The sequence below is a fragment of the Glycomyces arizonensis DSM 44726 genome (genome assembly GCF_000482705.1).
GTDB lineage: Bacteria > Actinomycetota > Actinomycetes > Mycobacteriales > Micromonosporaceae > Glycomyces > Glycomyces arizonensis.
The window spans coordinates 1-85,482 of sequence record NZ_AXWO01000025.1; the positions used below are offsets into that span (position 1 = coordinate 1).

Annotated in this window: 81 protein-coding genes and 1 pseudogene; 48 read left to right on the forward strand and 34 right to left on the reverse strand. The window is 69.7% G+C overall.

Features of this window, described 5'->3' with window-relative positions; all coding sequences use genetic code 11:
- The 3 genes from H613_RS26970 to H613_RS0115770 all read right to left on the reverse strand — a co-directional run.
- Nucleotides 1–195, reverse strand: a 195-nt coding sequence (locus H613_RS26970) for a hypothetical protein (protein WP_035738295.1), incomplete at its 3' end; no start/stop codon positions are given.
- A 756-nt stretch (nucleotides 196–951) separates the two neighbouring features.
- Nucleotides 952–1,323 carry a hypothetical protein gene (locus tag H613_RS0115765; protein ID WP_026924560.1) on the reverse strand — a complete coding sequence of 124 codons (372 nt, stop codon included), beginning with the start codon at nucleotides 1,321–1,323 and terminating at the stop codon, nucleotides 952–954.
- Complete coding sequence (locus tag H613_RS0115770; RefSeq protein WP_026924561.1) at nucleotides 1,316–1,675, reverse strand: hypothetical protein; 360 nt, start codon at nucleotides 1,673–1,675, stop codon at nucleotides 1,316–1,318. Before H613_RS0115770 ends, H613_RS0115765 begins: the two co-directional genes overlap by 8 nt.
- Before the next feature lie 193 nt (nucleotides 1,676–1,868).
- Between H613_RS0115770 and H613_RS0115775 the strand changes: the two genes are divergently transcribed.
- Nucleotides 1,869–2,678, forward strand: coding sequence for a DUF5753 domain-containing protein (locus H613_RS0115775; protein ID WP_026924562.1), 810 nt, complete (start codon nucleotides 1,869–1,871; stop codon nucleotides 2,676–2,678).
- Nucleotides 2,675–2,857, forward strand: coding sequence for a DUF397 domain-containing protein (locus H613_RS30185; RefSeq protein WP_084546672.1), 183 nt, complete (start codon nucleotides 2,675–2,677; stop codon nucleotides 2,855–2,857). Before H613_RS0115775 ends, H613_RS30185 begins: the two co-directional genes overlap by 4 nt.
- A gap of 89 nt (nucleotides 2,858–2,946) precedes the next feature.
- Here H613_RS30185 and H613_RS0115780 read toward each other — a convergent pair whose 3' ends face one another.
- The 5 genes from H613_RS0115780 to lpdA all read right to left on the reverse strand — a co-directional run bounded on the left by H613_RS0115780 (nucleotide 2,947) and on the right by lpdA (nucleotide 8,663).
- Nucleotides 2,947–3,762, reverse strand: a complete 816-nt coding sequence (locus H613_RS0115780; protein WP_026924563.1) for a class I SAM-dependent methyltransferase — start codon at nucleotides 3,760–3,762, stop codon at nucleotides 2,947–2,949.
- 47 nt (nucleotides 3,763–3,809) lie between these two features.
- Nucleotides 3,810–4,784, reverse strand: coding sequence for a phosphotransferase family protein (locus H613_RS0115785; RefSeq protein ID WP_026924564.1), 975 nt, complete (start codon nucleotides 4,782–4,784; stop codon nucleotides 3,810–3,812).
- 95 nt (nucleotides 4,785–4,879) lie between these two features.
- A complete protein-coding gene (locus H613_RS0115790; RefSeq protein ID WP_026924565.1) occupies nucleotides 4,880–5,311 on the reverse strand; it encodes a hypothetical protein in 432 nt (143 codons plus the stop codon).
- Nucleotides 5,312–5,517: 206 nt separating this feature from the next.
- Entirely contained in the window at nucleotides 5,518–7,248 is a 1,731-nt protein-coding gene (gene sucB / locus H613_RS0115795) for a 2-oxoglutarate dehydrogenase, E2 component, dihydrolipoamide succinyltransferase (protein ID WP_026924566.1), read from the reverse strand.
- A 26-nt stretch (nucleotides 7,249–7,274) separates the two neighbouring features.
- Nucleotides 7,275–8,663, reverse strand: a complete 1,389-nt coding sequence (gene lpdA / locus H613_RS0115800; protein WP_035738297.1) for a dihydrolipoyl dehydrogenase — start codon at nucleotides 8,661–8,663, stop codon at nucleotides 7,275–7,277.
- A gap of 223 nt (nucleotides 8,664–8,886) precedes the next feature.
- On the opposite strand from lpdA, the gene H613_RS0115805 reads away from it, so the two are divergent.
- Complete coding sequence (locus H613_RS0115805) at nucleotides 8,887–9,219, forward strand: hypothetical protein (RefSeq protein WP_026924568.1); 333 nt, start codon at nucleotides 8,887–8,889, stop codon at nucleotides 9,217–9,219.
- Between the two features lie 85 nt (nucleotides 9,220–9,304).
- On the opposite strand, the gene H613_RS0115810 is transcribed toward H613_RS0115805, so the two are convergent.
- Nucleotides 9,305–10,759 (reverse strand): leucyl aminopeptidase, encoded by a 1,455-nt coding sequence (locus tag H613_RS0115810; protein ID WP_026924569.1) that lies wholly within the window; start codon nucleotides 10,757–10,759, stop codon nucleotides 9,305–9,307.
- 71 nt (nucleotides 10,760–10,830) lie between these two features.
- On the opposite strand from H613_RS0115810, the gene gcvT reads away from it, so the two are divergent.
- From gcvT to H613_RS26975, 11 genes are all read left to right on the forward strand, one after another.
- The gene (gene gcvT / locus H613_RS0115815; protein ID WP_026924570.1) at nucleotides 10,831–11,940 is read left to right on the forward strand and encodes a glycine cleavage system aminomethyltransferase GcvT; all 1,110 of its coding nucleotides are present in this window, start codon (nucleotides 10,831–10,833) and stop codon (nucleotides 11,938–11,940) included.
- A gap of 82 nt (nucleotides 11,941–12,022) precedes the next feature.
- Nucleotides 12,023–13,333: a Gfo/Idh/MocA family oxidoreductase gene (locus H613_RS0115820; protein ID WP_026924571.1), complete on the forward strand. Its 1,311-nt coding sequence runs from the start codon at nucleotides 12,023–12,025 to the stop codon at nucleotides 13,331–13,333.
- A gap of 58 nt (nucleotides 13,334–13,391) precedes the next feature.
- Entirely contained in the window at nucleotides 13,392–14,828 is a 1,437-nt protein-coding gene (gene uxaC, locus H613_RS0115825) for a glucuronate isomerase (RefSeq protein ID WP_026924572.1), read from the forward strand.
- Entirely contained in the window at nucleotides 14,825–16,117 is a 1,293-nt protein-coding gene (locus H613_RS0115830) for an enolase C-terminal domain-like protein (protein WP_026924573.1), read from the forward strand. The genes uxaC and H613_RS0115830 overlap by 4 nt, the downstream gene beginning before the upstream one ends.
- Before the next feature lie 20 nt (nucleotides 16,118–16,137).
- On the forward strand, nucleotides 16,138–17,463 hold the full coding sequence (locus tag H613_RS0115835) for a mannitol dehydrogenase family protein (protein WP_169732012.1): 1,326 nt from the start codon (nucleotides 16,138–16,140) through the stop codon (nucleotides 17,461–17,463).
- Nucleotides 17,463–18,578: a Gfo/Idh/MocA family protein gene (locus H613_RS0115840; protein ID WP_026924575.1), complete on the forward strand. Its 1,116-nt coding sequence runs from the start codon at nucleotides 17,463–17,465 to the stop codon at nucleotides 18,576–18,578. Before H613_RS0115835 ends, H613_RS0115840 begins: the two co-directional genes overlap by 1 nt.
- A gap of 222 nt (nucleotides 18,579–18,800) precedes the next feature.
- Entirely contained in the window at nucleotides 18,801–19,310 is a 510-nt protein-coding gene (locus H613_RS0115845) for a hypothetical protein (protein ID WP_156926068.1), read from the forward strand.
- A gap of 17 nt (nucleotides 19,311–19,327) precedes the next feature.
- Nucleotides 19,328–20,692, forward strand: a complete 1,365-nt coding sequence (locus H613_RS0115850) for a hypothetical protein (RefSeq protein WP_026924577.1) — start codon at nucleotides 19,328–19,330, stop codon at nucleotides 20,690–20,692.
- Between the two features lie 17 nt (nucleotides 20,693–20,709).
- Nucleotides 20,710–21,369 carry a vWA domain-containing protein gene (locus H613_RS0115855; protein WP_026924578.1) on the forward strand — a complete coding sequence of 220 codons (660 nt, stop codon included), beginning with the start codon at nucleotides 20,710–20,712 and terminating at the stop codon, nucleotides 21,367–21,369.
- A gap of 11 nt (nucleotides 21,370–21,380) precedes the next feature.
- Nucleotides 21,381–23,000 (forward strand): protein phosphatase 2C domain-containing protein, encoded by a 1,620-nt coding sequence (locus H613_RS31470; RefSeq protein WP_026924579.1) that lies wholly within the window; start codon nucleotides 21,381–21,383, stop codon nucleotides 22,998–23,000.
- Nucleotides 22,997–23,920, forward strand: coding sequence for a hypothetical protein (locus H613_RS26975; RefSeq protein WP_051393411.1), 924 nt, complete (start codon nucleotides 22,997–22,999; stop codon nucleotides 23,918–23,920). The genes H613_RS31470 and H613_RS26975 overlap by 4 nt, the downstream gene beginning before the upstream one ends.
- Before the next feature lie 20 nt (nucleotides 23,921–23,940).
- Here the strand turns inward: H613_RS26975 and H613_RS0115870 are convergent, their stop codons facing one another.
- Together H613_RS0115870 and H613_RS26980 are read right to left on the reverse strand one after the other, a co-directional pair.
- A complete protein-coding gene (locus H613_RS0115870) occupies nucleotides 23,941–25,362 on the reverse strand; it encodes a pectate lyase family protein (protein ID WP_026924580.1) in 1,422 nt (473 codons plus the stop codon).
- A gap of 263 nt (nucleotides 25,363–25,625) precedes the next feature.
- Nucleotides 25,626–26,624, reverse strand: a complete 999-nt coding sequence (locus H613_RS26980) for a pectate lyase family protein (RefSeq protein ID WP_035738300.1) — start codon at nucleotides 26,622–26,624, stop codon at nucleotides 25,626–25,628.
- Between the two features lie 218 nt (nucleotides 26,625–26,842).
- Here H613_RS26980 and H613_RS0115880 point away from each other — a divergent pair, with 218 nt between their 5' ends.
- A complete protein-coding gene (locus H613_RS0115880) occupies nucleotides 26,843–27,808 on the forward strand; it encodes an acetylxylan esterase (protein WP_026924581.1) in 966 nt (321 codons plus the stop codon).
- 18 nt (nucleotides 27,809–27,826) lie between these two features.
- Here the strand turns inward: H613_RS0115880 and hisN are convergent, their stop codons facing one another.
- The 3 genes from hisN to aroA are packed head-to-tail and all read right to left on the reverse strand — an operon-like array spanning nucleotide 27,827 to nucleotide 30,994.
- Nucleotides 27,827–28,621, reverse strand: a complete 795-nt coding sequence (gene hisN / locus H613_RS0115885; RefSeq protein WP_026924582.1) for a histidinol-phosphatase — start codon at nucleotides 28,619–28,621, stop codon at nucleotides 27,827–27,829.
- A gap of 55 nt (nucleotides 28,622–28,676) precedes the next feature.
- On the reverse strand, nucleotides 28,677–29,669 hold the full coding sequence (rsgA, locus tag H613_RS31740; RefSeq protein ID WP_211234849.1) for a ribosome small subunit-dependent GTPase A: 993 nt from the start codon (nucleotides 29,667–29,669) through the stop codon (nucleotides 28,677–28,679).
- Nucleotides 29,669–30,994, reverse strand: coding sequence for a 3-phosphoshikimate 1-carboxyvinyltransferase (gene aroA / locus H613_RS31745; RefSeq protein ID WP_026924583.1), 1,326 nt, complete (start codon nucleotides 30,992–30,994; stop codon nucleotides 29,669–29,671). Before aroA ends, rsgA begins: the two co-directional genes overlap by 1 nt.
- A 93-nt stretch (nucleotides 30,995–31,087) precedes the next feature.
- Here aroA and H613_RS26990 point away from each other — a divergent pair, with 93 nt between their 5' ends.
- The 4 genes from H613_RS26990 (at nucleotide 31,088) to rsrA (ending at nucleotide 34,074) form a co-directional block, all read left to right on the forward strand.
- Entirely contained in the window at nucleotides 31,088–31,831 is a 744-nt protein-coding gene (locus H613_RS26990) for an SOS response-associated peptidase (RefSeq protein WP_051393412.1), read from the forward strand.
- Nucleotides 31,832–32,069: 238 nt separating this feature from the next.
- Nucleotides 32,070–32,321 carry a WhiB family transcriptional regulator gene (locus tag H613_RS26995; RefSeq protein WP_169732013.1) on the forward strand — a complete coding sequence of 84 codons (252 nt, stop codon included), beginning with the start codon at nucleotides 32,070–32,072 and terminating at the stop codon, nucleotides 32,319–32,321.
- Nucleotides 32,322–32,950: 629 nt separating this feature from the next.
- On the forward strand, nucleotides 32,951–33,778 hold the full coding sequence (locus H613_RS0115910) for a sigma-70 family RNA polymerase sigma factor (protein WP_281171197.1): 828 nt from the start codon (nucleotides 32,951–32,953) through the stop codon (nucleotides 33,776–33,778).
- On the forward strand, nucleotides 33,775–34,074 hold the full coding sequence (gene rsrA / locus H613_RS0115915) for a mycothiol system anti-sigma-R factor (protein WP_026924585.1): 300 nt from the start codon (nucleotides 33,775–33,777) through the stop codon (nucleotides 34,072–34,074). Before H613_RS0115910 ends, rsrA begins: the two co-directional genes overlap by 4 nt.
- Before the next feature lie 139 nt (nucleotides 34,075–34,213).
- Here rsrA and H613_RS32415 read toward each other — a convergent pair whose 3' ends face one another.
- Complete coding sequence (locus H613_RS32415; protein ID WP_026924586.1) at nucleotides 34,214–34,822, reverse strand: TetR/AcrR family transcriptional regulator; 609 nt, start codon at nucleotides 34,820–34,822, stop codon at nucleotides 34,214–34,216.
- Between the two features lie 393 nt (nucleotides 34,823–35,215).
- Nucleotides 35,216–35,290, reverse strand: coding sequence for a 50S ribosomal protein bL37 (locus H613_RS32905; RefSeq protein ID WP_372451643.1), 75 nt, complete (start codon nucleotides 35,288–35,290; stop codon nucleotides 35,216–35,218).
- Nucleotides 35,291–35,578: 288 nt separating this feature from the next.
- On the opposite strand from H613_RS32905, the gene H613_RS0115925 reads away from it, so the two are divergent.
- Nucleotides 35,579–36,610, forward strand: a complete 1,032-nt coding sequence (locus H613_RS0115925; RefSeq protein WP_026924587.1) for an SIS domain-containing protein — start codon at nucleotides 35,579–35,581, stop codon at nucleotides 36,608–36,610.
- 313 nt (nucleotides 36,611–36,923) lie between these two features.
- Nucleotides 36,924–38,156 (forward strand): hypothetical protein, encoded by a 1,233-nt coding sequence (locus H613_RS27000; protein ID WP_051393415.1) that lies wholly within the window; start codon nucleotides 36,924–36,926, stop codon nucleotides 38,154–38,156.
- 167 nt (nucleotides 38,157–38,323) lie between these two features.
- Here the strand turns inward: H613_RS27000 and dprA are convergent, their stop codons facing one another.
- From dprA to H613_RS31750, 4 genes and pseudogenes are all read right to left on the reverse strand, one after another.
- On the reverse strand, nucleotides 38,324–39,487 hold the full coding sequence (dprA, locus tag H613_RS0115935) for a DNA-processing protein DprA (RefSeq protein WP_026924588.1): 1,164 nt from the start codon (nucleotides 39,485–39,487) through the stop codon (nucleotides 38,324–38,326).
- Nucleotides 39,488–39,781: 294 nt separating this feature from the next.
- Nucleotides 39,782–41,323, reverse strand: coding sequence for a YifB family Mg chelatase-like AAA ATPase (locus tag H613_RS0115940; RefSeq protein WP_026924589.1), 1,542 nt, complete (start codon nucleotides 41,321–41,323; stop codon nucleotides 39,782–39,784).
- Between the two features lie 67 nt (nucleotides 41,324–41,390).
- A pseudogene (locus H613_RS32650) lies at nucleotides 41,391–41,609 on the reverse strand (YraN family protein); the annotation flags it as partial.
- Between the two features lie 77 nt (nucleotides 41,610–41,686).
- Nucleotides 41,687–42,508, reverse strand: coding sequence for a murein hydrolase activator EnvC family protein (locus H613_RS31750; RefSeq protein ID WP_211234850.1), 822 nt, complete (start codon nucleotides 42,506–42,508; stop codon nucleotides 41,687–41,689).
- A gap of 436 nt (nucleotides 42,509–42,944) precedes the next feature.
- Here H613_RS31750 and rpsB point away from each other — a divergent pair, with 436 nt between their 5' ends.
- The 7 genes from rpsB to H613_RS31755 all read left to right on the forward strand — a co-directional run bounded on the left by rpsB (nucleotide 42,945) and on the right by H613_RS31755 (nucleotide 50,163).
- Nucleotides 42,945–43,778, forward strand: coding sequence for a 30S ribosomal protein S2 (rpsB, locus tag H613_RS0115955; RefSeq protein ID WP_026924591.1), 834 nt, complete (start codon nucleotides 42,945–42,947; stop codon nucleotides 43,776–43,778).
- 11 nt (nucleotides 43,779–43,789) lie between these two features.
- Nucleotides 43,790–44,602, forward strand: coding sequence for a translation elongation factor Ts (gene tsf / locus H613_RS0115960; RefSeq protein ID WP_026924592.1), 813 nt, complete (start codon nucleotides 43,790–43,792; stop codon nucleotides 44,600–44,602).
- A 163-nt stretch (nucleotides 44,603–44,765) separates the two neighbouring features.
- Nucleotides 44,766–45,497 (forward strand): UMP kinase, encoded by a 732-nt coding sequence (gene pyrH, locus H613_RS0115965; protein WP_051393428.1) that lies wholly within the window; start codon nucleotides 44,766–44,768, stop codon nucleotides 45,495–45,497.
- Nucleotides 45,498–45,549: 52 nt separating this feature from the next.
- Nucleotides 45,550–46,107, forward strand: coding sequence for a ribosome recycling factor (gene frr / locus H613_RS0115970; protein ID WP_026924594.1), 558 nt, complete (start codon nucleotides 45,550–45,552; stop codon nucleotides 46,105–46,107).
- Nucleotides 46,107–47,048 carry a phosphatidate cytidylyltransferase gene (locus H613_RS27010; protein ID WP_051393417.1) on the forward strand — a complete coding sequence of 314 codons (942 nt, stop codon included), beginning with the start codon at nucleotides 46,107–46,109 and terminating at the stop codon, nucleotides 47,046–47,048. Before frr ends, H613_RS27010 begins: the two co-directional genes overlap by 1 nt.
- A gap of 100 nt (nucleotides 47,049–47,148) precedes the next feature.
- Nucleotides 47,149–48,303, forward strand: a complete 1,155-nt coding sequence (gene rlmN / locus H613_RS0115980; protein WP_051393418.1) for a dual-specificity RNA methyltransferase RlmN — start codon at nucleotides 47,149–47,151, stop codon at nucleotides 48,301–48,303.
- A gap of 21 nt (nucleotides 48,304–48,324) precedes the next feature.
- Complete coding sequence (locus H613_RS31755; RefSeq protein WP_281171198.1) at nucleotides 48,325–50,163, forward strand: DivIVA domain-containing protein; 1,839 nt, start codon at nucleotides 48,325–48,327, stop codon at nucleotides 50,161–50,163.
- Nucleotides 50,164–50,330: 167 nt separating this feature from the next.
- Here H613_RS31755 and H613_RS31480 read toward each other — a convergent pair whose 3' ends face one another.
- Nucleotides 50,331–50,549 (reverse strand): DUF2631 domain-containing protein, encoded by a 219-nt coding sequence (locus H613_RS31480; RefSeq protein WP_026924596.1) that lies wholly within the window; start codon nucleotides 50,547–50,549, stop codon nucleotides 50,331–50,333.
- Between the two features lie 133 nt (nucleotides 50,550–50,682).
- On the opposite strand from H613_RS31480, the gene H613_RS0115995 reads away from it, so the two are divergent.
- Nucleotides 50,683–52,236: a Rieske 2Fe-2S domain-containing protein gene (locus H613_RS0115995; protein WP_342673020.1), complete on the forward strand. Its 1,554-nt coding sequence runs from the start codon at nucleotides 50,683–50,685 to the stop codon at nucleotides 52,234–52,236.
- An 81-nt stretch (nucleotides 52,237–52,317) separates the two neighbouring features.
- Here H613_RS0115995 and H613_RS29360 read toward each other — a convergent pair whose 3' ends face one another.
- Entirely contained in the window at nucleotides 52,318–53,091 is a 774-nt protein-coding gene (locus H613_RS29360; protein WP_156926071.1) for a TetR/AcrR family transcriptional regulator, read from the reverse strand.
- A 166-nt stretch (nucleotides 53,092–53,257) separates the two neighbouring features.
- Between H613_RS29360 and H613_RS0116005 the strand changes: the two genes are divergently transcribed.
- From H613_RS0116005 to H613_RS0116020, 4 genes are all read left to right on the forward strand, one after another.
- The gene (locus H613_RS0116005) at nucleotides 53,258–55,426 is read left to right on the forward strand and encodes an MMPL family transporter (protein WP_026924598.1); all 2,169 of its coding nucleotides are present in this window, start codon (nucleotides 53,258–53,260) and stop codon (nucleotides 55,424–55,426) included.
- A 228-nt stretch (nucleotides 55,427–55,654) separates the two neighbouring features.
- On the forward strand, nucleotides 55,655–56,653 hold the full coding sequence (locus H613_RS0116010; RefSeq protein WP_026924599.1) for a carbohydrate ABC transporter permease: 999 nt from the start codon (nucleotides 55,655–55,657) through the stop codon (nucleotides 56,651–56,653).
- Entirely contained in the window at nucleotides 56,643–57,530 is an 888-nt protein-coding gene (locus H613_RS0116015; protein ID WP_026924600.1) for a carbohydrate ABC transporter permease, read from the forward strand. Before H613_RS0116010 ends, H613_RS0116015 begins: the two co-directional genes overlap by 11 nt.
- Nucleotides 57,531–57,569: 39 nt before the next feature.
- Nucleotides 57,570–58,862, forward strand: coding sequence for an ABC transporter substrate-binding protein (locus H613_RS0116020; protein WP_026924601.1), 1,293 nt, complete (start codon nucleotides 57,570–57,572; stop codon nucleotides 58,860–58,862).
- Nucleotides 58,863–58,903: 41 nt separating this feature from the next.
- Here H613_RS0116020 and H613_RS30985 read toward each other — a convergent pair whose 3' ends face one another.
- A complete protein-coding gene (locus H613_RS30985) occupies nucleotides 58,904–59,053 on the reverse strand; it encodes a PIN domain-containing protein (RefSeq protein ID WP_156926072.1) in 150 nt (49 codons plus the stop codon).
- Nucleotides 59,050–59,346, reverse strand: coding sequence for a type II toxin-antitoxin system Phd/YefM family antitoxin (locus tag H613_RS0116030; RefSeq protein WP_035738321.1), 297 nt, complete (start codon nucleotides 59,344–59,346; stop codon nucleotides 59,050–59,052). The genes H613_RS30985 and H613_RS0116030 overlap by 4 nt, the downstream gene beginning before the upstream one ends.
- Before the next feature lie 87 nt (nucleotides 59,347–59,433).
- Between H613_RS0116030 and purU the strand changes: the two genes are divergently transcribed.
- From purU to map, 6 genes are all read left to right on the forward strand, one after another.
- Nucleotides 59,434–60,306: a formyltetrahydrofolate deformylase gene (gene purU, locus H613_RS0116035; RefSeq protein ID WP_051393422.1), complete on the forward strand. Its 873-nt coding sequence runs from the start codon at nucleotides 59,434–59,436 to the stop codon at nucleotides 60,304–60,306.
- 24 nt (nucleotides 60,307–60,330) lie between these two features.
- Complete coding sequence (dxr, locus tag H613_RS0116040; RefSeq protein ID WP_026924604.1) at nucleotides 60,331–61,536, forward strand: 1-deoxy-D-xylulose-5-phosphate reductoisomerase; 1,206 nt, start codon at nucleotides 60,331–60,333, stop codon at nucleotides 61,534–61,536.
- A 16-nt stretch (nucleotides 61,537–61,552) separates the two neighbouring features.
- The gene (locus H613_RS0116045; RefSeq protein ID WP_026924605.1) at nucleotides 61,553–62,809 is read left to right on the forward strand and encodes a site-2 protease family protein; all 1,257 of its coding nucleotides are present in this window, start codon (nucleotides 61,553–61,555) and stop codon (nucleotides 62,807–62,809) included.
- A gap of 28 nt (nucleotides 62,810–62,837) precedes the next feature.
- Entirely contained in the window at nucleotides 62,838–64,013 is a 1,176-nt protein-coding gene (ispG, locus tag H613_RS0116050; RefSeq protein ID WP_026924606.1) for a flavodoxin-dependent (E)-4-hydroxy-3-methylbut-2-enyl-diphosphate synthase, read from the forward strand.
- Between the two features lie 233 nt (nucleotides 64,014–64,246).
- On the forward strand, nucleotides 64,247–64,786 hold the full coding sequence (locus tag H613_RS0116055) for a hypothetical protein (RefSeq protein WP_026924607.1): 540 nt from the start codon (nucleotides 64,247–64,249) through the stop codon (nucleotides 64,784–64,786).
- Between the two features lie 380 nt (nucleotides 64,787–65,166).
- Nucleotides 65,167–66,066, forward strand: a complete 900-nt coding sequence (map, locus tag H613_RS0116060) for a type I methionyl aminopeptidase (protein ID WP_026924608.1) — start codon at nucleotides 65,167–65,169, stop codon at nucleotides 66,064–66,066.
- A gap of 123 nt (nucleotides 66,067–66,189) precedes the next feature.
- Here the strand turns inward: map and H613_RS0116065 are convergent, their stop codons facing one another.
- The 5 genes from H613_RS0116065 to H613_RS0116085 form a co-directional block, all read right to left on the reverse strand.
- Nucleotides 66,190–69,009 carry an FtsX-like permease family protein gene (locus H613_RS0116065; protein WP_026924609.1) on the reverse strand — a complete coding sequence of 940 codons (2,820 nt, stop codon included), beginning with the start codon at nucleotides 69,007–69,009 and terminating at the stop codon, nucleotides 66,190–66,192.
- Entirely contained in the window at nucleotides 69,009–69,728 is a 720-nt protein-coding gene (locus H613_RS0116070) for an ABC transporter ATP-binding protein (RefSeq protein WP_026924610.1), read from the reverse strand. Before H613_RS0116070 ends, H613_RS0116065 begins: the two co-directional genes overlap by 1 nt.
- A 6-nt stretch (nucleotides 69,729–69,734) precedes the next feature.
- Nucleotides 69,735–70,319, reverse strand: coding sequence for a PadR family transcriptional regulator (locus tag H613_RS0116075; RefSeq protein WP_026924611.1), 585 nt, complete (start codon nucleotides 70,317–70,319; stop codon nucleotides 69,735–69,737).
- Between the two features lie 129 nt (nucleotides 70,320–70,448).
- On the reverse strand, nucleotides 70,449–70,865 hold the full coding sequence (locus H613_RS27025; protein ID WP_051393423.1) for a DUF4439 domain-containing protein: 417 nt from the start codon (nucleotides 70,863–70,865) through the stop codon (nucleotides 70,449–70,451).
- Entirely contained in the window at nucleotides 70,862–71,260 is a 399-nt protein-coding gene (locus H613_RS0116085) for a hypothetical protein (protein ID WP_026924612.1), read from the reverse strand. Before H613_RS0116085 ends, H613_RS27025 begins: the two co-directional genes overlap by 4 nt.
- 81 nt (nucleotides 71,261–71,341) lie before the next feature.
- Between H613_RS0116085 and rimP the strand changes: the two genes are divergently transcribed.
- From rimP to H613_RS27030, 5 genes are all read left to right on the forward strand, one after another.
- Nucleotides 71,342–71,803 carry a ribosome maturation factor RimP gene (rimP, locus tag H613_RS0116090; protein WP_026924613.1) on the forward strand — a complete coding sequence of 154 codons (462 nt, stop codon included), beginning with the start codon at nucleotides 71,342–71,344 and terminating at the stop codon, nucleotides 71,801–71,803.
- 71 nt (nucleotides 71,804–71,874) lie between these two features.
- Complete coding sequence (gene nusA / locus H613_RS0116095) at nucleotides 71,875–72,897, forward strand: transcription termination factor NusA (RefSeq protein WP_026924614.1); 1,023 nt, start codon at nucleotides 71,875–71,877, stop codon at nucleotides 72,895–72,897.
- Entirely contained in the window at nucleotides 72,839–73,258 is a 420-nt protein-coding gene (locus H613_RS32655; RefSeq protein WP_084546678.1) for a DUF448 domain-containing protein, read from the forward strand. The genes nusA and H613_RS32655 overlap by 59 nt, the downstream gene beginning before the upstream one ends.
- A gap of 80 nt (nucleotides 73,259–73,338) precedes the next feature.
- Nucleotides 73,339–76,248 (forward strand): translation initiation factor IF-2, encoded by a 2,910-nt coding sequence (gene infB, locus H613_RS0116100; protein WP_026924615.1) that lies wholly within the window; start codon nucleotides 73,339–73,341, stop codon nucleotides 76,246–76,248.
- 4 nt (nucleotides 76,249–76,252) lie between these two features.
- A complete protein-coding gene (locus H613_RS27030; RefSeq protein WP_051393424.1) occupies nucleotides 76,253–77,710 on the forward strand; it encodes a methyltransferase in 1,458 nt (485 codons plus the stop codon).
- Between the two features lie 258 nt (nucleotides 77,711–77,968).
- On the opposite strand, the gene H613_RS0116110 is transcribed toward H613_RS27030, so the two are convergent.
- Complete coding sequence (locus H613_RS0116110; RefSeq protein WP_026924616.1) at nucleotides 77,969–78,532, reverse strand: dihydrofolate reductase family protein; 564 nt, start codon at nucleotides 78,530–78,532, stop codon at nucleotides 77,969–77,971.
- A 388-nt stretch (nucleotides 78,533–78,920) separates the two neighbouring features.
- Between H613_RS0116110 and H613_RS0116115 the strand changes: the two genes are divergently transcribed.
- Together H613_RS0116115 and H613_RS27035 are read left to right on the forward strand one after the other, a co-directional pair.
- Nucleotides 78,921–79,340, forward strand: coding sequence for a hypothetical protein (locus tag H613_RS0116115; protein WP_156926073.1), 420 nt, complete (start codon nucleotides 78,921–78,923; stop codon nucleotides 79,338–79,340).
- Nucleotides 79,337–79,684, forward strand: a complete 348-nt coding sequence (locus H613_RS27035; protein ID WP_035738324.1) for a winged helix-turn-helix domain-containing protein — start codon at nucleotides 79,337–79,339, stop codon at nucleotides 79,682–79,684. The genes H613_RS0116115 and H613_RS27035 overlap by 4 nt, the downstream gene beginning before the upstream one ends.
- Before the next feature lie 1,499 nt (nucleotides 79,685–81,183).
- Here the strand turns inward: H613_RS27035 and H613_RS0116125 are convergent.
- Both H613_RS0116125 and H613_RS29365 read right to left on the reverse strand, forming a co-directional pair.
- Nucleotides 81,184–81,666, reverse strand: a complete 483-nt coding sequence (locus H613_RS0116125; protein WP_026924618.1) for a GbsR/MarR family transcriptional regulator — start codon at nucleotides 81,664–81,666, stop codon at nucleotides 81,184–81,186.
- A gap of 80 nt (nucleotides 81,667–81,746) precedes the next feature.
- On the reverse strand, nucleotides 81,747–82,283 hold the full coding sequence (locus H613_RS29365) for a hypothetical protein (RefSeq protein WP_026924619.1): 537 nt from the start codon (nucleotides 82,281–82,283) through the stop codon (nucleotides 81,747–81,749).
- Nucleotides 82,284–82,377: 94 nt separating this feature from the next.
- On the opposite strand from H613_RS29365, the gene H613_RS32420 reads away from it, so the two are divergent.
- Complete coding sequence (locus H613_RS32420; RefSeq protein WP_281171199.1) at nucleotides 82,378–82,512, forward strand: hypothetical protein; 135 nt, start codon at nucleotides 82,378–82,380, stop codon at nucleotides 82,510–82,512.
- Nucleotides 82,513–82,529: 17 nt separating this feature from the next.
- On the opposite strand, the gene H613_RS0116140 is transcribed toward H613_RS32420, so the two are convergent.
- Together H613_RS0116140 and H613_RS27045 are read right to left on the reverse strand one after the other, a co-directional pair.
- Complete coding sequence (locus tag H613_RS0116140) at nucleotides 82,530–83,240, reverse strand: alpha/beta fold hydrolase (RefSeq protein ID WP_026924620.1); 711 nt, start codon at nucleotides 83,238–83,240, stop codon at nucleotides 82,530–82,532.
- Nucleotides 83,237–84,319, reverse strand: coding sequence for an alpha/beta fold hydrolase (locus H613_RS27045; protein ID WP_169732014.1), 1,083 nt, complete (start codon nucleotides 84,317–84,319; stop codon nucleotides 83,237–83,239). Before H613_RS27045 ends, H613_RS0116140 begins: the two co-directional genes overlap by 4 nt.
- Before the next feature lie 26 nt (nucleotides 84,320–84,345).
- On the opposite strand from H613_RS27045, the gene H613_RS27050 reads away from it, so the two are divergent.
- The gene (locus H613_RS27050) at nucleotides 84,346–84,807 is read left to right on the forward strand and encodes a MarR family winged helix-turn-helix transcriptional regulator (protein ID WP_084546681.1); all 462 of its coding nucleotides are present in this window, start codon (nucleotides 84,346–84,348) and stop codon (nucleotides 84,805–84,807) included.
- Nucleotides 84,808–85,482 lie beyond the last annotated feature (675 nt).

An 85,482-nucleotide genomic window follows, 5' to 3' on the forward strand; every position in this document is an offset into this window, starting at 1 on the left:
GAAGGTCTCGTTGAGCCAGTCGCGGATGGAGGAGAACCCGTCGACCTCGCGGTGGAAGTACTGACCGGTGTACTCGATAGCCGCGGCGAGGATGGCGGCTTGACCGGCGTTGAGGACGGCGGCGACGTGGTCGATGCGGGAGCGGATCGCGGTGGCGTCGGTGTCTCGGTCGGGCGCTTCGAAGATGCCGTTCATGGGTCCACTCCCTTCATCGATCAGTCCTGCTGTTTTCCCTGGCCTGTCCGATGCCTCAATAGTAGTCGCAGGTCAGAGCGGGTGTCATCACCCGAAGGATGAGAAAGGTTTCATGTTTCGACACCGAAACCCCTGCCCGACAAGAGAGCAGGCCGACTGACCCAAGGACTCCATAGAGGAATAGGGCGCTTTGAGGGGTGTTCGACTCGTAACCTCGCGCTGGGCGCCAGCCGGGCGCCCGCGGGGCGCTACTCCGTCCCTCTGTACCCACCCGCCGCCGTCCTGCACACCACGAAAGTCCTCGCCAGCCTGACAGAGGGCCGAAAACGGGTCAAGGAAAAGTTTCTGGGCCTGTGGATAACTCCCGGCGGGGAGTGCGCTGAGTCTGTGGACGACTCCCCGAGATGGCGTGGTCTGTCTGCGGATCCTTGGGAAACGGCGTGTCCTCTTCGACGACCGACCCCGCCCCTCCAGTCTCGTCTTTGTCGCCGCCTGCCCGAAGCCCGAACCGCGCGGTGCTAGAACTGGTTCTGGTAGTCACGCCAGAAAGCCGAGAGCGGATCCCGGCGCCCATCACTGCTCTTTGTCGCTGATCGGTTGAAGCTTGAACCTGGTGACCGTGGAGCTGGAAACAGTCGTGACCAGGGCAGACACAGAGCAAAAGCGTTGACCGGGCGCGGCGGTGCTGCGGAGGAACTGCGACAACGGTTCGGCGGTCGCCGCGCCCGGAGACCTCAACGGATTCTCATGAGACCCTCACTGCGCGAGCACCTTCCGGATCTCGGCTTCGATCCACGAACACCACTCATCGCCCTGCCATGCCCCGTGCCACTGTGTGGTGTCGGCGGGGGCTTCGCCCGCGTTGTCGTTGCCGGTGCTGTTCGGGTTGTTGCTCGGGGCCCTGTCCGAGGCGCTATCTGGGGCGCCATCTGAGGCATCGCCTGGAGCGGTGTCCGGAGCGTTGTTCAGTGTGAAGGTGCAGACTTCGCTCGGGCCGTTGCCGTCGTTGCAGTCGACGCGGATGCGGCGGTTTCCGTTGTGAGTGTTGTGGGTCTTGTCGAGGGCGAAGACCGTGAAGATGGCCGGACCGCGCCGGAACTCGCCGAGGTAGGCGTCTTCATCAACCATTGCAGGTCCTCACTGTTCGGCGGGGGGTGCGACCGGTGTAGAAGGCCATGAACGCCTTGGCTTCCATCCACTCGCGCCATTCGTCGGAAGCGGTGCGCCACTGCCTACCCCAGCTCGCCTTCAGGTCTCCGGAGCAGATCCCGGTGATGACGAGGACGAGATCGGTCCGGTTCTGGCCTTCGTAGACACGGAGTGAGTCGGAGGCGTCCGCCTCGGTGGAGCAGACGACGAACTCGCTGCGGCGATCGCGGAACCTGCCCCGCTCCACTTCGAGCTGCGGCACCTGCCGTGAGGCGGTGGGGATGGGGACCGGTGATGATGCCGGGTTGTTCCGGACACTCGGGTAGTACATGACTGCCTCCGATGTGGATCTTGCGTTTTGCGATGGATCGAAGGTAAGGCGGAGAGAATCCGGATTCAAGAGCAAAACCCCAGTTCAGGGGTGGTCACAGAATCGCGGCGTGAATGATCGGCGTAGCGCCGATAATCGCTGCCGAGCAAATTGGAGGAGCCGAAGTGTCTGCGGCCGATGTGATACTGAGCGGATGGCAGATGGCATGACAATTCGGCGCCAGGTGGGCCGCCTGGTAGACAACCTTCGTTACGAGTCAGGCGTCAACGCCAACGATCCCCGCATCGTGGTGGCGTGCGGCTCTGCCCGGACCTACACGCGTTTCGCAAGCGGCGCACGCACCTATCTGACCTACCCGGTGATCGGTGAGCTTTGCAGGATCTTCGGAGCCGAGGATCAGTTCCGATTTGAGATGGAGCGCATGTGGCAGCTGGTGGACAAGACTTCTTGGACGCAGTCCGTTGAGGCGCTTCTTTCTTCGGGGTTCGACCCATACCTCGAGTTCGAGCAGATCGTGCTGCGGCTCGATCTGTATCAGACGATCTATGTCGTTGGCCTGCTGCAAACCGAGAACTACATGCGGAGGTTGTTTGCGCTCAACCGAGATCTCTCTCCGGAAGACATCGAGAAGCTGGTAGAGCTTCGCCTTCAGCGGCAGCGGCAGATCCAGGAGCGCGGCGATGCGGTGACGATTCGGGTCCTCATGCATGAGACCGCGCTGCGGTCGGGATGCGATGACGAACAGATCGCGCGGCTCAAGGAGGCAGACGAGCGGGAGAACATCACCCTCGCCTATCTGCCGTTCGAGGGCGGGCCATACGCGCAGCTCGATGGGCCGTTCAACGTACTATCATTCACGCAGAGCGAGGACCCGGACCTCGTGTATCTCGATGCGCCGGACGAATCTCGGTTCCTTGAGGGTCCGAAGTCGGTCAGGATCTTCCGGCGGTCATTCGAGTCGGGTCTTCTTGTGGCTAGGTCAGTTAGGGAGTTCAAGCGATGAACCAGTCCGAATGGCGCAAGTCCAGCAGGAGCGGTGCGCAGGGCAACGACTGTGTCGAGGCACGTGTTGCAGGCGCTGGCTTCCAGGTCCGTGACAGCAAGCTCGGCGAGCGTTCTCCGATCTTCGAGTTGAAGCCGGGAGACTTCACGAGTCTGCTGAACGCGGCAGGCCGCGGATGAGGCTCCCCGGCCTCGATGGGTGCTGACACACCTACCAATCTCGGCGCGAGGGCCACCGGGCGAAGTCCGGTGGCCCTCGCGCCTTTCATTCACACCCGGCACAGCAGTTGGCCGTGGGGGATCATCAGCCAGGCGTCCGCCCGCTCGCCCCAGTTCCTCCATGCCCTTGCGATCGCCTCGAGCTCCTCGCGGGTGGCATGGCCGCTCCCCTCGGCCTGCTCCGCGAAAGACGAATGCAGCGACCTCTCGGCCCACAGGCCGCCCCACCAATCCCGCTCCTCGGGCGTGGAGAAGGTCCACGTCGCCGAGGTCGCTTCGATCTGCTCCTCCTCGAACCCCGCCTCAAGCGCCCAGGACTTCAAGCGGCGTCCCGCATCAGGCTCGCCACCGTTCCCGCGAGCCACCCGCTCGTACAAGTCCAGCCACTCGCTCAAGCCCTTCGACTCGGGGTACCAGATGAACGCCGCGTAATCCGAGTCGCGCACCGCCACCACTCCGCCGGGCTTGGTCACGCGCTTCATCTCGCGCAGCGCCTGGACCGGGTTACCCACGTGTTGCAACACCTGATGAGCGTGAACGACATCGAAGGCGTCATCCTCGAACCGGAGATCATGCACATCGGCAACCTCGAACCCGATGTTCTCGATACCGCGTCCCTCGGCATGCTCGGCCGCTTTCGACAGGATGCCCTCGGCGTGGTCGACCGCCGTCACGTGACCCTCCACAACGATCGCGGCCAGATCAGCCGTGATCGTCCCCGGCCCGCATCCCACGTCCAAGACCTTGTGGTCCGCTCGCAGCGAAGGAAGCAGGTACGCCGCCGAGTTCTCGGCCGTCCGCCAAGTGTGCGAGCGCAGCACCGACTCGTGGTGCCCGTGGATGTACGTCGCCGTCTCTTTGGCCATGCTGCGACCGTACTCGGGTCGTGCCACTTTATGAGACAGATTTCTCTTTATTTGAGATATCCGCGGCGCCTGGCCAGCCAGTCCGCCGCTGCCAGGCCGCTCCAGCGCTGGTGCTTTCTGATGTACGGCGAGACGCCCTCGATGAGGTCCTGCCGCGCCTGCGCCAGGTAGTAGCCCGCGATGGCGGCCAAGGCGATGTCCAGCTGCTCGTCGGCGACACCGGCGGCCGTCGGGTGGCGCCAGAACAGGGCCTCGGCGTCGTGGCCGTCGCCGTGCGCGGCGACCAGGAAGCAGGCCGTGTCGAACCACGGAGCGTGCACGCCCATCCAGTTCCAGTCGCAGATCCACGCCTGCTCCGCGCCGACGATCATGTTGTCCGGCCGCAGGTCGAAGTGCATCGCCGCGTCGGCCCTGATCGCCTCGTCGATCCGCGCGTCCAAGGCCGCCAGCTCGTCGATGCGGCCCTCCAGCGGCGGCGGCACCGGGAACGGCTCCTCCGCGCCCGCGGCCACGCCGGTGAACTTGCGGAGCATGTCGTCGATCGGGCGCCGCTCGACTCCCGCCTCCAGGAGGGATCGCGGTGCTGGGGTCAGCAGTTCGGCGGCCGCGGCCCAGGCGTCCAGCATCAGGTCGAGGTCCGTAGGGGTCATCGGGAGGTCGACTCCTCCGCCGTTCACGGCCTCGAAGCCCAAAACGATCCAGTCCTCCACGTCGTGGCTGAAGTGGAGTCTCGGCGCCGGGATTCCCGCGGGCAGGGCCGGGTTGATCTGCGCTTCCTTCCGGTAGGGGGCCAGCACGTACGGCAGGCGCGGCCCGGCCGCCTTCACGAACAGCTCGGCCCCCGATTCGGAGCGGACCCTCGCCGCGAAGCCCCCCGTGAAGCCGCCTCCCGCGAGTCGCGCCGTCGTCGGCTCTCCGCCCAGTTCCTCCGCGATCCGCTCGCGCACCGCGGCGGGCAGCGTGCCGTAGGCGGGGCGCACCGCCGTGGCGGTGTAGGGGACCGGAGTGCCGAATCTGGACATGGCGCCAGTCTCGCCCGACGCCGGTTCGGCCGCAATGGGTTTTGATGAGCGGCCCTCGCCGCCGTGGTGGGGTCGGCGGCGGGGCCTTGTCCATTCTAGGTGCTCGGGAGCAAAGATGGAACCACTACGGGCAGCACATAATGGCCGATGTCTCCCACCGCGCTGTAATCCCTCGCCCAATCGGCAGTTGTGGCGTCCCGGCACAGCACCACGAACGCCACCATGCAGCTCAGCGCGCGCTGCGCGTTCTCGATGAACTGGAGCCAGCATTCGGCCTGGTCGAGGTCGGGTCCGAGGACGGTGTCGAACAGCACCGCCACCACCTGCTCGCCGCCCTTGGAGTACGCCGCGAGCGCGCAGACGCGGAACTGCTCCTCACTGCGGGACGGGACGATCGTCTGGCGGCTGATCGCGATGTCGTCGTATTCGGGCAGCTCGGGCCCTTCGGTCCAGTTGTAGAGGTCGGTCGCGAACTCGGGGCGGTCCTCCATCAGCATGGCGAGAATCTCGTTGTACTCGATGAACATTCGAGTTCCTTACCTCCGCGCGGGGTTGCATAAGGTGGGTTGTTGGAACAACGAGAACATGAGCGTCGAGGTTACGGGTGCTGTTCTGTTGTTGACGAGACCCGCCGATGCGGAACGCCGGGAAATCTTTTCTCTTGGGGGAGAACAAAAACGGGGCGCGGCGGGAATGACCCGCCGCGCCCCGTGGCGCTATGCCGTTCGGGGCCTTAGAGGCCCAGCTGGTGTTCGAAGTTGCCTTCCTCGATGCGCGTGGTGACCGCTTCCAGGTAGCGGGCCGCGTCGGCGCCGTCGATGAGGCGGTGGTCGTAGCTCAGCGTCAGATTCATGACCGAGCGCACCGCGATGATCTCGCCGAGCTCCGGGTCGTTGATCACGCGCGGGCGCTTGACGATCGCGGCGGTGCCGAGGATCGCCGACTGGCCCAGCGGCACGATCGGCGTGTCGAACAGCGCGCCCACCGAGCCGGTGTTGGTGATCGTGAACGTCCCGCCGAACAGGTCGTCGGGCGCCAGGCCGCCGTCGCGGGCCTTCTTGGCGATCTCGGCGATCCGCTTGGCCAGGCCGGGGATGTTCAGGTCCCCGGCGTTCTTGACCACGGGGACGATGAGGCCCTTGGGCGTGTCCACCGCGAAGCCGACGTTCTCGGCCTCGGGGTAGGTGATCGTCTTCTCCTCCAGGTTCATGGAGGCGTTGACGACCGGGTACTGCTTGAGGGCCTCGATCGCGGCGACCGAGAAGAACGGCAGGAACGAGAGCTTCACGCCGTGGCGCTCCAGGAACTCGTTCTTCTTGGCCGCGCGGAGCTTCGCCACCTTGGTGACGTCGACTTCGCGCACGGTCGTCAGCTGGGCCGTGGTCTGCATCGACTGGAGCAGGGCCTTGGCCGCCGACTGGCGCAGTCGGCTCATCTTCTCGGTGCGTCCGCGCAGCGGGCTGACCTCGACCGGCGCGGCCGGCTTGGCGGCGGCCGGCTTGGCGGCGGCCGGAGCGGCGGCGGCCGGTTCGGCGACGGGCTCGGGGGCCATCTTCTGCTCGATGACGGCCTGGACGTCCTGCTTGCGGATGCGTCCGCCCACGCCGGTGCCGGTGATCTCGTCGAGGTTCACGTCGTTGTCGGCCGCGAGCTTGCGGACCAGCGGCGTGACGTACGAGGTCGACGGCTTCTCGGCCGTCGGCGCGGCGGGAGCCGCGGCAGGCTCCGGGGCGGCCTTCGGCTGCTCGGGCTGCGCGGCCGGTGCGGGGGCCGACTCGGGCTCGGCGGTGGCCGGGGCCTTCTCGGCGCGCGGCTCGGCGGCCGGCTGGGGCACCGGCGTGGCAGCCGGAGCGGCGGTGTCCGAGCCGATGATCGCCAGCACCGAGCCGACCTCGGCGGTCTCGTCCTCGCCCACGCGGATCTCCAGCAGCTTGCCGGCGGCGGGGGAGGGGATCTCCGTGTCGACCTTGTCCGTCGAGATCTCCAGCAGTGGCTCGTCGACCTCGACCGAGTCGCCGACCGACTTGAGCCACGCCGTCACCGTGCCGTCGGTGACCGACTCGCCCAGCTCGGGGAGCAGGACCTCGGTGCCTTCGGCGGGGCCGCCGGAGGCCTTCGGCTGCTCGGGCTCGGGAGCCGCCTGGGGCTCCGGGGCCTGCTGCTGCTCGGCGGGCTGCTCCGCCTTGGGCTCAGGTGCCGGTGCGGGCGCCGCGCCGCCGGATTCGGACGGGTCGCCGATGATGGCGAGCTCGCCGCCGATCTCCACCTCGGCGTCCTCGGGGGCCACGATCTTGAGCACCACGCCGGCCACGGGAGAGGGCACCTCGGTGTCGACCTTGTCGGTGGACACCTCCAGCAAAGGCTCGTCCACCTCGACGGTGTCGCCTTCCTTCTTCAGCCACTGCGTCACGGTCCCCTCGGTGACCGACTCACCGAGGGCGGGCATCGTTACCGATGTCGACATCGTTCTGTTCAGCTCCTGTGTCGTATCTAGTCGTGGACGTGCAGCGGCTTGCCGGCCAGCGCCATGGCGGCCTCGCCGATCGCCTCGTTCTGGGTCGGGTGCATGTGGATGAGCTGCGCGACGTCCGAGGCGTAGCCCTCCCAGTTGTAGATCAGCTCGGCCTCGCCGATCTGCTCGGAGATGCGGGCGCCGACCATGTGGACGCCGACGATCGGGCCGTCCTCGACGGCGACGAGCTTGATGAAGCCCTGCGTCTTGAGGATGTTGGACTTCCCGTTGCCGACCAGGTTGTAGTTGATCGTCTTGATCTTGTCGGCCCCGTACCGCTCCTTCGCCTTGTCCTCGTTGAGGCCCATGGAGGCGACCTCGGGCTCGGTGAAGGTCACGCGCGGGATGCCGGCCTCGTCGATGACGGGCGGGTTCAGGCCCGCGATGTGCTCGGCGACGAAGATGCCCTGGAGGAAGCCGCGGTGGGCGAGCTGCACGCCGGGGACGATGTCGCCGACGGCGTAGACGTTCGGCAGGTTCGTCTGGAGGTGCTCGTTGGTGAGCACGAAGCCGCGGTCCATCTGGACGCCCTGCTCTTCGTAGCCGCAGTTCGCGGTGACCGGGCCGCGGCCGACGGCCACGAGCACGAGGTCGCCCTCGACGACGGTGCCGCCCTGGATGGTCACCTGGACGCCGGTGGCGGTCCTCTCGACCTTCTCGAAGAACTTGCCGGTGTGGAACTTGATGCCCCGCTTGCGGAAGGCCCGCTCCAGCTGCTTGGAGGAGTCGGCGTCCTCGGCGGCGATGAGGCGGGGGAGGCCCTCGATGATCTCGACCTCGACGCCCAGAGACCTCCAGGCGGAGGCGAACTCGGCGCCGATGACGCCGCCGCCGATGACGATGGCCTTGTTCGGCAGCTCGGTCAGGTTGAGGGCGTGCTCGGAGGTGATGATCCGCTCGCCGTCGATGTCCAGGCCGGGGAGGGTCTTGGAGTAGGAGCCGGTGGCGAGGATGATGTTCCGGCCGGTGACGGTCTGGCCGTTGTCGACCTCGATCGTGTTCGGGCCGACGAGCCTGCCGGTGCCGTTGACGATCTCGACCTTGTGGGCCTTGAACAGGCCCTGGAGGCCCTTGTACATCTTGGCGACGACGCCGTCCTTGTACTTGTTGATGGCCGCGACGTCGACGCCCTTGAACTCGGCCAGGACGCCGAAGGTCTCGGAGTCGCGGGTGGTGTCGGCGACCTCGCCGGCGTGGAGCAGCGCCTTCGTGGGGATGCAGCCACGGTGCAGGCAGGTGCCCCCGACTTTGTCCTTCTCGATCAGGGCCACGGACATGCCCAGCTCCGCCGCGCGGAATGCGCTCGCGTAGCCGCCGCTGCCACCACCCAGGATCACTACGTCGTATCCTGCGTTCGGGTCGCTCATTGCTCTCCCCACTTAACGATGCTTAAGATGCTCGGGTACGCGCCCCATCCTTCCACCGATCCGGGCGCGCGGGCGACTAGACCCGGTGGATTGGAGTGTGCAACACCATTCAACTCCTCGGCGCCCCCTTCGGAAAGGCCCTCCCCTGTGCGGCTGGACACAGGCCATGACACCCCTGTGTACGCTTGGAGGTTGACACCTCAATGGTGCGGAAGGAGCCGCAGTGGGCTGGTTTGGACGTAAGAAGAAGAACGAGAACGGCACGCTGGACCGCGCGTCCGACAACGCCGACCAGCGGCACCTGACCGAATTCATCAAGACCAGGACCGGTGTCGAGGCCTATATCGAGCCCCGCACGAACGTCACGGCGACCACGGTCATGCTCATCGCCCACGACGGGGAGTGGACGCGGCGCCGCGTCGAGGGCCCCGAAGGGGCGTTCGCTCTGGGCCGCAAGCACAACGTGCCGGTGTACGAGGTGGCGAAGACCGGGTATCCGCAGCGCAAGAGGGATTTTGACGCCAGGCGGAAGCTGGAGCGGCAGCGCCGCTCCTGAGATCTTGATAACGGTTGCACAACCCCGTTGCACCACGGTTGCCGCACCGTCCCGCCACATGGTCGTGAGACGGTGCGGCCGCGCCTTACTCGAAGTCCTCGATGAGCGCCACGAGCGTGCGCACCGGCACGCCGGTGGCGCCCTTGGCGATGTAGCCGTACGTCGCGTCCGAGCCGGCCGGCCCGGCGATGTCGAGGTGCGCCCACGGGATCTCCTCGGGCACGAAGTTCGACAGGAAGATCCCGCCCTGGATCATGTGCGCGTCCCTCTTGAGGCCCGTCGCGCACTGCGAGACGTCGGCGATCGAGGACTCCATGAGCCCCACGACGTCCTCGGGGAACGGCATCGGCCAGCCGTTCTCGCCGACCTCCTCGCCGATGCGCCGCACCCGCTCGGTCTCGGCGTCGGAGCCCATCAGGCCCATGGTGCGCTTCCCGAGGGCCATGATCTGGCCGCCGGTGAGCGTGGCGACGTCGTAGATCGCGTCCGGCTCGTCCTCGACGGCCCGCGAGAGCGCGTCGGCCAGCACCAGCCGCCCTTCGGCGTCGGTGTTGAGGATCTCCACGGTCTTGCCGTTGCGGATGGTGATCACATCGGACGGCCGGTAGGAGGAGCCGGAGACCATGTTCTCGGCCAGTCCCACCGTGCAGGTCACGTTGACCTCCACGCCGAGCCGGGCCGCCGCGAGGGTCGCGCCGACCACGGCCGCGGCACCGGCCATGTCGCCCTTCATGTCCCACATGCCCGCGGTCGGCTTGAGCGACAGGCCGCCGGAGTCGAAGGTGATGCCCTTGCCGACCAGCGCCACGTGCTTGGTCGCTCCCTCCGGCCGGTAGCTCAGGCGCACCAGGCGCGGCGCGGCGGAGGAGCCGCCGCCCACGGCCAGGACGCCGCCGTAGCCGCCCGCCGAGAGCGCGTCGGCGTCGAGGACCTCGACCTCCACGCCGGCCTCGGCGGCGGCGCGCCCGATCTCGACGGCGAACGTCGGCGGGCGCAGCAGGTTCGCCGGCGTGTCGGACCAGTCCTTGACCAGGGCCACGCTCTCGGCCAGGACCGAGGCGCGCTCCACGGCCTCCTCGGTGGCGCCGTAGACGGTGATCGACGACGGCGGGCCGTCGCCGCCCCCCTCGGTCTTGTAGCCCTCGAACTTGTAGGCGGCCAGGGCGGCGCCGGTGGCGGTGGCCTCCGGGTCGCCCTCGAAGATGATGGCCACCGATTCGTGGCCGAACGCGGCCCGCACCGCGGTCCCGGCGGCGCGGCGCAGCGCCTCGTCGTCCAGCTCGCCGGGGTCGCCGAGACCGACGGCGAACACGAGCTTCGCGGCGAGTTCGACGGGGGCGGGCAGGCGTGTGAGGGTGGAGGCCGAACCGGTGTTGTCGAGCGCGGCCAGGGCGTTCGCCAGGCGGCCGCCGAAGGCGGCGTCGACGCCGGAGGCGCTGGCGGGGATGATCGGGGCGTCCTCGCCCGCAAGCACGCCGACGACGATCACGTCGGCGCGGGCGTCGGCGATATAGCCGGACGCGCTGATCAGCTCAGTCATAACTGTCCTTACAGAATGCGTGTTCAAACGGACCGATCTTACGGGTTGGGACTCGCGATAGTGTCTATGCCATGTCTGATCCCGCATCCTCACCTCTGGTATCGCCGCTGCACAACCGCCACCTGGAACTGGGGGCGAAGTTCGCGCCGTTCGCGGGCTGGGAGATGCCGCTGCACTACGCGAGCGGCGTGCTGGCCGAGCACGCGGCCGTGCGCACCTCGGTGGGTGTGTTCGACGTCTCCCACCTCGGCAAGGTGTGGGTGCGTGGCCCAGGCGCGGCCGCCTTCGTCAACCGCTGCCTGACCAACGACCTCGACCGCGTCACCGCCGGTGGCGCCCAGTACACGCTGTGCTGCGACGCCGAGGGCGGCGTGGTGGACGACCTCATAGCCTACCGGCTCTCGGACGAGGAGATCCTGCTCGTGCCCAACGCCGCCAACACCGACGAGGTGGCGCGGCGCCTGGAGGAGGCCGCCCCGGAGGGCGTCGAGATCCGCAATGCCCACCGCTCGCTGGCGGTGCTGGCCGTGCAGGGCCCGGAGTCGCCGCGGATCCTCGAATACCTGGGGCTGCCGCACGACCACGAGTACATGTCTTTTGAAGAGCGCCTCGTCGACGGCGCGGCCGTCATCGTCTGCCGCTCGGGCTACACCGGCGAGACCGGCTTCGAGCTCGTGGTGCCGAACGAGGCCGCGGGCGACCTGTGGGACGGGATGCTCGCGGCCGGGGCGCACCCGTGCGGGCTCGGCGCGCGCGACACGCTGCGCCTGGAGATGGGCTACCCGCTCCACGGCCAGGACCTGAGCACGGACGTCACGCCGGTGCAGGCGCGACTGAACTGGGCGGTCGGCTGGGGCAAGGACGAGTTCTGGGGCAAGGGCGCGCTCGAAGCCGAGCGCGAGGCCGGGCCGAAGCGCCGCCTGTGGGGCCTGGAGGCCACCGGGCGGGGCGTGCCGCGGGCGCACATGCGCGTTCTGGACAGTGGCTCGGACGGTGAGCGGCAGGTCGGCGAGACCACTTCCGGGACGTTCGCGCCGTCGCTGAAGAAGGGCGTGGCGCTGGCGCTCCTGGACGCCGGGTACCGGCCCGGCGCCGAGCTGGAGCTGGACGTGCGCGGGCGGCGCCTGCCGGTGCGGGTCGTCAAGCCGCCGTTCGTGAAGGCCGCTCCCGGCGAGGCGTGAGTCCGAGCGAAATCGACACGGCTCTTGCCTGCGCCGGAGTTCTCCGATAGCGTTTACCAAAACCCGCAGACTAAGGAGTCACATGTCAGGCACGCCGCATCGCTATGCTCTGGTCGGCACCGGCTCACGCGCGAAGATGTACGTCGACGCAGTGATTGAACGGAGCGACAAGGCTCAGCTGGTCGCACTCGCCGACACCAACCCCCACCGCATCGGCGTCCACCTCGCGGCCATCGAGGAGGCCGGAGCCCCGGCCCCGGCCGCCTACGCCGCCGCGGACTTCGAGCGGCTCCTCGACGAGACGAAGCCGGACACCGTCATCGTCACCTGCGTCGACGCGCACCACCACGAGTACATTCTCGCCGCCCTCGCCAGGGACCTCGACGTCATCTGCGAGAAGCCGCTGACGACCACCGGCGAGCACGCCGCGCAGATCCTCGCCGCCGAGGAGCGGTCGGCCGGGAAGGTCACCGTCACCTTCAACTACCGGTACAACCCGCTGCACGAGAAGGTCGCCGACCTGCTGCGCGAGGGCGCCGTCGGCGAGATCGTCTCGGTGGGCTTCGACTGGCTGCTGGACACCCGCCACGGCGCGGACTACTTCCGCCGCTGGCACCGCCTCGCCGACAAGTCGGGCGGGCTGCTCGTGCACAAGTCCGGCCACCACTTCGACCTCGTCAACTGGTGGCTCGACGCCGCGCCGATACAAGCGTTTGCAAAAGGCAAGCTCGCGTTCTACGGCGAGAACGGCGAGCGCCACGGCCACGACCGCGGCTACGCTCGCGTCGCGGGATCAGAGAGCGCCGCGGACGACCCGTTCGCGCTGCACATGGCCGAGAACGCCCAGCTCAAGGCCCTCTACCTCGACGCGGAGGGCGAGGACGGCTACATCAGGGACCAGAACGTGTTCGCGCCCGGGGTGACGATCTACGACGACATGATGGCCCTGGTCGACTACGACTCCGGCGTCACGCTCTCCTACCGGCTCACCGCCTACTCGCCCTGGGAGGGCTACCGGGTCCACTTCAACGGCACGCAGGGCCGCCTGGAGCTCTTGGTGGTGGAGAACGACCACGTCAACCCGGCGCTCAAGGGCCCCAACGGCGCCTCGGTCCACGGCACCCACGCCGCCCCCGAGGAGGGCTGGTACGAGCTGACCGTCCACCCCTTCTGGACCAAGCCGACTAAAATCGACGTCGGTGAATACCAGAGGCACGGTCACGGCGGCGGTGACCAGCGCATGCTCGCGGTCCTCTTCGACGGCGCGACCGACCCCCACAACCGCTCGGCCACCGCTCGGGACGGCGTCAACGCGCTGGCCGCCGGGCTCGCCTCCAACGCGTCCATCGCAACTGGGCAAGCGGTTGCAGTCGCCGATCTCATCAAGCAGTAGGAGCACCAGTGGCCCACGCCGTAGCCCAGTCCGCCGCCCCGAACCGGAGTGAACGCACATGACGCTGCACCCTGACCGCCTCTTCCCCGCCGACGAGCGCACCCGCGCCATCGCCCGGGAGATCCACCGGCAGACCACCGACCTGCCGCTGGTGAGCCCGCACGGGCACGTCGACCCGCGCCTGATGTCGGAGAACCGGGCGTTCCCCGACCCGGCGCGGCTGTTCGTCGTCCCCGACCACTACCTGACCCGGATGCTCTACAGCCAGGGCGTCACCCCCGACCAGCTCGGCGTCCCGTCGGTGAACGGCGAGCCGTCCGAGGTCGACGGGCGCACCATCTGGCGCCGCTTCGCCGAGCACTACCACCTGTTCCGCGGTACCCCCTCGAAGCTGTGGCTCGACTACACCTTCGCCGAGGTCTTCGGCATCTACAAGGCGCTCAGCGCCGAGACCGCCGACGAGTTCTACGACCACCTCTCGGCCCGGCTCGCCGAGCCCGCCTACCGGCCGAGGGCCCTGTTCGACCGGTTCAACATCGAGGTGCTCGCCACCACCGAGACGCCGGTGGACTCGCTCGACCCGCACGCCGAGCTCGAAGCGCTGCCCGCCTCAGGCGGCCGCAAGTGGGGCGGGAGGGGCGGCAAGGTCGTCACCACGTTCCGGCCCGACAACCTCGTCGAGCCCGACTGGCCCGGCTGGGCCGAGCGCGTCAAGCAGCTCGGCGAGATCACCGGGCGCGACACCTCGACGTTCGCGGGCTTCCTCGACGCCCTGCGCGCCCGCCGCCAGGACTTCATCGCCGCCGGAGCCACGTGCTCGGACCACGGCAACCGCACCGCCATGACCGTCGACGACCCGGCCAAGGCTGCCGAGATCTTCCACAAGGCGCTCAAGGGCGAGGCCGACGAGGCCGAAATGCGGATGTTCCCCGCATTCATGCTCGTCGAGTTCGCGCGCATGAGTGTCGAGGACGGCCTGGTCATGCAGCTGCACCCCGGCTCGTGGCGCAACCACAACGAGTGGCTCTACCAAGGCTGGGGCCGCGACGTCGGCGGCGACATTCCGGACCTGACCACGTACACGCTGGAACTCAAGCCGATCCTCGACGCCTTCGGGAACGACCCGCGCTTCCGGCTCGTCCTCTACACACTCGACGAGACGAGCTTCAGCCGCGAGATCGCGCCGATCGCGGGCGGCTACGCCTCGGTGTTCATCGGGGCCCCCTGGTGGTTCCTCGACTCGCCCGAGGGCATGCGACGCTTCAGGGAGGCCGTCCACGAGACCGCCGGGTTCTACAACACGGCCGGGTTCGTCGACGACACCCGCGCGTTCTGCTCGATCCCGGCCCGGCACGACGTGGCGCGCCGCGGCGACGCCGCGTTCCTCGCCAGGCTGGTCGCCGAGCACCGGATGACCGAGGACGAGGCCGCCGAGGTCGCCGTCGACCTGGCGTACCGCCTGCCCCGCAAGATCTACAGAATGGAACAGCGATGACGAAGATCGAACGCCTGGAAGTCCACGACGTCCGCTTCCCGACAGCGGCGGCCGCCGACGGCTCCGACTCGATCAACCGCGCCGACTACTCGGCGACGTACGTCGAGCTGTTCACCGACGGCGGGCCGACCGGCACCGGGTTCACCTTCACCGGCGGCCGGGGCAACGAGATCACGTGCGCGGCAGTGCAAGCGCTTGCGCACCTGGTGGTCGGCCGGACCCTCGAAGACGTCTTCGACAATCCCGTCGAATTCAGCCGCTCCCTCGCCCAGGAGCCGCAGATCCGCTGGCTCGGCCCCGAGAAGGGCGCCGTCCACATGGCCGTCGGCGCCATCGTCAACGCCGTGTGGGACCTGAGGGCCAAGATCGAGGGCAAGCCGATGTGGCGCCTGCTGGCCGAGATGGACTCCGCCGAACTGGCCGCCCAGATCGACTACCGGCACATCGTCGACGAGCTCACCCCCGCCGAGGCCGAGGCCATCCTCGACGCCGGACGCGAGGGCTACGACGAGCGCCTGGCCGTGCTCGAGAAGGACGGCTTCCCGTCGTACACGACCTCGGTCGGCTGGCTCGGCTACCCCGACGAGAAGGTCAAGGCCCTCACCGAGACCGCCGTCGCCGAAGGCTGGAGCGCCGTCAAGATGAAGGTCGGCTCTCCCGACGTCGCCGACGACGTGCGCCGCGCCGGGATCATCCGCGACATCATCGGCCCCGACCGGCTGCTCATGATGGACGCCAACCAGATCTGGTCGGTGCCCGAGGCCATCGAGAACATGGGCCGCCTGGCCGCCTACGACCCGTACTGGATCGAGGAGCCCACGCACCCCGACGACGTCCTCGGCCACGCCAAGATCGCCAAGGCCGTCGCCCCGATCCGCGTCGCCACCGGCGAGGTCGCCGCCAACCGCGTCATCTTCAAGCAGCTGCTCCAGGCCGAGGCCATCCGCGTCTGCCAGATCGACGCCTGCCGCGTCGGCGGCATCCCCGAGGTCCTCGCGACGCTGCTCATGGCCGCCAAGCACGAGGTCGACGTCTGCCCGCACGCCGGTGGCGTCGGGCTGTGCGAATACGTCCAGCACCTGGGCATGTTCGAGTACCTCCGGGTCGGCAAGACCCTCGAAGGACGCATGATCGAGTACGTCGACCACCTGCACGAGCACTACACCGACCCGGTCACCGTCGTCGATGGCCGGTACCGGCTGCCGACGCAGCCCGGCTACTCGGTGACGCTCAAAGACGACTCGATCGCCGAGTTCTCCTTCCCGAACGGACCCGTGTGGAAAGCCTGAACCAGAAAACGTTGGCCAGCGTGCCCGGAACCGTCCGCGTTCCGGGCACGCGCCCCGCCAAGGCCGAAATCCTCCACATCGGAGCAGGGGCGTTCCACCGCGCCCACCAGGCCGTCTACACCGACGACACCGACTGGGGCATCACCGTGGCCGCGCCCCGCTCGCGCGAGGTCATCGACGCCCTCGCCGCCCAAGACGGGCTCTACACCGTGGCCACGCTCGGGCCCGGCGGCGCCGAGCTGCGCGTCGTCGGCTCCATCGTCGACACGCTCCACATCGCCACCGAGAACGAGCGCGCGCTCGATCGCATCGCCGACGAGGACACCCGCGTCGTCACCCTCACCGTCACCGAGAAGGCCTACCGCGACCCCGAGGGCATCCCCGGGCTGCTCGCCGCGGGCCTGGCGCGCCGGGCCAAGGAGAGCGGGGCGCCGCTGACGATCCTGTGCTGCGACAACCTGCCCGACAACGGCAAGACCACCCGGGAGGCGGTCGAACCGCTCCTGGACGACGCCACCCGCCTCTGGGCCGAGGACAACGTCGCCTTCCCCTCGACGATGGTCGACCGGATCGTCCCGGCCTCCACGCGGGCCACCTACGAGCGCGCCGCCGAGGCGCTCGGGTTCGCCGACGACGCCGCCGTCGAGGCCGAGCCGTTCACCCAGTGGGTCATCGAGGACCGCTTCGCCGGGCCCCGGCCGCCCTGGGACGCGACCTTCACCGACGACGTCGCCGGCTGGGAGCGCCTGAAGCTGCGCACGCTCAACGGCGTGCACTCCACGCTCGCCTACCTCGGCGCGCTCGCCGGAGCCGAGACCATCGGCGACGCCCTCGCGCTCCCCGGCGCCCGCGGCTTCGCCGAGCGGCTCATCGCCGACCAGATCGCGCCCAGCTTCACGCCGCCCGACGGGCAGAGCACCGTCGCCTACGGCCAAGCCGTGCTCGAACGCTTCGCCAACCCCGGCATCAGGCACCGCTGCCTCCAGGTCGCCATGGACGGCAGCCAGAAGCTGCCGCAGCGCCTGTTCGGCACCATCGCCGACCTCATCGCGGCCGGAGAGCGGGTCGAGCTGGCCGCCCTGCCGCTGGCCGCGTGGATCCGCTTCTGCCTCGGGCGGGCCGACGACGGCGCCCGCCTGCCGCTGGACGATCCGCTCGCCGCGGTCCTGCGCGAGCGCCTCGCGGCGGCCGGAGGGAGCCCCGAGGCTTTGGCAGGCGCTATCCTCGGAGTCCGGCAAGTCGTTCCCGAGCCGGTCGCGTCCAACGCCGAACTGCGACAGGCCACGGCGGCATGGCTGACCGACCTCGACCGGCACGGAGCGGCCCTGACTTTGGAGAACCTCTGATGGACCTTCGCATCCCTCGCATCGCCCTCGTCGGTGCGAACGGCTACGGACTGCACCACCGACACAACCTCGAACCGAAGCGCCGAGCGGGCAAAGTGGAGCTCGTCGGCATGTGCGACACCGCCGCGATCACCGAGAACGCCGACATCCCCGTCGGCGACACCCCGGTCTTCGACGACTACGAGCGGATGCTGGAGGCCGTCGACCCGCACATCGTCATCATCGCCACCCCGCCGCCGACGCACCTGCCGATCGCCAGTGCCGCGATGCGCCACGGCGCCGACGTCTACCTCGAGAAGCCGCCGGTGGCCTCGCTCGAGGAGTACGGACTGCTCTACGACGTCATGGTCGAGACGGGCCGGGCCGTGCAGGTCGGCTTCCAGGCGCTCGGCTCGCACGCGTTCAACGCGCTGCGCGACGCGATGGAGTCGGGGCGGCTCGGCACGCTCGAAGCGGTCGGCGTCGCCGGCTCGTGGCGCAGGCCCGACTCCTATTACCGCCGCTCCCCTTGGGCCGGAAAGCGGGAGGCGGGCGGCACCCTCATCGCCGACGGCGCCCTGGCGAATCCGTTCGCGCACGCCTCCCAGCAGGTGCTGGCGATCGCGGGGGACTGGCCGATGGACGGCGGCATCGAGCTGGAGCGGCTGCGGACCCGCCCGGAGGTCGAGGTCGACGACACCGCCGCGTGGCGCGGGGTCAACAAGGGCGGCGTCACCGTCACCGTCGCCGTCACCCTCTGCGGCGACCGCAAGATCGAGGGCGACATCTACGTGCGCGGCACCGAGGGCGAGGCCTGGCTCCAGTACCCGACCGACAGGCTGCGCCTGCCCGGCGAGGACGAGCCGAAGCAGTACGGGCGCACCGACCTGCTCGACAACCTGATCCTCCACCGCCAGCGGGGCGTCGGCCTCATCTCGGGGCTGCGGCGGGCCAAGACCTTCACCGGCGTCCTGGAGCGGGTCCTGAACGACCCGATCCCGCGCCTGGTCGACGAGGCGCACCTCCAGCGCGTCGGCGACGACCCCGTGACGCTGCTCGACGGCGCGGACGTCGCGGTCGAGCGGGCCGCCAAGGACGGCAAGCTGTTCAGCGAACTCGGCCTGCCCTGGGCCTGAACCCGACCCGGGATCGTCCGAGGACGATCCCGGGACCCCTCCCGGCGCCCCCGGCCTAGCCTCGGCGGCGAGCGCTCTCAACGTACTCAGCGAAGTGGACTCGCATTGCTGCAGTACAGTGCTCACTGTCCGTTGCAATCCCGTACCCCCGGGGGATGTCCAGTGCCAAAAGGACGTCGAAGCCGCAAAGACTTCGATTCACCGTCACCGTCACCGATGTCGATGGCGGGCTGGCTCTTCGCCGACCTCGCCCTGCTCCTGTTCATCATCACCGTCGCCGTGGCGGCCGACTTCCCGGCGCCCGAGGAGACCGCGGCCGCCGAGGAGGCGACCGCCTCGCCGTCGCCCTCGCCGTCCCCGCCGGAGCCCTCGCCCACGCCCACCGCCGAACCCGGCGTCGAACCCGAACCGAAGGTGTTCTACGTGGACACCGATGCGGCGGGGATCGTCTCCGGCGACGACAAGGCCGTGGGCGACCTCGTGGACGCGCTCGACGAGGACTTCGCCGCGCTGGTCGACCAGGGGTACAAGGTCGGCTTCGCGCTCACCTTCGGCGGCGCCGCCGACCCCGGCTACGGCGGCGACATCGCCGAATCCGCCAACGAGGCCCTCGTGAAGGCCTTCCCCGAGCTGTTCGGGGACGCTCCGACCAGGCACTTCTGGACGTCGAGCAACTCGGAGGGCGTCGACGTCGGCACGCTCCAGATCGAGCTGTACCTGCTGGCCATCTAGACGACCGGAGAGAACGAATGGTGATCAGGTTCCCGATTCGGCAACCCCTGCCTCCCGCCCCGCCCGCCAAGACGACGCGGACCATGTCGGAGTACGGCCCCGGCACCAAGGCCGCCAAGGAGACCGCGGAAGCACTCGACAACCTCGTCGATCGCCCCGACCCGGTCCGCCGAGCGGGCCAGCTGCGCTCGCTCGCCGCCGGTCTGCGCGACCCCGACGAGGCGCGCCTGTGGCGCGAGGTCCCGCTCCACACCGCCTTCGGCGACCTCACGTTCGAATCCGCGACCAGGACGGCCGCGCCGCTCCAGTGGCTCCACATGCTGCGCGCGGCGTTCATCTTCCTGCCGCTGCTGGTGTCCTGGTGGGGCATCCACGGCGCGGTCGCCGCCTACCGCGAGCGCCTCGCCGACAATCCCGACCAGAGCGCGCAGACGTTCTTCCGCGAATGGCTCGGCGGCTTCGGCGGCGAACTGTGGCTCAGCTTCGACCGCATGGCCATGGTCGTCGTCATCTCCATCGTCGGCCTCATCGCCGTGTCGGTCGGCATCGAATGGCTTCAGCAGCGGAAGGGCAACGAAGCCCTCGAACTGCGCGAACGCCTCGACGAGGCCCTCACCGAGGCCGCGCTCCACCTCCGTGCCACGCCCGTCGGCACCCCCGAGGACGCCGAACGGCAGCTCGAGCAGCTGGTGCGCCGCTCCGACGACCTCATCGAGGCCCTGCTCGACACCGCCCGCTCCGTCCAAGGAGAACTCTCCGGGCTCACCGCCTCCAGCGGCGAGTTCCGCACCGTCATCACCGGCCTGGAGGACGGCGCCAAGGCCGTCGCCGCGGCCACCGCGAAACTCGACGCCACCGTCGCCCAGGAGCAGACCCGCGCCGTCCAGGCCTTCCACGACGCCGGGGTCGCCGCCGCCGGGGAGATCGCCGCCGCCACCGCCGACCTGCGCACCGGCATGGCCGACCAGCAGGACCGCGCCGCCCGCATCCTCGCCCAGGTCGGCGACGCCGTCACCGAGGCCGTGGCCCAAGGCGAGCGGAACCGCGACACGATCGGCCTGCTCATGCGGGACAACCGCGAAGAGGACGCCCGCGCCCTCGCCGAGGCGATCGCCCAGCGCCAAGGCGAACTCGCCGACGAGCTCAAACGCGCCGGCGAGGCGATCGCCGCCACGCTCACCCACGCCGTCGAGGTCGGCGTGGACCCGCTGCTGGTCAAGCGGATCGACGCCGTCGAGCAGACCAACCGCCAACTGAATACGGCAGTGGCCGGGCTCGCCCAGTCCGTCCGCGACCTCGGCGGGGCGCTGCGCACCTCGATGCCGAACCTGCCGGTGCCGCAGCCTCCCAGCAGAGGCCTGTTCGGGCTCTTCAAGCGTTAACCCAGAAAGGCGAATCCATGGAGCAAGTCCTTCCCTTCTACGTCGTCTGCGACGAGTCGTACTCGATGGAGAACGACATCGGCGCGCTCAATGACGGCCTGCGCGAACTGCACGCCGCGGTCGGCTCCGACCCGGTCGTCGCCGACAAGACCCGCTTCTGCGTCATCGGCTTCTCCGACGACGCCGAAGTCCTCCTGGAGCTGTCCGACCTCAGCGAGGTCACCCAGATGGCGGGCCTGACCGTCAAGGGCGGCACCAACTACGGCGCCGCGTTCACGCTGCTGCGCGACACCGTCGAGAGCGACGTCGCCAAGCTCAAGCAGGAGGGCTGCCGCGTCTACCGGCCCGCCGCGTTCTTCCTGTCCGACGGCCAGCCCAACTACGACTGGAAGGACGAGTTCGACCGCGTCACCGACCCCGCCTGGAAGGCGCGCCCCAACATCGTCGCCTTCGGGTTCGGCGCCGTCGACGAGGCCACCCTCGCCCAGATCGGCACCTTCAAGTCCTTCATCGCCAACGGCTCGCTCAGCCCGGCCGACGCGCTGCACGAGTTCGCCTCCGCGCTCACCAAGTCGATCGTCCAGTCCGGCACCAACATGACCGACAACGGCGACGTGACGCTGCAGGTGCCCAACGAGGTGCCCGGCTTCACCGAGCTCAAAGCCGACGAGATCTGAGAGGCCGTGCGATGACCGAGCGGCAGCTCGATCTGGCGGCGCCGCCGCCCAGGTCCCTGTGGGGCGACCGCGAGCCGCCGTGGCTGCCCGACACCGTCGGGCGCCCGGCGCGGGCCGCCGAGGCGGCGTGGAAGATCGACCCCGACCCCGCCTTCCCCGACTCGATCCTCGAAGGCGGCAGAATCGGCGACCTCGACGTCCTCGCCTGCGCCGTGCGCGGCGCGAAGCATCGCTTCGAGGGCACGGCCAGGCAGGACGCCGCGATCGCCCGCACCGCCGGGCAGTGGGTGCTGGCGGCCGTCGCGGACGGCGTGGGCTCGGTGCCGGACAGCCAGCTCGCCTCGGAGGCGGCGGTGCGTGCCTTCGCCGCCGAGCTGTCGCGCCGCCTTGAGCACGGCGAGCCCAATTTCGCCAAGCACGAGCTGGGGCTGTTCAAGGACATCAGCATCAAGCTGCGCCGGCTGGGAGGCCCGCGGACCACCTTGACCGCCGCCGCAGTGGAGGCGGTGCCGAACCAGGAGGGCAACTACCGGTACTGGATCGGCCGTGTCGGCGACAGCCCCGCCTATGCGATCGTCGGCGACGATCTGGCCGCGCTGTTCAAGGCCGAACGCGAGGACGAGTACGCCACCGCGACCGACGCCCTGCCGAGCGAGGGCATCGGGGACTCCTTCGATGCCGTGACCGGCGAGCTCCGCCCGGGGCAGGCGCTCATGCTCGTCAGCGACGGCATCGGCGATCTGATGATCGCCGACGAGCTCAGGGAGTACTTCGCGCGCGAATGGCGCAGCCGACCCGGCGATGTCGACTTCATGCGCCAAGTGCAGGTGCGGCGCAAGTCGTTCGATGACGACCGGTCCGCGGCGGTGCTGTGGGCGGCACCGGGCGGGGCCCCTGCGGGGTCGACGCCCATGCTCAAACCGGCGAGCCCCCGACTCGCCGCGGACCCCGAGCCCAGGGACGCCGAGGTGAGCGGCGCCCGGGTGCAGCACGTCGAGGTCAGGGCGGCATCGCGCCGAGGAGCGATAGCCGCCGCCCAGGGCGCGCGGCGCAGCGCGTGTGTGCTGCTGTCGTATTTCCACGACAGGCTGGTCGCGGTGGCCGCCGCGCCCAAGCTGGGAACCGGCCCCGGAGCCGGCGCGGAGCGGTGGGCGCGCAAGCTGATGGAGATCATCGAGCACTGGCCGCCCGGTCCATCTGAAGTGGATTGGACGATGAGCGTGTGGAAGGGCGCGTACCAGTCGATGGAGCGGGGCCCCGAGTTCGACCCGGCCGGGCTGACGTCGACGGTGGTGACGGCCTACCCCGACCACGAGGGGCGGGTCTACTACACCGCCGGTGTGCAGGGCCCCCTGACGGCTGTGAAGACCTCCGGGGGGATCAAGCAAGGGCTCTGGGAGCTGCCGGGCGAACTGGTCGCCCGATACGAAGTCGACCCGGGCAGCTCGCTGGACCTCTACTCGGGCAGGCTCCTGGGGAGCCAGGCCCTGCTGCTCGGCGGCGGATTCGACACCGCCGCGATGGCCGAGACCCTGGTGGATCGCCCCGGCCCGCTGCAACTGTTCGGCGCCCTGGAGCGGCAGGCGGGGCCCGAGGACGGATACGCCGTGGCGATGTGGAGTGAGCGATGAACCGGCAGCACGACGAGCCGACCAGCCTCGACGAGTTCGGCCGCCTCGACAAACTCGCCGACGGCGGCCAGGGCACGGTCTACCGGGCGGCCCGCAGGCCCGGTGAGCTCTACAAGAGCTACTTCGACCCTTCGCAGTTCAACGTCGGCGAGCTCAAGCGGCTCATCCGCCGCGTCTACGTGGACCTGCGGAACAGCGAGGCGCGACGGCTGATCCTGGCGAGCACCGCCTGGCCGACCGGCGTGGCCCTCCAGGACGGGAGGTACACCGGGATGACGATGCCCGAGGCCCCTGCGGAGTTCAGCGCCCTGATCGGGGGCCGGACGAGGCTCAAGGAGCTCCAGTACCTCATCTTCGAGCCCAAGCCGATGTGGGGCGATCTGCGCCTGCCCGACGCCGACGAGCGGCGCAGGCTGGTGGTGGCCTACGTGCGACTGTTCAAGGCCCTGCACGACGCGGACATCGTCATCGGCGACGTCTCGCCGCGGAACCTGCTGTGGACGGTCGAGCCCGAGCCCGCCGTCTACGCCATCGACTGCGACGGCTTCCGCGTCAACGGCTACGCCGCCGCGACGCCGCAGGCGCAGACGCCGGACTGGGTCGACCCCGACCAGCGGAGCGGCCTGGCCACCTTCGAGAACGACCGGTTCAAGCTGGCGCTGCTGGTGCTCAGGGTGCTGCTGGTGAAGCCGAAGGCGACCCCCGAGCAGGTGGCGTCCGACCCCGCCCTCCAAGAGGCGCTGGGGGAGCGGCTGGCCGCGCTGGCGGCGCGGGTGGCGGACGGGGACCGCTGCCATGCGGTCGAATGGCTGCGGGCCTTGGACAACCGGCCCACGATCACGTTCGATCCGCCGAAGCCGCCGCCGAAGCGGCCGGAGCCTCCGCGAGGCCCCGACCGCCCGGTGCTGCGATTCGATTGAAGCTCGGGTTCGATTGCGGTCTAGCTGGCGCCCGCGCCGTTCCTCACGATCGAGTTGATCGAGGAGGGCGTGTCGAGGCTGTAGCCGTACGGCACGCCCGCCACCGAGCCGTTGGACTGCGGCGTGCCGGAGTTGACGAGGTGGTTGTTGCGCGAGACGATCCGGCCGGGGTCGGAGTCGCCTTCGCCGATGTGGACGGGCTCGTCGGTGTTCTCGATGAAGTTGCCTTCGAAGAGGACACCGGCGTCCATGGTGGTCGCGACGCCGTACGAGCCGATGTTCAGGTAGTAGTTGTTGAACACGTGGACGGTCTCGCCGAAGCGGACGCGCGGGTTGCGCTGGTTGGTGCCGTTGAAGAAGTTGTGGTGGTAGCTCACGCGCAGGTGGCCCTCGTCCTGGCCGCCGTTGCCGTCGGAGTGGCCCAGGAGCATGTTCTTGTTCTGGCCGTTGAACCGGTTCCACGAGACGGTGATGAAGTCCGAGCCGCGCTTGATGTCGAGCGAGCCGTCGTAGCCGGTCCCGAAGGTGTTGTGGTCGAACCAGATGTTCGTCGAGCCGTCCTGGACGTTGACCGCGTCGTCGTCCCAGTCGTCGAAGGTGAGGTTGGAGACGATGATGTTGTGGACCGAGTCGAACTGGAGTCCGCCGCCGGTGATCCTCGCTCCGGAGTTGCCGATGAGCGTGGTGTTCGAGCCGACGTCGGTCATGTCCGAGAGGTTGATGGTACCGCTCACACGGACGACCTTCGCCGAGTCGCCGCTGACCGCGTCCTCGAAGGCCGAGGCCGAGGAGACGGTGGTCGAGGAGGCGTTGCCGCCGCCGGTGGTGCCGCCGTTCTGCGTCGCCCAGCCGACCAGGCCGCCGGGCGAGCCGCCGCCGTCGTCACCGTCGCCGTCGACGGGAACGAGCTGGAACTGCTGGTTGGTGCCGCCGGTGGGGTCGTACTGGGAGATGCGGGTGCCCGGCTCGGTGGACCACTCCCACACGTCGAGGGCCTTGCCGGAGAAGCGGTTGACGAAGGTGGCGTAGCCGCCCGACTCCTGCACCTGCCACTGCTGGTTGGTGCCGCCCAGGTCGTTCCACTGCGCGATCGTGGCGCCGTTGTCGGGGTTCCACTCCCACACGTCGAGGACGAGCCCGGAGTGGCGGGCCTGGATGCGGTAGTAGCCGCCGCCGGAGTCGATGAAGCGGAACTGCTGGTTCTGCGTCCCGGTGTCGTTCCACTGGATGAGCTCGGCGCCTCCTTCGGTGGACATGTCGAGGATGTCGAAGGCGAGGCCGGAGTGGCGGCTGACGATCTTGTACCAGGTGCCGGTCGCCACCGCCTGTGCCGGGCTGGCGAGGAGGAGACCCGAGGACGCGGCCACCGGTACGGCCGCCGTGAGTCCGGCGAGCTTCCCGAAGCCGCGGCGCGAGTGCTTGCCGCCGAGGATGTTGTCCATGTTGCTGTGACCTTTTCGATCGAGAGGGAACGCAAGCGGTTGCTTGCGGGGATATGGATATGGGCCACCGACCCGCCGGACCGGCGGCCGCCTTTTTGAGAAGGGGGTCGAAGCGATCAATATATTTAGACGCCTCGATATACTAGGGATCGTAGCGTCCAGAAGATAACGTTTGCAAGGCTTGTGCCGAAATTAGGTATGGAAGACGCCGGACGGGGCCGACGATGCTCGTCGGCCCCGAGTTGCGGTTGGGATCGGTGTGGCTAATTCGCCCCGGCGCCCCCGCTCACGATGGACGCCACCTGCGAGGCGTCGTCCACTGCGAACGAGTACGGCAGGCTCGTCGAGACGCTGCCGTTCTCCAGGATCTCGCCGGAGTCGACCAGGTGGTTGTCGATGGCGACCAGGCGGCCGTCCTCGGAGTCGCCCTCGCCGATGTGGACCGGGTCCTCGACGTTCTCGAAGTAGTTGGCCTCCAGGATGACCCCGGCGTCCATGGTGGTCGCGACGCCGTACGAGCCGATGTCGCGGTAGTAGTTGTTCACCACGTGGACGCCCTCGCCGAAGCGCACCCGCGGGTTGCGCTGGTTGGTGCCGTTGAAGAAGTTGTGGTGGTACGTCACCCGCAGGTGGCCGATGTCCTCGGTGTGGTCGTCGGAGTGGCCCAGGAGCATGTTCTTGTCGTGCCCGTCGAACCGGTTCCACGCCACCGTGACGAAGTCCGACTCGCGCTTGATGTCCACGCAGCCGTCGTAGCCGACGCCGAAGGTGTTGTGGTGGATCCAGATGTTCGTCGAGCTCTCCTGGACGTTGATCGCGTCGTCGTCCCAGTCGTCGAACGTCAGGTTCGTGATGATGACGTTGCTCTGGCCGCTGATGTCGAGGCCGCCGCCGGTGATCCGGGCGCCCGAGTCGCCGATGACGGTCGTGTCCGAGGCGACGTCGTTCATGCCCGAGATCGAGATCGAGCCGCTCAGGCGGACGATGAGGCCGCCTTCGCCGATGGCGGAGAGAAACTCCTCGGCGCTGGAGACGGAGATCTCCTGGGAGCCGCCCGAGACGCCGCCGTTCTGGCTCGCCCATCCCTGGACGCCGCCTTGGAACGGGACGGCGTCGCCGCCCGAGGTCGGCTGCGGGCCGCTCTCGGCGTTGGCGGTCTGGGCCGCCCAGACGCCGATGCCGCCGGCGGCCGCGGCCGCTCCAGCGGTGGAAGCGAGGAGCACGCGCCGCTTGACTCGCGGCACTGCCGGGTTGGTGCTCACGTTTTCGTCCTCTCGTCGTGGTCGAGGTGCGGCGGCGGGGCGCCGCCGCACGATTTGTATGTAAATGTTTCGATATGCTATCGCTCCGCATCTCGGAAGGCAAGCGATTGCGTAGACATTTGCCTGCAAACTTATCGAATCGGTTTATTTACCCAGAGTGAACATGCGTCACTGTTCACAGATGTGGCTTTCTGGTGACCGCTGTGCTAAAAACAGCCATGGCACTTTTCGACCTACCGCTCGACCAGCTCCGCGAATACCGGCCCGACGTCCCCGAACCGGCCGATTTCGACGAGTTCTGGAAGCAGACCCTCAGCGAGGCGGCCGCCCACGACCTCGACGTCCGGCTCGAACCGATCGACGCGGGCCTGACCGCCGTCGACGTCTTCGACCTCACCTTCGCCGGGTTCGCCGGACACCCCATCAAAGGCTGGCTGATGCTCCCCAAGGGCATCGAGCGCCCGCTGCCGTGCGTCGTGGAGTACATCGGCTACTCGGGCGGCCGCTCGGTGCCGTGGGCCCACACCATGTACCCCGCCGCCGGGTGGGCGCACCTGGTCATGGACACCCGCGGGCAGGGCTACGGCAACTGGCAGCCCGGCGACACCGGCGACCCCTACGGCACCACCGGGCCCACCCGCGGCGGCTGGATGACCCAGGGCCTCGAATCGCCCGAGCACTACTACTACCGGCGCGTCTTCACCGACGCCGTCCGCGCCGTCGACGTCGCCAAGCACCACGACGCCGTCGACGCGAACCGCATCGTCGTCGCCGGAGGCAGCCAGGGCGGCGGCATCACGCAGGCCGTCGGCGGCCTGCGCGACGACGTGGCCGGCGCGATCATCGACGTGCCGTTCCTGACGCACTTCCGCCGCGCCGTCGAGATCACCGACGGCTTCCCCTACCAGGAGCTCGTCGAGTTCCTCGCCGGGCAGCGGCTCCGCGAGGAGGAGGTCTTCGGGACGCTGTCGTACTTCGACGGCGTCCACTTCGCCGCGCGCGGCACCGCCCCGGCGCTGTACTCGGTCGGGCTCATGGACGACATCTGCCCGCCCTCGACCGTCTTCGCCGCCTACAACCGCTGGCAGGGCGAGAAGCGCATCACCGTGTGGCCGTGGAACAAGCACGAGGGCGGCGGCGTCCACCAGCGCGGCGAGCACCTGAAGTTCATCGCCGACAAGTAGACCGGTCCGGGGCCGGACTCAGCGGATCCCGAGGCGCTCCATCGCCTGCTCGTGCAGCAGGCCGTTGGTCGCCACCGCGGAGCCGCCGTCCGGCCCCCGCCGTCCCTTGAGGTCGGTGAAGGTGCCGCCGGCCTCCTCGACGATCAACGCCAGCGGCGCCAGGTCCCACAGCGCCACCTCCGGTTCGGCCGCGATGTCGACGCTGCCCTCGGCGAGCAGCATGTACGAGTAGAAGTCGCCGAACCCGCGCTCGCGCCAGGCCTCGTGCAGCATCGCCAGCATCGCGCCCTCGCGGTTCACCTTCGTCCACCCCGTGATCGACGAGATGCTCACCGACGCGTCGGACAGCTTCGCCACCTCGGAGACCTGGATCCGCTTGCCCGCGCGCTGATCGCGTCCGGCGAAGGCGCCCGCACCCCTCATCGCCCACCAGCGCCGCCCCAGCGCCGGGGCGCTGACGACGCCGACCACCGGCTCGCCCCGGTCGTACAGCGCGATGAGCGTGGCCCAGATCGGCACGCCGCGAACGTAGTTGCGGGTGGCGTCGATCGGGTCGACGATCCACTTGCGACCCGAGGCGCCCGGGTTGTCGCCGAACTCCTCCCCGTACACGCCGTCCCGCGGCCTCGCCCGGGAGAGGGTCGAGCGGATGACCTCCTCGATGGTGGTGTCGGCGTCCGAGACCTCGGTCATGTCCGGTTTCGTGGAGACGCGCAGATCCGAGGAGCGGAACCGCTCCGAGCCGATCCGGGCGGCGCTGTCGGCGAGGAGGTGCGCGAGGCCGAGATCGTCGTTGTAGCTCGAGGTGGGCATGGCGCTCATCCTACCGTCGCGCCCGGCGAGGCCCCCCGCTCCAGTGCCGCGCCGCTCAGTTCTTGCCGTCGGCCTCCGCCAGCGAGGCGAGCACCCGCCGGAACGACGCCAGCCGCCCGGCGAGCGCGTCGTCCGGGCCGATCGCCGCGTCGAGCGCGCAGTCGCCGATCTCGGGCGTGTGCGTGCAGCCCCTCGGGCAGTCCTCGGCGATCGCCTTGAGCTCGGGGAACGCCTTGAGGATCGAGTCGGGCGTGACGTGGGCGAGTCCGAACGAGCGGACGCCGGGGGTGTCGATGACCCAGCCGCCGCCGGGCAGTTCGAGCGCGACGGTGCTGGTCGAGGTGTGGCTGCCCTTGCCGATCGAGCGGACCTCGCCGACGGCGCGCCCCGCGCCGGGCACCAGCCGGTTGATCAGCGTGGACTTGCCGACCCCCGAATGCCCGAAGAACACGTTCTCCTCACCGGCCAAGAGCTCCAAGAGCGCGTCCAGCGGCTCGTCGGGCTCGGTGGTGACCATCGTCAGTTCGAGCTGGGAGTAGTAGGACTCGGCCTCGGCGACGAGCTCGGGCGCGAGGTCGGTCTTGGTCAGGCACAGCACCGGCGCGACGCCCGCGTCGTAGGCGGCCACCAGGCACCGGTCGACGAAGCCGTAGCGCAGCGGCGGGTCGACCAGGCTCGCGACGATCACCAGCCGGTCGACGTTGGCGACCACGACGCGCTCGCTCGCGTTCTCGTCGTCGGCCGAGCGGCGCAGCTCGCCGTGCCTCGGCGCGATGCGGACGACCCTGGCGAGCGTGCCCTCGCGGCCCGACAGGTCGCCGACCAGGGCGGCCCGGTCGCCCACGACGATCGACTGCCTGCCCAGCTCGCGGGCCTTCATGGCGGTGACGGCGGTGCCGTCGACCAGGCAGGTGTAGCGGCCGCGGTCGACGGCGGTGACGAAGCCCTCCTCGGCGTCGGCGTGCTTGGGGCGGATCTTGGTCCGGGGACGGGAGCGGCGCGCGGGACGGACCCGCACGTCCTCCTCGTCGTACTCCCGGGACGGCACTAGGCGCCCCCGTCGGCGTTGCCGCCACCGGTGATCGCCTGTTCCCAGGCCTTGGCGAAGCCGGGCCACGTCTTGGAGGTGCAGGCGACGTCGGAGACCTTGAAACCGGGCGTGACCAGGCCGACGATGGCGCCCGCGTGGGCCATCCGGTGGTCGGCGTAGGTCTCCCAGGTCATCGGCCTGGTCGCGCAGCCGGAGATCTTGACGCCGTCGTCGTATTCGAGGACCTCGGCGCCGAGCTTGGTGAGCTCCTTCGTCAGCGCGGCGATGCGGTCGGTCTCGTGGCCCCTGATGTGGGCGACGCCGCGGATCGAGGACGGCCCGCGGTTGATGCCGAACAGGGCCGCCAGCGACGGGGTGAGCTCGGAGGCGTCCGCCAGGTCGAGGTCCACCGGCAGCGTCGACGGGGCGCCGATGACGGTGAGGCCGCCGCGGCTCCACTCGACGCGGGAGCCCAGGTCGGTGAGGATGTCGCGGATGCGGTCGCCCGCCTGCGTGGTCTCGGTCGGCCAGTCCAGGACGGTGACGCGGCCGCCGACGGCGACGGCGGCGCACAGGAACGGCGCGGCGTTCTGCAGGTCGGGCTCGATGGCCCATTCGCGGCCGTGCAGCTCGCCGGGGGCCACGCGCCAGCGGTTCTCCTCGGAGTCGTCGACCTCGGCGCCGGCCTGGCGCAGCATCTGGACGACCATGTCGAGGTAGGGGCGGCTGGGCACGGGCTGGTGGCCGACGTGGCGCAGGTCGAGGCCGTGCTCGAAGCGGGGCGCGGCCATGAGCAGGGCGCTGATCAGCTGGGAGGTCTTGGAGGCGTCGACGGCCAGCTCGCCGCCCGCGACGCGGCCGGTGGCGTGCACGGTGAACGGCAGGGCGGCGCGGCCGCCGTCGTCGACCTCGATGCCGAGGCCGCGCAGGGCCTTGATGACGCCGTCGTTGGGGCGCCGGCGGGCGTGGGGGTCGCCGTCGAAGGCCACCGGGCCGTCGGCGAGGGCCGCCACGGGCGGCAGGAACCGCATGACGGTCCCGGCGAGACCGCAGTCGACGTCGGCGCCGCCTCGCAGGCCCTGAGGCGGGGGCGTGACGGTCCACAGCTCCTCGTCGGCGGTGTCGATGCCGACGCCGAGCGAGCGCAGGCCGTCGACCATGAGCAGGGTGTCACGGGAGTGGAGGGGATGGCGGATCGCCGAGGGGCCACTGGCGAGGCTCGCGAGGATGAGGGCGCGGGCGGTCATCGACTTCGAGCCGGGGACGCGCACGACGGCGTCGAGCTCGGACTCGGCGTACGGCGGGGTCCATCGGCGTTGCTTGGGCGCGGCGGTTCCTGTCACGACCCCATTCTAGTGGCCCCGCGCCGCGAGGCCCGCCCTGCGGCGCGGACCGAACCCGGCTCGGTTGTCGGTGGTCGGCGATAGCGTGGGGCCATGTGCGGAAGGTATGCCAACAGCAAGTCCGGCGGCGACATGGCCGCCCTGTTCGACGCCGAGGATCTGATCACCGGCGCTTGGGAGCCGCGCTTCAACATCGCGCCCACGGCCTCGGCGCCGGTGGTGCGGCGCTCGAAGAGCCGCGGCAAGGCGCAGCCTTCGGACGAATCCGGGGCCGCGGGCGGGCGCGTGGTGGACCTGGCCAGGTGGGGCCTGGTCCCGCCGTGGGCCTCGGACCCGTCGATCGGCACCAGGATGTTCAACGCCCGCATCGAGACCGTGGCCACCTCGAAGGCCTACCGGCGGCCGTTCGCCTCGCGGCGGGCGCTGATCCCGGCCGACGGCTGGTACGAGTGGCGCAAGCTCCCCGGAGGCGGCAAGCAGCCGTATTTCTTCACGCGGCCGGGCGGCGTGGTCTTCGCGGGGCTTTGGGAGAGCTGGAAGCAGGGCGAGGCGAGCATGCTGAGCTTCACGGTCCTGACGTGCCCGGCGATGGGCGAGGCGTTCGAGGCCGTGCACGACCGGATGCCGTACGTCCTGCCGCCCGAGCGGTTCGCGGCGTGGCTGGGGGAGGAGGACGCCGGAGAGGACGAGCTCCTGGCCGGGCCGAACCCGGGGCTGCCGAAGGAGATCGAGCTTCGCAAGGTCGGCCGCGCGGTGGGGCGCACGGGCAATGAGGGGCCGGAGCTGGTCCGCGCGGTCGACGGCGATGAGGGACCCTCGACCCTTCCAGGAATGTGAAATCAATCACCTTAGTAGTTCGGTATCTGTACCCATGGGCGTCGTTCTTTGGTGTACAGGCCGCTGTCGAAGGTGCTGATTCCTCTCCGGGGTTCGAAGCCTTTCCGGAATCGACGGCGGAAGGCAAAGGGAGGCAGAGATGCGGCGGATCCGCCCCGACGAGGTAGCGCGAGCCAGGACAGACGAACGGCTGCTCGAGGCTGCCGAATACCGCAACGAGATCAAAGGTGAATACCGGATGAGCGCGGCCGACTGGCTGCCCGAGGGCAACTGCGCCGACGCTGAGCCGGACGTCATGTTCCCCGAGCCGCGCGAGCCCGTCGAAGACGCGCTCAAGCTCTGCGCCTCGTGCCCCGTGAGGACCCCGTGCCTGGTGCGGGCGCTCGAGGCGCGCGACCGGCACGGCATCTGGGGGGCCACGGCGCCCCGGGAGCGCCGGGCGATGATCGAGGCTTGGAAGGACATCAACCCCCTCGCGGTGGGGGCGTAACAGGAAGAACCGAGCAGACCGGGCCGCGGCGCGAACCCTCGAGCGCCGCGGCTTTCGGGTCTGCGGCTGAGCAGGCTGAGCGCTGAGAGAAGAGACCTCCCCGGGCCGGCGACGGTGTCTGGTCCGCCGACCCGGGGCAGGCACTGGGAGAGCACGCGCCGAATGATCGCCGCGTCAGGGCCCTACTGGGCCCCTCCACGATAACGACCGAGAGCACGCAAAGTTATGTATCAACTACATATGCGAATCAATTAGGTTATTTATTAACAAAACTCACCTACGCCCCAACCATCGTGCTACGGCACACCGCCCCCGGGTCAACGCCGGCAGCGGCAGCGGCGCCCCGCTCGGATGACCGCGACGGCGACCTCCGAGCGCCCCCGCTCGATGGCCTGTGGACCAACTCCCGCACCCAAGCGGCCCCCGGCCGCCGCGTGGCGCTCGGCGTCGCCACCGCTGCCGAGCCGACTCCGGCTGCCCACCGGGCTCCGACCGCCTCGCGGCTTGCCGCAGGTCGTTCCGCGGGGCAGGTGTGGTGCTCGCGACTGTCCGGGTTTCGCTCGTCGCGGAATGAATCGGGACCGCGCGGCGTTGTGCGGTTCGAGTCTCTCAGGAAGGAGAGCACCCGCATGATGATGACTGTTCGGTCGCAGCCTCGGCACAACCTGCGAGCCGTCGATGCGCTCAGCGACGACGAGCGCGTGGCGGCGCTGCTGCGCGGACCCGAATGGACTCCTGACGTGGAGGGTGAGCACGCTCCTGAACGTGCCTCCGACGTCACTGTCGCCCCTGTTTCCTCCGCCTCCTCCGAGGTCGCTGCCGTAGGCTCGAATGCGATGCTCGAAGAGAGGGAGACGGTGACCGAGCCAGGCGACGAGACCGCGGAGGAACGGCGCGAGCGCTTCGAGCGCGACGCCATGCCCCTGCTCGACCAGCTCTACGGCGCCGCCCTGCGCATGACGCGGAACCCCGCCGACGCCGAGGACCTGGTGCAGGAGACCTATCTCAAGGCCTACTCGAAGTTCCACCAGTTCCGCGAGGGCACGAACCTCAAGGCCTGGCTGTACCGGATCCTCACCAACACGTACATCAACTCCTACCGGAAGAAGAAGCGCCAGCCGCAGACCTCGCCCACCGACGAGATCACCGACTGGCAGCTCGCCGACGCCGAGTCGCACAGCGCGACCGGACTGCGCTCGGCCGAGACCGAGGCGCTCGACCGCCTGCCCGACTCCGACGTCAAAGAGGCCCTGCAGAGCCTCGGCGAGGACTTCCGGCTGACGGTCTACCTCGCCGATGTCGAAGGCTTCTCCTACAAGGAGATCGCCGACATCATGGGCACCCCGATCGGGACCGTCATGTCGCGGCTGCACCGAGGCCGCCGTCAGCTGCGCCAGATGCTGAGCGCATATGCCGAGGACCGCGGCCTGTCGACCGCACGGGAGGGACAACGGTGACCGGCCCCGAATCAGAGAAGCCCGACCTCGACTGTCGCGAGGTCCTCGAAGAGGTCTACCTCTACATCGACGACGAGTGCTCCGAGGTCCGCCGCTCGGTGATCCGGGCGCACCTCGACGAGTGCTCGCCGTGCCTGGCCGAGTACGGCATCGAGCAGGAAGTGCGCACGATCGTCCACCGGTGCTGCAGCAAGGAGAGGGCGCCCGAGGAGGTCAAGGAGCGCCTGCGCCGGAAGCTGAGCGCCATCGAGCAGGTCGGCGACGTGTTCACCGAGGTGGCCGAGCGCGAGCGCTGAGGCGCTCGGCGGCCGGGCACGATCGGTCGAGGCGCCGCGGTCCCGTCATGGGCGCGTGCCGACCGCGGGTCCCCGCATCGACCGGCGCGGCCGGCCGGGATGTCGTGCCGCGGTCGCCGTCGACCGCGGCCCCGATGGTTCAGTCTTCGGGCCGCTCGCCCGTCTGGTGCGCGTGGTTCGCCTCGAGCAGGCCGATCGAGATCTTCAGTGAGGCCTCGCGCAGGTCCTCCTCGGAGTCGACCGTTCCGCGGTAGGTGATCCAGGCGCTGTAGAGCGTCGCCAGCGCGTCCCAGGCCCGCAGGCGGTCGATCAGCTCGTCGTTCTCGTCCACCAAGAGCGCGTGCAGCCGCTGCCGCCGCTGGCGGAAGATCGAGCCGCGGTCCAGGCGCGAGAGCGCGGCCTGGTTGTGCTGCATGAACTTCAGCACCGGGACATGCGAGCGGATGACCTCGGCGTAGCGGCGCAGCAGTTCCCGGCGGGTGTCGAGATTCCGCGGCTGGGCCGCACCCCATTCACAGATGCGGTCGACGTCTTCGGCGTAGGAGTCGAAGAAGCTCGCCGCGATGTCCTCTTTGGTCTTGAAATGATAGTAGAGGGCGGCCTTGGTCACGCCGAGCTGCTCGGCGATCTCCCGAAGAGAGGTGTGTTCGTAGCCGTGCTCGCTGAAGAGCGCGATCGCCGTCTGCTGGATGCGCTCGCGAGTGCTCGGCTGGTTCGGGTCGCGCGGTTCGCGCGGCGATTCGGTCATCTGGTCCCTCGGAGATGTTCAGCGCTGCTCATGGGGCGAACACCTGGCCGATCGGGCCTACCGCCGGGCCGGCGGGACGTGGAGCCCGTGTGAGGCCGGAACGCCTCTGCGGTGTCGCGGCAGTCGCCATCGAAGCGGGAATCCCACCCGCATGGCCGGTTGGGCCCCTCCATGTGAAGGAGGGGCGAATTCGTTCGTCCGCGGGGCGACCACGGCCGCCCCGCGATGCTCCAGGGCGTCTTTGATGGCTCCGAACGGGCGCTATCCGGCCCATTTGTCCGCTCGCTGCGTTGTCGGGCTCCCAGATCCAACACCGGGATCTGGAAGCCCTTCCGCCTTGCGAGCGAACAAATGGACTCGGATACCGCCTCGCCCGGAGCCATCAAAGACGCCCTAGCTGTTGGGCCGCTTTCCGTGGTTCGCGGACTTCTTCTTGCGCGCCTTGCGCTTGCGGGCTGCTTTTGCCATCGCTCCTCCTTGGTCGGTCGGGATGCAGGGATCAACCATACCGGCACCATCCCCGCCACTCCGCGGACGTTGACTGTAAACATGGAGCTAGGGGACGTCTTGGGCGGGTGGTGGACGCGGTGACCCGCGGTCGACTAGGCTCATTATGAAGGTTTATTTAATATTTACGAGGCAACCGCGCACAAGGAGCGTCACGTGAACGAGCCCAAGGTCGGCGAAGCCGACGCAACCGCACCGGCCGACCGGCGGCCCCCGGCCGAGGCCGAGCACCGCCGTGATGGCGAGGGCATGGCCGCCGACATCGCCGAGCAGCCCGATGTCCTGGCCCGCCTGCTCGACCACGGCCGCGACGACATCGCGGCCGTCGCCGCCCGCGTCGCGCAGCACCGGCCCCGCTCCATCGTCTTCACCGCGCGCGGCACCTCCGACCACGCCGCCCTCTACGCCGCCTACCTCACCGAGATCCGCCTCGGCCTGCCCTCCAGCCTCGCCAGCCCCTCGGTCGTCACCGTCTACGACTCGCGCCCCGACTGGTCCGACAGCCTCGTCATCGCCGTGAGCCAATCCGGCGGCTCGCCCGACCTCGCCCAAGTCGTCGCCGCCGCCCGCGCCTCCGGCGCGCTCACGCTCGCCGTCACCAACAACCCCGAATCGCGCCTGGCCGCCGAGGCCGAACTCCACCTCGACATCCGCGCCGGACACGAGCGCGCCGTCGCCGCCACCAAGACCTACACCGCCGAGCTGCTCACGCTCCTGCTGCTCATCGAGGGCATCCGCACCGGCACCGGACGGATCGACCCCGGCGAGGCCGCCGCGCTCGACAAGCTGCCCGAACTGGCCCACGACGTCCTCGACGGCTCCGGCGCCGACGAACTGGCCGGACGCTACCGCTTCGCAGACCGGTTCGTGACCACGGGCCGCGGCTACGCCTACCCGACGGCGCGCGAGACCGCTTTGAAGCTCATGGAGACCTCGTACCTGCCGTCGCTGGCGTTCTCCGGCGCCGACCTGCTCCATGGACCGCTGGCGATGACCGACCCCGGCGTGCCGGTGCTCGCCGTCGTCGGATCCGGCCCCGGCGGCCACGCGATGTGGAACGTGCTGACGCAGCTCGGCCGCCAGCGCGCGGACGTGGTGGTGGTCGGAGCGGCGGACCTGCCCGACCAGACGGCCCGGCTGCGGACCCCCGCGGTCGACGAGCGACTGGCGGCTGTGCTGGACATCCTTCCCCTGCAACAACTCGCGCTCCACCTGGCGATCGAGCGCGGTGAGAACCCGGACGCGCCAAGAGGTCTGAAGAAGATCACCGAGACCATGTGAGCCGCCCCGCGGGCGGGAGGCGCCGGGGCGGGGCAGTGGCGCGTCGAGATCCGCGTGCTCGTGCACGCCGCGGGCGGGAGGCGCCGGGACCACCGAATTCGGCCCAACGGACTGTGCGAGAGCGCCCCGCGCGCGGGGCGCTGTTCTGGTAGTCCCACAGGATTGCGGTGCCCGTCATGCGAGCGCTCCGCGCGGGACGCCGGTGCGTCCGGCGGAGCGTCTCCGGAGAGCCGAGCGCGTTCCGCGCTGCCTGGAAGCTCTTGTTCACGTTCGGTTCACCTCGGCGTTCCCCGATTTCGGTAGGCTGCGCAGTATGCAGGCCCCCGCCACCTCGACGTCTACCACCGAGATCGTCTGGCACGACAGGCGTTACACGGCCCGCGCGATCGCCGGAGGGGCGGCGTTCGAGCTCTATTCGGACACGCACGAGAACGGGTTCCAGCCGAGCGGCGGGGCCTTCCACCGGTACGTCCACGCCTCCGAAGTGTCCAGCGAGGGAGGCGAACTGCTGCGCGCCGGCGTGGCGCCGGTGTCGGTCCCGGTGATGCCCGGGGCCGACTTCGGCACCGTCCACCGGTACAGCCAGAATCCGCGCATCGAGGCCGCCGAGCGGGCACTGGTGGCGGCGGTGCGGGCGACGGCGTTCGTCACGGTCGGCACCCGCATGGTCAAGCCGCTCAACCGACACCAGGTGACACGCCAGCTCACGGCGGCACCGCTGGTGAGCGGGGTGTGCTTCCGCGAGTTCGACGTGGCGCACCTGCGCACGCCCGGCGACCGCGTGGTGCTGGCCGGCGATCCCGACAACGTCGGCGACGTCGCCTACGCGATGCGCTGGCGCGCGATCTGCGCGTGCGACTACGTCAGCACCGAGGCGGGCAACTTCCCGGGCCTGGTGAACATGCCCGGCCGTGAGCGGCGCGGCTCGATGATCCTCGGCACGGGCTTCCTGCCGAGCGGCCGCCACCTCATCCCCGAGTTCGCGACGGCCGACCTCGCCGACCTGCCGCTGCCCGCGCGGGCCGAGATCCTGGCCTACACGCCCGAGGGCACCGAGATCTCGCTGTTCCAGTACCAGCCGCAGACGAACGTGTGGGACCGCGTGGCCGGAGCCAGGCACCGCGACCTGATCAGCCGCATCCCCGGTCTGGAGAACGGGCGCGCGCTGTTCAGGGTCGACCCGTCCGTGCACGCCGGGCTGCTCGGCGAGCACGAGGGCGAGCGGGTGCCGGTCACGGCCGACCCCGGGCACGGCTTCGGCGCCTATGTGCGGGGTGCGGTGAGCCGCAACCCGGTGACGGACGCGAAGCGGTTCTACACGAAGGCGCGCTGGCGGGACGTGGACGTGCTGGTGCTGAGCCGGAACGAGGACTGGGTGCGCCTGCGGCTGGAGCACCCCGACGTCGAGTCGGCGATGACCACGGGAGCGGCGTGCGTGGAGCGCGCGGTCTACGAGTGCTGGGCGCCGAGGGCCGAGCTCGAGGATCCTCGGACGGTCACAGTGGAGTACCTCCTCTCGGGAAGCGGTGCCTGCGGACGGTCGTAGTGGTCGTGGCGGTTGCGGTGGAGGTGCCGGGCGGGGCACCATCGCTCGGTGCTCGGTGCTCGGTGCTCGGTGCTCGGTGCTCGGTGCTCGGTGCTCGGTGCTCGGTGCTCGGTGCTCGGTGCTCGGTGCTCGGTGCTCGGTGCCCGGTGCCCGGTGTGTTCCTTCCCTTATTTCACCTTGCTTCTCGCCAGGCGCCACCTCCCGTCCTGCAACTCCACCCAGCCCAGCTCCCTGAGCCGGTCCAATGTCTCGGCCGCCGTCACCACCGGCACCCCCGCCGCGGCCGCCAGTCTTCCCTCGTCCCGCACGAAGCCCAGCGGCAGCGCCTCGACCAGCCGCGCCTGGACCTCTGTCAGGTCGTCGAACGGCCTCCTCTGCCTCGGCGGCTCCGGCGCCATCGGCCCGCCGATCCCCGTCACGTCCTCGATGACCTCCTCGGCCCTCGTCACCAACCGCGCCGCCCACGGCTCCCTCGCGAGCCGGTGCACCCCGACCGAGGACGACGACGTCACCGGCCCCGGCGTGAACATCAGCACCCGCTCCAGCTCGGCCGTGTGCCTGGCCGTGTTGCGCGCCCCCGACCGCATCCCCGCCTCGACGACCACCGTCCCCGCCGCCAGCGCCGCTATCACGCGGTTGCGCGTCAAGAACCGATGCTTCATCGGCGACGAGCAGGGCGGCCACTCGCTCACCAGCATGCCCTTCTGGACGATCACGTCGAACATCGAGCGATTGGACTGCGGATACGGTTGCTCGACCCCCGAGGCCAGCACCGCGACCGTCGGCCCGCCGCGCCCCATCGAGCCCATGTGCGCCGCCCGGTCGATGCCGAGCGCGCCTCCGGAGACCACCGTCCACCCGGCCTCGGCCAGATCGGCCGCGAGGAACTGGGCGACGTGCTTCCCGTACCCGCTCGCCGCCCGCGCCCCGACGATGGCGACCGATCGGCGGCACATCGCCGCCAGGTCCCCGTCGCCGCGCACCCACAGGCAGCGCGGCGGGCGCAGGTGCGGCTCGTCGGTGTCGCAGATCAGGAGCAGGTCGCGCAGCTGCTCCGGCCATTCGGGGTCGCCAGGGATCAGGACCCGGGACCCGCACGCCTCGGTGGCGCTGACGAGCGCCTCGCACCGCTCGCGTGGATTGCGGGTGCAGGCGACGGCCGCGCTCGTGATGCGACGGAGTCGTTCGGGTATCTCGCCCTCCCAGATGCATCTGACCGCCTCGACCGGTCCGACGTCGCCGAGGAGGTCGTCGAGTTCGGCGTCGCCGGGCTCGACCATTGAGGACAGCAGCATGAGCGCGTGGCGCGGATCGTCGGGAAGATTGGTCACGACTCCTCCAGGTGTTGATCGATGCGGTGGTGCGGCGGGACGATCCGCCGTTGCGGGTTGCGGGTTGCGGGTTGCGGGTTGCGGGTTGCGGGTCGTTCCTGCCGCTTTATCGACCTCCCTTCTTCGGTGCCTACCTGTTCCACGGTCGCGCCGGCGATGACCGATCCCGGCGCGCCGGTGCTCGCCGTCGTCGGATCCGGGCCCGGCGGCCACTCGGAGCGGCGGAACTGTCCGACCAGACGGCCCGGCTCCCACCGCACGCCGCCGACCTCTCTTCGGTGCGCGGCAGCGCGTTCAGGTGATCGTGTAGCCCAAGCGCAGCTCGCTCGCCGCCGTGACGTCCTCGGCGGTCGGCTCGTCGTGCCGGTGCAGGTCGCCGATCGTCCAGGCGAGCTTCAGGATCCGGTCGTAGCCCCTCGCCGTGATGCGCTCGGCCATCAGCAGCTCGTCGGCGGTCCGGGTCGTCCCCGGCGGCAGCCGCCACTTCGCCGACCGCAGCGCCGGACCGGGCACCTCGCTGTTGAGCCTCCAGACCTCGCCCGCCTCGGCCCATCTCGCCGCGGCCGCCTCCCGAGCCTTCGCGACGCGCTTCGCCACCGGCCCCGACGGCTCGGCGTCGGCCTGGTCCGCCAGGATCGCCGAGGGCGGCACCGACGGCAGGTCCACCCGCAGGTCGATCCGGTCGATCAGCGGCCTGGAGATCCGGCTCAGGTACCGGTGCTTGATCCTCGCCGGACACGTGCAGTCGTGCGGCTTGCTCGGCGCGCACGGGCACGGATTCGCGGCCAGCACCAGCATCACCTTCGCCGGATAGCGGATCGACGCGTTCGCGCGGCGGATCTGCACCTCCCCGCTCTCCAGCGGCTGGCGCAGCGCGTCCAGCACCGGCCTCTTCCACTCGGGCGCTTCGTCCATGAACAACACGCCTCGGTGCGCCAGCGCCAGCGAGCCCGGGCCCACCTGACCGTGGCCGCCGCCGACCAGCGCCTGCATCGTCATCGAGTGGTGCGGGGCCTCGAACGGCGCGTGGCGGATCAGCTCCGCCGAGCCGCCGGTGAAGCGGCCGCGCAGCGAGTGCAGCGACGTCACCTCCACGGCCTCGGCGTCCGACAGCGGCGGCAGGATCGACGGCAGTCGCTCGGCCAACATGGTCTTTCCCGCTCCAGGCGGTCCCAAGAGGAACATGTGGTGCCCGCCCGCGGCGGCGATCTCCAGTGCCCTCCGCGCCATCGGCTGCCCGCGCAGGTCCGCCAGGTCGGGGATCTTCGGCGCCGCGGCCGTCTGGGCGGGCAGGGCCGGGTCCAGTTCGGCCTGGCCGTACAGCCAGGCGACGAGCGTGGACAGGTTCCGCGGCGCCAGCACTGTCATGCCGTCGACCAGCGCCGCCTCGTTCGCGTTGTCGGGCGACACGATCGCGGTCGTCAGGCCCGCCTGGTGTGCGGCCATGAGCGCCGGGAGCGTCCCCGGCACCGATCGCAGGCTGCCGTCCAGACCGAGCTCGGCCAGCAGGACGGCGCCTTCGAGCCGGTGCCCGGGGACCATGTCGTCGGCGCACATGATCGTGATGGCCAGGGCGAGGTCCGCGGCCGAGCCCGTGGTCGGCAGCGAGGCCGGACCGAAATTGACGGAAACCGACTTGTCGGGAAAACTCAGCGCCGAGTTGGCCATCGCCGCTCGGACGCGCGTCTGCGCCTGGTTGACGACGCTGTCCGGCAGTCCCGACATGCGCACCGCCTCGCTGGCCTTGGAGGCGGACTTGAAGACCGAGGCCTCGACGGTGACCACGATCCCGGTGGTGCCGATCAGGCAGATCGTGCTGGTGCGGCTGTAACCCATGTCTGGTCCCCCAAAGGTGCTCGAGTTCGATGCGGCTGGTGTCGGCGACGGTCAAGGCCACCCTGTCGACTCGCCACGGCTGGTCCGCACGGCAGTGCTCGTTCAGCCAGGCGCGGGCGAGCCACGAGACGCGCTGGAGCTTCTCGCCGTCGACCGCCTCCAGCGGGCCGCCGTAGCGCTGCGAGCGGCGGGTCTTGACCTCGCAGAAGACGACGACGTCGGCCTGGCGGGCGATGAGGTCGAGCTCGCCGCGGCGGTGGTGCCAGTTGCGGTCGAGGACCTGCATGCGGTCGCGCCGCAGGTGCGCGGCGGCGAAGCGCTCGCCGAGGCGGCCCAGTTCGTGGGGGCTGACCTGTCGGATGTTCACGGCGCCTCCCCGGTGGGCCGGGGGAGGAGCCGCACCTGGCCCCGTCCGAAGAGCAGGAGCGGGTCGAGGTAGGCCGAGCCGCGCTTGAGGCCGAGATGGAGGCAGGCGGCGGTGGGACACGAGGCGTGGCCCGCCGCGAGATGCCCGATGGTCTGGCCCGCCGTGACGGTGTCGCCCTCGTGGACGAGGGGGTCGACGGGTTCGTAAGTGGTGCGGATGCCGCCGGGGTGGTCGACGCTCACGACTCCGCGGCCGGCGAGGGTTCCGGCGAACACGACCGTGCCGGGGCCGACGGCGGTCACCGGATGGTCGGTCGCGGCGGCGAAGTCGACCCCGCGGTGGCCCGGCAGCCACGGAAGCGGCGGCGGGTCGAAGCGGGTGGCCGGGTCGACGGATCCGACCGGCGCCTCCCAGCGCCCGGTCCGCCACGCGGAGTCGAGCCGCGGCGTGGGGGAGGGCGGGCCGGTGTCGGCCGCGATCGGCTTCGCGGCCGTCCGCCATCGTTCCTCGGATTCGGGCGCCCGCATCGCCGTGGAGTCGTCGTGGTGCGTTCCGGTGCCGGTGCGCCGTTCCGCCGAAGAAGGCGTGTCGGCGTCGAGCGTCGGCGAGGCGTTCGGTGAGCGGTCTTCGGGCGCGGGCCGGGGCGGTGATATGCCGGTTCGCGGCGCGGTATTCGGTGCGTGCCGCTCGGCATTGTCCTGGGCCGTTCCGGCGGTGACCTGGGCCGCTTCGGCGATCGTCGGCCAGAGGTTCGCCCCCGCCGCGAGGAGGGAGCCGCTGATCGCGGCTATGACCATTGCTTTGTGTAGTCGTTGCATAACGCAATGGTGGGGTCGTTGTCCAGGGTTGGCAAGAAAAAGTTTTTTGCCTGTGGATAACTCCGAACGTCCCCCTGTGGATAACTTGCGAACCACCGTGTTGGTTGAGGTATTCGTCCCCTGTTCGGCCGATCCCGAGCGGGTGACCCATCGCCTCTGTCACTGCCGTCCACCGTCCTCGCGGCGGTGCTCACCGCCCGCGTACACTCGTCAGAGCGGCAAGGCGCGGCTCTATCGCGCGCAATGCCGACTTCGCGCGCTCGTCGCGGTCGAGACCACACCATCGCCATTCAGCAGTGGGAGAGGTCTGACCATAGCGATCTCCCAGGTCCGGGACTTCCCGGTTGCATGATCGCCGCAGACGGGCGCCAGGCGCGGGGCACTCGGACTTCGAGCACCGCCCCGCAAGTAACCAGGGAAAGAAAGGAATACAACCGTGTCGGTTGTCACCATGAGGCAGCTGCTGGAAAGCGGCGTGCACTTCGGGCACCAGACCCGTCGCTGGAACCCGAAGATGAAGCGGTACATCCTCACCGACCGCAACGGCATCTACGTCATCGACCTGCGCCAGACGGTGGACTACGCCGAGAAGGCCCACGACTTCGTCAAGAACGTCGTCGCCGAGGGCGGCGAGGTCCTCTTCGTCGGCACCAAGAAGCAGGCCCAGGAGGCGGTCTCCGAGCAGGCCGCCCGCGTCGGCATGCCCTTCGTCAACCACCGTTGGCTCGGCGGCATGCTCACCAACTTCCAGACCATCCAGAAGCGCCTGATGCGCCTCAAGGAACTCGAGATCATCGAGGCCAACGGTGCGGCCAACCGCACCAAGAAGGAAATGCTCCAGCTGATGCGCGAGAAGGACAAGCTCGAGCGCACGCTCGGCGGCCTCCGCGACATGGAGAAGACCCCGCAGGCGATCTGGATCGTCGACACCAAGAAAGAGCACATCGCCGTCGACGAGGCCCGCAAGCTCGGCATCCCCGTCGTCGCGATCCTCGACACCAACTGCGACCCCGACGAGGTCGACTACCCGGTCCCGGGCAACGACGACGCGATCCGCTCCGTCGCCCTGCTGACCAAGATCATCGCCGACGGCGCGGCCGAGGGCCTCATGGCCCGCTCCGGCGGCGGCGACGCCAAGGCCGGCAAGGCCGAGGGCGAGCCGCTCGCCGAGTGGGAGAAGGACCTCCTCGACGCCGAGAAGACCCAGGACACCGAGAAGGCCGTCGAGCCCGCGGGCGAGGCGACCTCCGAAGACGCCGACAAGCAGTAAGAAGGGGAGCAATGGCCAACTTCACGATGGCTGACGTCAAGAAGCTCCGGGAAGCCACCGGCTCCGGGATGATGGACGTCAAGAAGGCCCTTGAAGAGGCAGACGGCGACTACGACGCCGCGCTCGAGGCGCTGCGCATCAAGGGCGCCAAGGACGTCGGCAAGCGCGCCGAGCGCACCACCGCCCAGGGCCTGGTGGCCCAGTCCGGCAACACGCTGCTGGAACTGCTCTGCGAGACCGACTTCGTCGCCAAGAGCGGCTCCTTCATCGAGCTCGCCCAGACCCTGGTCGAGCACGCCGACGAGGTCCGCGCCGCCGACGGCGAGGCCTTCGCCAAGGCCGAGCTGAACGGCAAGTCCGTCGCCGAGGTCGTCGCCGAGGAGTCGGTGAAGCTCGGCGAGAAGATCGTCGTCGGCCGCGTCGGCTCGCTCACCGGCGACGTCTCGGTCTACATGCACCGCAAGGCCGCCGACCTGCCTCCGGCCGTCGGCATCCTCGTCGCCTACACCGGTGACGCCGAGGCCGCCCGCCAGGTCGGCATGCAGGCCGCCGCGATGCGCCCGAAGTACCTCAGCCGCGACGAGGTCCCGGCCGAGACCGTCGAGGCCGAGAAGCGCGTCGCGCTGGAGACCGCCAAGGAAGAGGGCAAGCCCGAGCGCGCCTGGGACAAGATCGTCGAAGGCAAGGTGAACGCCTACTACCGCGACTTCTGCCTGCTCGAGCAGAATTCGGTCATCGAGAACAAGAAGTCGGTCAAGCAGGTCCTCAGCGAGGCCGGCACCGAGGTGACGGGCTTCATCCGCTTCGAGGTCGGTCAGGAGTAGTCTCCGGTCCGTGACCGCCGACTACACTGGCTCGAACCGCAGAGCATCAAGGAAGAGGCGGCGGCGCAGGCCGCCGCCTCGTTCCATGTCCGGAGCCGGGCACACCCAAGCCGAGCAAACGTACGACTCACGGTCCGTCGTGAGGGACAAGCAGGGGAACGTCATGAGCAGTGAAGCCACCTATCGCCGAGTCGTCTTGAAACTGTCGGGTGAGGCCTTCGGCGGCGGCCAGGTCGGCGTCGACCCCGACATCGTCCAGGGCGTCGCCCGCCAGATCGCCGCGGGCGTGGCCGCGGGCGTGCAGGTCGCGGTGGTCGTCGGCGGCGGCAACTTCTTCCGCGGCGCCGAGCTCCAGAGGCGCGGCATGGACCGCGCCAGGGCCGACTACATGGGCATGCTCGGCACCGTCATGAACTGCCTGGCCCTCCAGGACTTCCTCGAGAAGGAGGGCGTCCACACCCGCGTCCAGACGGCCATCTCCATGTCCCAGGTGGCCGAGGCGTACCTCCCCCTGCGCGCCATCCGCCACCTCGAGAAGGGCCGCGTGGTCATCTTCGGCGCCGGAGTCGGCCTCCCGTACTTCTCCACCGACACCGTCGCCGCCCAGCGGGCCCTGGAGATCGGCGCGAAGGTCGTCCTCGTCTCCAAGAACGGCGTCGACGCGGTCTACACCGCCGACCCGCGCGTCGACCCCGCCGCCCAGCGCCTCGAGGACCTCACCTTCGACGAGGCCCTCAAGCGCGAGCTCATGGTCGTCGACCAGACCGCCTTCAGCCTCTGCAAGGACAACGCCCTGCCGATGCTGGTCTTCGGCGTCGAAGGCGACGACAACCTCCGCCGCGCGATCGTCGGCGAACGGCTCGGCACCCTCATCCACGCCGCCGACGACGAATAGCGGACGGTACGGTCAGAAGTGCTGTCAGGCTGCAAGAGAATGTGAGAAAGCCGTGATTGACGACACCCTCCTCGAAGCCGAGGAGAAGATGGAGCGGGCCATCGAGCACGCCAAAGAGGAGTTCGGGGTCATCCGCACCGGCCGCGCCTCCTCGGCCATGTTCAACCGGATCACCATCGACTACTACGGTGCCCCGACGCCACTCCCGCAGGTGGCCTCGATCACCATCCCCGAGCCGCGCATGGTGCTGGTCAAGCCGTTCGACACCTCGCAGATCAACGACGTCGAGAACGCCATCCGCAACTCCGACCTCGGCGTCAACCCCTCCAACGAGGGCACCCAGCTGCGGCTGAACCTGCCTCCGATGACCGAGGAGCGCCGCCGCGAGATGATCAAGGTCGCCCGCTCCAAAGGCGAGGACGCCAAGATCGCCATCCGCAACATCCGCCGCAAGGCCAAGGACGAGATCGGCAAGTCCGTCAAGGACGGCGAGGCGGGCGAGGACGAGGGGCACGCCGCCGAGAAGGAGCTCGACGACCTCACCGGCCGCTTCACCGGCACCGTCGACGAGCTCATGAGCTCCAAAGAGTCCGAGCTGCTCGAGTTCTGATGAACGCACTCCCCGACGGTCCCCCCGGCCGTCGCCCGCACCCGTCGCCCGATGGCGGGAGCGGGCGGGACCACGACACCGCCGAGCCCGAGGCGTCCGAAGGCCGCCGCAAGGCCTCGGCCGGACGCAACCTGCCCGTCGCCATCGGCGTCGGGCTCGGCCTGGCCGCCGTCGTCCTGGCCTCGCTGCTGATCCGCCCGATCGCGTTCCTCGTGCTCGCCGTCATCGCCGTCGGCGTCGCCTGCTGGGAGACCGGCACCGCGATGCGCAAGGGCGGCAGGAACGTCCCGGTGATCCCGCTGGCCGTCGCCGGGGGGCTCATCGTGGTCCTGGCCTGGTACGGCGGCGCGACGGGCCTGCTGCTCGGGACCGCCGTGGGAGTGGCCGCGCTGTTCGTGTGGCGCCTCTCGGAGGGCGCCACCGGCTACCGCGCCGACGTCCCGGCCGCCGCTCTGGTGCTCGTCCAGGTGCCGTTCCTGGCCGGCTTCGTCATGCTCCTGGCGACCTCCGACGAGGGCTCGGCGCGCCTCATCGAGACCGGTGCGGCGCAGGTGCTCATCATGCTGTTCACCGTGGTGCTGTCCGACACCGGCGGCTACACCGCCGGGGTCCTGTTCGGGCGCCACCAGATGACGCCGAGGATCAGCCCCAAGAAGTCCTGGGAAGGGCTCGGCGGCTCGATCGCGGCCGCGGCCGTGGGCGGGTCGCTGACGCTGTGGTTCATCTTCGGCGTTCCGCTCGCGCTGGGCGTGGCGTTCGGCGTCTGCACCGCCCTGGCCGCTACGTTGGGGGATCTGTCGGTCTCGCTGCTGAAGCGGGACCTGGGCATCAAGGACATGAGCAATCTCATCCCCGGACACGGAGGAGTGATGGACCGTCTCGACTCCATCCTCATGGTGGCGCCGGTGGCCTATGTGTGGTTCCGGTACCTCCTCGGATGATGCGTCCTGATTGGTGTGCGCGATGAAGGAGAGCTCCGGGTGAAAACCGCGATCTGGGGTTGGCGGCGCCCCCGCGTCGCATGCGAGACTAGGTCGTGACATGTCTGTAGCACTCACGTTGACCGAGCCGCGCCCCCGCAAGGCGGCGCCGCGGCACCTCGCCGACCTCGACCTGGCCGGGTGCCGGTCGGTGCTGTCCGATATCGGGCAGCCTCCCTTCCGCGCCAAGCAGTTGCGCAACCAGTACTTCGGGCGCCACCTCAGTGACGCGACACTCATGACCGACCTGCCCGCCGCCGCGCGGGAGGCCATCGGCGAGGCCCTGCTGCCCCGCCTGCTCGAACCGGTCCGCCTCGACGACTGCGACGGCGGCAAGACCATCAAGGCCGTCTGGCGCCTCCACGACGGGGCGCTGGTCGAGAGCGTCATCATGGCCTACCCCGACCGGATCACCGCGTGCGTCTCCTCGCAGGCCGGCTGCGGCATGGCCTGCCCGTTCTGCGCCACCGGCCAGGGCGGCCTGACGCGCAATCTGACCACGGCCGAGATTGTCGACCAGGTCGTCAACTGCGCCCGCATCGCCGCCGAGCGCGGCCTGGGGCGCCTGTCGCACATCGTGTTCATGGGCATGGGCGAGCCGCTGGCGAACTGGGCCCGCCTCAAGGCCGCGCTGCGCCTGATCACCGATCCGGTGCCCGACGGCGTCGGGCTCTCGGCGCGGCACGTGACCGTCTCCACCGTGGGACTGGTCCCGGCGATCAGGAAGCTCGCCGACGAGGGCCTGCCGGTGACACTGGCGGTGTCGCTGCACGCCCCCGACGACGAGCTGCGCGACGAGCTCGTCCCGATCAACACGCGCTGGAAGGTCGCCGAGGTCCTGGGGGCGGCCTGGGAGTACGCTTCTTTGACGAAGCGTCGCGTTTCCATCGAGTACGCGATGATCCGGGATGTCAACGACCAGCCTTGGCGCGCAGACCTACTGGGCGAGCTACTGGCAGGTAAGTTGGTTCATGTGAACCTCATCCCACTCAACCCCACGCCGGGGAGCCGCTGGGACGCCAGTCCGAAGGCGGTAGAGGCGGAATTCGTGCGGCGGCTGCGCGCCGCGGGCGTGTCCACGACCGTCCGCGACACGCGCGGCCAAGAGATCGACGGCGCCTGCGGGCAGCTGGCCGCTTCGGTTCGGGAGGCTGGTTCCCCCAGCGCCGCCGAATCGAAGCGGGACGGGCTGTCCGCGACCGGCGCTGCGAATTAGGCGGAGAAGGGTGGCTTGGTAGTGGCGAGTCATGGGGATCGATTCCGGCGCCGTGCGTTGAGCAGGGGGTACAAGGTCGACGAAGTGGACGCGTTCCTGGACCGCGTGGAGGCCACGCTCGCCGGTGAGCCCGTCGGCAGCCCTGTGACGGCCGACGAGGTCGACGACGTCGTCTTCCGCGTCCGTTTCGGCGGCTACGACGAGTGGCAGGTGGACGTCTACCTCGACCGGGTGGCGCGCCAGCTCGCCGAGCTCGAGGAGCGGGGCGTGCTCGGCACCGCTCCGGCTCCCGACTACGGCAAGCCCGACACCGCCGCCGTGCCCGCGCCGCCGGCCCAGCCCGGCCCCGGCCAACGTCGCAGCCCCGAGCCGGCCGCCCCGACGCAGGCCATCCCGGCCAGGGAGATGATGGCGGCCCGCGAGGCCGCCCCGCCGCCGCCGGTGCGCGAGCCCGCGGCCCGCAGCGCCAGAGCGGCCGCGCCGCCGCCCGACAACGAGGGCTTCGGCGATCTGCGCGGCGACGATGACGAGGGCTTCGGCTTCCTCGCCGGGCCGCCCGGCGACGACTACGACGACCCGTTCGCCAAGCCCAGGGGCGGCGCGCCCGACCCGGGCATGGCCCCGCAGGGCGATTTCGGGTCGCAGGGTGATTTCGGACCGCCCGGCGACTTCGGGCCTCCAGGCGACTTCGGGCCGCCCCGCGGCGCCGAACCGGCCGGTCCGCGCGGCGGCGACTACGGGCAGCCCCGGCGCGAGCCCGCCCCGCCGCACCCGCGCGCCGGATCGCCGATGCACGACGGGCCGCAGGCCGGCTCCTCGCCGCACGGCGCCACCGAGCAGCTGCCGCTGCAGTCCGACCCGCGCCGCGGCGGCTTCGGCCCCGACGTGCCCGCGGCGGGCGGCTTCGGGCCGCCGATGAACGACGACACCCAGGTGCAGCCCCCCATCGGCGGGGCGCCTCAGGGCCGCCGCGGGGTCTCCGATCCGCCGCCGGGATTCGGCGCCGCCTACGACGACGAGTTCTCCGACACCGGCCGCCGCTCGGCGATGCCTCCCGGACAGTCCTCGCAGCCGCCCATGCCGCCGCAGCAGTCGGGCCCGCCGACGGGGCCCATCCCGCAGGCCGGAGGCCCGCGCCAGTCGAGGCCGCAGCAGGGCATGCCGCCCGCGCCGCCCCCCACCGCCCCGATCCCGCAGCAGCAGAGCGACCCCTACGGTTCCCGGGGCCGCACCTACGGCGGCGGCTACCAGGCCGAACCCCCGGCGCAGCAGTACGACGGGTACGCCCCCGAGAGCCACGAGGACACCGGCTTCGGCCGCCGCGCCGCGCCGCCGAGCCCGCCGCCCCCCGCGGGCGGCTTCGGCCAGCAGGGCGGCCCCGCCCCCGCGGGCCAAGGCGACAATGGCGCGTTCGGCCCCCCCGCCGGGCACGGCGCACCGCCGCCGCCACCGCAGCAGCAGCCGCGCGGCGCGGTCTCGCCGCCGGACTTCGCGCGGCGCAACCCGTACGAGGGCCGCGGCGCGTTCGAGGCTCCCGGCCGCCACGGCCGCGAGGAGATGACCACCGAGATGCGGGCGTCGGACTCGCCGTTCACGCCCGACGACGTCCAGCGGCTCGAGCAGCTGCGCCGGGCCTTCCAGCCGCGGCGGTTCGGCTCGGGCTACGACCCGAGCCAGGTCGACCAGATGTTCGACGCGGTCTCCGCGGCGATGACGGGCCGCAACCCCGTGCCGCTGTCGGACCGCGAGCTCGACACCAGCCAGTTCTCGCTGGTGCAGGGCGGCTACTTCGAGGCCGAGGTGGACTCGGCGCTGCGCGAGGTCAGGGAGCTGTTCTCCAGGCGCGGCATGATGCACTGACATCACACGGGGGCGGGGCCGCGATCGCGGCCCCGCCCCCGTCGTGCTCCGTCTTGAAGGCCCTGCTGGGGCCTGCTGCAACCACGAACGGCGCTGTCCGGCCCGTTCGGCCTGCCCGAGACCGCGCTCGCTTGGTGTGAAGCCGCGTTGCCGGGACTCCCGGCTGCCTAGCGCAGCCCGGTCTTGCGCATCCAGGCGTCGACGGCCACGATCGCGACCAGGGTCGCGGCGGTGAGGACGATGAAGACGTCCTCGACGCGGCCGAGGTGGTTGCCGAACAGGAACGTCAGCACGATGGCCGCACCGATCAGCAGGGCGGTGTACATGGCCTTGCGGCTGGTGGGCTTGCGCTGCTCGGGGGCGAGAATCTGCTCTTCGGCTGCCATGTGGTCTCCTCCAACCAATGCGGTGATCGGTGACAGTCTCGCACGCCACAAGGACCGGCGTCGCGGCCCCGGCACGTGTGTGAGCTGTAAAGTTGAGGCACTGTCGACCGACTCCGGAAGGGTACCCGTGCGCATCACCGGTACTGGCCACGCCAGCATGTTCATCGAGACGGCCGCAGGATCGATCCTGTGCGACCCGTGGGTCAACCCCGCGTACTTCGCCTCCTGGTTCCCCTTCCCGGACAACTCGCAGCTCGACTGGGACACCCTCGGCCAGGCCGACTACCTCTACGTCTCGCACCTGCACCGCGACCACTTCGACGAGGAGAACCTCGCCAAGCGCATCAGCAAGGACACCACGGTCCTGCTGCCGGAGTACCCCACCGCCGAGCTGGAGTCGGAGCTGCGGGCCCTCGGCTTCCACAAGTTCATCAAGACCGTCTCCGAGGAGATCGTCGAGCTGCCCGGCGGCGTCAAGGTCATGATCCAGGCGCTGACCAGCCCCACCGACGGCCCGATCGGGGACTCCTCGCTGTGGGTCGAGGACGCCGACGGCACCCGCCTGCTCAACCAGAACGACGCCCGCCCCACCGACATGAGCGTCTTCCTCAAGCACGGCAAGATCCACGCCCACCTGCTCCAGTTCTCCGGCGCGATCTGGTTCCCGATGGTCTACGAGCTGCCCGACAACGCCAAGCGGGCGTTCGGGAAGCAGAAGCGCGAGCGCGGCTTCGACCGCTCCCTGCGCTACATCGACGACGTCGCCGGGGACTGGGTCTTCCCGATCGCGGGCCCGCCGTGCTTCCTCGACGACGAGCTGTACCAGTTCAACGACGTCTTCGGCGACGAGGGCAACATCTTCCCCGACCAGCTCGCCTACACCGACTGGCTCGAGCAGCAGGGGCACGACAAGAACATCGTCCTGCTGCCCGGCTCGGTGGCCGAGATCGGCACCGACGGCTCGGCGAACGTCACGCACCCGGTCGAGGACGTGCGCGAGTGGTTCGCGAACAAGAAGGCGCACCTCGACGCCTACCGGGAGCGCCAGCAAGGCCGCATCGCCGAGGAGAAGGCCTCGTGGTCGCACCCCGAGATCGACGTCCTGGAGACGCTGCGGGAGCGCATCGAACCGCTCATGAAGTCCGCCGAGCACATCGCCACCGGCATCGGCGGCCCGGTCCGGTTCGACCTGACGGCGCCGGACTCCGACGAGGTCGTCGAGTCGATCGTCTTCGACTTCCTGGAGCGCACGATCTACCCCGACGACGGGGGGAAGGTCCGCTACCGCTTCCGCACCGAGCGGCGCCTCATCGAGCACCTCCTGCACCTCCGCGAGGTCGACTGGGTCAACTCGCTGTTCCTGTCGTGCCGGTTCACCGCCGCGCGCATCGGCCAGTACAACGAGTACGTCTACGCGTTCTTCAAGTGCCTCTCCGAGGAGCGCCTCCAGTACGCCGAGGGCTGGTACGCCGAGCAGCGCCCCGACGACGAGGACATCACGATGCAGGGCTGGACGATGCAGCGCCGCTGCCCGCACCTGAAGGCCGACCTGTCGGTGTTCGGGAAGATCGACGACGGCGTGCTCACCTGCCAGATGCACGGCTGGAAGTGGAACCTGAAGTCCGGCAAGTGCATGACCAGCGTCGGGCACGACCTGCGCAGCGCACCGGCCGAGGACGCCGAGTAAGACCGAACGAGCGGGGCCGGGCGACACTCGGGTCGCCCGGCCCCGCTCGTCTTCCGCCGCCATAGGGGGCGCCCGCCGCCGTCAGGGCTCGATGCCGAAGTCCTTCATCATGGACTTGATCTGCGTCTTGTAGAACTCGTCGATGTTCCCCTGCACCGGCAGCGACCCGAAGGCCTCCATCGTGACCAGGCCGAAGACCCGGACCCAACCCGAAGTGAACGCGTAGACCCACGTCAGCGGCAGCTCGGCGCCGATGATGGCCCTGCCGCAGTTGTCCAGCAGCTCGCGCCTGAGCCCGTCGGACATCTCGGGCATCTCCACGGTGTCGAAGTCGAACCCCTCGCCCTCGGTCTGCCTGTAGAAGGCGGCCAGTTCCTGCCCGCACAGCTGGGAGTGCTCGAGGGACTTCCGCACCACCGGGTCGAGCTCCTCCAGCGGGACGTCGGCGACCTCGCCGCAGAGCGACAGCGCGTTCCGCTCCTCGCCTTCGGGCGCGCTCAGCATGAGCTCGAACTCGCGGCGGTGGCCGACGACCCAGGACCGGAACGTCCAGATCCAGGCCTTCATGCGATCGAGGTGGTTCTCGGGCGCGAACTCGTTCATCGCGTCGAGGCTGGCCGCGATGAGCTCGTCGTAGAAGTCGCAGCACAGGGCCTCGAGCAGCGAGTCGAGGCCGTCGAAGTACCGGTAGAGGGCGGCCGGCGAGACGCCGACCTCGCGGGCGATGGCGCGCAGCGAGATGCCGCTGGGGCCGTGCTCCAGCAGCTGGCCGCGGGCGCTGGCCTTGATCTCGCCGATGGTCTCGGCGCGCATCCGCTCCCGCCGGGTCGGGCCACCCGAGGTGTTCGAACTCACTGCACTCCTCTGCCACAAACTTGTTAACGGCGTTGACTCAACGATCGCCGTTAATTAGAGTAAACACCGTTAGCTAAATTTTCACTGCTCACAAGTCTACCGCTGCGAGGATCACCGACACCAGCGGTCGCGACCACCCTTCTATCGAAGTCCCGAGGAGAAGCACATGTATTCCCTGATAGGCCGCGCGACGATCAAAGCGCGGTGGCTCATCGTCGCAGGCGTCGCCGCGGTCTTCGCCATCGGCTCGACGTGGGGCCTGGGCGTCTTCGACGAGTTCACCGACGGCGGGTTCGTCTCGCCGGACGCGGACTCGGCGACCGATGCGGCGGCCATCGAAGCGGCGTTCGGCTCCACCGGCGCCGACGTCGTGGTCCTCTACGAGTCCGACGCGCTCACGGTCGACGACCCCGAGTTCCGCTCGGCCGTCTCCGGCGCCGTCGCCGACATCGCCGACCTCCCCGACGTCGAGACCGTCGCCTCCTACTACGACACCGGCGCCGAGACCTTCGTCGCGAACGACCGGCACGCCACCTTCGCCGCGGTCTCCCTCGGCGCCACCTCCGAGGACGAGAAGGCCGCCGCCTACGAATCGATCGAGGACGGCCTGCGCGAGGCCGGGGACACCGGCGGTCTCGACGTCTCCCTCGGCGGCGCCGCGGCGGTCGCCGCCGACATCAACACGCAGGTCCAAGAGGACCTCGCGCTCGCCGAGATGATCTCGATGCCGCTGCTGCTGGTCATCATGGTGGTCGTCTTCGGCGCGCTCGTCGCCGCCTCTCTGCCGCTGCTCATCGGCGGCATGGCGATCCTCGGCGGCTTCACCGTCACCCGCGTCATCGCCGAGTTCACCGACGTCTCGGTCTTCGCGGCCAACGTCATCACCATCATCGGCCTGGGCATGTCCATCGACTACGCCCTGTTCGTGCTCAGGCGGTTCAGGGAGGAACTGGCCGCCGGACGCGACAAGCGCTCGGCGGTGCTCGGCACCGTGGCCACGGCCGGGCGCACCGTCATGGTCTCCGGGCTCATCATCGTCCTGTCGATGGGCGGCCTCCTGCTGGTCGACGTGCCCTTCCTGCACGGCATCGCCTACGGGGTCATGTCCGCCGTGGGCGTCGCCATGCTCTCGGCCCTGGTGGTCCTGCCCGCGATCCTGTACCTGCTCGGCCACCGGGTCGACAAGGGCCGCCTGATCCGCCGCCGCAACCGCGAGGCGAGGCCGGACACCGGCTTCTGGCACGCCCTGGCCTCGGGCGTCATGCGCCGCCCGGTGCTCGTCATCCTGCCGGTGGTCGCCTTCATGGCGCTGCTCGCGAGCCCCGCGCTGGACATCGGGTTCGGCGGCGTCGACGAGCGCGACATGCCCGAGGACGCCGAGTCGCGCGTGGTCACCGAGACGATCGCGGCCGACTTCCCCGGCGGCGGCGTCGAGACCTTCGACGTCATGGTCTCCGGCGGGGGAGAGGCGGCCCTGGCCGAGGTCATGCAGACTCTGGAGGGCCTCGACCACGTCGAGGGCGTCGTCCCGGTGAACGCCGACGATGACGCGACGCTCCTCCAGGTCCGCTACGACGTCGACCCCTTCAGCGCCGAGTCGCGCGAGCTGATCGAAGAGACCCGCGACATCGACGTGGCCGGGACCGAGCTGTTCGTCACCGGCGGCGCCTCGGACCTGGTGGACATGTTCGACGCGATCGCCGACGGCCTGCCGGCGATGATCGGCTACATCGTGGCCGTCACCGTGATCATGCTGTTCCTGGCGTTCGGCTCGATCGTCCTGCCGATCAAGGCGGTCCTGATGAACTTCGTGTCGCTGGCCGCGGCGATCGGCGTCGTGGTGTGGGTCTTCCAGGAAGGACACCTGTCCGGAGCCCTGGGCTTCACCGCCTCGGGTTTCTTGAACCCGTCGAACCTGCTGCTCATGGTGGTGCTGCTGTTCGCCCTCTCGACCGACTACGAGGTCTTCCTGCTCTCGCGGATCCGCGAGGAGTGGGACAACGGGGCCGACAACCGCACCGCCGTCATGCGCGGCATGCAGAACACCGGCTCGATCATCACGGCCGCGGCACTCATCCTCATCGTCGTGGTGGGCGCCTTCGCCACCGGCGGCATCACCTTCATGAAGATGATCGGCGTCGGCATGGCCGTGGCGATCTTCCTGGACGCCACCGTGGTGCGGATGCTCCTGGTGCCGGCCACGATGCGGCTGCTGGGCCGCGCGAACTGGTGGGTGCCGGGCCCCCTGGCCCGCCTGTACTCCAAGTACGGCCTGAAGGAGACCGACGAGGCGCCGGCTCCGCCCGCGCAGCGGAAGGTCCCCGCCGAAGTCTGACCGACAGGGAAACCCGCGGCCCGTCCCGGCCTCGCAAGGCGCCGGGGCGGGCCATTCCGCTGCAATGAATGATTCGTCAGTTGATCAGAGTTGCAGATGACCGTTTTATTCGGCAAGCGATACCAAAGATATACAGGAATTTAAGTTGAGCCATTGACATTTAGGCAAGCGGTTGCATAGCCTGGTGTGATTCGGACCCAACCCCCCGCCGAAAGGCCTCAAGACTCTATGACCGACAACGAAGTCGCAGTTGCGCCCGCCTCACGGCGCAGCACCGGCGCACCGCCGGGACCAACGGCGACATCAGACTCCACGCGAGGCAGGCGGAGCCGCAAAGGGCTCCGCAAATCCGCCAGCCGCCGCCAGAGCTGGGCCGCGCTGAGCTTCCTTGCGCCCTTCCTCGTCGGCCTGCTCGTCATCACCGTCGGGCCGATGATCGCCTCGCTGTACCTGTCCTTCACCGACTACAGCCTCATCGGCGACGCCAACTGGATCGGCCTGGACAACTACGAGCGGATGCTCGACGACGACCGGCTGCTGGCCTCGATCGGGGTCACCGTCCGGTACGTCTTCATCTCGGTGCCCCTCCAACTGGCGATGGCGCTCGGTCTGGCGATGGTGCTCGACAAGGGCGTGCGCGGCCTGCCGATCTACCGCTCGATCTTCTACCTGCCCTCGCTGCTCGGCGGCTCGGTGGCCATCGCCATCATGTGGCGCCAGATCTTCGGCACCGAAGGCCTGGTCAACCAGGTCCTCGCCCTCTTCGACATCCAGGGCCAGGGCTGGATCTCCAACCCCGACTACGCCCTCGACACGCTGATCCTGCTCAACGTGTGGACCTTCGGCTCGCCCATGGTCATCTTCCTGGCCGGGCTGCGCCAGATCCCCGCCATGTACTACGAGGCCGCCAGGGTCGACGGCGCCGGACCGGCGCGGCGCTTCTTCAGCGTCACCATCCCGCTGCTGACCCCCATCATCTTCTTCAACCTGGTGCTCCAGATCATCAACGCGTTCCAGGCGTTCACGCAGGCGTTCATCGTCTCGGGCGGCAAGGGCGGACCGGCGGACTCCACGCTGTTCTACACGCTCTACCTCTACGACCGCGGGTTCACGGCCTTCGACATGGGCTATGCCTCGGCCCTCGCCTGGCTCCTGCTCCTGATCATCGGCCTGTTCACGGCCCTCAACTTCCTGATGTCGAAATTCTGGGTGTTCTATGGCGACTGAGACTCTGACCCCCGCCCCGACCCGGCGCCGCCAGCGGCCGCGCAGGGACTTGGGAGCGCTGCGCCGCCTGCTGATCCACTTGGCGCTCATCGCCTTCGCGATGATCATGATCTACCCGCTGCTGTGGATGCTCTCGGCCTCGTTCAAGCCGATCGACGAGATCTTCTCCGACCCGAGCCTGATCCCCTCGCACATCGAGTGGCGGCACTACGTCGACGGCTGGACCGCCCTGCCGCTCCCGTTCCACCGCTACATCTTCAACTCGATGGTGATCGTGGCCGGGTCGATCATCGGCAACCTGGTCTCCTGCTCCATGGCCGCCTACGCCTTCGCGAGACTGCGGTTCCCGCTCAAGGGCATGCTGTTCGCGATCATGCTGGCCACGATCATGCTGCCCATCCACGTCGTGATCATCCCGCAGTACATCCTGTTCAACAACTTCGGATGGATCGACACCTTCTGGCCGTTGATCGTGCCGAAGCTGCTGGCCACCGACGCCTTCTTCATCTTCCTGATGGTGCAGTTCATCCGCGGCCTGCCGCGCGAGCTGGACGAGGCGAGCCAGATCGACGGGTGCAGCTACTGGGGCACCTTCCTGCGCGTGATCATGCCGCTGTGCACGCCCGCGCTGGCCACCACCGCCATCTTCACGTTCATCTGGACGTGGAACGACTTCTACTCGCAGCTGATCTACATCCGCGACATCGACCTGCAGACCGTGCCACTGGCATTGCGGCTATTCCTCGACGCCCAAGGACAGTCGTCCTGGGGCTCCCTCTTCGCGATGTCCATCGTGGCACTGGGCCCGATCTTCGGGTTCTTCCTCGCCGGTCAGCGGTACCTCATCCGAGGCATCGCCACCACCGGCATCAAATAACACGGCAACAACGATCATCCTCCTGAAAGGATGGAGAAGATGAAGCACACCAACCCCTCGGGCCTGAGTCGGCGTACGCTCGCCAAGGCCGGCCTGTTCGGAGCCGCCGCGGCTCCGCTGCTGGCCGCCTGCGGCAAGGACGAAGGCGAATCCGGGGAACTGACGATGATGTGGTGGGGCTCGGAAGACCGCCACGAATACACCCGCAAGATCATCGCGGCCTTCGAGAAGGCCAACGACGGGGTCAGCATCGAGGAGTCCGTCGCCGAATGGGGCGGCTACTGGGACGCCCTCAACGTCTCGGTCTCGGGTGGCAACACCCCCGACGTGATGCAGCACGAGGAGCGCTACCTGCGTGAATACGCCGAACGCGACACCCTCCTCGCGCTCGACGACATCGGCATCGACTTCTCGAACCTCGACCCCGCGGTGCTGTCCGGCGGCCAGCTGGACGGCAAGACCTACGGGATCGGCACGGGCGTCAACGCGCTCTGCCTGCTGCTCAACCCGGCGATCGTCGAAGAGGCCGGCCTGGAGGTCCCCGACGACAAGACCTGGTCGTGGGCCGACTTCGCCGCGTTCGTCACCGAGATCTCCTCCAAGACCGACAAGGTCGGGAACTCGGCCGTCTCGTTCAACAACGAGGCGCTGTTCAACATCTTCGCCCGCCAGAAGGGCGAGAGCCTCTACACCCCGGAGGGGGCCCTCGGCTTCACCCCCGAGACCATGACCGAGTGGTGGACGATGGTCACCGACCTGCTGGCCGCCGAGGCGATCCCGTCGGCGGAGGCGATCGTCGAGAGCGCCGCCGCCGGCAAGGACCAGTCCCCCCTGGCCACCGGCACCGGCGCCAGCGAGTTCTACTGGACCAACCAGGTCGGCGGGCTCGAAGAGCTCGTCGGCAGCGAACTGCTGCTCCTGCGCGTCCCCGGCGAGACCTCCGGCCCCCAGCCGGGCCTCTACCTCAAGCCCGCGATGTTCTGGGCCGCCGGAGCCGACACCAACGACAAGGAGACGGTCGGGAAGCTGATCGACTTCCTGCTCAACAGCGACGAGTCGATCGACCTCACGCTCACCGACCGCGGCCTGCCGGCCAACCTCGAGCAGCGCGAGCGGATCCTGCCGGACCTGCCCGACGCCGACAAGCGGGGCGCCGACTTCATCACCGAGCTCACCCCCGACCTGGTGGAGGGCCCCCCGGTGCCGCCGATCGGCGCCGGCCAGATCCCCGACATCATGCTGCGGGTCTACGAGCCGCTCCTGTTCGGCGACCTCACTCCCGAGACCGCCACCGAGCAGTTCCTGTCCGAGGCCGAATCCGCCATCGGTTAAGCGCACACGGCGGCGGGGAGGCCCGGCCCTCCCCGCCGCCCTCAATCCTTGGGACTGATCGCCTTGATGCCGGCGTCAGCGGCGGCGACGGCGAGCCGATCGTCGTACGTCACCAGGCCGGACAGGTCCTCCGCGACGAGCCTGGCGGTCGCGAGGTGGATGGCGTCCAGCGAGCGGAGACCCGGTATCACCAGGCCTCCGTCTCGCGCATATCGGCGAGGGTCCCCGAGAGCTGGTTAGCGCCGTCGCCCTCCCGCATCCGGGGACGGAAGGCGGGGCGCGAGGCTCTGCGCAGTCGGCCTGCCGATTCGAGGCGGTCGAGAACGGGCATGAGTTCGCACGCTGGCACCGGCACCAGTCGAGCGATGGTGCGGCCGTACTCGGTCACATCGAGGGTCTCACCGCCGCGCACGCGGCTGAGTACCTCGTTGGTGTTGTGGCGAAGTTCGCGCATGCCGATCGCGTGCTCATGGAGTATCGCCATACGCCAAATGTAATACAAATTTGTGACACAAAGCGGTGGCATTCCGTGCCCAGAGCGGTACAGGACCGCTTCACCGGTGCGACCGCGATGCCGCATGCCCCGTACAATGGACAGGTGACCAGCCAGTTCGTTCTCACGCTCTCGTGCCCCGACCGTCTCGGCATCGTCTACGCGGTCTCGGGGTTTCTGACCCGCCGCAACGCCAACATCGAGGACTCGCAGCAGTTCTCCGAGCACGGCTCCGGACGGTTCTTCATGAGAGTCGAGTTCAAGACCGAAGGCACCCGCGCCGACCTGGCCGTCGGCTTCGCCGAGATCGCCCGCGAGTTCGACATGGACTGGCAGCTGCACGACCGGGCCGTCAAGCCGCGCGTCCTCATCATGGCCTCCAAGCAGGGCCACTGCCTCAACGACCTGCTGTACCGCTTCCGGATCGGCGCCATGCACGGCGAGGCCGCCGCCGTGGTCTCCAACCACCCCGACTGGGCCGACCTGGCCGCCTCCTCGGGCGTCCCGTTCCACTACCTGCCGGTCGGTCCCGAGGGGAAGGCCGCCCAGGAGCAGCGCCTGCTCGAACTCATCGAGTCCGAAGGCATCGACGTGGTCGTCCTGGCCCGCTACATGCAGATCCTCTCCTCGGAGTTCTGCGCCAAGCTGCCGGGGCGGATCATCAACATCCACCACTCGTTCCTGCCCAGCTTCAAGGGCGCCAAGCCCTACCACCAGGCGCACGCCCGCGGCGTCAAGCTCATCGGCGCCACCTGCCACTACGTCACCGCCGACCTCGACGAGGGCCCGATCATCGAGCAGGAGGCCGCCCGCGTCGACCACGCGATGGGCCCCGAGGACCTCGTGGCCGCCGGGCGTGACCTCGAATCGACCTGCCTGGCCCGCGGCCTCGCCGCCCACCTCGACGACCGCATCCTCCTCAGCGGTACCAAGACGGTGGTTTTTCGCTAGCGCGCCGTAGCACATAATGGCCCGGTGACCGACATTCGCGAGATCGTGCTCCTGGGCTCCACCGGCTCCATCGGCACGCAGGTGATAGACATCGTCCGCGCCAATCCGGACCGGTTCCGCATCGTCGCCCTCGGCGCGGGCGGCTCCAGGCCCGCCCTGCTCGCCGAGCAGGCGATCGAGCTGGGCGTCGAGGCCGTCGCCGTCGCCGACGCCACGGCCGTCGAGGACGTCCAGCTGCGGCTGTTCGCCGCCGCCACCGAGCGCGGCTGGACCTCCGGCGACGCCCGCATCCCGAAGCTCGTCGCCGGGCGCTCGGCCATGGCCGAGCTCGCCACCTGGGACGCCGACACCGTCCTCAACGCCATGGACGGCTCCATCGGCCTCGAACCCACGCTCGCCGCCCTCAAGGCCGGGCGCCATCTCGCCCTCGCCAACAAGGAGTCCCTGGTGGCCGGCGGCCCGCTGGTCCGCGAGATCGCCAAGCCCGGGCAGATCTCCCCGGTCGACTCCGAGCACTCCGCGCTCGCCCAGTGCCTGCGCTCGGGCACCGCCGAACGCGTCGCGAAGCTCGTCCTCACCGCCTCCGGCGGCCCCTTCCGCGGCAGGAGTCGCGACCAGCTCGCCGACGTCACGCTCGATGACGCCCTCGCCCACCCCACCTGGGACATGGGCCCGGTCGTCACCATCAACTCCGCCACCATGGTGAACAAGTCGCTGGAGATCATCGAGGCCCACGAGCTGTTCGGCGTCGACTACGACCGCATCGGCGTCGTCGTCCACCCCCAGTCCGTCATCCACTCCATGGTCGAGTTCACCGACGGCTCCACCATCGCCCAGGCCTCCCCGCCCGACATGCGCCTGCCCATCGCCCACGCTCTGGCCTGGCCCGACCGCGTCCCCGGCGCCGCCCGGCCCGTCGACTGGACGAAGGCCAACGACTGGCACTTCGAGCCGCTCGACGAGACCGCCTTCCCCGCCGTGGCCATCGCCAAGGACGCCGGGAAGGCCGGAGGCGTCCACCCCGCGCTGTTCAACGCCGCCAACGAGGAGGCCGTGGCCGCCTTCCGCGACGGGCGCCTGCCGTTCCTCGGCATCGTCGACACCGTCGCGGCCGTCCTCGGCGCCGCGCCGGACTTCGGTCGACCAGGCAGTGTCGCAGACGTACTCGAGGCCGAGAGTTGGGCGCGCTCGTGCGCGCGCCAGCTAGTGTTGGACGCGTCGAACCGATAGAAGGAGTCACGACTTGCTGGCCTACACCACCGGGATCATCCTGTTCGCGCTGGCGATCCTCATCTCAGTGAGCCTGCACGAGTTCGGCCACATGCTGACCGCCAAGGGCTTCAAGATGAAGGTCACCCGGTACTTCGTCGGCTTCGGCCCCACCCTGTGGTCCTTCCGCAGAGGCGAGACCGAGTACGGCGTCAAGGGCATCCCGCTGGGCGGCTTCGTCAAGATCGTCGGCATGACCCCCCTCGAAGAGGAGGAGGAAGAGGTCACCGAGGCCGACAAGCACCGCGTCTTCTGGCGCAAGCCCCTGTGGCAGCGCACCATCGTGCTCGCCGCCGGCTCGGTCACCCACTTCGTCCTCGGATTCGCGGTGCTGTGGATCCTCGTCTCCTTCGTCGGCATCGCCAACCCCGAGCGCGCCGAGGCCTACGAGGCGTCCCAGGAGACCGCCACCGTCGACGTCGCCGAGTGCATCCCGCCCGACGACGCCACCATCGACTTCACCTGCTCGGCCGCCGACGAGCCGACCCCGGCCCGCGAGGCCGGGATGCAGGACGGCGACCGGATCACCGCGGCCGCGGGCCAGCCGGTCACCGACTGGGACTCCCTCGTCGCCGCCGTCGCCGACCTGCCCCCAGGCGAGCCGATCGAGGTCACCGTCGAACGCGACGGCACCGAGCACGACCTCCAGGTCACCCCCTACGCCGCCGAAGTCGAGCAGACCGACGGCACCACCGAGACCGTCGCCCGCCTCGGCGTCTCGGTCTACCTCGACCCCGCGATCCCGGCCACCGTCACCTCCGGGCCGATCCAGGGCATCGGCGACACCTTCTCCTACACCGGCGACATGTTCCGCGAGACCTTCGTCGCGCTCGCCGACCTGCCCTCCAAGATCCCGCCGCTGTGGGACTCCATCTGGGGCGGCGAGCGCGGCGACGACACCCCCGTCAGCGTCGTGGGGGCCTCGCGCCTCGGCGGCGAGATGGTCCAGTACGACCAGTGGGCCATGTTCTTCATGCTCCTGGTGGTCCTGAACTACTTCATCGGCGTGTTCAACCTGCTGCCGCTGCTGCCGATGGACGGCGGGCACATCGCCATCGCCTGGTACGAGAAGGTCCGGTCGTGGTTCGCCGCCAGGCGCGGCAAGCCCGACCCGGGCCGAGTGGACTACTTGAAGTTGATGCCGCTGACTTACGCTGTGATCATCGTGCTCGGCGGGTTCATGCTGCTGACGATCACCGCCGACATAGTCAACCCGATCACGATCTTCAATTAGCCGTCGCTATCAGGTGGAGACTAGCGCTATGACTGCTGTGAACCTCGGTATCCCGACCACCCGCCCCGCCCCCGAACCGCTCGCCCCCCGCCGCCAGACCCGGCAGTTGAACGTGGGCGGCGTGCTGGTCGGCGGCGGCGCCCCCGTCAGCGTCCAGTCGATGACCACGACCAAGACCGCCGACATCGGCGCCACGCTCCAGCAGATCGCCGAGCTCACCGCCACCGGCTGCCAGATCGTCCGCGTCGCCTGCCCGACGCAGGACGACGCCGACGCGCTGCCGGTCATCGCCAAGAAGTCGCAGATCCCCGTGATCGCCGACATCCACTTCCAGCCGAAGTACGTCTTCGCCGCGATCGAGGCCGGGTGCGCCGCCGTGCGCGTCAACCCCGGCAACATCAAGAAGTTCGACGACAAGGTCGGCGAGATCGCGGCCGCCGCGAAGGCGGCCGGGACGCCGATCCGCATCGGCGTCAACGCGGGGTCGCTCGACAAGCGGCTGCTCGCCAAGCACGGCAAGGCCACGCCCGAGGCGCTGGTCGAGTCGGCGCTGTGGGAGGCCTCGCTGTTCGAGGAGCACGACTTCCGCGACATCAAGATCTCGGTCAAGCACAACGACCCGGTCGTCATGGTCAAGGCCTACCGGCTCCTGTCCGAGCAGTGCGACTACCCGCTGCACCTCGGGGTCACCGAGGCCGGACCGGCGTTCCAAGGGACGATCAAGTCCGCGGCCGCCTTCGGCGCGCTCCTGTCCGAGGGCATCGGCGACACCATCCGCGTCTCCCTCTCGGCCCCGCCGGTCGAGGAGGTCAAGGTCGGCAACCAGATCCTGGAGTCCCTCGGCCTGAAGGAGCGCGGCCTGGAGATCGTCTCGTGCCCCTCGTGCGGGCGGGCCCAGGTCGACGTCTACACGCTCGCCGAGCAGGTCACCGCCGGGCTCGAAGGGCTGCCGGTCCCGCTGCGCGTGGCCGTCATGGGCTGCGTCGTCAACGGCCCCGGCGAGGCCCGCGAGGCCGACCTCGGCGTCGCCAGCGGCAACGGCAAGGGCCAGATCTTCGTCAAAGGCGAGGTCATCCGCACCGTGCCCGAGTCGCAGATCGTCGAGACCCTCATCGAGGAGGCCGTCCGCCTCGCCGACGAGATGGGCGCCGAACTCCCCGAGGAGCTGAGGGAACTGGCCGGTCCGGTCGTTCAGGTCCACTGACTGTCGGATTCGTGACTTACGCCTGTGCCTCGTTGTCGTTACGCTGATATTGAGGCGCAGGTCACGACATCTCCTGGCATCGAAAAACCGACAAGTCAACCCATACTTGCCGGAATTTCCCGTGGATGACTCGGGGGATTCCCCGTGCCGGCCGAACGCGACACCCGATAATGACATTCGTGCCGAACAGGCGCGGACCTTGTCGCCGCCGCCCGCGAAGGGGGAGCCACCGCATGGGGAAGATCGTCCGACAGATATCCGAGGGTGTCACCAAGTACTACTGGTATCCCGGTGAGAAGACCGACTGGATCAGGGCCGCGCTCACCATCGCCGGAGGGGGGCTGCTGTTCGCCCTCGTCTACGTGGTCACCAAGGACAGCCTCATCGCCTCCGTCGTCGCCGGCACCGCCGTCCAGGCCGTCGTCGGCGCCTACCTCGGACGCAGGGACGCCGCCGGGCTCACCGAGTTCCACGACCCCTCCTCCGAGCGCCGCGCCGCCGTCGCCGACGCCACCCGCGCCGCCTGGCGCGGCACCCTCCAGGGCCTGCTGTGCGCCGGCTCGGCGATGCTGGTGCTGAACATGCCCCACGACGGCTTCCTCGCCGACTGGGTCCTGCCGTTCGTGCCCTCCATCGCCGGCGCGCTGGCCCACTCGGGCGGGATGCTCTGGGAGCGCATGTCCCAGGAGGTCGTCACCGAGGAGCCGTCCGAGGCGTCGAAGGCGGCCGACGACGGGGCCGAGGACCAGACCAAGGCGCTCGAGGCCGCCTGAGCGGGCACTCGCGCCGTAGGGTGAATGATGTGAGCCGGCGCGGAGCGACTGCCGCTATCACCTGGGTTGGACAGGCGGGGCGCTCGACCGCGGGAGGTGTCGTACACCGCGGTCTCTGCGCGAACAGAGGCCGCGGCACTGCCACGGGAGCTGCGCCCCGCACCGGCTCGGTTTCGTAATGCTTCTTCGTGGGCTCCAGTGATCCCGGTCTCGGCTCGCGGATATCGCCGTGTGGACACTGGTGTCCATCAGCATGCTGGCAATTCGCGCGGAACGCAAGAGGTTTTATCGCTCTGAGACGCGTTTTTCGGCGGCGTCTGCGTAACGGTCGCCGCAGACGTCCCACCGGTTCCAGGCGGCACGGACGATAGGCTGGAGCGATGAGTGTTCGTCCCGTTCTGCGCCCTGGCAGGCAGAGTCCGCGCCGACCCGTCCCCGAGTCCATCGAGCGGCCCGAGTACGTCGACAAGCCGCTCCCGCAGCCGTTCCGCGGCTCCGAGGTCAAGGACGCCGAGACCGTCGCGAAGATGCGGATCGCCTCCCGCATCGCCGCCGACGCGCTCGCCGAGGCGGGCCAGGCCGTCGCGCCCGGCGTGACCACCGACGAGCTCGACCGCATCGTCCACGAGTACCTGTGCGACCACGGCGCCTACCCCTCCACGCTGGGGTACAAGCGGTTTCCGAAATCGTGCTGCACCTCACTCAACGAGGTCATCTGCCACGGGATCCCCGACTCGACCGAGGTGGCCGACGGCGACATCGTCAACATCGACATCACCGCGTTCATCGGCGGCGTCCACGGCGACTGCAACGCGACCTTCCTCGCCGGGAACGTCGCCGAGGAGGCGCGGCTGCTCGTGGAGCGGACGTGGAAGGCCACGATGCGCGGCATCAAGGCCGTCAAGCCGGGCCGTCAGCTGAACGTGGTCGGGAAGGTCATCGAGGCCTACGCCTCCCGGTTCGACTACGGCGTGGTCCGCCAGTTCACCGGTCACGGCATCGGGACGGCGTTCCACTCGGGGCTGTACGTGCCGCACTACGACGACCCCCGCCTCGACGTCGAGATCGAGACGGGGATGACGTTCACGATCGAGCCGATGATCAACCTCGGCACGGCCGAGCCGGAGATGTGGGACGACGGCTGGACCGCCGTGACCAAAGATCGCAAGTGGTCGGCCCAGTTCGAGCACACCCTCCTGGTCACCGAGGACGGCGCGGAGATCCTGACCATGCCCTCGGGCGGCGCCCCGGCCGCCGGGACCCCGGCCGGTCAGGCTTAGACCACGGTTTGCACCGGTTCCATAGGCTGAGCGAGGCGGCGCCGGTCAGAGAGACGTCAATGTCTCCGAGGGGTTGAGCCGGCGCCGCCTTCCTATGGGTTTCCTCTGGTTTCCTTTGCCGTGCTAGGTGAGCCGCCGCTCGCTCGGCAGCCTCGCCTTGGTGAACAGCAGCGCCCCGACCGCGGCGATGAGCGGCACGGCCAAGAGCGAGATCCCGAAGTTCGCCCACGGCAGCTCCCAGCCGTACAGGGCCTCGAACGGGTACTGGTTCTTCAGTCCCCGGTTCAGCGCCTCGCGGATCAGGACGTAGCCGAGCAGCCCGGCGGCGGTGCCGAGCCCGGCCCCGAGCCAGGCGATGACGAGCGTCTGCCACATGGCGAACCGCTTGCGCACCCTCGGCTCGGCGCCGACGGCCCCGAGCGTGGTCATGTCGGCCTTCGACTCGGCGATGATCAGCCCCGTCGAGACCGCCGTGGCGCCCAGCGCGACGATGCCGCACAGCAGGGCCACGGCCAGCACGAAGTAGAACATCGTCTCGTCGGTGTAGTCGGTGACCTCGAAGCTCACCCAGAGGTCGTCGAGCGGGGCCCGCTCGAACTCGCCCGCGAGCTGCTGCTGGAGGGTGTCGGTGACCTCGGTGGAGGTCTCCAGCAGGTACTGAGCGCTCCATGGGTGGTCGGCCAGTCCCAGGTGCTCGGCCGCGGCCGGGCCGAGGAAGACCTGGTTGTAGCCGAGCAGGCCCTTGTCGACGGTCATCGCCGGGACCTCCACGACCTCCTCGCGCTCCCCGTCCACCGCTTCGCTGTCGTAGTAGGAGAGGGTGAACTCGACGTTGCCGTCCTCGTTGACCTTCCAGCGGTCCGAGGTCAGGACGCCCCCGTCCTCCAGGAACGACACCGCCTCGTCGAGTTCGTCCCCCTCCAGCTCGGTGTAGGCGGCCACGACCGCCGGGTCGTCCGATCCGGGGGTGCTGTCGTTGAAGCCCATCGTCGCCGTCGTCTCGTCGCAGCGGGGATCGTTCCGGGCCTCCTCCAAGGCGGCTTCGAGGGCCGCCTCGGTCTCGGTGTCCGCCTCCATGAACGGGCACTGGTTCTCCTCGGGCCGCTCGGCCCGGTACATGATCAGACACCCTTCCGGCACGGACTCCTCGGCGCCCGGGGCCGACTCGGCCAAGTAGGGGCCGCAGTCCTCTTCCTGCGGCATGTAGTCGGCGATCCGGTGCGCCTCCAGGCCATCCAGGTGCTCGGACAGGATCCGTTCCACCTGTGCGAACTCCGCATCGAAGTCGGGCGGGGCCGTCTGGCCGGATTCGTCGAATTCGCCCTCGCTGCTCAGGTGCACCGTCAGCGCTCCCTGCGGCAGCGTGTGCGCCCTGTACTGCTGCCAGCGGACGTTGTCGGCCGCGACGGTCAGCGAGATGGCGATTCCCGCGGCCACGACGCTCATGACGGCCGCGATCGCCGGGGCGGTCGAGCCGCGGTTGCGGCCCGCCTCTCGCAGCGCCATGCGCGGCGCGAGCGGCAGCCACCGGCCCAGCTTGGCGACCAGCGCCACCAGCAGCGGCGTGCACATCACCAGGCCCAGCTGGAGGGCCACGATCGCCGCCGCCATCAGCGGCATGCTCCACAGCACGACTCCGGCGAACCCGGCGGCGACGCCGATGCCGATCACGACCAGGCCGATGATCGGCCAGCGCTTCTTCAGCCTGCGCTTGGGGGTGCGGCCCGCCAGAGCGGCCACCACGTTGACCCGTGAGGCGCTGACGGCGGCCGCGAGCGCCGACAGCAGCCCGGTGACGATCGCGAAGGCGACCATGGTCCCCTGCATCACCGGCCAGATCCGCAGGCCCGCGCTGCGGTGCCCGGCCACGCCCTCCATCAGCGGCATGGCCGCCCAGACCGCGAGGAGGCCGACCACCACGGCGATGACGGCCGCGACGATGCCGAACAGCAGTCCGCCCGCCAGGACGGTGTTGCGCAGGTGCCGCGGGGCGGCCCCGGCGGCGCTCATGATGGCGAACTCGCGGGACCGGCGGCGGGCGCTGATGGCGAACGCCGGCCCGGCCAGCAGGACGATCTCCACGACCACGACCGTGGCGATCAATCCGACGACCATCGCCGTGTAGCCGTTGTCGCCGCCGTCCCAGTTGTCGTCGGGGGGTGCGGTGGGCGGATCGGCCGCCAGCGGCGTGGACCAGACGTACATGCCCAGCTCGTTGAGCGCCAGCGCGTCGTCGTAGGTGAACTCCTCGGGGGTGTCGACCAGCCATCCGGCGGCGGCCACCTCGAAGAAGTCGCCGATGGCGAAGGGGGTCTTGAGGTCCCACGGCAGCTCGACGATGCCGCTGACGGTGTACTCGGCCGTGCCGTCGGCCAGCGTGACCGCGTCGCCGACCCCGGCGCCGGTGTAGTCGGCCGCCGCCTGGGACAGGACGATCTGGCCGCTCTCGGGCGCCCCGCCTTCGAGGTATTCGAGGCCCGCGGCCTCGTACATCGGGTCCGACAGGTCGTACCCGGCGGTCTGGATGCCGCCGACGCCGTCGGGCGTCTCGACGCGGAGCGACCCGTCGAAGCCCGTGGCGGTGTACGGGGCGATGGTGCTTCCCTCGGGCAGCGCGGCCAGGATCTGGTCCTCGGATACCGGCACCGTCTCCGGCATGGTCTCGGGCTCGCCGGGGACCTCGGTCCAGCCCCACTCGGTGTCCCAGGTGTGCTGGACGACCGGGATGCCCTCCCAGTCGAAGCGGAGGTAGGCGTCGGTCTCGCCGAGCTTCTGCTCGGTCGCCTCGACCGGGGAGAGCTCCATGGTGTCCCAGGCGCTCGCGCCGAGCGAGACGCCCAGCAGCGGGATGCCCAGCAGGGCGATCGACAGGGCCGAGCGGCCCTTGTAGCGCAGCGCCTCGCGGCGCGCGATGCGGAAGGAGAGCCGGAGGCCGGAGAGCATCACTCGGCCCCTTCGAGCAGGGTCTCGGGCTCGTCGAGCGGCGAGGAGGAGTCCACGATCCGCCCGTCGCGCAGGAACACGACCCGGTCGGCCCACCCGGCGTGGCGGGCGTCGTGGGTGACCAGCAGGCCGGCGGCGCCGCCGTCGCAGCGCCTGCGCAGGAGCTTGAGGACGTCCTCGCCGGTGGTGGAGTCGAGCGCGCCGGTGGGCTCGTCGGCCAGGACCAGGCGCCGCTCGCCGATGAGGGCCCGGGCGATGGCGGTGCGCTGGGCTTGGCCGCCGGAGATCTCGTCGGGGAAGCGGTCGGCGACCTTGGCGTCGAGGCCGACCTCGTCGAGCGCGGCGAGGGCGGCCTTGCGGGCCTTGCCGACGCCCATGCCGTCGAGTTCGAGCGGCAGGGCCGCGTTCTCGGCGGCGGTCAGGCTCGGCACCAGGTTGTAGTCCTGGAAGACGTAGCCGACGCGGCGGCGGCGCAGCGCGGCGAGCTGCTTCTTGGAGAGCGTCGAGAGCGCCGTGCCCTCGACGACGACCTCGCCGCCGGTGGGGGCGTCGAGGCCCCCGGCGAGGTTGAGCAGGGTGGACTTGCCGGAGCCGGAGGGGCCCATGATGGCCACCAGCTCTCCGGACTCGATGGACAGGTCGGCTTCGATGAGGGCGTGGACGGCGTTCTCGCCGCTGCCGTGGACACGGCTCACGCGCCGCAGTTGCAGGACGGTCATGGGGGACTACCGCTTCTCTTCGAGGGGGACGGAGGGTTCAGCGTCGGGTTCGTGCTGCCCGAAAGGGGAGGGGGCCGGGAGCTCGGCGCGCGCGACGACGGCCTCGGTGTGGTCGAGCCAGCGGATCTCGGCCTCGGCCCGGAAGATCATCGACTCCAAGACGAGCTTCCACGCCAGGTCGGCGTCCTCGTCGTCGACCTTGAGCCGGGTGTACTCCTGGAGGGTCCGCAGCGTGGCGGCCCGCTGCCGCTGGATGACGTCGGGGACGTCGACGCCCGGCGTGGTGACGGCCAGGGCGAGCTTGATCGTCAATTCGTCGCGGGGCCGGTCGGCGGCCCTGACCGGGGAGGCGAACCACCCGGCGAGGTGGCGCTTCCCCGCCTCGGTGATCCGGTAGGGGCGCTGGCCGGACTCGTTCTCCGGGAGCGCCTCGACCATCTCGTCGCGTTCGAGGCGCGAGAGGGTGGTGTAGACCTGGCCGATGTTGAGCGGCCAGGTGGAGCCGGTGGCGCTCTCGAAGGCGGCCCGCAGCTGGTAGCCGTAGGCGGGCCCGCGTTCGAGCAGCGCCAGCAGGCTGTGTTTGACACTCATGTGGTACCTCGCATAGCAGTGAGAGATACTGAGTATCGCATATTCGGTATGTGGGTAGTTACCGGGTAGGCACGCACGCTTCGCACCAAGCGCCCGGCGGGGAACCTCGAACCTGTGTACCCGGTGCGCTCACGCCTCGGGGCGCCCCGGCCACGGGTCGGCCGCCGTCTCGCCGATGGCGATCTTCCAGCGCGCCACCGCGTTCGCGCTGTCGATGAACATGTTCAGGCAGATCTCCCGCTCGCCGGGCTCATCGGACGCCACGCCCGCGCGCCAGGCGGTCGTCAGCCGCTCCTCGACGTCGAGCAGCAGCGCCCGGGCCGTCTCGGCGTCCTCGATCGGGGCGATGTCGTAGGCGGCCTTCGACGAGGCCGCCTCCAAGCCCTGCCCGTCGTAGAAGTCCAGCAGCGCGTCGCGCCGGTCGCGGTGCTCGGCCTCCAGCGCCGCGGCCAGGTCCCGGACGGCCTCGTCCAGGTGCACCCCGGCGGCCCCGTAGGCGTAGATCGCGGCGTACTCGCCGGCCAGGCCGGTGTCGACGGCGCTCATGCGATCACCGCCGCGTGGGCCGCGCGGCTGGCGGCGATCTCGCCGAACAGCACCGCGAAGTCGCTGGTGGTCGTCAGGCACGACTCGCGGGCCTCATCGCTCGCCGCCGCCTCGGCCTCGGCCAGCGCCGCGGCGTCGGCGATGGCCCCGGCCGCCTCCTCCGCTTCGACCGCATCGGGCAGGAGCAGGCGTTCGAGGGTCGCGACATGGGCGAGATGGTCGCCGGCGATGTCGGCGTAGCCGAGCGAATCGGCGGCCCGCGAGAGGCTCCGGGCCTGTCGCAGCGCCGCGGTGAGGTCGTCGTCGGAATCTATGATCTTGGCAGGAGTCTCGGTGCATCCGGCCGCTGCGAGAACGGCCGCACCGACGAGGAGTCCGCGTCGGGTCGTGAACACCCCCCAAGTTTCGCAGGCAAACTTTCGTTTCTGTCGCCGGGCGGATAATCTCGTCGAAATAACCTGAGGAATGGGGAGCCGATGGCATCGAAGCAGCAAACCGAAGTGGAGGCGATCGTCGCCCCGGCCGTGACGAAGGCCGGATTCGACCTGGAGGGCCTGACCGTCACCAAGGCCGGTCGGAGGCTGCTGGTGCGCGTGCTGGTCGACTCCGACGGCGGCGTCAGCCTCGACGACATCGCGGTCGTCTCGAAGGCCGTCTCGCGGGCCCTGGACGAGGCCGACGGCATGAAAGGGCCGTTCGCGGACGCCGCTTACACCCTGGAAGTGTCCTCTCCGGGCGTGGACCGTCCGCTGACCGAGCCCCGGCACTGGCGGCGTAATATTGGGCGCTTGGTGGCCGTGCACATCGGGGAGGAGCCCGTCACCGGGCGAGTCGTGGCCGCCGACGAGCGGGGGATTGAACTAGAAGTCGACGGCGCGAGCCGTTCGGCTACCTATGCCGAGCTGGGGTCCGGCAAGGTGCAGATCGAGCTCAAGTAGGCATCCGACGATGCGGGGCTCGCACGCCTGACGGCTCTGGCGAGGACAACTCAAGACTTTAAGGAGAACGGGTGCATATCGACCTGGCTGCGCTGCGGTCATTGGAACGCGAGCGCGACATCCCTTTCGAGACAATCCTCGGCGCGATCGAATCGGCGCTGCTGACCGCCTACAAACACACCCCCGGCGCCGATGAGCGCGCCCGTGTGGTGGTGGACAGGAGCTCGGGCGACGCCACCGTGCTCGCGCCGGTGTTGAACGAGGAGGGCGAGATCGTCTCCGAGCGGGACGACACCCCCGAGGGCTTCGGCCGCATCGCCGCCCAGACCGCCAAGCAGGTCATCCTCCAGCGGCTGCGCGAGGCCGCCGACGAGGTCAACTACGGCGAGTACTCCGGCAAGGAGGGCGACATCGTCACCGGCGTCGTCCAGGCGCACGGAGAGCGCAACGAGCGTGGCATCATCACCGTGGACCTCGGCAAGATCGAGGCGACCCTGCCGCTCAACGAGCAGGTGCCCGGCGAGTCCTACGATCACGGCAAGCGGATCCGGGCCATCGTCATCCAGGTGAACCGGACCGCCCGCGGTCCTCAGGTGACGCTCTCGCGCACGCACCCCGCGTTGGTCAAGAAGCTGTTCGCCTTCGAAGTGCCCGAGATCGACGAGGGCGCCGTTGAGATCCCCGCCATTGCACGTGAGGCCGGTCACCGTTCCAAGATCGCGGTCCGCGCCACAACGAAGGACGTCAATGCGAAGGGCGCCTGCATCGGCCCGATGGGCTCGCGCGTCCGGGCGGTCATGAGCGAGCTGGGCGGCGAGAAGATCGACATCGTCGACTGGGACGCCGACCCCGCCAAGTTCGTGGCCAACGCCCTCTCGCCTGCGAAAACGCTTTCCGTGCGCGTGGTCGACGAGGCCACCCGCTCCACCGAGGTCGTCGTTCCCGACTACCAGCTCTCGCTCGCCATCGGCCGCGAAGGCCAGAACGCGCGCCTCGCCGCCCGCCTGACCGGCTGGCGCATCGACATCAAATCGGATGCGCACGTGGCCGGTGGGGCCAAGGAGGAGGCAGGCCCGGCCGGTGGCGGTCGCTAGTCTGGGAGGTAGACTGAACAACGGATCGCAACGCAACGCGCCGGCAATCCGCACTTGTGTGGGATGCCGGGAACGCGCTACGGCTTCCGAGCTGCTGCGCGTCGTCGTTCACCGCTCTGAGGGTTCCGTGACTCGCCTGATTCCGGACCCGAAGCGCCGCCTCAGCGGCCGCGGAGCCCACGTGCACCACGATTTGAACTGCCTCGACCAGGCAGTTCGCAGGCGTGCGTTCGCCCGGTCCCTCAGAATAGAGGGGCCCGTGGACGCCTCGGCGGTGCGAGCCCATGTCGAGTCGGAGCCGGCCGCAAGACCGACTCCCGCACACGAAGCAGGTAGAGACCGAATGAAGACCACGCGATGAAGTTCCGCAGATGAACTGGTTGCTAGTGGAGAGATGAGGTCGGCGGGCGCTGCCCGTTCGACCTCGAAGTGAGGAGAACAGTGGCAGGTAAGCCCCGCGTACACGAACTCGCGAAGGAGCTGGGCTCGACGAGCAAGGAAGTGCTCGCCAAGCTCAGCGACATGGGCGAGTTCGTGAAGTCAGCGTCGAGCACGGTCGAAGCGCCGGTGGCGCGCAGGCTGCGCCAGCAGTACGCCGACGGGAAGGGCGCTCCAGCGGCGCCGGCGGCCAAGCAGGCCGAACCGGCGAAGGAGACGGCGAAAGCGGCCCCCAAGCCGCGCCCGGCGGCGCCCAGTCCCGCCAAGATCGCCCAGGCCAAGACCGACGTCAAGGCCGCGAAGAAGGCGCCCGCGAAGAAGCGCGCGGCCGCCCCCAAGGCCCCGGCCGGACCCAAGCCCGGCCCCGCCGCCCAGCAGCCCGCGCCCAAGACCCCCGCGCCGAAGGCGCCCGAGCCGAAGCCGGCCAGCGCCCGCGACATCGAGGTGGCCGCCGAGCAGAAGCGCGCCGAGGAGCTGCTCAAGCGGCAGCAGGAAGAGGCCGCGAAGCGGGCCGCCCAGCCGGCGGCCCCCAAGCCCGGCCCCAAGCCCGCCGCGCGCACCGAGGGCGCGCCCAAGCCCGGCGGCCCGCGCCCCGGCCCCAAGCCCGGCGGCAACAACCCGTTCGGCATCACTCCCGGTGGCGCCGGATCCAAGCCGCGTCCCGCCTCTGAAGGCGGCGGCGAGCGCCCCGGCGGCCCGCGCCCCAGCCCGCGCATGATGCCCCCGCGCCCGAACCCCGGCATGATGCCGTCCCGACCCGCCGGCGGCGGGCGCGAGGGCGGCGGCCGAGGCGGCCGCGGCGGCGGCCGCGGTGGCGGACGTCCCGGCGGTGGCGGCGGAGGCCGCGGCGGCGGTGGCGGCAACTACCGCGGCACCTTCGGCGGCTCCGGCGGCGGAGGCGGCACCGGAGGCTCCGGTCCGTCGACCGCTCCGGCCCCCTACCGCGGTGGCGGCGGCCGGGCAGGCGGCGGCGGCAAGGCCCGAGGCGGCGGCGCGGCCGGCGCGTTCGGCCGCGGCGGCCCCCGAGGCAAGTCCCGCAAGTCGCGTCGCCAGAGGCGCCAGGAGTTCGACAACCTCGCAGCGCCGAGGATGCAGTCGGGTGCGCCCCGAGGCGGCGGCGAGACCATCCGCCTGCCGCGCGGCGCCTCGCTGTCGGACTTCGCCGACAAGATCGGCACCCTGCCGGGCACGCTCGTCCAGGAGCTGTTCGGCCTGGGCGAGATGGTGACCGCGACCCAGTCGGTGCCCGACGAGACGCTCGAACTGCTCGGCGCGCACCTGGACTGGGACATCAAGGTCGTCAGCCCTGAGGAAGAGGACAAGGAGCTGCTCGCGCAGTTCGGCATCGACCTCGACGAGGACTCCGAGTCCGAGTCGCTGCCGCGTCCGCCGGTCGTGACCGTCATGGGCCACGTCGACCACGGTAAGACGAAGCTGCTCGACGCCATCCGGCACTCGAACGTCGTCGCGGGCGAGGCCGGCGGCATCACGCAGCACATCGGCGCCTACCAGGTCCACGTCGAGCACGAGGACCAGGACCGGGCGATCACGTTCATCGACACCCCGGGCCACGAGGCGTTCACCGCCATGCGTGCCCGAGGCGCGAACGTCACCGACATCGTGGTGCTCGTGGTCGCGGCCGACGACGGCGTCATGCCGCAGACGGTCGAGGCGCTCAACCACGCCAAGGCCGCCAACGCGCCGGTCGTGGTCGCCGTCAACAAGACCGACCTGCCCGACGCCAACCCGGACAAGGTCCGCCAGCAGCTGACCGAGTACGGGCTGGTCGCCGAGGAGTACGGCGGCGACACCATGTTCGTGAACGTGGCCGCCAAGCCGCGCATCGGCATCCCGGACCTGCTCGAAGCGGTGCTGCTCACCGCCGACGCCTCCCTCGAACTCGAGGCGCCGGTGGACGGCAACGCGCAGGGCATCGCGATCGAGGCGCACCTCGACAAGGGCCGCGGCCCGGTCGCGAGCGTCCTGGTCCAGAAGGGCACGCTGCGCGTCGGCGACTCGATCGTCGCAGGCGGGGCCTACGGCCGCGTCCGCGCGATGCTCGACGCCGACGGCAACCGCGTCTCCGAGTCGACCCCGTCGTACCCGGTGCAGGTGCAGGGCCTGGCGTCGGTCCCGATGGCCGGGGACGTGTTCCTCGCGGCCGACGACGACCGCACGGTCCGCCAGATCGCCGAGCAGCGGCAGGCCAGGCGCCGCGCCGCCCAGCAGGCGGCCCGTGCCTCGCGCACCACGCTCGAGAACCTCATGGACCGCATCGCCGAAGGCCAGCGGACCACGCTCTCGCTCATCATCAAGGGCGACGGCGCCGGTTCGGTCGAGGCCCTCGAAGAGGCCCTGGTCGGACTCGAGATTCCCGAAGAGGTCCAGCTGCGGGTCATCCACCGCGGCGTCGGTCCGGTCACGGAGAACGACGTCAACCTCGCCGCCGCGGGCGACGAGGAGTCGGCGACGATCATCGCCTTCAACGTCCGAGCCGAGGGCCGGGTCAAGGACATGGCCGAGCGCGAGAACGTCGACATCCGCTACTACACGGTCATCTACCAGGCGATCGAGGAGATCGAGACCGCGCTCAAGGGGATGCTCAAGCCCGAGTACGAAGAGGCGGAGCTCGGTTCGGCCGAGATCCGCGAGGTGTTCCGTTCCTCCAAGTTCGGCAACATCGCGGGCTGCCTCGTCACCAAGGGCTCGATCAAGCGCAACGCGAAGGTGCGCCTCGTGCGGGACGGCAGCGTCGTCGCCGAGACGACGATCGACTCGCTGCGCCGGTTCAAGGACGACGCCACCGAGGTCCGCGAGGGCTACGAGTGCGGTATCACCTTGAAGAACTACAACAACATCGAAGAGGGCGACGTCATCGAAGCCTTCGAGATGCGTGAGAAGCCGCGCGACTAAGCACGTGCAGCTGCTCGAGAGCGAAGCCGCAGCGCGGCTCGGCCTGGCCCGGCGCAAGTCGGGTTACGACCGGGCCGCGCTGCGGCGCGTCTACGGCCCGGACGCCGCCGCGGCGGCCGACCGGGCCGACTACCGGGCCCTCCTGGCCGCCTGCGGCGACGACCCGCTCGGGGTCTGGACCAGGCTGTTCACCGTCGGCGTGGCCGCCTCGGAAGCGGCCGCCGCCGAGGCGTTCGCGCCGCTCGGCCTCGACGAGGCCCTGGACTGCGGACTGCTGGTCCGCTCACCGGGCGGCGTGGCGGCGGGATGGGGCCTCCAGTTCGCCGGAGAGCGGGCGGTCTTCTCCGACCAGCTGCCGAACACCACCGGCGGTCGCTCGCGCGACCACGTCCTCGGCATCGGCGGGGCCTCCGAGCTGCTGCTCGATGCCGCGCTCCGGTCCGGCGCGCGCACCGCACTCGACCTGGGCACCGGCTGCGGCGTCCAGGCCCTCGCCCTGGCCGGCCGCGCCGAGGCCGTGACCGCCACCGACCTGAGCGCCCGCGCCCTGGCCTTCGCGGCGCTGAACGCCGAGGTCAACGGCGCCGAGCTCGAACTGCTCCAAGGGGACCTGCTGGAACCGGTGGCCGGGCGCCGGTTCGACCTCGTCGTCGCCAACCCGCCGTTCGTCATCGCCACGCCCGGCCGCGGCTGGACGTACCGCGACGGCGGCCGCGAGGCCGACGGCATCGCGGCCGAACTCGCCGCCGCCTCGACCGGGCTGCTGAACCCGGGCGGCACCATGCAGTTCCTCGCGAACTGGCTGCACGTGCGCGGCACCGACTGGGGCGAACGGGTCGCCGGATGGCTCCCCGAGACCGGCGCGCGCGTGTGGGCGGTGGAGCGCGAGGCGCTCGACCCGCTGGACTATGTGCGGACCTGGCAGCGCGACTCGGGCGAGAGCGGCGACGCCGACCAGGCCGCGGCCTGGCTCGACTGGTTCGACGAGCACGACGTCGAAGGGGTCGGCTTCGGCATGGTCAACATCCGCCGGATCGAGGGTCCGAGCGAGATCGTCTGCGAGGAGGCCAGGCACGCGGTCGAGCCGCCGTGGTCGGATCGCGTCGCGGACTGGTTCGCCGCCCGCGAGGCCGACCTCGAACCTGAGACGCTGTGGGCCTCGCGCCTGCGACTCGCCGACGGCGTTTCCCTCCAGCAGGCCGCCGAGCTGAGTGTCGAGCCGGGTAGCGAAGGCTGGGAAGTCGACCGCCAGTGGCTCCAGCAGCGGCACGGCATGCGCTACGCCGAAGCGGTCGACCCGCTGCTCGTGGCCTTCCTGGGCGCCTGCGACGGCAAGGCCGAGGTGCGCCTGCAAGTCCAGCTCCTGGCCGAGACCTACGGCGCCGAGACGGCGATGCTCTACGCCCAGCTCTACCCGATCATCCGCCGCCTCGTCGAACGAGGTTTCCTGACACAGGGTTAGGCCGCGTTCGCGATGCGGGCCCAACCGCGGCCGCCCGCGATCGCGGTGGCATTACCGCGGTCATCGCGAGCGGAAAGGACCGAAGCCGCGACCGGACCGCGAAGGGACCACAGCGTTCGACCGCGAGGTCTACGAGCAACGCGATACCGCCGAACGGACCGGCCCGCCTCAAGCACTTCAAGGCCGTGGCCGCCCGCTGCGAAGCCGCCGCCCAGGTCGCCGTCGTCCTGGACCGGAAGCCCGGTCCGCCAAGGCGGCCTAGCGCGTCACGCGGTGGCGGAGGTAGACGACGCCTGAGTCGATGGTGCGGGTCTCGACCAGTTCGAGGTCCACCCGGCGCTCGTGCTGGGGAAAGAACGGAACGCCGCCACCGATCAGCACCGGATACACCACGGCCAGGTACTCGTCGATCAGGTCCGATGCGGCCGCCTCGGCGGCGAGCGTCGCGCCGCCGATCGCGATGTCGCCCTCTCCGGGTTCGGCCCGCAGCCGCTCGATCTCCTCCGCCAGGCCGCCCGAGAGCAGGCGGGTATTGCCCTGCACCGCCGACAGCGTGGTGGAGAAGGCCACCTTCGGGAGCGCCTTCCAGAGCGCGGCCCACTCGAGCTGGTCGTCGTTGAGCGACGGATCCTGGTCGGCGGTCTCCCAGTACAGCATCGTCTCGTACAACCGCCGCCCCAGCAGATGGACGCCGACCTCTCGTAGCTGGTCGATGTGGAAACGGAAGACCTCGTCATTGGGCTCCGCCCAGTTGAAACCGCCGTCAGGCCCGACGATGTAGCCGTCAAGTGAGATGTTCATCGAATAGGTCACGCTGCGCATGAGAAGCCCTCCTTGGTAACTGGTTCGACCGTACAAGCACCGTCCGACACCGTGGGGCCCATCGCGGCTCACGGGCCCCTGAGCGGCCCCACGCGAAGACCACCGCCAAAGGCGACGGTCTTTCCAGGCAATGCCGTTCAGTTGAGGCTGGGCCCTGCGTGTCAGGCCCGGTCTTGGGCTCGGGACTACCCGTGACCGAGGAGCCCGTTGAATTCCTCGCGGAAGATCACACCGTGAATGACTGAACCGCGGCACTCAGCGGTGCCAGTCACCGATGGCGACCGGGCCGGCCCCGCCCGCTGCGGCTGCCGTCCGCCACCGACCGTCAAGTATTTTCTCTAAACTCATGTACTTGAACGATTGGAAAGTATGTGTCATGGTGGAAAGCATGAACACCTCCGAATCCTTCGACCCGCGCGCCGCCAGTGCCGAGATCGACCGCGCCGCGGCGCGGGTGCGCCGCGCCCGGTGGTGGTACGTCGCCGCCTGGGCGGTCATGGCCGTCTACTCCGCGGCCTTCTACATCGGCCTGATGGCCTACCCCGAACGCTTTGAAGACCTCGTCATCCCGGCCATGCTCCTGGTGGTGGCGATCCTCGGCTTCATGAGCTGGCGCCAGCGCATGGTCAGCCGCGGCGCCTCCCGCGTCGAGACCACCGTCATCCTGTCGAGCATCTGCCTCGGCGCGGTGGCGGCGGTGGTGAACGAGTCCGCGGTCCCCGACGGCCTCACCGTTTGGGCGGTGCTGGTCGGCGTGCTGCCCGCGATCCCGTTCGCGTGGCTGGCGTGGCGGGCCGCGCGCCGATGAGCACCACTGCGACCGGCGAGGGCGCCCACCCCAGGCACCGGCTCGACGAGGTCATCCACGCGCCGGTGCGCCTGTCGGTGATGGCGGCCCTCGCCGAGGCCGACCGCGTGGCGTTCAGCCTGCTGCGCGACACCGTCGAGGTCAGCGATTCGCTGCTGTCGCGCCATATTTCGACGCTGGAGTCGGCAGGCTATGTGATCGTCGTCAAGGGATACGAGGGCAAACGACCCCGGACCTGGTTCTCCCTCACCGACCAAGGACGAGCGGCGTTCGAGCGCTACCGCTCGACCCTGCGCGAGCTGATCGAAGGCGGCCCCGCCGAAGACGCCGACGGCCCGCCGTGAACCGGCACCCGAACGACGCGATAGGTGAGTGCTCAGCTGTCGGGTCGGTGCTGACTCCGCCTTCAGACAAGTCAGCGATGGAAGGTAGGGGGAGGGCGCGGGTTGGCCGGTCGGCGCGAAGGCTCGCTTGAGTAGGGCTTCAGTAGCTCTGTCCAACCAGCGATCGTAACGCTGGCTGTCCGGAAAACCCGAGGCCCTTCAGCTCCGGTCCAGCTTCAGGCATTGCAGCGATGCAGAGGTGAGAGGGTGTCCGGGTTGGCTTGTCGGCGTGGAGGCGCGCTCGGGTGGGGCTTCAATCGATCGGCGACCGAGAGGTGGGCGGGTGGTGGGGTTGGTGCTGTGTCCCCGGGGTGGTCTTGGGTCGGGCTTCAGGCGTATCAGCGATGAAGAGGTGTGAGGGGGTCTGGGTGGCCTGTCGGCGCGGAGGCGCTGGTCGGGTAGGGGTTCAACCGGTCGGTGACCGCGAGGCGGGAAGGTGCTGGGGTTGTCGCTGTGGCTTCGGGGTCGTTGCCGGTTGTGTTTCAAGCGGGCGGCGACAAAGACGGGAGTGGAGGGGTAGGGCGGGTCCTTGAAGGCGGTATGCCGTTTCCCAAGTATCCGCAGGTGGGCCACGCCATCTCGGGGAGTTATCCACAGGCCCGAAACTTTTCCTTGACCGGTTTTGGGGCGTCTGTCAGGCTGGCGGGGACTTTCGTGGTGTGCAGGACGGCGGTGGGTGGGTACAGAGGGGCGGAGTAGCGCCCCGGGCGCCGGCTGGGCGCTCTGCGGGCGCCTGGTGGCTGAGGTTGGTCGGTGTCCCCGGGGTGGTATTCGGTTGGGCTTCAGGCGTATCGGCGATGCAGCGGTGAGCGGGTGTCGGGGGTGGCTTGTCGGGGCGGAGGTGGGTTGGTGGGCTCCGTCTGGTTCTCTTCCCTCTTGGGGTGTGGCGGCGGCTGGGGGGATGGCGTGTGGGGTCGGTTCGGTGCCGGGCACGGGGAAGGGCTCGAACCCGCTGGGGATTCGAGCTGAGCGCCTATGGGTGCTCTGTCCCCGCCGCAGCTGCCCGCGGCGGGCAGGGTAAGAAGGGGATGGGGTCGTCAGGTCCGGTGGTGCCGGTCACTCCTGACACACATATCGCGTGCTGCACGCGTGTCAGAAACTCTTGCACATCAATTGGCGCCCCGCAACTTACGACACCCTAACGGTGCAAAAGCGTCTAGAGACCATGATCACAGCAGTCCGATCACCTTGGCGCGGAACGAAAAAGAACGGCCGTCATTAGAAACGGCTCAGCCTAAGAGCTGTCTTCAAGTCAGCCGGCGACCGAACCGGTTGTGCGGCGCGGGGTTTCGGGCATGCTCCTTAATTGCAAGGCCGGCATCTGGGGCGCGCTCCATTGGCTGCTCCTCGCCGATCTCCGTCCGATGGGAATGTCACCGGTTCATGCACTAGGGCTTCGCCAAGCTCGCCGCTGCGATGATCTGTCGGCGTCGTCTCGTGAAAGCGGTTCGGGCTGCTGTTCAAGACGCGGTGTCCTGCTCCCAGCGGTCCATGAGCGCGGGCATCTCCTTGGCGAGCCAGGCGAAGAAGTCGTGCATGTTGCGCACTCGCCCGGCGGCGGCGGATTCGGGGTCGTCGAAGACGTCCAGGCCGCGGCCGAGGACATCGGTGAAGGTCGTGTACTGGGCGGTCTGCTGCTTGATCAGATCGGGCATGGCGTCGGGCCGGATCGTGTAGTAGTCCTGCCGGTCGCCGGGCTTGGAGGAGCGGTCGACCCACCGGGCTGTGGTGAGGAACTTCAGGGCCGTGGAGATCGAACTCTTGGAAGCGCTGAGGGCCTGGACGATCTGGGTGAAGGTCTGCTCGGGCGGGTCGCAGACCAGGAGCCACCCCATGACGCGTCCGGTCATGCGGACTAGTCCGAGGCGCTCGAAGGTGAGTGCGAAGTCCTCGACGAACGCGAGCGCTTCGGGCGGTGCTGTCGGCTGGTCCGGTCCGGTCATGGGTTCAGTATCCCTTCAGTGTCGGATGAGGCGGCGATGCGGGGCGAACCCTCCGGTTCGCCCCGCATGCGCGGGCGCTTTCACGCGGTGACGTCGGCCTGGTGCGGTGGCGTCTTCGCGGGGAAGAGCGGGAGGCGTCGCCACTTGGCGAAGCCGAGGACGAGGGCGTTGATGACGACCAGCGCGATCGTGTAGATCGGGACGACGTGCAGGAAGCCGTCGAAGTCGGTGTTGACCCAGACCCAGGCGGCCTTGTAGGCGACGCCGACGTTGATGACCCACAGGCCGATGCCGATCGAGTGGCGCCAGAACGCCCAGATGATGCCGCCCAGGAAGACGGGGATCGTGCCGAGGCTGAGCGCGGTCTGCCAGCCGGGCTGGGCGAAGAGTTCGGCTTCCATGTCGAGGATGGCCTGCGCGGCGGCGTCGACCTCGTCCGGTTCGGGGAACCAGAAGAAGCTCGACAGCATCGCGGCGATGGACACGCTCATCCACCAGCCTTGGCGGCGCCAGGCGAAGATCGCGATCGGGATGAAGAACAGGGGCCGGATGTACCAGCTGATCGGGTTGAGGTGGCGGGGCCAGGCCCACTCGAAGAAGTCGGTGATGAGTTCCATGGAGGTACTCCTTGGGGCGGCACTCACTCGGTTCCGTAAGTGCGATAAGTTCAGTAAACACCGAACTAACAGAACATGCAACACCTGACATACCTTGAGTGGCCGGGCTCACCTCCACGAAGCGGCGACCGGCTCGAAGATCCACGCCCTGACCGACCGGAACGGCCTGACGCCCACCCTCGCGGTCGCAGCCGTGAACCTGCACGATTCCCAGGCCTTCGAGCCGTGATCCAAGGCGTCCCGCGCTCATTCGAGGAGGTCGGCGATGGTGTGTGCGAGGGCGCTCGGCGCGGTGACCATGGGCCAGTGCCCGGCGTCGAGCGTGCGCCAGGTCCAACCGGGCGTGTCCGCGTCGATGGCCGCGGGCGGGACGGGTGAGCGGGTGCAGCGGACGTACACCGCGCGGAACGCGTCGACCGGGAGCGGGCTGTGGATGGCGGGCTCGGTGTAGGTGGCGATCGGCTGGGCGGACAGGCGCGGGCGCATCCACGCCCGGTCGGCGTCGTCGATGCCGTGTCCGGGGTAGGCCTGGTCCAGCTGGTCATCGGTGAACCACGGGACCGCCCCGTCGGCGGCGAGGCCTTCCATGAAGTCTCTGGTCTGGGGTCCGGCGGCGTCGAACCAGCTTCGTCCCGGAGCGGGGAGGGCGGCGTCGACGAAGATCGCCGTGTCCACTCCGGATGTCCCACTGGCGAGCAGGCCGGCGGCGGGGTATCCGGCGAACGAGTGGGCGACCAGCGCCGCCCCGGTGAGCCGGTGGCGTGCGATGTAGTCGGCGAGGTCGTCGATCCAGGTCCGCAGGGTCACCTCGGTCGCGGGCGTCGGGTCGTCGCCGGTCGCGCTGAGGGTCGGGGTGTGGACCGCGAGCCCGCGTTGGCGCAGGAGCGGTACGACCCGCTCCCATGTCCAGGGGCCGAGTCCGCCGCCGCCTACGAGGATCACGGGAGTGGCGGTCATCGGGGGTCTCCTTGCGTGCGGTCGATGAAGTCGGACAGGTCGGCGGCGAGCAGTTCGGGCGCGTCCAGCGCGGCTACGTGGCCGCCCGTCTCGTGCTCGTACCAGGCGATGAGGCGGTTGTGCCGGGCCGAGGCGGTCTTCGACGCGAAGTCGGCTCGGCCGAAGACGCTGACGCCGGTCGGCGTCTCGGACCGCTCGACGTCGAGCGCGTCCCGGTTGGCGGCGTAGATGCGCATGCTGGTGCCGATGCACCCGGTGATCCAGTAGAGGGTGGCGTTGGCGAGGATGAAGTCGCTCCCCAGGCCGAACCGGTCGGGCAGGTCGCCCTGCCAGAGCTGGAACTTGTCGAGCTGCCAGGCGAGCAGGCCCGCGGGCGAGTCCGCGAGGGCGTGGGCGAGCGAGTCGGGGCGGGTGGACTGGAGGCGAAGATAGGCGCCGTCGTCCTGCGTGAACGTGCGGCGGGTGCCCTCGCCGGGGTCGTCCACCCGTGCCATGAACCCGGCGAGGCCGGCGCTGACGTGGACGCCCCGCACCTGATCGGGGGCGGCGCGTCCCATCTCGCGAGCGACGAGTGAACCCCAGTCCTCGCCGTGCACGACGAAGCGGTCGTGGCCGAGGAGGCCCATGGCCTCGGTCAGGAGCGCGGCGGTGTCGGCGACCGTCCAGGCCTCCCCGTCGAGCGGGGACGTGCCGAACCCAGGGAGGCTCGCCAGCACCACCTCCGAGCACGCCCGTCGCAGCAGGGGGACGAGCCGGTGGAAGGCGAGGAACGACGTCGGCCATCCGTGGAGCAGGAGACAGGTGCCGCCGCCGGTGCCGGTGAATTGCACGCAGTGCACCGCCCGGCCGCCGACGTGCAGCAGCCGGTGGCTCCCCGTCGCGGTCTCGTCGGACTGCGCGAGCCATGCGGGCCAGGCGTCGATCAGCTCATCGAGGAGCGGGCCGCGGACGCCGAACGCCCCGCCCGCCGGCGGCGGCAGCACCGGCGTCCTCGTCTGCGCCAGCCGCGCGCGCAGTCTGTCGGTGTGTGCGGCCAGGTCGGGCACTGCCCCCGACAGAAGTTGGTAACATGCTGTCATATTCGCCATGCTAGAAGAATGACAACATGATGTCAAATAATGAGGATGAATGCGAGCTCGACCAGGTGATCCACGCGATCGCGACAGCGAACCGGCTGCTGCGGGAAGCGGGAGAGGCGCTCGCCTCGAGCGCGGGCCAGACGCACTCGCGTCGGATGGTGCTGCAGACCCTCCGCGAAGGCATGAGCGTCGCCGAGGCCGCCCGGCGACTGGGCATGCAGCGCCAAGGCGTCCAGCGGGTCGCCGACGACCTCGTCCGTGAGGGACTCGCCCGCTACGAGGAGAACCCGCGCCACAAGCGCGCGAAGCTGCTCAAGACCACGCCGTCCGGACGGCGGTGCCTGCGCGAGATCGAGCAGGCCCACGGCGAGTGGCTCGGACGCCTCGCCGCGCTGACCGGCGGTGCCTCCTGGGAGACGACCCGGCACGATCTGGAACGGCTCGCCGAGGCGCTCCGCACTCTCCGCGACGCGGACCGAGACCCCTAACACCACTGCGGCACTTGGCGTTACCGGTTGCGAGGCTGGCTCGTTCCTGGTTCATGGAGAAGGTGAATCTGGCTCGCTGGAGTGCGGAGTTCGAGGAGCTGATGGGCCGATCGGTCCCAGGTCGGCGAAGTACCTCCGGTTCTGGCTCGAACAAGGCGGCCGGTTCCATGTCCTGGCGATCCACGGCAAGGACGACGTGGTCACCGGCTTCTCCCGACCACACGCCGAAGCAGTGATCGCCGCCCTACGGGCTTCGGCTTGGCAGCGACCGACGCATACGTCGCGTCCGTGTCATTGACATACATCCGGACCGCCTCGGCCTTGAACTCCTCAGGGAACCGGCGGTGAAACTTCGAAGTTGACACGTTCACTCCTTGCACCCCGGACCTTACCGGCCCGGGAGATCAGGGTGTCAACACCAAAGGATCAAGGCCCGTGCTGGGGTTGGTGCTGTGTCCCCGGGGTGGTCTTGGGTCGGGCTTCAGGCATTGCAGCGATGCAGCGGTGAGAGGGTGTCCGGGGTGGCCTGTCGGCGCGGAGGCGCGGTCGGGTAGGGCTTCAAGCGGTCGGCGACCGCGAGGTAGGTAGGTGCTGAGGTCGATTGGTGTCCTCGGGGCGTGTCTGGTTGGGCTTCAGGCGAGTCAACGATGGAGGGTAGGGAAGGGTTTGGGGTGG

What these genes read in the sequence shown, in the direction of transcription:
- H613_RS0115925 (WP_026924587.1), top strand. Translation starts at nt 35,579, where the DNA reads ATGGCCGCCGACATCGCCGAGCAGCCCGATGTCCTGGCCCGCCTGCTC.
- H613_RS0115940 (WP_026924589.1), bottom strand. Translation starts at nt 41,323, where the DNA reads ATGGGTTACAGCCGCACCAGCACGATCTGCCTGATCGGCACCACCGGG.
- H613_RS32415 (WP_026924586.1), bottom strand. Translation starts at nt 34,822, where the DNA reads ATGACCGAATCGCCGCGCGAACCGCGCGACCCGAACCAGCCGAGCACT.
- H613_RS26975 (WP_051393411.1), top strand. Translation starts at nt 22,997, where the DNA reads ATGAACCGGCAGCACGACGAGCCGACCAGCCTCGACGAGTTCGGCCGC.
- tsf (WP_026924592.1), top strand. Translation starts at nt 43,790, where the DNA reads ATGGCCAACTTCACGATGGCTGACGTCAAGAAGCTCCGGGAAGCCACC.
- H613_RS27050 (WP_084546681.1), top strand. Translation starts at nt 84,346, where the DNA reads ATGATGTCAAATAATGAGGATGAATGCGAGCTCGACCAGGTGATCCAC.
- H613_RS0115775 (WP_026924562.1), top strand. Translation starts at nt 1,869, where the DNA reads ATGGCAGATGGCATGACAATTCGGCGCCAGGTGGGCCGCCTGGTAGAC.
- ispG (WP_026924606.1), top strand. Translation starts at nt 62,838, where the DNA reads ATGACTGCTGTGAACCTCGGTATCCCGACCACCCGCCCCGCCCCCGAA.
- uxaC (WP_026924572.1), top strand. Translation starts at nt 13,392, where the DNA reads ATGACGCTGCACCCTGACCGCCTCTTCCCCGCCGACGAGCGCACCCGC.
- rimP (WP_026924613.1), top strand. Translation starts at nt 71,342, where the DNA reads ATGGCATCGAAGCAGCAAACCGAAGTGGAGGCGATCGTCGCCCCGGCC.
- H613_RS0116005 (WP_026924598.1), top strand. Translation starts at nt 53,258, where the DNA reads ATGTATTCCCTGATAGGCCGCGCGACGATCAAAGCGCGGTGGCTCATC.
- H613_RS32655 (WP_084546678.1), top strand. Translation starts at nt 72,839, where the DNA reads ATGCGCACGTGGCCGGTGGGGCCAAGGAGGAGGCAGGCCCGGCCGGTG.
- H613_RS0115855 (WP_026924578.1), top strand. Translation starts at nt 20,710, where the DNA reads ATGGAGCAAGTCCTTCCCTTCTACGTCGTCTGCGACGAGTCGTACTCG.
- H613_RS27010 (WP_051393417.1), top strand. Translation starts at nt 46,107, where the DNA reads ATGAACGCACTCCCCGACGGTCCCCCCGGCCGTCGCCCGCACCCGTCG.
- H613_RS0115820 (WP_026924571.1), top strand. Translation starts at nt 12,023, where the DNA reads ATGTCAGGCACGCCGCATCGCTATGCTCTGGTCGGCACCGGCTCACGC.
- H613_RS27000 (WP_051393415.1), top strand. Translation starts at nt 36,924, where the DNA reads ATGCAGGCCCCCGCCACCTCGACGTCTACCACCGAGATCGTCTGGCAC.
- H613_RS0115910 (WP_281171197.1), top strand. Translation starts at nt 32,951, where the DNA reads ATGATGATGACTGTTCGGTCGCAGCCTCGGCACAACCTGCGAGCCGTC.
- gcvT (WP_026924570.1), top strand. Translation starts at nt 10,831, where the DNA reads ATGTCTGATCCCGCATCCTCACCTCTGGTATCGCCGCTGCACAACCGC.
- sucB (WP_026924566.1), bottom strand. Translation starts at nt 7,248, where the DNA reads ATGTCGACATCGGTAACGATGCCCGCCCTCGGTGAGTCGGTCACCGAG.
- H613_RS0116015 (WP_026924600.1), top strand. Translation starts at nt 56,643, where the DNA reads ATGGCGACTGAGACTCTGACCCCCGCCCCGACCCGGCGCCGCCAGCGG.
- H613_RS0115785 (WP_026924564.1), bottom strand. Translation starts at nt 4,784, where the DNA reads ATGTCCAGATTCGGCACTCCGGTCCCCTACACCGCCACGGCGGTGCGC.
- H613_RS0115780 (WP_026924563.1), bottom strand. Translation starts at nt 3,762, where the DNA reads ATGGCCAAAGAGACGGCGACGTACATCCACGGGCACCACGAGTCGGTG.
- H613_RS0116010 (WP_026924599.1), top strand. Translation starts at nt 55,655, where the DNA reads ATGACCGACAACGAAGTCGCAGTTGCGCCCGCCTCACGGCGCAGCACC.
- H613_RS0115840 (WP_026924575.1), top strand. Translation starts at nt 17,463, where the DNA reads ATGGACCTTCGCATCCCTCGCATCGCCCTCGTCGGTGCGAACGGCTAC.
- rlmN (WP_051393418.1), top strand. Translation starts at nt 47,149, where the DNA reads ATGTCTGTAGCACTCACGTTGACCGAGCCGCGCCCCCGCAAGGCGGCG.
- H613_RS27045 (WP_169732014.1), bottom strand. Translation starts at nt 84,319, where the DNA reads ATGACAGCATGTTACCAACTTCTGTCGGGGGCAGTGCCCGACCTGGCC.
- H613_RS0115790 (WP_026924565.1), bottom strand. Translation starts at nt 5,311, where the DNA reads ATGTTCATCGAGTACAACGAGATTCTCGCCATGCTGATGGAGGACCGC.
- H613_RS0115770 (WP_026924561.1), bottom strand. Translation starts at nt 1,675, where the DNA reads ATGTACTACCCGAGTGTCCGGAACAACCCGGCATCATCACCGGTCCCC.
- H613_RS0115765 (WP_026924560.1), bottom strand. Translation starts at nt 1,323, where the DNA reads ATGGTTGATGAAGACGCCTACCTCGGCGAGTTCCGGCGCGGTCCGGCC.
- lpdA (WP_035738297.1), bottom strand. Translation starts at nt 8,663, where the DNA reads ATGAGCGACCCGAACGCAGGATACGACGTAGTGATCCTGGGTGGTGGC.
- H613_RS0116020 (WP_026924601.1), top strand. Translation starts at nt 57,570, where the DNA reads ATGAAGCACACCAACCCCTCGGGCCTGAGTCGGCGTACGCTCGCCAAG.
- H613_RS26990 (WP_051393412.1), top strand. Translation starts at nt 31,088, where the DNA reads ATGTGCGGAAGGTATGCCAACAGCAAGTCCGGCGGCGACATGGCCGCC.
- H613_RS31750 (WP_211234850.1), bottom strand. Translation starts at nt 42,508, where the DNA reads ATGCAACGACTACACAAAGCAATGGTCATAGCCGCGATCAGCGGCTCC.
- H613_RS0115870 (WP_026924580.1), bottom strand. Translation starts at nt 25,362, where the DNA reads ATGGACAACATCCTCGGCGGCAAGCACTCGCGCCGCGGCTTCGGGAAG.
- H613_RS0116075 (WP_026924611.1), bottom strand. Translation starts at nt 70,319, where the DNA reads ATGAGTGTCAAACACAGCCTGCTGGCGCTGCTCGAACGCGGGCCCGCC.
- hisN (WP_026924582.1), bottom strand. Translation starts at nt 28,621, where the DNA reads ATGCCCACCTCGAGCTACAACGACGATCTCGGCCTCGCGCACCTCCTC.
- H613_RS31470 (WP_026924579.1), top strand. Translation starts at nt 21,381, where the DNA reads ATGACCGAGCGGCAGCTCGATCTGGCGGCGCCGCCGCCCAGGTCCCTG.
- H613_RS26995 (WP_169732013.1), top strand. Translation starts at nt 32,070, where the DNA reads ATGAGCGCGGCCGACTGGCTGCCCGAGGGCAACTGCGCCGACGCTGAG.
- H613_RS27035 (WP_035738324.1), top strand. Translation starts at nt 79,337, where the DNA reads ATGAGCACCACTGCGACCGGCGAGGGCGCCCACCCCAGGCACCGGCTC.
- H613_RS0116030 (WP_035738321.1), bottom strand. Translation starts at nt 59,346, where the DNA reads ATGGCGATACTCCATGAGCACGCGATCGGCATGCGCGAACTTCGCCAC.
- map (WP_026924608.1), top strand. Translation starts at nt 65,167, where the DNA reads ATGAGTGTTCGTCCCGTTCTGCGCCCTGGCAGGCAGAGTCCGCGCCGA.
- H613_RS0116065 (WP_026924609.1), bottom strand. Translation starts at nt 69,009, where the DNA reads ATGCTCTCCGGCCTCCGGCTCTCCTTCCGCATCGCGCGCCGCGAGGCG.
- H613_RS0116110 (WP_026924616.1), bottom strand. Translation starts at nt 78,532, where the DNA reads ATGCGCAGCGTGACCTATTCGATGAACATCTCACTTGACGGCTACATC.
- H613_RS0116070 (WP_026924610.1), bottom strand. Translation starts at nt 69,728, where the DNA reads ATGACCGTCCTGCAACTGCGGCGCGTGAGCCGTGTCCACGGCAGCGGC.
- H613_RS0116115 (WP_156926073.1), top strand. Translation starts at nt 78,921, where the DNA reads ATGAACACCTCCGAATCCTTCGACCCGCGCGCCGCCAGTGCCGAGATC.
- H613_RS0115850 (WP_026924577.1), top strand. Translation starts at nt 19,328, where the DNA reads ATGGTGATCAGGTTCCCGATTCGGCAACCCCTGCCTCCCGCCCCGCCC.
- H613_RS0115830 (WP_026924573.1), top strand. Translation starts at nt 14,825, where the DNA reads ATGACGAAGATCGAACGCCTGGAAGTCCACGACGTCCGCTTCCCGACA.
- H613_RS0115845 (WP_156926068.1), top strand. Translation starts at nt 18,801, where the DNA reads ATGGCGGGCTGGCTCTTCGCCGACCTCGCCCTGCTCCTGTTCATCATC.
- purU (WP_051393422.1), top strand. Translation starts at nt 59,434, where the DNA reads ATGCCGCATGCCCCGTACAATGGACAGGTGACCAGCCAGTTCGTTCTC.
- H613_RS0116140 (WP_026924620.1), bottom strand. Translation starts at nt 83,240, where the DNA reads ATGACCGCCACTCCCGTGATCCTCGTAGGCGGCGGCGGACTCGGCCCC.
- H613_RS0116055 (WP_026924607.1), top strand. Translation starts at nt 64,247, where the DNA reads ATGGGGAAGATCGTCCGACAGATATCCGAGGGTGTCACCAAGTACTAC.
- H613_RS30185 (WP_084546672.1), top strand. Translation starts at nt 2,675, where the DNA reads ATGAACCAGTCCGAATGGCGCAAGTCCAGCAGGAGCGGTGCGCAGGGC.
- H613_RS0115880 (WP_026924581.1), top strand. Translation starts at nt 26,843, where the DNA reads ATGGCACTTTTCGACCTACCGCTCGACCAGCTCCGCGAATACCGGCCC.
- H613_RS27025 (WP_051393423.1), bottom strand. Translation starts at nt 70,865, where the DNA reads ATGAGCGCCGTCGACACCGGCCTGGCCGGCGAGTACGCCGCGATCTAC.
- H613_RS31480 (WP_026924596.1), bottom strand. Translation starts at nt 50,549, where the DNA reads ATGGCAGCCGAAGAGCAGATTCTCGCCCCCGAGCAGCGCAAGCCCACC.
- pyrH (WP_051393428.1), top strand. Translation starts at nt 44,766, where the DNA reads ATGAGCAGTGAAGCCACCTATCGCCGAGTCGTCTTGAAACTGTCGGGT.
- H613_RS0116125 (WP_026924618.1), bottom strand. Translation starts at nt 81,666, where the DNA reads ATGACCGGACCGGACCAGCCGACAGCACCGCCCGAAGCGCTCGCGTTC.
- H613_RS0115810 (WP_026924569.1), bottom strand. Translation starts at nt 10,759, where the DNA reads ATGACTGAGCTGATCAGCGCGTCCGGCTATATCGCCGACGCCCGCGCC.
- H613_RS29365 (WP_026924619.1), bottom strand. Translation starts at nt 82,283, where the DNA reads ATGGAACTCATCACCGACTTCTTCGAGTGGGCCTGGCCCCGCCACCTC.